This is a genomic window from Aliidiomarina sp. B3213, assembly GCF_003290085.1.
Taxonomy (GTDB): domain Bacteria; phylum Pseudomonadota; class Gammaproteobacteria; order Enterobacterales; family Alteromonadaceae; genus Aliidiomarina.
In genome coordinates this window covers 975587-1072815 of sequence record NZ_QMKJ01000001.1, presented here as the reverse complement: position 1 = coordinate 1072815, position 97229 = coordinate 975587, and the positions used below count along the sequence as shown (strand labels likewise).

Sequence of the window (97229 nt, the reverse complement as noted above, 5' to 3'; positions counted from 1 at the left end):
GCCATAGCGACGTGGAACCACCTGAATCCATTCCGAACTCAGAAGTGAAACATGTCAGCGCCGATGGTAGTGTGGGGATTCCCCATGTGAGAGTAGGTCACCGCCAGGCTTTTATACGAGAAAAACCCCAGCCCGAAAGGCTGGGGTTTTTTCGTATATGCGCCCGGCTATGGCCTACTCGAGAGTAGGGTGAAGCAGGTTCTTGATGAAGCCAACAATTTGGCTTCATCCTGCTGAACGGGCTGAGCTCTGCGAAGGCCTGTCCAGGCTTAAAGCCCTTCGCGTTGAGCGAGGGGCTTTTTGTTTAAGGCTCCCCCCAATACCTAAACAACGTTACACTTTTTTATCTGTCGCCCGCCAGTGAACTACAGTGATGGTTAAACTTACGTCCTGTAGCATCCCCCGGCTCGGCGTCCATGCCTCGCGTAAAAGCCTAGCGAGCAGTGCTCGCTTTAACGGCTTTTACCCTGTACAGGCTTAAAGCCCTTCGCGCTGAGCGAGGGGCTTTTTGTTTATATATCCCCCGATATCGAACAAGGCTGGGGTTTTTTCGTATATTTGCCCGGCTAACGTACGGACCGCTGTGCGATCTGCACAGTGATGGTTAACGGTTTGGCTTATTAAAAACAGTGCTCGTTAACAAACCCGCTTAAATCTGGGGAATCTTGGTAAGTCATGTGTAGTTAATCCTGTGTGTTCGATACATACAGTTGTACCAATACTAGGAGGATCTTCACGTAATCGGTCCGTTAAGCCGCTACCTACGTAAAACTCCTGACCTTGTTCATTTCTTACTTTTAATGATCCTACTGCGTCGTAGTATTTTCCATTACCTTGTTTGTAGCCGATCACGCTTACGCGCATATTATCGGTTGGCTTGTATTTTAATAACTGGTTGGTCCGGCCTGGGTTATAAAGATTATCTCGGTGTTGCAACATGAGTCCTTCGCCACCTTTGTTAGTTATGGCTTCGAACAGCGCGCTTAATTCCAAAACGTTGTTAACTGTTGTTTGTGGAATAAGAAATACAGTGCTGTCTTCGGTATTTGGATCTATAAAATCTTTGAGACGATTGTAACGTTCATGGAAACCTTCGTTACTAATGGATACGTCGAAAACACCAAACTTCACCTCTCGCCATTCTTGCCTGCTCGGATCATCTCTATTAATTAGCCCAGAAACAAAGGAAAACCTTCCTCTGCCAGCCCATAGTTCGCCGTGCACAGGCAGAGGTGGTAATGCTGATTTGATTCGTTCGGGTACTTTGATTTCGATACCTTGGCGGGAAATCAGGTTTGTTCCAGTCCAAAACGCACGGACACCGTCTAATTTTTCACTGATCATGTAATCTTGTATCGATGGAGGAACTTCATCCATGTCCACTCCATGCATCAATAATAGTTGGTCTATGGTTTCATGCCATTGAGAAACTTTATCGTTACTTGGAGGTCTTAAAACGGGTACGGGTAGCTCTGATGGTGAAAGTGTTGCGGACATTATTAAAGTTGCGAATAACATGAAAGACCTCCTTGTTTATTTCAGTATTAAAGGTGCCTACGCAAAATGAAAGCTGAGTACGCAATTGCGTACAATAGGAATTACAGGCAAAAAAAAGCCCGTTCGATTGGAACGGGCAAAGTAACAACAACAAGGAGGAAGTAAATCCAGGAACTATGATGAGTAAATCTCATCCACCAAAGTGAAAAGCGACAACCTTTCGGAATTTTGGTGTAGGGCATATGCCCCCTGAACACGAGATGCATTATACGGCTGGTGGAAACTTGTTCAAACGAGAAATACTGGTTGTTCGGATTAGAAAAAATAATGCGTTAAGCTTTTGTAAATCAAATTAACGGTACAAAAATTATACATCTTTGAGCTAACTAATTGAAAAAGAAGAACATGGCTATTTTGGTCGATATTTGAACTATAAAAAAATGTTCGGTGAAAAAATGTACCGAAGGTATGTATTTAACGCCTAGAAATTAATCATTTGTACGATACTGCGTTAAAGATAGTGTTAACCATTTAAAATCAGGAATGGCTTCGGTTATAGTTGAGGACTCGTTTAAATGATTGGAAATATAGATGTTTGAATGGCCAGTGCGTGTTTATTACGAGGACACTGATGCAGGTGGTATCGTTTATTATGCAAACTATCTAAAATTTATGGAAAGGGCTCGCACTGAATGGCTACGTTCGTTTAATGTAGAGCAAGAATTTTGGCTCGCAACGGGTATTGGGTTCGTAGTTCGAAACGTTGAGTTGGACTTGCGAGGCCCTGCAAGATTAGACGATGTTTTAAACGTGTCTTGTGAGCCGATTAAAGTAAAAAAAGCGTCAATTGAGTTTCGTCAAACCATTACGAATCAACATAACAAGGTAATTTGCAGCGGTTATGTGAAAGCTGCCTGCGTAACTCTTGAGGCTATGAAACCTACCGCGATACCGCGCGAAATTATTGAGGGAATCTCCAGTGGAATTTGAAATGTCCTTTTTAGATTTGTTTTTGCAGGCGAGTTTAGTTGTAAAAGCTGTCATGATCTTACTTCTACTCATGTCTCTTTTTTCTTGGGCTCTAATATTCCAAAGACGTTCTGTTTTGTCGAAAGCCCAAAAACAAGCGGTTAAATTCGAAGACAAATTCTGGTCCGGAGTGGACCTCGCTAAACTTTATAAAGAAATTTCAGCTCAAGGGAATAAACTCCAAGGCATTGAGCATCTTTTCCATTCCGGCTTCCGTGAATTTGCTCGCCTACGCGGTACCCATAGTAACGACGCATCTGCCATTATTATCGGCTCGCAACGTGCTATGCGCGTTGCACATTCAAGAGAAATGGATAGATTGGAAAAGAACTTGTCGGTACTCGCCACTGTAGGTTCGGTCAGCCCGTACATCGGCCTATTTGGTACTGTTTGGGGCATCATGAACGCTTTTATCGCGTTAGGGGGAGTACAGCAAGCTACGCTACAAATGGTTGCTCCAGGTATAGCAGAGGCGCTGGTTGCAACTGCAATTGGTCTTTTTGCCGCTATTCCAGCTGTTATGGCGTATAACCGTTTAACTTATAAAGTTGAACTACTCGACAATAGTTACGTTAATTTTGCCGAAGAGTTCACCTCAATTTTACAGCGTCAAACTGTCGCATCACCAAGCCAACAACCGATAAATGAAGGGCTTGCGAATGAGTGATTTCATCGTTAGAAGGCGAAAGCGTAAGCCGATAGCGGAAATGAACGTTGTTCCGTATATCGACGTTATGTTGGTGCTTCTAATTATCTTCATGATCACTGCGGGTTTGATTTCTCAGGGTGTGGAAGTGGACCTTCCGCAAGCCGAGGCAGCAGCTCTTGGTGAAGATGAGCCGTTACCTATCGTTGCAACCGTAGACAAAGACGGCGTTTATTACCTAAGTGTGGAAGGCGGTACAGCGGAAGAAATGTCTGCGGTAGATCTGGCAACGCTTGTCGCAGCGCATATTCAGGTTGATGCTGACACACCTGTAGTCGTTCGTGGCGATGGTGCTGTTGAATATGCAAAAGTGGTACAGCTTATGGTGTTGTTGCAACGAGCTGGTGTACCTTCTGTAGGACTAATGACGGAATCACCGGAGTCGTAGTATGAGCCAAGTAAGTTTGGGCGGTGCATTAATAAAGAGCGTGTTGTTGCACGTAGCGTTAGTTGCAGTCTTGCTAGTGAGTGCTGACTTTTCTCCTGCAGAGCTCCCTACAGTTGAAATGACCGAAGGTGAGACCTCGACACAAGAACAAACCGAAATTATCAATGCAATTACGGTAGACCAGCAGCAGGTTCAAGCTCAGGTAGAGCGAATTCAGCAACAGCGTGAGCAAGCGCGACAACAAGAAGCCGCTCGCGTGGCGGAATTAGAGCGCCGAGCCAGGGAGGCTCAACAGCGCAGAGAACGTGAACAAGCCGAAGCTAGGCGTGCAGAGCAACAGCGGCGTGAACAGGAACAAGCGGCGCGTGAAGAAGCGGAGCGCCTAGAGCAAGCGAGGCAAGAAGCTGCAGAAAGATTGCGCCAACAGCAAGAAGAAGCTGAACGGTTAGAAGCCGAGCGTAGAGAAAGAGAAGAGCAAGAGCGTCGTGAAGCTGAAGCAGAACGCTTGCGCCAAGAACAAGAGCGATTATTACGTGAGCAAGCAGAGCAAGAGCGTGCAGAACGCGACCGAGTTCGTCGTCAACGTGTGTTGAGCGAAGTTGAACGTTTCCAAGCGTTAATTCGTCAAACCATTCAGCGCAACTGGCTGACAGACTCTTCGATGCGTGGGAAGTCGTGTGAACTGAGAATTAGCATCGCACGGGACGGCTTTGTAACCAACGTACAAGTTGGAGAAGGCGACAAAGCTGTGTGTGACTCTGCACGAGCTGCGGTACTGAGAGCAGGAACACTGCCTGTGTCCGAAGACCCTGATGTGTACCGTGAAATGAGCAATATTTTATTACGAGTAGAACCAAACCTATAAAATGAGTGGAGTTTTCATGAAGCGTTTTGGAGTTTTTTTAGTTGTTTTAACCTTTCTACTGGCGAGTAAAGCTTCGTTTGCCACTCTCGAAATTGTCATTACGGAAGGTACAGACAGTGCTCGCCCGATAGCTGTGGTGCCTTTTAAATGGCAAGGGCAAGGTGAAGCTCCGTATAACTTCACTGAAGTTATTGGTTCTGACTTAATTCGTTCCGGCCAATTTAGCCCTGTTTCGATAGATGAACTACCATCTTTACCATCTAACGACCGAGAAATTGAGAACTACAGTACCTGGGCGCGTTTGGGCGTTGAAGGTGTGCTTGTTGGTTCCGTGGCGGAGTTTGCTCCAGGGCGTTATGAGGTGACCTACCAGTTAATCGACCCACTACGCGGTCAAATTACCGGCGGAATGTCGGAGTATTTCGATGAAGAAGGGATTGCGGTTGAGCAAGACCACATCCTTGAAGCTCGAACTTCTGTAGTTCTGGACACGCAGTTTCGTCAGTACGCACACCGTATCTCAGACGTTGTTTACGAGGCGCTTACAGGAGAGCGTGGGGCGTTTTTAACGCGCATTGCGTATGTTCGAGTGAACCCAGATGAAAACCTGCCTTATCAGCTCATGGTAAGCGACTACGACGGTGAAAATGAAAGACCACTGCTTCGCTCACCTCAGCCCCTGATGTCGCCGTCCTGGTCGCCTGACGGCTCACGTTTAGCTTATGTAAGTTTCGAAAATGGTCGTTCAGAAATTTTTGTACAAAACATTTATACGACAGAACGTGAGTTGTTAACGTCCTTCCCAGGAATTAACAGCTCACCTGCATGGTCGCCGGACGGTACTAAGCTAGCTATGGTGTTATCAAAAGACGGCGCGCCAGACATTTATGTGATGGATATTGAAAGCCGAGAGGTAAGGAAGATTACCGATCATTGGCGGATAGATACAGAACCAAGCTGGACGCCAGACGGTAACTCTCTTTTATTTACCTCAGAGCGCGGCGGATTACCGCAAATTTATCGCATTGATCTTGATAATGGCAGAGTTCGCCGTGTAAGTTTCAATGGCGAGTCGAACCTTGGTGGTGTGGTAACGCCTGATGGCGAGGGCGTTGTTATGGTGAACCGTGACGGCGGCGTTTACCACATAGCAAGACAAGATTACCCAACGGGTAATTTTCAACAGTTGACGCAAACTACTTTGGACGAATCCCCGAGTGTTGCGCCAAATGGTAGTATGATTATTTACAGCACGACTTACCAGAATCGTCAGGTTCTGGCTTTGGTTTCAATGGACGGACGTTTTCAGGCAAGGTTGCCAGCAGAGCGGGGTAGCATTAAAGCGCCTGCTTGGTCTCCATTTCTCTGATTTTGAAAAACGTGCTATGTTTTCTTCAATTTACGCGAATAATTAAGGAACGAAGTTATGCAACTCAACAAAGTACTCCAAGTTCTTTTGGTCGGAGCTAGCGTTTTAGTTTTTGCCGGTTGTAGTTCAACGTCTGACGAAGCGTCCGAGTCTAGTGAAACAACAGAGCGCTCACAAACTGGTGCATCAGAAGAGTCTGCGGGTAGCGGCGTACAAACCGGTGCGGCAGATCGAATCTTAACACCTGAAGAAGAACAAATTCGCCAGCGCGAAGAACGTCAGCAGCGTTATGCAGACCTGCGCCGCGACCATGTTTTGTATTTCGACTTCGACAATGCTGCAATTCGCGATGAATTCGCTGAACTGCTAGCGGCACATGCTGACTACTTAATGAGAAACCCTGCAGTAACGGTTGTTATCGAAGGACACACCGACGAGCGTGGTACTCCGGAATATAACATTGCTTTGGGTGAGCGAAGAGCTAAGTCTGTAGTTGAGTATATGGAAAGCTTGGGTGTTTCTCGCCAACAAATGACGATGGTGTCGTATGGCGAAGAAAAGCCGGTAGTTCGCCAAAGTAATGAAAGAGCTTGGTCTCAAAATCGTAGAGCTGTGTTGGTTTACTAAGGCTGTAGTGGCTGGAGATTAGAATATGAAATGGACGACATCACTGATTGCTTTTGCAGTTACCGGTGTAGCATTTGCAGCAGGCCCCGCGCCTGTTGTGAGCTTAGCGCAAGCTCAACAAGAAACCGTTGAAGAGCGTGTGGCTCGTTTAGAACGTGCTTTTGAAGCTCGCCAGTCGGGTCAGGCTAGAATGCTGCAGCAACTGAATCAGTTACAACGTGAAATCAGTGAGCTTCGTGGCATTACCGAGCAGCACGCGAATCAGCTAGACCAGATTCTGGAACGTCAACGCGATCTTTATCAAGAAATTGACCGTCGCATTTCAGAAGTGAGAGGCTCTGGTTCATCACTGGGCACGTCTGTGGACATGAGTACAGGCTCAGGTGAGGTTTCGGAAAATGAAACTGCCTATGACCGAGCGATTCGCTTGGTACTGGAAGAACGCCGTTATGATCTAGCAATTCCAGAATTCGAGAGTTTTATAGCAACCAATCCTGACTCACCCTACCGCAGCAATGCACATTATTGGTTAGGGCAGCTCTATTTGGTTGAAGAAAACTATGCTGAAGCCGAGTCGAACTTTTCTACCGTGGTTGATATGTACCCAGATTCGTCAAAACGAGCAGACTGTATTTATAAATTAGGTTTGATCAAATTGGCGACGGGTGACACTGCAGCTGCACAAGAATATTTTAATCGTGTTCAGTCTGAATACCCCGATTCAACAGAAGCAGGTTTAGCACAACAGCAACTCGATTCTTTGTAAGTACACGTTAACTAGTTGTTAAAACTAGGTCGGTTTTTGGACGTATTGTTCAGAAGATCGTCGATAGCATGTAAACAGAGAAAAAAAATGTCTTAAATACGCGCTTTATAGTTGCAAGGCGCGTCTTTTTCAGTAAACTATGCCGCCGTTGTCGAGGTTAGCGAAATCTTGGCAACGGAACGGAATGGGTCGTTAGCTCAGTTGGTAGAGCAGTTGACTTTTAATCAATTGGTCGCTGGTTCGAATCCAGCACGACCCACCAATTCCGACCACTTTAGAGATGGGTCGTTAGCTCAGTTGGTAGAGCAGTTGACTTTTAATCAATTGGTCGCTGGTTCGAATCCAGCACGACCCACCATCTAAACCTCTCCTAGTAAGCCCAAATCATCCAGTAGCAATAAATACCACCAAAGTTAATACGTGAAGCTCGAAGTGATCCAATTTCGCTTTCATTGTATAATTTGAGTTTGGATTAAAGAATTGTCGATTAGCCATTGAGAAGTGATAAAGAATGGGACAAGCATTACGCATTGAAACTTATGATTTTCCGCCAAAACCTGCTCCATTGAGTGAAGCAGAAAAGCAGGCGTATCGTGAGCGTATAAAACAACTGCTGAAAGAGCATAACGCAGTTTTGGTTGCGCATTACTACACAGATCCTGAAATTCAAGCGCTTGCCGAGGAAACCGGTGGTTGTGTGGCCGATTCTCTAGAAATGGCTAGGTTTGGTGCTAAGCACGACGCAGACACATTGATTGTCGCGGGTGTGAAATTCATGGGCGAAACTGCGAAAATTCTTACGCCGCAGAAAAAAGTGCTCATGCCAACTTTAGAAGCTACATGCTCGCTTGATCTGGGCTGTCCGCCAGAAGATTTCGCCGAGTTTTGTGACCAACATCCGGACCATACGGTTGTTGTGTATGCAAATACCTCTGCAGCGGTGAAGGCTCGTGCAGACTGGGTCGTTACTTCAAGCATTGCGCTAGACATTGTTGAACATCTGGACGCCAAAGGTGAGAAAATCTTGTGGGCACCAGACAAGCATTTAGGTGGCTACATCGCCAAGCAAACAGGTGCCGACATGCTGTTATGGCAAGGTGCGTGTATTGTACATGACGAATTTAAGTCAAAAGCACTTCTTCAGTTAAAAGAACAATATCCAGATGCAGCCGTTCTTGTGCACCCGGAATCTCCGGATAGCGTGGTGGAAATGGCAGACGCTGTGGGTTCAACCTCGCAGTTGATTAAAGCAAGCCAAGAGCTCCCAAACGAACGCTTCATTGTGGCTACTGACAAAGGCATTTTCTACAAAATGCAGCAATTGTCACCCAACAAGTCGTTTATTGAAGCGCCTACTGGTGGACACGGTGCTACGTGCAGAAGCTGTGCCCATTGCCCTTGGATGGCAATGAATGGCTTAGCCGCAATTGAACAAGCTTTAGTGAGCGGTGGGAAAGAACATGAAATTCATGTGGACCCTGCAGTTGCAGAAAAAGCGATGATTCCATTGAATCGTATGTTGGACTTTTCTGTGAGCAAATAATGAAGAGTGTGCTCTGGTTAGGCTTTGGAGATATTGCGCAGCGTACTGCCACTTTATTTCCAAAGTCAGTCCAGGTATCTGGCGTAAAGCGGAGCCCTATGACTGCATCAGAGCATGTGTCTATGCTCTACGGTGATATATCATCTGCAACGTTTTTAAAATCTACCCTACAGTCTGTTAAGCCAGACGTTATCGTTATTACCCTTACTCCTAGCGAGTTCTCCGAAGAAGGCTATCAAACCTCTTACATTCAACCCGTTAAAACTCTTACGCAAGCCCTGCTCGAGGTGGGTATAGCGCCAAGAGTCCTATTCGTATCGAGCACCAGTGTTTATGCGCAGTCTTACGGGCATTGGGTGAATGAAGAGTCAGAGACCGCACCATCAGGCTTTTCCGGAAGAACTATGCTTGAGTGTGAGGCGCTACTTGCAAATTATCCTGGGCAATCTACTGTAGTGCGTGCTTCTGGAATCTATGGACCTGGGCGTACTCGACTATTGGACAACCTTAGAGAAGGTCGTATTGCATTAAACGACAATTGGACCAATCGCATACATTCGGATGACTTAGCAGGCGTGATAATTCATTTGCTAAACGCGCAGCAGAAACTAAATCATGACGTGGTTATCGCCACCGATAACGAGCCGTCAATACAGTCGGAAGTTTATACTTGGCTGGCGGAGCTATTAAACATTGAAATTAGCAAAACTTCTGAACGTAACACGCCTGTACGAGGTGCAAATAAACGGTTGAGTAACCAAAAGCTAGTCGCCACTGGGTTTGAATTTCGCTATTCTAGCTACAAAGACGGATACAAAGCGCTTCTTGACTAACACAAGGGCTTCTCGTGAATAGCTTACATCGTATATTAGGGCCTCTGGCCGGTTTATTTGCTTACGGTATTAGTAGAACCCTTGGCATGCCTGAGCAGGCTTCCTGGATGTTAGGCACGCTTGTTTGGGTTGGTTGGTGGTGGATCAGCGAGGCCATCCCTCTTGCTGTTACTTCACTTTTACCTTTCGTACTTATTCCTCTTGGTGGCGTTTCTGATTTCCGAGAAGTTAGTGGTGCACTCGGCAATCACATTATAATTCTTTTCATGGGCGCCTTTATGCTTGCTAAAGCGGTCGAGGTCAGCGGTGTGCACCGCAGAATGGCCCTTAAAATTGTGCATGTGATTGGCGCCAACGATGGCAAACGTATCGTCCTTTCTTTTATGTTAGCTGCCGCTATTCTTTCGATGTGGATTTCCAATACCGCGGCAGTTCTTGCACTTCTCCCCGTTGCACTGGCGATGGCAGACGCGTCATCGGAGCGTTCTTTCCAGCGCGCTCTATTACTTGGCTTGGCTTATTCCGCGTCGCTAGGTGGCGTTGCAACGCTTATTGGCTCGCCACCTAACCTTATTTTTGCATCGGTTTATGAACGCTTTACTGAGCAAAGCTTTGGTTTTGTACAGTGGATGAAAATCGGTGTACCCATGCTGCTTCTTGGCTTGCCAGTGATTGGATGGTGGCTCACGCGTAACGTCAAGTTAAGCGATCCTTTAGAATTGCCAGAGCAAGGTCAAATGAGTGTTGCTGAGAAGCGCGTACTCATGGTGTTTGGAACGGTTGTTTTGTTGTGGGTGTTCCGAACTGAACCTTTTGGCGGATGGACTGGATGGTTTAATTTTAACGGGGTAGGTGACGCTACAATAGCTTTAGCCGGTGTTGTCGCCATGTTTCTAGTGTCTGACGGAAAAGGTGAGCGTTTACTTAACTGGCAGCAGGCGCAAAGCATTCCTTGGGGGATTCTGTTGCTATTTGCTGGCGGAATTGCGCTTGCCTCTGGTGTTATGGACAGTGGTTTAAGCGAGAGTATAGGTAGCGCTCTGTCGGGTTTAACAGTATTGCCTTTGTGGTTATTGGTTTTTCTACTCACGCTCACAGTTTCATTTCTTACCGAAGTCACTTCAAATACAGCCACCGCAACGCTGCTGATGCCTATTTTAGCGGCAACAGGCGTAGCAACTGGGCTACCTATTGAAATACTCATGATTCCGGCGGTAATCGCTTGTAGCTGTGCATTCTGTTTACCCGTGGCTACACCTCCAAACTCAATTGTATTTAGCTCCAACAAAATAACAATTAAGGAAATGAGTTCAGAGGGAGTAATGCTCAATGTGCTCATGGCTGCAGTAACCACACTTGTGGTTATGGTGTTTGTTTAATATGAATTTTAAGGATTAAGATGAAAAAGTTCGTGTTTCCATTGTTTATGTCGTTGTATATGTCATTTCTCATGACCGGGCTTATTACTTGGGTAAACACTGGCATAGGAGCCGGCTTTTTTGGGCGATGGTGGGTGGCTTTTTACATCGCTTGGCCCATTGCTTTCGGGTTGGTTTTTTTGGGAGCCCAGCCTATTCGTAAGTTTGCTGAGAAAATTACGTCAACGTCTTAGAAATAGATACCAACAATCAATAAACTGTTTGAAATCGTGTGCTTTTTGCACTAAATTTACGTTAAATTAACAAAATAACGACAATCATCACAATTAGGTCAAATCATGCGTCTGCTCCCCTCTATTGCGGCTTCGTTGCTAGCCGTTACGCTTACGGGCTGTTTCAACGAAGAAAGCGTTGAAATTTATACCATTACCACCAATGCAGGCGAGGGCGGCTTAATTTCCCCACCTGTCACACAGGCAGAAACCGGTGAAGTGGTTCGTTTCTATATCGAGCCAGACGAGAACGCCATTATCAACGAAGTAACCGGTTGTGACGGCACGCTTAACGGCAACCTATATTTCACGCCTCCCATGAGTCAAGACTGTGAAATTACCGCAACGTTTTTAAGTACCGTAGTTGACCTACCTGACCGTGAAGTTTTCCCAGAAATAGACGCAACCATAGCCGTAGCCCCAGATGCAAACTACGGCTTTGTTCCTGGTTCAGTTCGTTTTACACCAACAACGGGAGGCGCCGCTAATCTTCCTGCGCCTTTGCCTGAAGGCGTGACCCCAAGTTCATCTTTGCTTGAATACCAAGTGCAAGTAGAAAACCCCGGTGACACCGCAACGATTACCATTACTTATGATGAACCTATTGGATTAGGGCATCGTCCCATGAAGTTTGGTCCTGCCGAGCCTGGGGCAGAGCCTACGTGGTTTGAAATTCCTTTTGATATGTTTACCTACAATCCGGACGGCAGAAGCATTGACTTGACCATTACCGATGGTGGTATTGGTGACCTTGATGGCGAGGTTAATGGGGTTATTGATGATCCTTTTGCTTTTTTTCAAGTTGAACCCGAGATTAGCCTGTTTCTTACAGACGAATTCGGCGTAATAGGTAGAGAAGGTCTCTACTCAAATTATAATAATGGCACAACGGTACCAGAAAACCCATTTGACTCATTTACCCCTGACCATTATGTGTTTCTGGAAGTCAATGATTTTGGCGTGGATAACCTTACAATCCCAAGCTTTTGGCGCGACAACGTGGGTGAGGCTTTTTCTGATGAAAATTTAGATACAGCATTCGAAGGGGTAGGCTGTAACGTATCAGCAGCGGAGTATAGTCCATATTTTGGAGCTATAGATACTACTATAGTAACTGTTGGAATTGAATTTGAAGGGCCGTCTTGCATAATTATTGGGAATGACTTTAGGAAACATGAGCTGAATGCCCCTTCCAACTCTGGTGTTACGTTTACCCCTGAACAGCACGACATTCATCGGAACTTAAAAGCAGAGTTCGTAGTGCATAACGAAAGTGGTCGTGCACTCAAAAATGTGACTGGTTGTGATGGTGGTGTGTGGAAGCCGGAAGAAAGTAAATATATCATCGAAAACGTGAGGGAAGATTGTACCGTTACTCCCGTCTTCGAACCATACGAAGTTTCCGCGTCAGCAGGATCTAACGGAGGTGTTGCTTGGCCTACAAGTGTTTCGGTTAACCCAGGAGAGACTGCATCGTTTGAGTTAATGCCGCACTCGGGTTATCGGACCGTTGAGCCTGTGGATAGCCAATGTGGTGGCACATTAGTCAGAGGTACTGACACTGATACTTTCACAACTGGACCTGTAAACTCAAATTGTGAAGTTAAGGCTTCTTTTGAACCAATAAATTTTACCGCTCGGGTAGGGCTGGAGCGGGAGCTGGAGCATGGTAGTATTTCGCCTATGTCCCAAACAGGGATACCGGGAACTCGATTTGAATTCACCGTAACTCCCGATGACGGCTATGAGATAGATAGATTCTTACCTGGTACCTGTACTACTGACCTTAAAGAGAGTATTGAACGCTCAGAAGTTCATTATGTATATGCGTTTAGAGGAGATTGTGAGTTTAGCGCGACTTTTAAGAAGCAGAGGGTTGTGGTTAATACCTCAGCCAATGAAGGTGGAACAGTAACTTTGGGTGATACAGGTTATTCGTCAATAGCCTTACAGCACGGAGCTACTACCCAGGTTTCTGTAAACGCAAACTCTGGATTTGGAATTTCTAGTGTGCAAGGAACAGAGTGCGGTGTTAACTACGCTCGCAACTCGAATGATCCTACAGAAAGTTCTCTGACCCTCAGTACCCAACCTATAACCAGCGACTGCAATATTACTGTAGAATTTGAAACTGCAGTCTATCAGCTTACAGGAGCTTCAAACGACGATAGTTTTGGAACTATTCAACCTCGTGATGAATTGGTTCTACATGGGCAGCCAGGCGTCTTTGATATTAATGAAATAGGCGAAGGGTATGAGTTAGTTCCGAGTTCTCTTTCAGCCTCCCCTGAATTGACTTGTAACGGAACACTGGTAGAAAGTGTTTATACAATCGAAGAAGTTACTGCTAATTGTATTGTAAGCGCTGATTTCGCAATAAAAACCTTCAAAGTTAGTGTGAGTCAAACTGGAAATGGAGAAATACATAATAATATAACAGAACAAAAGGTTGCACCGTACACGGTTGACGTAGCCTATGGCTCTAGGCTTCAGGTTGCATTTATCCCTGATGATGGATTTCTTTTAGGGCCCATAACTGGGTGCGGAGCCGAACTCTATATCGTAAATGGTGAGGTTGAAACATATAGAACGACCCCTGTTGTTGAAGATTGTCCAATAAACGTAGTGTTTACGCAGAAAGAATATCAAGTTTCGGTATCTGTTGTAGACAGCCGGAACGGAAGCGTAAGTATTGTCGGCACTTCGCCTACTCTTCATGGTGAAAGCGTGTCCTTTAACGTATCACCAAATGAAGGCTTAGTTTTAAATGCTGTGACTATTCCCGAAGGATGTGGAGAAGAACCAACCGATTTGGACGCAAATCCGCTAATTATAGGCCCCGTGACCACAGACAATTGTAATTATGAGTTTGAGTTTAAATACAAACAGTATGATGTTGGTTTGACTGTAAATGGAGAGGGCTCAATAACCTCAGTATTTGGTGATCCTGTTGGTGAAACTATTCAAGTTCAACACGGGCAAACGGTGGGTTTATTTGCAACTCCTAATGAAGGTCACAATCTAGCGTCTGTAACAACAACAGACTGCGGGGAGGTTACGCAGAACGAATTCACCGAAACTATCGGTTTGGTGTCAGAACCTATAGTCGGAGATTGTGATATAACGATCAATTTTGAACCCAATACATATCAAATCTCTACAGCCGCAGACAACGGTGGTTCTTGGAACCCCGAGTCAGCTTCCTTTACGCATGGGCAAAGAGCTATAGACTTTGAATTAACCGTTCCAACAGGCTACACGGTAAACTCTGTGACGGGTTGTAATTACGAGTCTTCGGGAAATATCTACTCGATTTCGGGTATAACTGACGACTGCACGCTTTCTGCAACACTTCGGTTGATTATTGAAGCACCGACGATTGACGAGGCGGACCCTGGCGATGGCGATGTGACTTTGTATTGGGAGTCAGTTGAAAATGCCGATTCATACAAGGCTTATTACGCTAAGGAAAGCATTGAGAATGTTGAAAATTATGCAAGCCTAGATGGTGGTAATGTAATTCCTTTCCCTACAACAATAGGCACAGTAATTTCGACCATCGAAGGACTGGAGAACAATACAGAATATTTCTTCAAAGTTACTACGGTTCAAGATGGCTTTGAAAGTGATGGTAGTAACCAAGTGAGCGCGATACCTGTTGCAGCTGGCGCGGTAGCTTTAGTTTTAAACGATACTGGGGCGGTAAATTGTGCCAGTGCCGTAAGTGCAAATGTTGGCTGTCCTAATCCGTCTGTGCCAGGACAAGACGCCGAACATGGCCGTGATGCCGACTTAACCGACAATAACCTCACGAAAGAAGGCGACGGTGTCGGTAGTTTAGATTTAACCAAACTGAATGCTGGTGGTGTTGCATTGACCATCCAAGATCAAGCATGGGATGTGAACGGTAACGAAGTTGTGGGAACGCAATGGAGTTGTGTGCAAGACAACGTGACAGGCTTGGTTTGGGATAGCCGTGTAAACGATGTAACGAACTATCGCCACAATGAAAACTATTACACTTGGTACAACCCAACGGCGACTGAGAATGGTGGTGATGAAGGTATTCAAGAAGAGACTTCGGGAAGTGGCCCGTTAGCCTGTGTGGACGGCATATGTAATGCCCAAGCTTACGTGGCAGAGCTTAACGCGAATGCTCACTGTGGCTTTACAGACTGGCGCTTGCCAACCATGCCTGAGATGTATGATTTGTTCGGTAGCGAGCATCGTGTAGATACTGACTACTTCCCTCACCTCGCGCTGCAGGAGCAGTACAAAACGTCGAACACGGTTAACTCTTTGCCTTCTGCTGGCTACTGTGTAAGCCCAGGAGTGTCGCCGAGTGTAATGCCGTGTCCGAAAGAATTCCCGGGGTTAGTTATGCCCGTGCGGTCAGGGCAATAAGGAGCAAAACTATGACAACAACATTTGGAAAACTCGGTTTGGCCCTTACTCTAATGCTGGGTACAACGGTGGCGTTCGCTCAACAAGTGTGCAATCCGAATTTAGAGGCGATGTCACCCGACAGTGAATTTGAGGTGCATGGCGACGGAACAGTTACGCATATACCCACAGGGTTGATGTGGAGTGCGTGCCTTGCGGGGCAAATGGCTATGTTTGGAGGTGTTTGTGAAGGCACCGCTTTTGAAAGCACTTGGGAGGAAGCTCATGTGCAGGCAGCACAAGCGGATTTTGGCAGTTATTTTGACTGGCGCTTACCGAATGTGAATGAATTGATGAGTATTGTAGAGTTAAAGTGCTCTGAACCTGCAATGAATTCGACGGTATTTACCACAGTGGGTGACGCGTTAACGTTATGGACAAGCACTCCGTCTACTTTCGATGGTGAAGGGAATGCTGTGATGATGCTCGATGGCACGCCGGTACCCACCTTTATGACGGAGACCCTCCCGTTTTTGCTGGTGCGGGAAAATTAACAGCCATTGGAAAGCTCATTTATCGATAACTGGAAGACAGATTTGCCTTCCAGTTTAATCTTCTTTTAATCATTTCTCCCTTCTTAACTGTAAGCGCTTTATGATCTTGTATTACGATGATGGATTTGATTGAAGTTGTATACTTTTTACACTAAATTAACACTTTGTTAAAAACGATAATTACCACAATCAGGAATTCTCATGCGTCTGCTCCCCTCTATTGCGGCTTCGCTGCTAGCCGTTACGCTTACGGGCTGTTTCAACGAAGAAAGCGTTGAAATTTATACCATTACTACCAATGCAGGCGAGGGCGGCTTAATTTCCCCACCTGTCACACAGGCAGAAACCGGTGAAGTGGTTCGTTTCTATATCGAGCCAGACGAGAACGCCATTATCAACGAAGTAACCGGTTGTGACGGCACGCTTAACGGCAACCTATATTTCACGCCTCCCATGAGTCAAGACTGTGAAATTACCGCAACGTTTTTAAGTACCGTAGTTGACCTACCTGACCGTGAAGTTTTCCCAGAAATAGACGCAACCATAGCCGTAGCCCCAGATGCAAACTACGGCTTTGTTCCGGGTTCAGTTCGTTTTACGCCAACAACGGGAGGTGCCGCTAATCTTCCTGCGCCTTTGCCAGAAAATATCAACCCGAGTTCTTCACTCCTAGAATACTCTGTAAAGCTCGAAACCCCGGGTGACACAGCGACCATTACCATTACTTATGATGAACCGATTGGGCTAGGCGATCGCCCAATGAAGTTTGGTCCGGAAAGTGCTGGAGCCGAGCCAACTTGGTACTACCTACCCTTTGAGATGTTCACATACGGTGATGATGGGTTGAGTATTGAACTCACCATTACTGATGGTGAGCTCGGTGACAGTGATGGTGAAAGAAACGGAATTATAGAAGATCCGCTTGTGTTTACGAAAGTGGGAGAGGGGGTGACAATTATTCAGACCGATGACGTTGGGGAGGGGTTTTTCGACGTTCACAATAGTTCACTTGTAGAAACTAATACTGGCAATGATATAAATCTAGTTGTGGCTTACAGTCCCTCTTACTTTGAGAGATGTGATGTTATCTGTCCAACTGCTCAAATTCTTGAATCTATGTACTTCACCGTTGGTTGTGCAATAGCGAAAAGTGGGGAAAATTCTCTTGCTATGTGGGTGAGTACGGTAGCGTACTTTTCTCTGAACTATAATGAAAACTCTACTTCCTGCACAATCCTCCTGAACCACCCCCACAAGTATCAGGTGAGCACTGAAAGGGTGGGGGGCATAACTTTTGCGCCTCGGTCACTAGAAGTTCACAGAAACTTGGGCGCCGAATTCAGTATTTCAATTCCACAGGGTGTTTTGGTAGAAGGAATTACTGGCTGTGATGGCGCTACCCTTAACGAGAGCAAAACGGTTGTTTCTGTTCCCCATGTTTTGGAACATTGCACGCTTACGCCCGTACTTGGCTCTTATACCGTTACCGCCCAAGTTGAGGGGGCAGGTGGCACCATAACGCCTCCTGCTAGAGATGTACAACCTGGAAACACGACAAGCTTTGAACTTACTCCTGAGCAGAATTTTGAGATTGGTGCGGTAAGTGGCTGTGGGGGAAGTCTTTCGGGTAATACTTATAGGACAGGACCCATTAATGCTGACTGCCAAGTAACCGCATCGTTTAATGAAATGCCTTACATGGTTTCTACGTCCGCCGGTGAGGGTGGAACCATTTCACCCACTTCCCGTGATGTGCGTACAAACGAAACAGTGGCATTTACCATATCCCCCCAGACGGGTTACCAAATCGATACTGTATCCGGGTGTCCAGGGGCGCTCGCTGGCTTTGTATACACCGCAGGACCTATTACGGGCAACTGTACGGTTTCTGCGACTTTTTCTTTGCAGTCAATTACTGTGACCGCTTCTGCAGGTGCGGGGGGAAGGATTACACCTAGTAGTAGGGTTGTAGATTATGGTTCCACAACAACGTTTACAGTCTCTCCCTACGGGGGCTACCAAGTTGACAACGTTACCGGTTGTGGAGGTCAGTTTAATTCAACAACCAATACATTTACCACAGGCACTATCACTGAAGTCTGTCATGTCAGTGCAAACTTCGAAACGGCTATTTATAACCTAACGGGTGTGCGCAGGGGTGCCGGCTCGGGCTCGGTTATACCCAGCTCACCCACCGTTGAGCATGGTCAAAGTGCATCCTTTACCATTACGCCAGAGGAGAACTCGACCATTGGCAAAATTACTGCGCAAGGTTGCTCCGGCGAGTTAAGTGGTAACACGTACTCAATTGCTTCCGTGGAGAATAATTGTTCGGTTGCTGTTGAATTTGACCTGATTACTTATGTCGTTTCTTTGAATCAAACTGGGAGTGGTCAAGTTCAAAACTCGCTCGGAACAGATTTTCCAGCCGACGTGGTTTTTGGAAATAATTTATATGTAGTCGCGGTTCCCGACAATGGACTTACGTTAGGTTCAATACAAGGTTGTAGTGTAACGCTGAGCGATATAACAGATCCAAGCGTGGATGCGGATATCTACAGTACGGAGCCCATTGTCGCGGACTGTACTATTGATGTTGTTTTCGAAGCTATAGAGTATCAAGTCTCAGCAATTGTGACTAACACGGCCGGCGGAAGTGTGAGTGCGGCCTCATCGACTGTTCTGCATGGTCAGGATGTGTCATTCAATGTCACTCCAAATGACGGATATCTTTTAAGCGCGCCTACGATCTCTGAAGGATGCGGTCAGCTTAAGAGCGACATAAATGCAAATCCAATCGTGATTGGCCCAGTGACTGCGGATAATTGCGCTTATGAATTCGCTTTTGAAATAAAGCAGTACACGGTGAATTTCAATAGAGTTGGGGAAGGCGTTATTACGGATATCTTCTCCCAACCGATGCCAGATAGTATTCAAGTAAATCACGGTCAAACGGTTGGGTTATTCGCGGCTGCGGCAACGGGTTACAACCTAGCTTCTGCAGAGGGCTGCGGTGGCTTTACTCAAAATCCAGTCCAGGAAATTATTGGCCTTGTTTCCGCGCCCGTGGTTGCAGACTGCACGGTGCAGATTGTGTTTGAGCTCAAGCAATACCAAATCACGACATCTGCTGATAACGGTGGATCTTGGAGTCCAGAATCAGCTACGTTCACGCATGGTCAGGAAGAAGCTATTGAGTTTACTTTGACGGTGCCAAGCGACTATGAAGTGAATTCGGTAACGGGGTGTGATTACACTGACTCAGGAAATGTGTACGCTGTCTCAGGTATTACCGCGGATTGCTCGCTGGATGCGACATTAAAGCTACAAATCGACGCACCAACTAACCTGAGTACGCAAGCGGGTGATGGCATGGTCACGATATACTTTGATTCGGTTGCTGATGCGGATTCTTATCAGGTTTATTATGCCAAAGAAAGTATTACGAACGTTGAGAACTACGCGAGTCTAGATGGCGGTGGCGTGACCACCTTCCCGAGCTCCATCGGTACGGTGATCGGTACGGTGCAGGGTTTAGATAATGATGTTGAGTACTTCTTTAAAGTCACCACTGTACAAGGTGCGTTTGAAAGTGATGGCAGTGCCCAAGTGAGCGCCACGCCGGTAAGTGCAGGAGCATCTGCAGGTGGCCTGAACGACACTGGCGCTACGAATTGTGCCAGTGCAATGAGTGCGAATGTGAGCTGCCTGAACTTTATGGTGCCCGACCAAGATGCAGAGCATGGACGTGACGCAGACCTAGCGAATAGTAACCTGACGAAAGAAGGTGACGGTGCGGGTAGCTTAGACTTAACCAAGCTCAATGCAGGTGGAGTTGCGTTAACGGTACAAGATCAAGCTTGGGACAATGGTGGTAATGAAGTTGTAGGCACCCAATGGAGCTGTGTGCAAGACAACGTGACCGGTTTAGTTTGGGACAGCCGGGTGAACGATGTAACGAATTATCGTCATAAAGAGAACTTCTACACTTGGTATAACTCAACGCCTACTGAGAACGGTGGAGATGCAGGGTTAGAAGAAGACACGATGGCTGTACCGCCATTCGCGTGTGTGGACGGTATTTGTAATACCGAAAGCTATGTTGCAGAGCTTAATGCGAGTGCGCACTGTGGCTTTACGGACTGGCGTTTACCAACCATGCCGGAAATGTATGACCTGTTTGGTAGTGAGCACCGGGTGGATGCGGACTACTTCCCGCATATCGTACCGATGACGCCTTATTGGACGGCGAACACGCTGAGTCAGAGTGTGGCTGAGGTGTTTTGTATGATGCCGGGTGTGCAGCCGAGTGTGAGCGCGTGCTTAAAGTCAGATGTTGGTCTAGTGATGCCGGTTCGCGCGGATTAATAGGGAGAGTGAAGATGAAAGGTTCAATCAAAAAAGTAGGCTTGGCTCTTGGTTTAATGTTGATGACAGCGGGTGCGTATGGGCAGCAGTCATGTAATGCGAACATTACGGCGACAGCTCCGGATGCTGATTTTGAGGTGCATGGCGATGGCACGGTAACAGACACTGACACCGGTTTAATGTGGAGTGTGTGTTTGGCGGGTCAGACGCATATGTTGGGTGGTACTTGCGATGGAGCGGCGTTTGAGGAAAGTTGGGAGCAGGCTCACTTGACTGCCTCGGGAGAGAGTGTTGGAGGTTACTCAGACTGGCGCTTGCCGAATGTGAATGAGCTGGTGAGTATTTTAGAATTACAGTGCGAGGGCTCGGCTTTAAATGAGAACATCTTCCCGGGTGTTGCGGGTAACACAGTGCTGTGGACGAGCACGCCAACGACGCAAGATGGATTAGCGAATTCAGTTTTTATTGATGTGGGCGTGCCGGGGCCGGATGCGATGATGGCCATGTATCCGTTTTTATTAGTAAGGGAAAATTAACGGCAACGCGTTGACTCAGATCTCGCAATTCCGTACTATACGCGCCTTGCAGGATAGGTGTCCGAGTGGTTGAAGGAGCACGCCTGGAAAGTGTGTATACGGTAACCCCGTATCGAGGGTTCGAATCCCTCCCTATCCGCCAGATACAAAAGAACCGCCTAACAGGCGGTTTTTTTGTATCTACCCGCGCATAAGCCAAGCATATATCCCATCAGCTGCCTTCCGCCCCTGTGCAATGGCTGTTACCACCAAATCGGCACCGAGCACCATGTCGCCACCTGCAAATATCTTCTCGTTCGAGGTTTGCATGGGAAACGCACTACTTTCGGTAGCTGTAACTAAGGAATTCTTACCTAACTTAATACCTGCTTTATCTATCCATTCAGGAGGGTTGGCAAGATAACCAAATGCAAGAATAACTGCGTCGGCTTCAATAACAAACTCGGAGTTAGGGACCGCCTCTGGACGTTTACGACCATGCTCGTCGGGTTCACTAAGCTGTGTTTTTACGAACCTTACACCGCTTACCTCCCCGTTCTGTTCTAATACTTCTACAGGCTGCGCATTAAACTGAAAGTGCACTCCTTCCTCTTCAGCATTCTGTAGTTCTTTTTGCGAACCGGGCATATTCACTCTGTCGCGTCGATAGGCGCAGGTAACTTTTGAGGCTTGCTGACGTATTGCAGTTCTTACGCAATCCATAGAGGTGTCGCCACCTCCTAGAACGAGTACCTGTTTGTCGACCATATCTATGTACGGGTAGTCGGGCAGGGTGAGGTTCATTACCTTTGCTGTATTGCCAATTAAATAGGGTAATGCAGGGTAAACTCCTCTGGTTTCGATACCCGGTAAACCTCCATCGATGGCTTTATACGTGCCAAGGGCGAGAAATACCGCATCGTATTCAGCTTCTAGTTTCTCGAAGCTGGTGTCTTTACCCACTTCGCAGTTCAACTTAAATTCAATGCCCATGCTTTCAAATATTTCTCGCCGCTGGGTCATCACCGACTTTTCGAGTTTAAAACTAGGAATACCGAAAGTGAGTAGCCCGCCAATCTCTGGGTGTTTGTCGAATACTGTTGCGGAAATACCTTGTCGTGCTAGTACATCGGCGCAAGCCAAGCCGGCGGGACCCGCGCCAATGACTGCCACTCTAAAGTCGAGTTTTTCCACATGCGAAACGTCAGGTCGCCAACCTTGGGCTAATGCTGTGTCAGTAATGTACTTCTCTATTGCGCCAATGGTTACTGCACCGAAGCTATCATTAAGTGTACAGGCTCCCTCACAAAGACGGTCTTGCGGGCACACACGGCCACATACTTCCGGCAGGCTATTAGTTTGATGAGAGAGTTCTGCGGCCTCGATGACTCGCCCTTGAGCTGCAAGTTCTAGCCATTGAGGAATATAGTTATGTACCGGGCACTTCCACTCACAATAAGGGTTTCCGCAGTCGATACAGCGGTCAGCTTGTCCTGCAACCTGTTCTTGTTCTTGGGGGTGATAAATTTCCACAAACTCAATAGCGCGTTCGCTATATGAACGCTTCGGTGGCTCTGCTCTGCTTACATCTACAAATTGATATATGTTTTTATTCATTACGACACCTGTACCCTAATTTCTTCTGTTCCACGGGCTCTTCTTCCCAACACGTCATGGACATCGGTGTCTTTACCTTTTACCAGTTTGAAGTGTGCTAAATGGGTGTCGAAGTTGCGTAATATTTCATGGGTATGCGCACTCTCTGTGCTTTCATAGTGTTCGTGTAACAACCCGCGTAAATGCTCCTTCAAAACATTTAACGAAAGAGGTAACACCTCAACAAGTTCAGGGTTAATTTTCTTTGCGATGCTGTTTTGTGCGTCATGAACGATTGCAAGTCCACCAGTCATGCCGGCGCCAAAGTTAATTCCCGTAGGGCCAAGAATCACCACTATGCCCCCGGTCATATACTCGCAAGCATGATCGCCAACCCCTTCAATAACGGCTATTGCACCGCTATTACGCACTGCAAACCGCTCGCCCGCGTGTCCAGCTGCATACAGCCGGCCGCCAGTAGCACCATATAAACAGGTATTGCCCATGCTTACCGCGTGTTGTGAGGGCAGCTTTGAATCTCGTGCGGACTTAACGACAATACGACCACCTGCCATACCTTTGCCGACATAGTCGTTCGCGTCGCCTATTAATTTCAGGTGTAAGCCTGGAGCATTCCAAACACCAAAACTTTGTCCGGCGTTGCCTTTAAACTCTGCATGTATAGGGCTTCCTGTTAACCCTAAGCGCCCGTGCGTTTGGGCAATAAAGCCGGACAAAGAAGCTCCTACCGAACGGTCTTGGTTAGTAATCTTAAAGCTCAATTTTTGCGGAGCTTTTTGTTCTACCGCGGCTCGAAACTTACTTAATAAAGTTTGATTAAGCTGCCCTTTATCGTCTGGTGTATTGTTCTCGCTGCAAAATAGGGTTTTAGCAGATTTTACTTGTACAGAGTCGAGTATCGGCTGCACTTGAATTAAGCGTTGTCGGTCGGTCAGGTTTTCTGCAAGCTGCAGAAGGTCTATACGTCCAATAAGGTCGGTGAGCTTTTCAACGCCTAAAGCGGATAAGTAAGTACGTACTTCTTCACCAAGGAACTCAAAATAACGAGAAACCTTCTCGGGTAATCCCGTGTAGAACTCTTCGCGAAGTTGACGGTCTTGTGTAGCAATACCTGTTGCACAGTTGTTTAAGTGGCAAATTCTTAAGTATTTACAACCCAGTGCAACCATTGGCCCAGTGCCAAAGCCAAAGCTTTCAGCACCTAGAATAGCGGCCTTAATTACATCGAGGCCTGTCTTCAGGCCGCCGTCGACTTGCAGGCGTACTTTATGTCGTAAGTTATTACTTACTAAGGCCTCATGGACCTCTGCAAGACCTAGCTCCCACGGCGAGCCGGCATACTTAACTGACGTTAAAGGGCTGGCGCCGGTACCACCGTCGTAGCCAGAAACAGTAATTAAATCGGCATAGGCTTTAGCCACGCCAGTCGCAATAGTTCCAATACCTGGTTCAGAAACAAGTTTCACTGAAACAAGAGCATTAGGGTTCACTTGCTTTAGGTCGAAAATGAGCTGCGCTAAATCTTCGATGGAATAAATGTCGTGGTGCGGTGGTGGTGAAATTAGCGTTACGCCGGGAATCGAATGGCGTAATTTCGCAATTTCAGCGGTTACCTTTTCACCCGGAAGTTGCCCGCCTTCTCCTGGTTTTGCCCCTTGCGCAATTTTGATTTGCAGCACGTCAGCATTCACTAAATAGTGTGGGGTAACGCCAAATCGTCCTGATGCAATCTGCTTTATTCTAGAGTTGCGTAATGAATCAAAACGAGCGGGGTCTTCACCACCTTCCCCTGAATTCGAAAATGCGCCCAATGTATTCATACCTACAGCAATAGCTTCATGAGCTTCAGGGCTTAGTGCGCCAATCGACATCGCTGCGCTGTCAAATCTAGGGTATAGGTTTTCAACTGGCTCTGGTTCAACATCAGAAACGTCTTTTGGGTAATTTAAGGTCCAAAGATCTCTCAGCATAGAAACAGGCCGACTGTTTACTTGCTGGGTATATTCCTTATAGCTGTGTTTAGAGTTCTGATTAATCGCTTGTTGCAGTGTCATTACCACGCCTGGGTTATAAGCGTGATACTCACCGTCATAAACGAACTTCAAATAACCGCCATGGGGTAGCTTTAGGTTTGTGTTGCGAGCCTGTTGGCATAGTGCCAATGTGTCTTTTTCTATCTCTTCGAAAGGTAGTCCCTCTAGCCTTAAATGACAGCTCGGGAAGCATAGTTGATGAATGTCTTTAGAGACCCCGAGTAGCTCAAAGAGACCTGCACCACGATAACTCGCGACACATGAAATACCCATTTTAGAAAGAATCTTTAGAAGCCCTTTGTTAATGCCGTTTCTAAAGTTCTCAACTGCGTCTCTAGCGCGTAGAGGGATTTTTTCTTGACTGACTAGTTGCTCAATAACTTCATAGGCTAGGAATGGATACACAGCAGTTGCTCCAACACCTATAAGTACAGCGAAGTGGTGAGGGTCGCGAGCACTTGCTGTTTCAACAATAATGTTAGTGTCGCAACGCAAGTCGTTTTCTATGAGCGCTTGTTGCACTGCTCCAGTGGCAATAGCTGCTGGAATATAGGTTTGACCTGTCTCTAATTCTCGGTCGGAAAGAATAATAATGACAATATTTCGCTCTTTGCTCGCAGTTACTACCCGATTAGTAAGCTCTTGAACAGCTTCCTTCAGGGTTTGCTTTTTAGGGTCGTAGTTGAGTGAAAATGACTGCCACGCGTAATGCTCTGGCTCTAGTTCTTTAAGTTGTACTAAGTCTGTGTACATCAATACTGGTGACTCAAACAGCACTCGACGAGCATAGCCGGCAGTTTCATTAAAGATATTCTTTTCTCGACCAATACAGGTTGCCAAAGACATAACATGGCGCTCGCGAATAGGGTCGATTGGCGGGTTAGTTACCTGCGCGAATTGTTGCCTGAAGTAGTCATAAAATACTCGCGGCTTTTGTGATAGTGCTGCAATAGGCGTGTCATCACCCATAGAGCCAGTTGCTTCGTGGCCATCGTTGGCGAGTACAAAGAGTACCTGTTCTACTTCTTCACGGGTGTAAACAAATGCTTTTTGCAACACTTGCATGGTGGTGTCGTCGAATAATCGTTCACCAATTTTTTCCGCTTTTAATTCTGCGAATGGCGTAAGTCTTTGAATATGCTCATCCAACCAATCTTTATAGGGGTGGCGCGACATTAAGTCTTGGTCGACTGCTGCGGTATTCCATATTTTGCCGGTGTATGTGTCTACCGCAATCATTTCTCCCGGGCCTAACCGACCTTTTTGCACCACCTTTGACTCTTCGTAATCCCAAATACCCACTTCAGAGGCAATAGTGAGGATATGGTCTTCGGTTAATACATATCTTGCTGGTCTTAAGCCATTACGGTCGAGTGAGCAGGCGGCGTGACGGCCATTGCTCATAACTACACCGGCGGGACCGTCCCATGGCTCCATGTGCATAGAGTTAAACTCGTAAAACGCACGTAACTCCTCCGGCATGGTTGGGTTACCTTGCCAAGCAGGCGGAACCAGCATGCGCATAGCTCTAAACAAGTCCATGCCTCCCGCAAGCAAAAGTTCGAGCATATTGTCGAGAGAGGCACTGTCAGAGCCACGCTCTTGTACAAATGGTGCAGCGTCGTGAAGGTCTGGAAGTAATGGCGAATGGAATTTATATGCACGAGCTTTTGCCCAAGCTCTATTTCCCGCAACAGTATTTATCTCACCATTATGAGCAAGAAAACGGAAAGGTTGGGCGAGTGGCCAACGTGGTTTGGTATTGGTTGAAAAGCGCTGGTGAAACACACAAATTGAGGTTTCTAGTCGGTCATCGCTTAAGTCTAAAAAAAACGTACCGAGGTCTTTAGGTTGCATAAGACCTTTGTACACAACAACCAGGCAAGACAAAGAGCATATATAAAAGTCTGGGTCGTTATCTAATTGTTTTTCAATACGTCGTTTCGCCATGAAAAGGCGTCTTTCCACATCTTTCTTGCGCCAGCCGGGTTGTGCACTAATAAATATTTGCTGGATGTCAGGGCAGGTGTCTAGTGCAAGTTCACCCAGTACTTCTTTTTCTGTGGGTACTAATCGCCAGCCGTGAATGGTAAACATCTCTCGTTGTAGTTCTGTTTCTACAACCTTTTTCGCGTATTCACTTTTTTGCTTATCTTGGCTCAGAAAAATTTGGCCAACAGCGAACTTCTTGCCTAAATTCCATCCCTGTTGCTCTGCAATTGCTTGAAAAAAAGACTCTGGAATTTGTAGTAATAGGCCACATCCGTCACCGGTTTTACCGTCCGCATTCACTGCGCCCCTATGCGCCATTCGTGATACCGCGGTAATGGATTTACTTACAATGTCATGGCTGCGTACGCCTTCTGTATGCGCAATCAAACCAAAGCCACAGTTGTCTTTGGCATCATTCGCTTGCGTATCAGCTGAGTACAACGACATAAAATCACCTTTTTAATGCATAGGTATTCAGGTTATCAGTATCTGCTTAAAATTGTAATTAGCCCTGTGAATGGTCACAATTTCTTCAAAAGAAGAACAATTTTCTTTGTAGGAAATCTCTTAAAATGAAAACCATGGTTTGAAACCTGAACTTTCTTATCTATACATTAAAGCTCGCTTCAACACATGGACGTTTAAATAACTTAAGGAAAAGTGGAGCAGAACGGTCGAGCTGGCAAGGATGCTAGGATGTCTCAGAAAAGTGGAATAGGTGGCTTTGGCCACCTATTTTTTTGCTTAGGGAATAAAACCGCACTGCAAACAAAAATAGACTTGATAACCATTCTCATTAAGGTCTATAATTTACACATCTACTTAGTGAGGTGTAAATGTACGTTTGTCTGTGTAAAGGTGTAACCGATGGGGATATTAAAACAGCCGTAAAAGGTGGCTGTAGAGATATGCGCACCTTGAAAAGAACAACAGGGCTAGCTACTCAGTGCGGCAAATGCAGTTGTCACGCTCGCGAAGTCCTGCATGAACAAATACAAACTCACGCAAATCCTGTGGAAATCCATTCAGACTCCCATCTTGAGGTAGAGGTCTGCTACACTTAATTTAAGTCATCTAAATTAAGGTGTAGTTTATGAAAGGTCAGCCTCAAGTTTTGGCCGTGCTCAATACGGTTCTTACCAGAAAACTTACGGCAATTAATCAGTATTTCTTGCATGCACGGATGTATCGAAATTTAGGTTTCGAGCCTCTGAATAAAGTGATCTATAAGGCTTCCATTAAAGAAATGGTTCATGCCGACGAAATTATCGAGCGCATTTTATTGTTGGAAGGATTACCTAATCTGCAAGAGCTTGGAAAGCTATATATTGGTGAGCGTCCAGAGGAAATGCTGAAACTTGACCATAAGGTTCAGGCGCAAGACATCGACGTTATTAAGCAAGCTATTGAACAATGCGAACAGGCTGAAGACTTTGTTTCGAGGGAACTGTTGGCAGGGATTTTAGAGCAGCAGGAAGAGCATTGGGACTGGCTTGAAACGCAGTTAGATGTGATCGGCAAAATTGGAATTCAGCGATATCTTCAAACACAAATCGACGAGGAAGCGTAATGTCTAAAGTTATTGATGCACTCAACAAGTTATTGCGGTGGGAGCTCACCTCTATTGACCAATACACGCGCAATGCGTCGATATACGAAGATTGGGGCTTCACAAAGTTACATGAACGTATAGCCCACGAGGCTGACGATGAGCGTGGTCACGCGAAAATGTTGATCGACAGAATTCTTTTACTTGGAGGAAAGCCTGACTTAGAAACTCGTCATCCACTGCCGCCAAGTACCGATGTACCAACAATGCTAAAAGGCGATTTGGATCTCGAATTGCAGAACGCAAAGGATCTGAAAGCGTCCATTTTGCTTTGTGAGTCGGAGAAAGACTTTGTAAGTCGCTCTATTCTAGTCAGTATTTTAAAAGACACGGAAGAAGACCATGCATATTGGTTACGCCAACAGATAGGGCTAATCGAGATAATTGGGCTGGAAAATTACCTACAATCGCAAATGTAGAATATCCGAGCAAATTGAGGCGCTCATATGGGCGCCTTTTTTATTTCTACCTAATTATTATTTTCTCTAGCATCATTATAATGGCTTAAACTATGCGTAATAAGCACAAGAAGGGGTAAGTTTATGTCTTCTCAAAGAAATCTGAAAGTTGGTATAAATGGGTTTGGCAGAATTGGTCGATTAGCTTTTCGTGCTGCATTTGACCGAGCCGACTTCAATATTGTACATGTGAATGATCCCGGTGCAGACGCCACAATGCTCGCGCATCTGCTAGAGTTCGATTCGTCTCATGGTCGTTGGCACAAATCTATCCAGGTTGACCAAGAAGGGTTTACGGTTGAAGGTCAGAGTATTCGCTGCACCAGCGAGCGCGATATTTTAAATACTGACTGGTCTGATTGTGACATTGTTATTGAGGCGTCGGGAAAAAATAAAACCGTAGAAGCTTTAGAGCCCTACTTTGATCAGGGCGTTGATCATGTTGTTGTCAGTGCGCCGGTGAAGTCTAAGCAGGTTCCGAATGTAGTTGTGGGAGTCAACGACGAGGAGTTTGACCCGTTGGAGCATTCAATAGTGAGCGCTGCGTCTTGCACCACAAACTGTCTTGCGCCGGTGGTCAAAGTCATACAGGAAGGGTTAGGTATTAAGCATGCGTCTATGACCACAATACATGCGTTAACCAATACGCAATCTATTCTAGACGCGCCTCATAAAGATATGCGACGTGCTCGCGCATGTGGTGACTCACTTATTCCTACTACGACCGGCTCGGCGAAAGCCATCACTACCATATTTCCGGAGCTAGAGGGCCGTATAAATGGCCATGCGGTTCGTGTACCTATTTCATGTCCTTCATTAACAGACGTTGTGTTCGAAGTGTCTCGTGAAACAGACACCAAAGAGGTTAACCGGTTGCTGAAAAGCGCGGCGGAAGGCGAGCTAGAGGGTATTCTTGGTTTTGAAGAGAAGCCTTTGGTGTCCATTGATTATAAAAGCGATCCTCGCTCCTCAATTGTTGATGCTCTTTCGACCATGGTTATTAACGGAACCCAAGTAAAAATTTATGCTTGGTATGACAATGAATTTGGATACGCTAACCGTACCGTAGATCTGGTTGAGCGAATCGTGCAGAGCAAGAAGCAAAGAAGCTAGTGAATGAATAATAAATTAAGACGCGATGGAAAGTCGGTGCGTTTGTTACACAGTTTTCAACTTCCATGTTTCGCGCAAGACGTACTCTATATTCGTGATGAAGCCGAATTAAAAACATTAGCGTGGCGCGACGACTTCCTTTTTCTTGGGGAGGGTACAAACACGCTTTTTGTTGATGACTTTGGTGGAACGGTAGTGGTGAACGCACTGAAAGGTGTGAACATTGAAGAAGATGAAGAAAGCTGGAGTGTTAGTGTAGGTGCGGGTGAAAACTGGCACGAGCTAGTTTTAAACTTGCTCGACAAAGCCATATTTGGTCTTGAGAACTTAGTACTTATTCCTGGTAGCGTTGGTGCTTCGCCTGTTCAAAATATTGGCGCATATGGTGTAGAAGTTGGGACCTTTATCGATTCAGTTGAAGTTTGGGACTTTGAGCAACAAGCTTTTAGAACTTTAAACCAGCAAGCGTGTGAATTTGCCTACAGAGACAGTGTTTTCAAACGCGAAAGCTCACGAAAGCTATTCATTACACGAGTAAACTTTTCCTTTCCGAAAGCTTGGGAACCTGTTTTAACTTACGGACCATTAGCAGATCTTGGTAGCAACGCTACGGCCAAAGCAATTGCAGACAAAGTCATAGAAGTGAGACAAAGCAAGCTTCCTGACCCAGCTGTGTTGCCCAATGCGGGCTCTTTTTTTAAGAACCCCGTGGTTAGCGCGCATGATGCAGAGCAACTCAAAGCAAAATATGCCGATTTACCGGTGTATGAAACCTCGCAACCAGAGAAAGTTAAATTAGCAGCGGGTTGGCTTATTGAGGCGTGTGGTTTGAAAGGGTTCTGCTTAAAAGGTGCGTGTGTTCATGATAAGCAAGCGTTGGTGCTTGTGAATAAAGGAGAAGCAGAAGCGAAGCACGTTCTTGCCCTAGCGAAAGCGGTACAAACCCAGGTGTTGGAAAAGTTTGGTGTGAATATTAGCCCAGAGGTCCGCCTCATCGGTGCGCAAGGCGAGCGAGGACTGTATGAGTGACCTAGACACTCAACTTATAGAGTTATTAGCGGACGGCCACTTTCACTCCGGTGAGCAATTAGGCGAAGCTTTGGGTGTTAGCCGCATGGCGGTGAATAAACGTATTGATAAATTAACCGCATTGGGGTTAGACGTTTTTCGCGTAAGTGGCAAAGGCTATAGGTTGGCTCATCAGCTCGACTTACTCGACCACCAACTTATCGAACAAGAACTTGAAGACCCTAATGTCCCCATTTTTGCGAAACATATTACGGGTTCTACCAACGACGATCTCCGCGGGCTGATGGAGACTCAAGAGCTAGCGCCCGGTACTGCCGTCATTGCTGAAATGCAGACAGCAGGGCGAGGCAGAAGAGGCAAAACTTGGGTATCTCCATTTGGTAGTAACTTGTATGTCTCTATTTATTGGCCGTTACGTCATGGGCTCAATGCTGCGGTAGGTATGAGTGTTGTGGTGGGTCATGCTATTGCTAAAGCACTTTCTCCCTTTATCGAAGGAAAAGTGGCGGTTAAATGGCCGAACGACATATATATAGACAATCAAAAGGTGATTGGTATTTTAGTGGAGCTTGAGGGCCAAGTTAGTGGCGAAGGAAGCGCTATAGTAGGTGTGGGTGCAAACTTGAAAATGGATAGTAACTTCCAAGGCATCGACCAGCCTTTCACATCGTTGAATCAACACGCGATAAAACCTCTTTCTCGAAACGAGTGGTCGGTTTTAATTATTCAAGCTATTAGAGCAGGCCTCGAAGCACACGACAATGTAGGTTTATCTGAAGCACTCGAGGATTGGCCGCGTTACGACCTATACTATGATAAGCCAGTAAAAATATTGTTGGGTCAGCATCAATACTTGGGTGTAGGCAAAGGTATAGACGAAACTGGCGCGTTTTTAGTGCAACAAGAAGACGGGTTAAAACGTTACTTTGGCGGAGAGATCAGTGTTAGAGCACAGAACTGACGTGGTTTTAGTAGAAGCGGGCAATACGTCTTGGAAGGTTGCCACATGTACTGGTGCCGACGAGCTACAGTTGCAACTTCGAACTAGCAATATTGTAGAGCTGAGAGACTGGCTAAGCGGCCAAACTATTAAAACAGTAGTCTTAGCCAGTGTCGGAGCAGAGCAAGAAGCGGTTACTTTAATTTCGGAGTTGCAAGATCTTGGTTTTGAAGTTTACCGTGTACAAACAGGGGAGATAGACGGATTTAGCCACTGTTACAAAGACATAAGCCACCTTGGCGTTGACCGTTGGTTAACCATGGTTGCTGTGAAAGATGTTGGAAAACCGAGTTTAATTATAGATATAGGTACGGCATTTACGGCCGACTGGTTGTCTGCAACTGGCGAACACTTAGGTGGCTGGATAGCTCCAGGCTTTGCGCTTATGCAAGAGTCTTTAGTGCGCAGAAGTGCTCGGTTAAGAGTACAAGATGCAGTCCCCGAGGGCATTATTGGACAGGGCACGGAAAGTGCTATAGCAACGGGGTGTGCCGCAGCTCTCGATGGTTTAGTGAACTATGCCATTGAGTATGCAGACGAAACCTTTGCAACAAAGGAATATGATATATATCTCACCGGAGGCGGCGTTCGCCACCTCAAACAAGAACGTTCTAGGAACTTCCTTGTGCGTCCCCACTTAGTTTTGGAAGGGTTGGCGATTTGGGTCAATGAAAACCTTTAGAAATATTCCACTTTGCCGATAAATAAGCACGTTCATAGGTAAGTATTGAGAGTTTTTATGTCGAAAAGTATTGTGAGTTTGAAAAGTGTTTACATTGTTCTCGCCGCGATAGTTATTTCGATGCCCGCATGGACTAGCTTCAGTGCCTCTGCACGACAGTTTAGTGTTCCACAAGCTGTACAGCTGTATTCAGACGACGAGCTTGTTGAACTTATTCGCGCAAACCGTCATTTACAGCGTGTGCAAGACATCGATAATTGCCAACTGTACCAAGACATTAGAGCTCAAGCTGAAGTAGAACGCCGACCGGCATATCAATTCCTTTATGGAGATATGCTGGCTTATGGTGTTTGTTATGAACGCGACGTAGAGCTTGGTGTGGAGTACATGAACCATGCTGCTCGCCAAGGCTTGCCGGAAGCATTAGAACAACTAGGACGCTACTATCATATTGGTCAATTAGTTCAGCCAGACATGCGCCGAGCTATTCTTCATCTTCGAGAAGCGTCGAGCTTGGGCAATCTACCTGCGCAGAAGCGTTTTGCACAAATCCTATTAAGTGGGGAAGGTAGCGCCTTGGATATGGAAGCTGCTTATCATTACTTGCACAACGCGGTTACTGGAGATGAACAAGAACATCGTCAAATTCAGCGCATTCTTATGGCATTAGCCGACAAGTTGCCACCGCGTATTGTAGAACGAGCGAAGCTGCCTTTAGATGCTTAAGCGTGTTTATATTTTTGCGAAATAAACAACGCGACACCACCAAGAATAACGATAGAGCTAAGTACAAATCTGAGGGTAAAAGGCTCTTGTAACAGAAGAACGCCTCCAGCTGCGGCTAAAACAGGAACTGTAAGTTGCAACACTGCCGCTTGTGAACTTTTCAAATAGGGCAGAACGGCATACCAAACTGCATAACCAGCGCCCGAGGTTACAGCTCCTGAAAGTAAAGCATACACAAAACCCTCTCGGTCTATTGAAACGCCATTCATTACAAATAAACTTAAAAGCACTGCTAACGGTGCTGCCAATATAAAGTTGCCCGCTGTCGTCTGTAGCGGGCTGTTCCCTGTACCCGAACGAAGTGAATAAATACCCCAGGAAACACCCGCTAAAGCCATGAGCGATGCACCAGAGAGTGAAGGGGCATGAATACCCGGAGACATAAGCGCTATAAGTCCGAAAAACGCAAGTAGACCGCCTATGATCTGCAATAGATACAGTTTCTCACCACGATAAAGCCCAACCGCAATCATCGTTACCTGAACTGTGCCAAATAGAATGAGCGCACCAATGCCTGTGTCTAGTGAAACATAGGCAAAGGAAAAGCCAGCGGCGTACGCAAAAAGCGCCAGGGCCGATATGAAATTTCCTTTTGTTTTGGGGTGCCCTTGTTTGATTAATAACAATAGCCAGAGTGTCACGGCGCCAGAAATCAGTCTCAAGCTTGTAAAGCTAGCAGGATCGATATTGGTTTCTTGTAAAGCTAACCTACACAGGATGGAATTACCTGCGAAAGCTAAGAGTGCAAGAGCGGTGAAGATAATCGTTTTATTCATACATTAAGTTCAAATTAGAGTGTTAACCTAAAGCCGAAAACGGGAAGTGACTCTTGTTTAAAATCAAGATCTGTTGACCGCTGAAAACCAATGTTTTCATATAAGTGCCACGCAACTTGCATTGCGCGGGTGCTGTGAATGACAACTTGCTTGCGCCCCATGTTCTTCGCTCTCTGAATACATGCCTCAGTGAGTGCTTTGCCCAAGCCTAGACCTCTCGCTGTTGGAGAAACCGCTAAAAGGCGAAAGCCAGCTGCGTCTTTTTCTTGAGTGGCCGTGCCACCGGAGCCATAGTGCTTCATATCAGAGAAAAATACGACAGCCCCAAGAATTGAGTTGTCATGAGTTTTTGCAATAAGGATATCGATTGTTGGCTCTTCGGTAAGGTCTCCGACATTTCGTAACATCGCATAGTACTTGGGCTGCTCATCAGGTGAAGGGAACCCATCCAGTGCGGAATAAACTTGAACCAACAGCTCTCCAACGGCATCAAAATGCTCGTTTTTTGCCGTTTCAATAACATAGCTCTGCGCTTCAGGCCTATTCATTTAAACTCACTTCATCGACACATCAGAAGCGTTAAACATACGCATAATTGCTTTCATTGAAAACCCGATCTTGGAAAAGGTTATTCTCATTGTTCGGCTTCTACACTAAAAACTTTTCACACTCGAAGATTCAAATTCAGTGTTACAGAGCTAGTTTTTAACGTGTTACACGGCTACTGTTGAGGCAGATGTATTTTAAATAGTGGCCGCATTAAAGGAGAGGATAATGAGCAATCACCATAAAATAAACTACATAGAAATGCCCTCGAAAGATTTAGAGGCAACCAAGGCGTTTTTTACGAAAGTATTTTCTTGGGGATTCGTGGATTATGGACCTGAATACTCTTCAATCACTAATGCAGGCATTGATGGCGGATTCTTTACCTCAAAGCTTGCCATAGATACGCAGGCTGGCAGTGCACTTGTCGTGCTATACAGCGAGTCATTAGAATTAACTCAGCAGCAAGTCGTTGATGCAGGTGGCGAAATTATTCAAGATATTTTTGAATTTCCGGGCGGTCGACGGTTTCATTTTAAAGACCCCAATAGCAATGAATTTGCGGTATGGTCGGATAAATAAGGCTTTCTAAAATGACAAATACATTAGACCCCACAGAGCTTGCACGAGGGTGGATTCAAGCTTGGATTGATTTTGACATGCATTGGCTACGAGAGTACTTAGCAGAGGACTTTGAGCATTCCAGTCCTTTCGGGAGCCTAGTGGGTACGGAGCACTATTTAAGTATTGTGGAACCCATGGCTAAGAAAAGTGTTCAGAAGCTTGTGATTAAGCGAGTACTGGCTGAAGACGAGCAAGCGGTTATTTGGTTTGAGAATGAAACCGCAGCGGGTGCTGTACCTTCATGTGACTGGTTACGAATAAAAGGTGGTAAGATTGCATCTATTCAATCGTTTTACGATACGGTAAAAGTGCGAAGTGCTCTTAGTGAAGAGGAGCAATCCGCACTCAACGATGATTGAATTGTAAAGTCGATACTCAAGACAGGCGAGCTTTGAAGTCTTGGTAGGTGAATTGTCTCTTTAACTCGAAGTTACCATCGGCTTTCAGAATTCCGATAGACGGATGCTCTACGCCGTTAAAAAAGCTCGTTTTCACCATGGTGTAATGCATCATGTCTTGGAAGAGTAAACGGTCACCAATCTCTATTTCATGAGAAAAGCTATATGCTGGTATCACGTCGCCCGCAAGGCATGAGTTTCCGCCAATACGGTAAGTGAACGGCTTTTCTCCGGCTTCGCCGCCATTTTCCCCTTTAAACGTAAGTACGGGGCGATAAGGCATTTCCAATACATCTGGCATGTGCGCCGTTACTGAAATGTCTAAAATGAGTACCTTCCCTTGGTTCTCAACGATATCGACTACTTCACACACTAAAGGACCTGTTTGCCAAGCTACCGCAGAGCCAGGCTCTAGAATGACATGAACGCCGTACTTTTCTTTGAGTCGTTTCAGTTGAGTAATTAAATGCTCAACGTCGTACCCTTTGCGAGTCATTAAGTGTCCGCCGCCCAAGTTAATCCACTTGAGTTGTGGTAAGTATTTCTCGAAGTTTTTCTCTACAGCGGCTAGAGTTCTCTCCAGTGCAAAAGAGTTACACTCGCATAAGTTGTGGACATGAAAGCCTTCCACTTTTGAGAGGTCAACACCTTCAAGTTGCTCTGCTCTAATGCCTAAACGAGAGCCAGGCGCGGAGGGGTCATAAAGTTCGGTTTCAGCTTCTTGTTGCTCTGGGTTAATGCGAATGCCCACAGAAACATCTGCCGCTACAGCCTCATCTTGGTAACGCTCAAGCTGAGTAATGCTGTTAAACGAGATGTGATTACACAGCTCTAGCAAGCGACCCATTTCACTAGCCTTATACGCTGGTGAATATGCGTGAACTTCCTTACCGAAGGTATCTGCTGCTAGCTCAGCTTCCCATACCGAACTGGCTGTACAACCTGCTAAATATTGGCGCACCGTAGAGAAACTAGACCACATCGAAAACCCTTTCAGTGCCAAAATAATTTCGGCACCGCTTTCTTGTTGCACTCTTTGCATAAGCTCAAGATTGCGAATTAGCTTCGCTTCTTCCAGCACGTAGCAAGGTGACGGAATCACTGGCGACAATAGGGTTGCTTCGTTATGGTCCATTTAAGTCTCTCTATTTGCGTTCGGTATGGGTATTTACTACTTAAAATCAGCGTTTAAACGGGCTTTCGATATCTTCCACAACTTGCCATGGAAGACCATATTTATTTAAACGTTCCATCATTGGATCTGGGTCGAATTGTTCCATGTTGTGAACACCTGGTTTCATCCAAATGTTTTGCAACATAAGCGACGCACCAATCATGGCCGGTACCCCAGTAGTGTAAGACACTGCTTGTGCGCCCACTTCTTCGTTACATACTGCATGGTCACAGTTGTTATAGATAAAGATAGTTTTCTCTTTACCATCTTTTACACCGGTAACGTAGGTTCCAATACAGGTCTTGCCTTCGTAGCCTTCGGCTAGTGAACCTGGGTTAGGTAATACCGCTTTTAAAAATTCTAGAGGCGCTATTTTTTGTCCATTGAAGTCAATTGGCTCAATAGAGGTCATGCCAATGCCCTCAAGAACACGCAAATGGTTCAAATAGGCGTCGCCAAAGGTCATCCAAAAACGCGCACGCTTAATGGTTGGGAAGTGCTTTACGAGCGACTCTAACTCTTCATGGAAAAGTAGGTATGAAGCACGAACACCCACACCTGGGTAATCTAGGTCTTCACGGACACTGATTGGATCAGTTTCATGCCATTCGCCGTTTTCCCAGAATTTACCGCGCTGGGTAATTTCACGAATATTAATTTCTGGGTTGAAGTTGGTTGCAAAAGCTTGGCCGTGATCTCCGCCGTTACAGTCAACAATGTCCAAATAATGAATTTCGTCGAAGTAATGCTTTGCTGCGTAAGCGGTATACACGTTGGTTACGCCCGGATCGAAGCCAGAGCCTAATAGTGCCATTAAGCCAGCTTCTTTAAATTTGTCGTGGTACGCCCATTGCCAAGAGTATTCAAACTTAGCGACATCTTTAGGCTCATAGTTTGCCGTGTCTAAGTAGTGAACTCCGGTTTCAAGGCATGCGTCCATGATAGGCAAGTCTTGGTATGGAAGTGCTAGATTGATTACCAAGTCAGGCTTCACTTTATTAATGAGCTCTACAAGTTCCGGTACGTTGTCTGCGTCAACAGCGTATACGCCGACTACGCGGTCTGCACCGACTTCTTTTTGTAGTTGTTCGCACTTAGAAACAGTGCGAGAAGCTAAATGAATTTCGTCAAAATATTCAGGTAAACTTGCGCACTTCTTTACGGTTACCGAGCCAACTCCACCGGCACCAATAATTAATACTCTAGACATTCTTTAAACCTCTTTTGCGTTCATTCAGCTATTAAGCATAGAACGAAATTAGTGAAATTCTTCAGAAAAATAAACTGCCAATAATTTTGGCGGCGATTGTGCCTACCACCACGTACAAATGCAATCTTTTGTCATGAAAACAACAGACTATTTAAACGTCCGAATGGTGAAACTGTAAACAGAGGGAACGAAGCTGCTCCATTCCTTTAGTTTTACTTTCAGCTTTCATTATTTTAGCCACCTGGGTATTGTCTGTGGCGCTTACCAAAGCTTGTAACAGCGTTTGTTGTTCTTCGTCTACGCGAATCCAACTGTTCACAAGAGCGGCTTGCAACCAAGGAGCATAGTCGTAGAAATTCAGCTCTTTTTTCACGAAAGCTCTACCTAATTCTTGCCAGCGCCTAATTTGCGAAGCTTCCGGTCGCTCGTTAAACGGAATACTTTTCAGCAAGGGTAGAATAATGTCGGCACGCGCACGATGTCTTATTTCATCTTCATTACTTAACTCTAGGCTGTGTATACGTGCATGAAGTTCCGTTACGAATAATGAAGAAAGTTCCCGTACATAGATGTGCATTCGTTTTGTTAACGGGTATACGAATACAGCGGATGAGCGACCACTTGCGGGGTCGAGCTTTTGTCCTAATCGTAGCGGTATGTAGCCACTTTGCTGCCAAAAGTCGATAAGCTCCGGTGTAGCACCAAAACTCGTACCGACCGATTCGATATTTCTTTCTTTTGACCAATATTGAATTCGAGCGAGTAATCCATAGCCCAACCCTTTACGACGTAAACTTGGATGGGTGGCTATCCGTACCACTCGAATATGGCGCATTGAAGCGAGGACAGGGCGTTTTAAATAATAACAGAAGGTTTGTGGTAGCAAGTTACCTTGTGGGCGCCTCTTTCCCTTAGTAATAGGGTCGATTAAGTCACTGATCAGTGGACCTTCTTCACTTAACCACGCGACACCAATCAGCAGTGGACCTCGCTTTTGCAAAACAAGGTATTGGTTCGGGTTATCGAGCAGCAGCTTAAAGTCGTTAGGGCTAGTTTGGTAATGAGCATCGACGAGCAAGGAAAAACAAGACTCCTTTTCTTCGCTGCTTAATTCATGAGCGTGGCAAATACGGTAAGAAATATCACTCGTGAGCAATGGCGTTGGAACCGTTTCCAGCGCTAAACTCTCCTCCCATTCACTGCGCAATGCGAACGCTTTAAAGGTTGTGTCCTCAACTGGATCATTTAGATTCCAACGCATTGGTTGGTGAAGCCATTCTCTCGAAACAAAAGGAAAGTGTTGTTTTAGCTGATGCTCGTATTTGATTTGAAAGCCTCTACCCGCGAACTCGTAACCCTCTGTCGTAGTAGCTAAAACTAAAAAGCCTGGGTGTTGTAGCAACCCCATCTGTGCAATAAACGGTAAGGTTGCTGCTTCGTCAACGATTAAAATATCTGACGGTTCTGCGCATTCCTGATAATGCTCAATGTCTTCAGGCGCGAGGAACTGCCAATCAAGGTGGGCGCATGCGTCGATGATTTTGCGTGACTGTAATTTAGAGGGAGCTGAGATAAATACTCGAGTTTCACCGGGTAATTGTTTGCACCAATGCGCCAATGTTGAGGTTTTTCCTCGGCCACGCGCTGCATAAAGCAAAAAGGCGCTGTGCGGGTGCTGTTTTTGCTGTTGGTCTAGTATGCCAATGACATTGTTTTGAGACTGAGTAGGGTGAAATCTGGAATCTATTTCGGGTTCAGACCAGTGCTCAAGAAAGTCGTTAAGTTCCCTGTCTTCCCTGCAAATAAAGGTCGTTTCAAAGTTCCAGTAACTCGCTAAGTGCTGCCAAGAGTGAGTTTCTAGAAGTGCCGAAGTAACCTCAACAATAATGACCCCTTTGCCCACAACTGTAGCGGTGCAGGCTGCCCATGCGCTGGCATTCCAATTATGGTCGAATCGACAATGCAGCAAAGTTCGCTCTGTCCCAAGTAACGACTTAAACTGACTAGTGTTGGTTATCAGCAGGCTGTTATGACGTTCAAGTTGACGTTTAACTTGTTCTGCAGAGGCTGTTGATTGTGGAAACCACAAAATAAGTGAGCGGTGATTACGCTCACTTATGCACCGATAGAAGCCTACTAATGAACCCTGAAAAGGTTCATTTTCTTGCTGGTTTGGCGGATACATAAAGAATAATTTCGCCTTCGATCACTTTCGTTCCGTCTTCTCTTTTCGCATAAACGGGCACAGCAACATCACCTTCTTGCCAAGCGTCGTTGGGCAACTCGGCTACCACCGTAATATCACTGTTTGCTTTGGCCGTATAATTGATGTTCATGCCTTTCGGTATCCAACGCAAGTGCTTGGGTATAGATGACTCTGCCATTGCACCCATGGCCATTTCCAAACCATTACATAATGCAATGGCATGAACGGTACCGATGTGATTAAGCACTGGCTTACGTTTTTTAAACGTGAGTTCACAGTAGCCGGGGCGCATTTGCTCGATAACAGGTTTAATGGTTTTGAAATAAGGGGCCTTACTGGCAAACAGTTTGGAAAATATGTACTTACCAAAAGGAAGTGCCAGACACTTATTTCTCATCCTTAGTAGGTAATTGGCTTCCTGACTCGAACTCATCGTTGATAACACCCTTAAAAATCAATGGAAATTGTCTGAATCTTTGCCCTTCATAGCTGTCTTGAAGAACCCACTTGGTAATTTCATCGACACTGTTTGTAAGAGCTAAAAGATAACTATATCTTTTCAGCGCAACTTTGGCACTCTTTGGTAGAAATTGTTGTTTCTCGTAGTGAGCAAGGTTCGCTTTCAGAGTTTTGACTTTCTCTGGGTTGGCTTGCAGCGCCGCGAGTGCTTTCTCGAAGTACGCAAGAGGGGCTTCTGTTTTTTCTCTGTCTCCGGAGCGCTTAGTTTTGCTCCGAAAGGGATAATATTTGCCGGTCATAAGGTAACCGAGAAAATGTTGAACTTAAAAAAAAGGAGCCGACAAGGGGATGTCGGCTCAATCTCGTTGCTAGCGAACAGTAGCTAATAAAGCATACTGTACACTTTTTTACGGTACGTTGAGGCGAGTGGATCACCTTCTGGTAAATTATTAATCATATCTAATAAGTGTTTCTTAAATTCGTCGTTACTGCGCTCGGCTTTCCACAGTGTTAATGCCATTGCTAGGGCTTCTTCGTAGCGCTTCACTTGGAAATACTGAACGGAGAGTTGCGACTGTAACGCTAAGTCGTCTGGTGCAGCTTTAACTTGCTCCTCTAGTGCTCTAATTTCAGGGCTGTCGGCAGCCTCTTCCGCAAGTTGGATAATGGCCTGCACTTGTTGATACTCAGGTTCACTTTGGTGACTTATGGAAAGTTGCGCTAATAATTCTTTTGCCTGTTCCGTATGGCCTACTTTCGCCGCAGCATGCGCCAATACCAGCACAGCGTCATGATTAGTTGGATTTAAATCTACAGCTAACTTTGCTTGTGTGTACGCGGTGTCGGCATCGTCGTTCGCTAAAGCTTCCTTAGCGTTTTTCAGAGCGTCGTCTTCAGGTTGAGGCAAGTGTTTGCTCAACATTTCACGGATAGCTTGTTCTGGCTGTGCGCCTGCCAAACCGTCGACCGGTTGCCCGTCTTTAAATACCATTAGGGTTGGCAAGTTACGTATTTGAAATTGACCTGCAAGCGCTTGTTCTGCTTCACAGTCTACTTTCGCTAGAATTAAGTTGTCTGAGTAATCGGCAGCAATTTTTTCAAGTATAGGAAGGAGCTGTTTGCATGGTTCGCACCAGTCTGCCCAAAAGTCGATTAAAACAACTTTGCCTTCAGCTTGATCAATCAGTACTTCTTTAGCGTTTTGAGCTGTTAAATTTACAATATTGTTCGCGTTCACTTCATCGCCTCGTGGTCTATATTCATTTCTCTTGTTTTGTGCTCTGTAAATGGGGACGAACCCTAAGCATTCAACCTTTTGTTTCCGCAGTTAACCTAAGAGCTTCTTCAGAATCTTTTGCTTCCATTCTGTGTATGGTGGGTAACGAACGTCGATGTCCAGGATAAATTTACGCGTAACTACAGGTTTTTGGTGCGAGAAAGTGTCGAACCCATACTTGCCGTGATAGGACCCCATACCACTTTCACCCACACCTCCAAACGGGAGGTTCGGATTAAGCATAAAGACCATGGTGTCGTTTATACAAAGAGAGCCACAGCGAATTAGTTTTTCTACTCTGTTTTGTTCGCTTTGTAGGCTGGAGAACAGGTAACAGGCTAGTGGGTGAGGGCGGGCTTGAATAAATGCCAGCGCTTCTGTGAAGTCGGAAACAGGGATAATGGGTAGCAATGGACCAAATATTTCTTCTTGCATGACTGATGCATCGACAGGGCATTGGTCAATGATTGCTGGCGCAAAATAGCGACTTTCTGCGTCTTGTTCTCCGCCCCATATTTTTGCGTGTTGAAGTTCTGGGTCTGAAAGTAGCTTCGCAAGACGTTGGTGGTGACGCTCGGAAACAATTCTTCCGTAGTCTCGGCTCTCCTTAATATTTTCACCATAAAGCTCTTTAATGGCAGCTTTGAGGGCTTGCGTTAAAGCTTCATGGACACTTTTTTCCACTAGAATATAGTCGGGAGCAATACAGGTTTGCCCAGCATTCATAAATTTGCCCCAAACAATTCGCCTAGCGGTGACTTCAAGGTCGGTATGTTTGGAGACGATTACGGGGCTTTTTCCGCCAAGCTCTAATGTGACCGAAGACAAATGATTCGCTGCGGCGTGCATAACTTTCTTGCCAATCTGACTGCCTCCCGTAAAGAAGATATGGTCAAAAGGTAAATTGAGGAGCTGAGCTGCGATTGCTGCGTCGCCTTCCACTGCCCAGATAGCTTCTGAGTCTAAGTAGCGGTTGCATAGTTTTACAATTAACTGGCTGGTTGCAGGAGACACTTCGGAGGGCTTAATACACACGGTATTGCCCGCTGCAATGGCTGCAACAACAGGGCTTAGTGTTAATTGTAACGGGTAATTCCAAGCGCCGAATACTGCAACAGTACCTTTAGGCGTAGGGAGTAACTTCGAGCGAGCAGGGGCAATGGCAATTGGACTAGAAACCCTCTTCGGCTTCATCCATTTCTTCAAATGACGCTTGGTATGGCGAATATCTTTCAGTAGATAACCTATTTCAGTGCTCCAAGCTTCAGTGGCTTGCTTGCCTAAGTCTTCAAATAGTACCTGTTTCCACTCTTCAACATGATTATTGAGCAGCTTTTCAATTTGCTCGAGTTGGCGAATTCGCCAATCACGAGAAAGCGTTCTTTGGCTTAAAAATGTGGACTGAAGTTTAACAAAGTGTTCTTGCATATCTTGTTCGTTAATGGTCATGGTGCGTCCGTTATTTCAAGTTCAATAATTTGCCCGTCGGTACCGTCAACTAAAACTAAGATAGAAGACTTCGTTGGGTGTAACTCTATATCTCTAACTCTGTGGTTCCATGTAATATCAGTGCTCTCACTGACTAAGTCGTATTCATTTAAAACACTTATCTGCTGGCCACGCTGACTAAGCGTTAAAGCTGTTATCTTCCGCGCCGCGAGTGCTGGAATGAGGGCTGTATTTTCAAAAAGTGTAAGTCCGGCTGGCGCAATTGACGGTGTCCAGTCATATAGTGGTGGTTCCATACCGGGTAAGTCTCGGTATGGCGTAATCATAGCGCCAGTGTAATCAACACCGTTAGTTAGGAGGGGCCAACCATAATTGCGACCGCCTCTAATATGGTTTAACTCGTCACCACCTCTTGGTCCATGTTCGGTGCTCAAAATGGCATTCCATTCGGCGTGATAGGCAATACCTTGTACGTTTCGGTGACCATATGAAAACAAATTAGGGGCTGCGTTTTCTGTACCGATGAAAGGATTGTTATTTGGGGTTCGCCCAGAAGTGTCAATCCGAGCGATGCTTCCTAATAAATTTGTAGTTACTTGCGCTTGTTCACGATAATCAAAGCCGTCGCCTAGCGTGACCAAAATGGTTGAGTCGGGGAGTTGCAACAGTCTTCCGCCAAAGTGTGCAGCACCTTTTTTGGTGGGGGTTGCTCGAAATATTACGGTGGTATTTTCAAGCTCTAAATCTTTCGTAAGTTCTGTCCTTGCCACACAGGTTTGATTTGCACTGCTTACTCCACATGCATAGCTAAGTAATAGTTGCAGGTTTTCACTTTCATTTTTGGTTATATTGAGAACGTCGAACAATCCAGCTTGGGCATTGACGAAAATATCAGGAATGACATTAGACACGTTAATGCGCGCGAGTATTTCGGCATTATTCTCTGGCGTAAGCGAGGCAACAACTAGAGTACCGCTTCTCTCAGTAAACACGAACTTTTGCTCATCTAGAAATGAGATACCCCATGGTGAGTCAAGTTGCTCGAGCAAAGGTGTTGCATGGGTAGCTTGTAACTGAGCTTGAGCAGGAACCAAGGCAGACCATAAGAGCGCAAAAGCAGAGACAACAGACGCTATTTTCATTTCACTAAACCTTTGAGTGGGTTAACTTTGCGAAGAGAGCGAGTAAGGCGGGCGTAGAGATACCCTGCCAAGCAACCGCTTAGAATCATAAGCAAGGTTCCGAGAGAGCCTCTAGTTGCCGCTATTAACGTGGGTGGCGGCGTAAATGCATTAATGAGTTGAAATGCCACATATAAGCCAACGCCTCCTGCGACAATACACCACGCGGTAAATTGTCGTTTCTGGAATGTAGAAACGAAGTGAGCGATAGGTATAGCAATAATAAGGGTAACCGCCATAACCACAGCAAATAAAGGTGCAAAGAAGATCAGGTCATGTAATGTCGTATTAATGCGCTGGCTAAGCTCTATGGCAGGTCCTATTTCACTTATTGCATGCAAGTTGAGCTGTGTCTGAATAACAGAGCCCACCAAGGTTGAAACCACGAGTGCGACAAGAAGAGCAAAAATCCGAACTCCAAACCTTTGCCAATGCGTCATAATGAACATATCCAAGCGTTAAAAAGTAAGACCTTAACTTATATGAAGTTGCCCAGACCTTCCACCTTTTAGGCAACTTCTCGTGTCAGTTTACTTGCCCCCACTTGATAGAGTGGATAAAGTGTTGACCACAGGTTAGACCAGAAGAGGCAAGCAGATGACCCAAGCATACCCGAATTTATTTGAACCTTTAGACCTAGGATTTACCACATTAAAAAACCGAGTGTTGATGGGCTCGATGCACACAGGACTAGAGGAAGAAAAGCAGGGCTTCGATAAGCTTGCAGTTTTCTATGCGCAGCGCGCGAAAGGTGGTGTAGGCCTAATTGTGACTGGCGGAATCAGCCCTAATATTCGTGGCCGATTAAGCCCTGTAGGGTGTCAGCTAAGTAAGCCTTGGCACGTGGCTAAACACCAAAAAATTACCAGTGCAGTGCATGAAGCTGGCGGTAAAATCTGCATGCAAATTCTGCATGCGGGAAGGTATGGATATCACCCTTTAAATGTTGCCCCAAGTGCTATAAAAGCTCCAATTAGTCCTTTCAAACCCTCGGCAATGAGCCACCGTCAAATTGTAAAAACCATTAAACATTATGCTCGTGCTGCCAAGCTCGCGAAAAAGGCAGGATATGACGGTGTAGAGATTATGGGCTCGGAAGGTTATTTGATTAACCAATTCATTTGTAGCCGAACAAATAAGCGAACCGACCAGTGGGGTGGCAGCTTTGAAAACCGTAGCCGTTTCCCAAAGGAAATAGTAAAAGCTGTTAGAGAAGCGGTAGGTGAAGACTTCATTATTATTTATCGCTTGTCCATGTTGGATTTAGTAGAAGGTGGTAATACCCAAGAAGAAGTAGTGGAACTGGGTCAGGCGGTCGAGAAATGCGGCGCAACCATTATTAATACTGGCATCGGTTGGCACGAAGCTCGTGTACCTACAATCGTGACTTCAGTTCCGCGAGCTGCTTTCCGTTGGATTACAGCCGAGTTGAAAAAGTCGCTATCTGTACCCGTGGTAGCAACCAATAGAATTAACACGCCTGAAGTTGCTGAAGATATTCTGGCAAAGCAAGAAGCCGATATGGTGTCGATGGCACGACCGTTGCTCGCCGACCCCGACTTCGTTGCGAAGGCGGAAGCTGACAAAGCCGACCGTATAAATACCTGTATTGCTTGTAACCAAGCGTGTTTAGACCACGTATTTGAGAACAAGCGTGCTACTTGCCTTGTTAACCCGCTTGCAGCCTATGAAACAGAGTTGGTGATGAACCCTGTTGTGAAGAAAAAACGTGTGGGTATTATCGGCGCGGGTCCTGCTGGGCTATCTGCCGCATGTTTTGCCGCAGAGCGTGGGCATGAGGTTCACTTGTTCGACAAGGCTACCGAGATCGGTGGTCAGTTCAATTACGCAAAGCAAGTGCCTGGTAAAGAAGAATTTTATGAAACCATTCGTTACTTCAAAAACAGGCTTGAAGACGCTGGTGTTATTCTTCATTTAGGGCAAGAGCAAAACAAAGAGTCTATTACACAGTTTGGTTTTGATGACGTTGTGGTAGCCACTGGTGTTTCACCTCGAGCACTAGAGATAGAGGGCGCTGACCTTCCTCATGTGTATGGTTATTTAGATGTGTTGCGTGACCATAAACCAGTGGGTAAACGAGTGGCAGTTATTGGCGCTGGAGGCATAGGATTTGACGTTTCTGAGTATTTAACGACAACCGTTTCTCCGACTTTAGACGCGGAACAATGGCACGCTATTTGGGGTATCGACAAGTCGTACGAGCACCGCGGAGCTTTGCTAGAGCAGCCTTTGGCGGAGCCAAATCCAAGACAAATTACGTTAATGCAACGGAAAACCTCGAAAGTCGGCGGTGGACTGGGTAAAACATCTGGTTGGGTACACCGCAACACATTGAGACATAAAGGCGTGAAAATGTTAGCCGGTGTAACGTACGAACGTATTGTTCCAGAAGGTATTGAAATAAGTATTGATGGTAACAAGCAATTGATCGAAGTAGATAATATTGTCGTATGTGCAGGACAGCTCCCGTTAAGAGAACTGGAAGCTCCATTGCGTGAAGCGGGTGTGAGTGTACACCGTATTGGCGGTGCAGACGTAGCTGCCGAGTTAGACGCAAAGCGAGCTATTCGACAAGGAGCTGAATTAGCGGCAATGTTGTAAACGTAAAAGCATTTGAAACTTAATACTGGAGATAACTATGAGCGAATCGCAAGAAGTGCCTGAAGTATTAGAAGACGCGCAAGGAAGACTCGAAGAGATTTTCAAGCGGTTAGAAATATCAGATGATGCACAGCAGCGGCTCGCTCAACCCGAAAGAATTATTCAAGCCTCTATTCCAGTGCGTATGGACGACGGCAGTCTTAAGGTATTTCAAGGCTGGCGCGTTCAATACGACCTAACTCGTGGCCCTGGCAAAGGCGGCATACGCTTTCACCCTAATGTGGACGAAGGTGAGGTTACGGCATTAAGTTTTTGGATGGCTATCAAGTGTGCTGTGGTCGACATTCCTTTTGGCGGCGCTAAAGGCGGCGTATGCGTAGACCCCAAAAAGCTCTCTCGAATGGAGCTAGAGCGACTTTCCCGTGGCTATATTCGTGCAATGTTTGATGCGATAGGCCCCGACACTGATATTCCCGCACCAGACGTGAACACTAACGCTACCGTAATGGGGTGGATGGCAGATGAGTACTTTAATATCGCTCGTGGTCAACACCCTGCGGTTATTACGGGTAAGCCTCTAGGGTTAGGAGGCTCTGCGGGACGTGTCGAGGCAACCGGGGAAGGCGCATTAGAAATCTTAAGGCTATGGGTAGAGCGGGAAGATAAAGATCCCAAAGACATGACCGTTGCTGTTCAGGGCTTTGGTAACGCGGGGTACTATTTTGCAAAAGCAGCTCTCGACCTAGGCTTTAAAGTTGTGGCGGTATCTGACTCTAAAGGTGCTGTTTACTCTAAAGAAGGCTTAGACGTAGAGGCTATATACAAGCACAAAAACGAAACTCGAGAGCTCAAAGGAATTGTTTACTCTGAGTCGTCTGTAGACGATGAAGAGAATGTCGAGCACTTGTCGAATGACGAGTTATTAACACTAGACGTGGATGTTTTAGCTTTAGCTGCGCTAGAAAATCAAATTACTAAACATAATGCCAAAGACGTAAATGCTGACATTGTGCTGGAAATAGCGAATGGACCAGTGACTAGTAAAGCAGACGAATTACTAAACGAGCGAGACATAACCGTTATTCCTGACGTATTAGCGAATACAGGCGGCGTGGTAGTGAGTTACTATGAGTGGGTGCAGAACCGAATAGGTGACTACTGGAGTGCAGATCGTGTGAACAAGCGCATGAAAGAGTTGCTAGAACGCGAATCTAAGCTTTGTTTTGATTTGGCTGAACGTGAATCAATCGACCTGCGCAGGGCTGCCTATATGCAAGGTTTAGAGCGTATTACATCGGCTATGGACTGTAGAGGTAACCAACACTACTTCAATGGCGACACGTAAACTACAAAGAAAGCCAATGGCGACGGTAGCTGCCGTCGCTGTCGTACATTTGAGCTTGTTTATTTACGTTAAACCAACTCCCTCCGCGAGAGTTAGCCCGTAAACCTGCTATATATTGCCAATTTCCGTAGTTGCTCGCAGGGTCGTAATCAATAAGCTGTTGTTCAAAGTAACAAGCACCCTTGCGCCAATCTTCTCCAAGGTCGTAAATGAGTGCTGACGCCACATTCTGCCTTCCTCTGTTGCTCATAAATCCAGTGGCATTCAACTCTTTCATGTTGGCATTTACGAAGTCGTTGTTAGTTTCACCCTTTACCCACTCCGCAAAACTTCCTTTAACTATGGGCTCGTAGTCAATTTGTGGTGAACCATCATAAAAAAGCTCTGGCCCTGCTTGTACTGCTAAATGTTGAAAAAATTCCCGCCAAAGTAATTCTATTTTCAGCCAATGCGTACTTTCGTTCTTGCCAAACTCTGTTTCGTGTTGATGTACAGCTCTCAATGCTTCTTCAGGCCCTAAATTGCCCCAAGCTAGCCAAGGAGAGAGCTTGCTGGAATAAGACATACCCAACATACCGTTACGCGTGGATTTATAATGTCGAACTGGTCCATTTTGTTGTAAGTAAGCACTTAAATGATTTAATGCATGGCTGCGGCCGCCATTAAACTGAATATTTTCTGTGGTGGTGTATTTATCTGTAACGCTCTGTAATGGCTCTGCGGGGAACGACTCCTCCAGTAGAGGCTCAAAGCGTTTTCTAAACTGGCTAAAAGAGCGAAGTGGCTTATTAATACGTTCACAAACCTGCTTTGCTGACCAAAGGGTATAGGTTTCATAGATGTGGGTTTGGGCTGGAATCTTTTGTAACTTCTGCTTAAGCTCGTGTTCGTCTCGCTTTTCTTCGTAAGCGGGCAGAGTGCTCCAGTGTATATGCTCGGCTTTGTATCTTTCTACAATTGCCAATAACGATTTAATGGTATTACCGGATGTGATGAGCAGTTCAATATTTTGTTTAGCCAAAGTTTGTTGGAGCTCATTCAAACTTTCGGTAATGAATTTTTCTTTGTGCGAACCAAAACGTTGAATGCCTAGCCAGCTGGCTTTCTCTCTATCTTCCCAAACATAAACAGCGACCACTCGAGCTGTCGAAGGAATGTTTTGAAATGCGGGGTGGTTCTCACGTAATTCTCTGCGTAGCCATACAATATGTGTTTTCATTATAAGTCCTCGATATGCTCAAGGTAATGTTCGGCTTGCTGTAAAATATCCTGCCGTTCCTGCTCAGTGCGCTTGTCCCATTGCGCGTACATCATGCGCATACGGTGGTTATTGCGGAACTTGTCTTCATGCTTATCTATAAAGTGCCAATACAAGCTATTGAATGGGCAGCTATTATCTCCATACTTTTTACTCACGTCGTATGTGCATTTAGTGCAGTGGTCACCCATTTTCTTGATGTAGTTTCCGCCACTCACGTAGGGCTTTGTGGCTAGCACACCCCCGTCAGCAAACTGGCTCATTCCGCGGGTATTTGGAAGCTCAACCCACTCAATAGCGTCGATGTAAATCCCTAGGTACCAGTCATCTACTTGTTGCGGGTCGATTCCTGCGAGCAGGGCAAAGTTCCCGGTCACCATCAGACGTTGAATATGGTGGGCATAGGCGTACTTTAATGATTGGGAAACCGCATGAGAAACGCAGCGCATATTGGTTTTTCCACTCCAATAGAAACTCGGCAGATCTCGCGTATGATTTAATTCGTTTCGGTTCGCGTACTCGGGCATGAAGCGCCAATAAATCATTCGAACATACTCGCGCCACCCTAGTATTTGTCGAACGAAACCTTCGACTTGAGGCAAACTTATACTCTCAGGCGAGTGTTCATAGGCTTGAATAGCTCTTTCGACAACATATTTAGGGCTAACCATTTTGGTATTCAGGGCAAACGAGATGCGTGAATGATATAGGCTCCAGCCCCTGTCTGTTAGCGCATCTTGGAACTCACCGAAGTGCTGAAATAGGTGGTCGAAAAAGTAGTCCATAAGGTCAATGGCTTGTTTGCGGCTTATGGGCCACAAAAAGTGTTTGCTGTCTACTTCTCCGAATGTTTCGATGCTTTGCGAATTCAGCAAGTCTACAAGGTCGGAAACATCGTGAGAAAACATCAAAGGAGAGTGAATCTCATGTTTTTTCGGAATCTTATTTCTATTTTCGGAATCGTAATTCCACTTTCCGCCTAAAGGCTTATTGCCGTTCATTAAATATCCCGTTTCCTTTCGGGCTTGGCGGTAATACTTTTCCATCAATAAATGTTCGGCATCTGGGAAATATTTCTTCAGATCGTCTCGTTCGGTGTAGAAGTGTTCACTCGAATAAACTTGCGTGGTAATCCAGTCGATGTTTTTCAATTGGGTATCGAGCCGGTACTCGTCAGGCTCTTGGTACTCCAGCGATTTAGCTTTCACGGTCGAACAGACCTGTTGAAGGTTTTTACATAAATCTTGCTGGTTATCTGAACTGTCTAGCTTGAGATACAAAACGTCATGTTTTTTGCTGATAGCTTGAGCAAAGTTACGCATTGCAGCAAAGAAGCCCACAACCTTTTGAATGTGGTGTTTCACATAAGTAAGCTCTTGCTTCATTTCCATGATGACGAACAGAGTTCTGTCGTCAGTTTCATGAGTGTGGCCGCGAAACCAACTATGCGAGGCGTTGAGTTGGTCTCCTAAAATAAGTCTAACCTTGGGGTAGTCTCGGCTAATCTCGTTGACTTGATGAAACAGGCTCACGGCTTAGCCCAAAACTTTTTCAGATTAACAGGGGGATGTATGTCGTTATTACCCTGAGTTGGCAACTCTCGGGCTCTATGCTCTGGAACCGCATAATGATAACGCTGTCCTTTTGAGGGAACGTGATAGCAGTCTAAGCCAGTTACTGCAGCTGCTCTAATCTGACTTAGTTCAAGGCTTCCGTCCGGTTGTAAAACATCTTCACGAATACGCACCCATTTAATTTGCCCAATGATGAATTCGGTTCCGTTGAGTTCAATGGGTAAAATCTCCTTTAAGTCTAGTCCAATACTTATCGGGGACTCAGATACGCAAGGCGCTTGAAAGTCGTCTATCCATTCAACACTTAGCCCAACCTCTGAGAACTCAGAAACCTGCTCTTCATATTTTGCTGACGTTTGATGGGCTTTTTCCACCATAGATTCTGCAACCATATTTATGGTGAACTGATGTTGCTCTTTGATGTTATTTACCGTGTCGCGTCGCACTGTCGTTGGCCTTGTCACCATTCCCATGAGTGCTGGATTAGCTCCAAGGTGAACTACCGAGCTCACGATAGCTAAATTTGGTTGATGCTTCGCATCACAGGTTCCAATTAAGTTTGCGCTTTTGTATCCGGAAAGGCCATTAATTAGGCGAGCGCGAAACCGATCTGGCAAGTCTTCTAGGTGTTTTTTATTAAACCAATACATGCTTAAACCAATAATTTCCCATTTTGTTTTCTTATTACGAATTTAGTCTTCGGTTACGGCGGCAACGTTCAGAGCAGTATTTCACCTCATCCCAAACATCCTTCCATTTCTTTCTCCAAAGGAAAGGACGATTGCAGACGGGGCAGGTTTTCTCAGGTAAATGCTGCTTTTTCATCGCGTTTGTCTCGGTGACCCTCTACATGACGCAACAGAATTTGTTCTTTATACGCTTTAACTTCAGGAAGAGACTTCCACTTCCATAAAAATTCTCTTGCTCGCTTACCTGTCTCTTGAATGTTAACTATGGGGTGCGGGTAGTCTTTACCTAATTCAAAGTTGCTTGCTAGTTGCTCTAACGGCGGCATTTCCCATGGTGTGTGAATATACGCACTAGGTATGGCAGAAAGTTCGGGTACCCATTGGCGAATAAATTCACCGTTTGGGTCATGCTCTTGCGCTTGTTTAATCGGATTGTAAATTCTGATTGTGTTAATACTGGTTACGCCCGCTTGCATCTGAAACTGCGGGTAGTGAATTCCAGGTTCAAAATCAAGAAATAACCGCCCCAAATGTTTCGCGCCGAAACGCCAGTCTAACCAAAGGTGGTGAGTCAAAAAGCTAACCAACATGGCTCTCATGCGAAAGTTAATATAGCCGGTATGTTGGAGACAGCGCATGCACGCATCAACTAAAGGAATACCCGTTTTGCCGCGGGCCCAAGCACTAAAGTGTTCTATGTTCCCATTTCGATGTAAGTTTTCGTAGGCTGGGTTAAGGCATGAACGCTCAAGCTGTATGTCCATTTCGAACTTTTGAATAAAATGACAATGCCAGCGAAGTCTAGAATGCAACGCTCGTATCGATTTCCTCCAACCTTGTTGGCTCTTAAGCTGACCTGTACGTTGCCAAACTTGCCTTACGCTTAAGTTTCCAAAAGCCAGATAGGGTGACAAACGTGAGCAAGAACGCCTACTTGCAGCCGGTTTCGATATATCGAAAGCGTAGCGCTTACCACGCTCTAAACAAAAGTCTTCAAGCCATTTCAATGCAGATAGTTCGCCGCCGTGTTGAAACCTGGTTTGGTGCGTTAACCAGGCTTGCGGCACCGAAAGTTCGGGTTGTTCATGCCAAACTAGAGTATTAAGTCGAGCCAAATCAGTTTGGTATTGAGCCTTGGCCATCGTTTGATACCAATGCTTTCGCCAGCCTTCTCTATCTCTACAGGCTCTTACCACGCCATTACTGGGGAATTCTAACCATTCCACGTTATTGTTGTTACACCAGCTCTTCACTGCGATATCGCGTTGGTAAGTGAGATTAATCCCTGTTTCTTCGTGGCTCAGTACTCTGGCTACCGGAAATGTCTTTGCGAGACGTTTTAAAGCTGCAAGCATATCCGACTGGATAACGTGAACTCTGTGCTGTGAACCAAGCTGGCGCTGAAGTTGCTGAACGCTTTGCCAGTAAAAGCGCCAATGGTGCTCTCCGTAGTGAGCGTCATCAACCAGCATAGGCTCAATCACCACCAAAAGTAGAGTAGGGCGGCCTGAGCGAGAGGCGAAAGAAAGCGGAGCGTGATCTCGAATTCTAAGGTCACGTTTAAACCAAACAATATCTATCATGATGTACAATACGCGCATTAACTATGAAAGGATTTGTAATATGAGAGTCGATAGGTTTTTGTCAGAAGCCACAGGAATGAGCCGCAAGGAAGCAACCAGAACACTTCACCGCGAAGAGGTTGAGGTCAATGGCCGTGTAGAGAAAAAAGGTGCCGCTAAGATAAAAACTACAGACGAAGTAACCTGGAACGGTGTAAAGCTTGAACTGATGGGGCCTACTTATCTAATGATGAATAAGCCCGCAGGTTGTGTTTGTGCAAATGACGATCCTACTCACTTACCCGTCCTGTCATATCTAGAGCTTCCGAACCTAGATAAAGTGCACACAGTAGGAAGGTTAGACCTAGACACTACTGGACTATTGTTGATTACCAATGATGGGCAATGGTCCCATCGTATTACCTCTCCCAAACGCAAGTGCGCCAAAGTTTACCGTGCTTGGCTCGCAGACCCAGTAGAAGAGTCTTACAAAGAAGCTTTCCAAAAGGGGATTCAATTAAACGGAGAGCAACAACTCACAGCGCCTGCGGAAGTTGAATTTGTAAACGAGCAAGAGGTACTCGTTACGCTCTATGAAGGTAAGTACCACCAAGTAAAACGAATGTTTGCGGCTTTGGGTAACAAAGTAGAGGCTCTACATCGCGAGCAGGTGGGAGAGCTCAAGCTCGACCCTGAGCTACAAGAAGGCGAATACAGAGCGCTTACCGCACAGGAAGTAGCTCTGTTTTAAAAGGTGCCAAATAATCTTTGGTACATACGCGCTGCATAGTCGTCGGTCATACCGGCGATGTAATCACACAGGACTCTGTCTGCGCCCTGTTGGCCTTCCTCTTGAAACGCTTTTTCCCATCTTTGTCTTGAGTTGCTAGGCAACAAACGTAACGGCTCAGAGTGAAATGCACTGAACAAATTCAATAACATATTTTGGCTACGGTAACGCAGCTGCTGTATATCTGGGGTGTTAATAACGTGCTCAAAAACCACCGATTTGAGGGCATTAAGAAGTTCGCGCTCTGCGGAAGGCAAAGACGCATTAAACTTCACTAAAGGCTCACTGGCCTGTGGCAAGCTCTCGGTTACATGAACACTGGTTACGAAAATATTAACCAATGCTCCAATGGCATTTTTGCGCGCGTGATGCTCGCTAGAGAAAAGATCGAGCGCAAGCTTTTCCATAAGCTGTTTAAGCGAGGAGGGTAGAGCATCTATTCGCTCGCCCATAAAAGTGTGCCACTGCTCTGCCTTAAGCGTTCCCGTTACCACAGCGTCCTCTAGATCGTGCACCCCATAGGCGATGTCGTCGGCAAGCTCCATTAATGAAGCGTCAAAAGACTTATGTAAAGACTTTTGAAACGGCGAATGAGAGAGTTGGTCGACACTTTGGAAAGCCTCGCGGTCTTCTTTGGACAGAGGCTCTAAAACCCAATTGAGCAAGTCACTGTCAGCCGCATAGAGCGCTTTCGCAGGTTTGAAGTTGGCCAAACTACGAGGATTGTCCGTTGCGTCTGGAACTTGGTTCTTCATGGCCTCATCAGGCATTAATACTGGGTACTTTAAAAGTCCAAGGAGTGTTCTGCGAGTTAGGTCCATACCATGGTCTGCATGGTAGCTTTCTAAGCGTCCGACAATTCTGAATGTTTGCCCGTTTCCTTCAAAACCACCGCTGGCTAACATTTTGTAGTTAAGTGCGGTTTCACCACCATGGCCGAATGGCGGGTGCCCGATGTCGTGAGCTAAACAAAGCGCTTCCATTAAGCTTTCGTCAGGTAAAAGCGTTACGCCCAACTCTGACCCAGTATGCTTTATTTGATTAATAAGCGAAGCTCCAATTTGAGCCGCTTCTAATGAGTGGGTTAAACGCGTTCTATAAAAGTCGTTCTCCCCAACATTCATAATTTGAGTTTTCGACTGAAGCCTTCGAAATGCTGCTGAGTGAAGAACTCGCGCGCGATCGCGTTGCCATGGGTTCCTTAAATCTCCCGGTCTTTGCGGTGCATCTTGCGAGCGTCGCTCAAGCCAAACATCAGACATGAAAGCATTCCTGTATTGAATCAAAAAAGAGGCTCAAACATTAGCAGAATACCGCAACGTGCTCCATAGCTAGCGTAGGTAATAAGCAATGTCGTGGTAATTTCATATCAGACTTCTCATTGTGGCACCGAGCCATGTATCATGTGTGCCATAAAATAATTATGGAGATTTTATGCTGTTACCTATTGTCGCTCTAGTAATTGGATTGGCGGTTTTGGTGTGGAGTGCTGACAAGTTTATTGAAGGTGCTGCAGGAACATCAAAAATTCTAGGCGTTTCGCCCTTAATCATCGGCATGATTGTTATCGGCTTCGGTACCTCGGCGCCGGAAATGGTCGTTTCAGCATTTGCTGCCTCGAGCGGTAATCCAGGTTTGGCATTGGGTAATGCGTATGGCTCTAATATTACCAATATTGGTTTAGTCTTAGGGTTAAGTGCTGCGTTACTTCCTATGACTGTGAGTTCAGGGGTATTAAGAAAAGAAATACCGTTGCTTATCGCAGTAACCTTATTGGCCGGCTATCAAATCTTAGACGGCACTATAAGCCGTTTAGACGCTGTCGTTTTGCTGGTGGCTTTTGTCGCTGTAATGTTGTGGATGGTATTACAACAAAAGAACGAAGACATTATTGGTACCGACACCGACAAAGAATTAGAAGCGCATCCGTTGTCTTTAAAAATGGCTATTGTATGGCTTTTGGTTGGTCTCGTACTGCTTATTATCAGTTCTCGGGTGTTGGTATGGGGCGCGGTGGAAATTGCTACCGCATTCGGAGTCGACGACCTCATTATAGGTTTAACTATTGTTGCTTTAGGCACTTCTTTGCCTGAATTAGCAGCTGCTATGGTGGCTATTCGTAAGCAAGAACATGACTTAGCTTTAGGCAACCTTATCGGTTCAAACCTTTTCAATACATTGGCCGTAGTAGGTATAGCTGGCGCAATTGAACCTATTTCAGTAGCAGCTGAAGTCCTATTGCGTGACTGGACATTAATGCTTGCTCTTACACTCATTATGGCTGCGTTCTCTTGGCGTCCTCAGTCGTGGCAACCGCAAAGACCAGCGCGCATTAATCGTATAGAAGGTTCGGCTTTCGTAGCTATTTATTTGGGTTACATCGGCTGGCTAGTGTTTTCAGTTATACAAGCAAATTCATTAACCTAGGATTGAATATGGAAAGCCCATTAGTACAACAAGCAACACGCTTGGCATGGTTCGGATTAGTCCCGTTTATTGTGACTGCTGTGCTGGGGGCTTTTCATGTATATCCTGACTTTTTATTACAGGTTTTTCTTATTTACAGTGCGGTTATTTTGTCCTTTTTGGGCGGTATTCATTGGGCGTTAGCTATGACAGAGAACCTGCCACGCCCTCAAGGCGCGCTACTGATTTGTATGCTGCCATCTATTGTAGCTTGGGCTAGCGTGTCATTTCTGAATGAAAAGGTCGCGTTACTTGTTCTAGCTGCTGTGTATTTACTATGGCTTAACTACGACATAAAAATGGTGAATCAAACGTGGTACGAAAGGTTTAGAAAACCCATTACCTTTGTTGTCGCAGGTACGCACCTAATTTGGTTCGTGGTAGTGGCTACGGCGGCTCGAACGCTATAAAGTTATTTAGTTTTGTGGGTGAAAACGCCGTCCCAGTTTTCACCCGGTGGCTCTTCAATATATTCTTTGCATCGTCCTACATACAATTTGGCTAGTTTATCGTTAGGCCACTGTTCTAAATGCTCCCTAAACAGTCGCTTAGCCTCTTTAAACTGGCCTTGTTCATAACATGCCAATGCCTTATTCGAGCTCGTTACTTGTGCTGGCGATGCTTGGCTATCTGCTTGATAACCCATTAGCTCATAAATGGTTAGAGGCGCTTCTCTGCCTTTAACACGTACTCGGTCTACTTTGCGATATACGAATTGTTCCTCAGCATATTTCTCGATGTGCTCTAAGGTGCTCTCGCTAAACAGAATGTCTACACCGTAGCCTTTCGTTAAGCCTTCTAGCCTTGAGCCTAAATTTACGTTGTCGCCAAGCACTGTGTACGCCATGCGGAACTCGGAGCCCATATTACCGACGTTCATAAGCCCAGTATGAACGCCAATTCCCATCGCCAATGCCTTTTTACCTTCTTGTACGAAAGTGTCGTTAATTTCTTTTAATGCGTCTTGCATAGCAAGCGCACCTTCCAAGGCATGAATAGCGTGTTGTTGGTCTTTTAGTGGGGCTCCCCAGAATGCCATTACTGCGTCACCCATGTATTTGTCGATGGTGCCCTTGTTGTTATGAATCGCCTTAGTTACAGGCGTCAGTAACCGGTTCATAACTTCGGTTAATTCGGCAGGGGGAATATTTTCAGAAAATGAAGTAAATCCGCGGACATCGGAGAACAAAACGGTCAGCTCCTTTTCTTGCCCTAACATATCTTGCGCTTCGGGAGACGCTACAATGTCGGTAACGAGCTCTGGGGGAATGTAGCGCCCAAATTGTTCTGCAACCTGTCTTTTTTGCAGGCTCTCACGCCAGAAGTTCATGGATAAGTGCCATCCGGTTAGCAGTAACAGAAGCAGCAATCCAGAGGCCAGTGGTAATACTAATCCTTGCTGCCAAGCGTATAGATTGACACCTAGATGTGTAGCTGTAAGTAGCGTGCTAATACTGAGTAGGGCTACGGAGCTTAATCGCGGATAGTACCAAGTCATAAGTAGACCCGTGATAAGAAGCGCAATAAGCGTAATGGCTAAGCTATAACCGGGCTCTGACTTGAAGTTCATTTGCAGCATCCCAGCTAAAATACTGGCATGTATTTCTACTCCGGGAAATACAGCTCCTACTGGGGTAGACCTTAAATCCATTAAACCTGGTGCAGACGTTCCCAATAAAACAATTTTCCCCGCGAGTTGCTCTTGGGGCACTTCTCCAAACAATACATCAGAGGCAGATATATAATCGAAATGTTCGCGTGTACCAAACCAAGGAACAAGAACCGCACCTTGTGGATCTGTGGGGAAATAGAATCCACCTACATCAACACCTTCTAAATGTTTCTGACCTCCTCCCTCATAAATGTCTAAATTTGCAGGTGGCTGTCCAAGTAAAGTGGAAAACATGGCTAGAGGCAGACTGGGGTAAAGTTCGTCCTGCCAAACCTGGAAAAGAGGTACACGTCTAAACACTCCGTCTTCATCTACAAGAGGGTTGTCAAAATAACCTCCCGACATTACGAACGGTTGTACCTCTTCGTTGTTGCTGCTGAAACGAGTTGGGCGCACCAAAGGTAATTGCTGCCACTCTTGCTTCGGGTTGGTGACTTGCAGAGGAGGTGGAAGCACTCCTTGTGACTCGGCGCCAGAACCGACTTGCAATGAAGAGTCGAAGTAGAACGCCGACACTGTGGGATAACTCATAAGAACGTTGCCTAAAACCGCGTCACCGCTAGCAATAGACGGAGTCTCGGGTAGGTTCGGGTAGCTTTGTCGCAGTTGCTGCCACTGGGTGGCTAGAAGGTTTGACTCTGGCTCTGCAAAAATCACGTCGAGTCCAAGCAATTGTATTTGGTAACTCTCAAATAGTTCGTAAACCAGCCGTGCCACATAAGCTCTAGGCCAGGGCCATTGGCCAAACTCCTGTAAGCTTTTCTCGTCGATATCGACAATAACGATACCGGGGTCGTGGGTTCCGTCGAGTGTTTGTACAACGCGTTCGTCAAAAGAGAGCCATTCTAACCGTTGTAAAACATTTGAAGACCACACACCAACTTGCTCGCCAATAACCCAAAATAAGATAATTAAACTTATTGTGGCCTGAAATGTTCTAGAGCCTATTCCATGCTTTTTTATCTTAGCCATGCTAGCGGTTATTCCAGAATGTTCCAGCCGCTAAACTGCTCATCACTAGCGAAGAGTTGGCGTAACTCTGACTCATAAGCCGGCTTAAGATGCGTAATCCAAACGTTTTTCGGTGGTGTTTCTAATTTCTGAAGCAATGCAGAAACGTTCTTAGGCGTGAGATGGCATGAAACATCAGCCAAATCTTCGTAACGATCAGGAAAAGCGCACTCCACCATAAACGTGTCCATAGGCGGTAAGCTATTCAACTTATCTACCACAGCTTGGCTTAGCTTTGTGTCAGCAGAAAATACGAAGTGCTGATCTTGGTCTTGCACACTATATGCAAATGTAGGAACAGTGTGCTCAACTTCGAAAGGTGTAAATGAAATTCCCTCAAGCGTTACAGTTTGTTTAGCGGATAAGGGAACAAACTCAAGAATAGGGTCGGCTTCATCAGGCAGTTTTAAAAAGTCTGGCCATATTTTCCAGTTGAAAATATGCTCCTTTAAAACATCAATGGTTTCTTGTTGCGCATAAACCTTTATGGGGTAGGGCACTTCATCGAATAAGTTCGAAAGAAAGGTGGGTAAATGACAAATATGGTCCATGTGGGCATGGGTAATAAAAATGTGACGTATAGCTCGCATTTCTTTTATGGAAAGCTCTGCCAAACCACTACCAGCGTCGATTAAAATTGAAGGGTGCACCCTTAAACAGGTACTTCCAGAAGAGCCTCCAACACCACCGCTACATCCCAAGACATCAATATTAAACATCGAAAAATCCTTATGCTTTAGGCGAGCTTGCCGAGAATTTCATCTACAGCAACGTCATCAATTTGTTCTGGTGTTAAGTACTTTTCAGCGTAGCGCAAGTACACCTTTTTCTCGACAAACATCTTAAACAAGTCAGGGTCAAGATGACTGTTTAATACCATATTCGACATAATATTCAGTGTTTGCGAGAGAGGCATAGGCTTCTTATATGTGCGTTCAGGGGCGGTTAAAGCCTCGAACACATCGGCAATGCCCATAATTCTGGCAGGCACCGACATTTGTTCTCGAGTTAGCCCTAATGGGTAGCCTGAACCGTCCATTCGCTCGTGGTGACCGCCAGCAAACTCAGGTACACGGCGCAGATGTTTCGGAAATGGAAGTTTACTGAGCATGTTAATGGTATGTACCATGTGATCTTCCATGATCTGCCGCTCTTCGTCGGTTAGAGTCCCGCGTCTGATGCTCAGGTTTTCAAGTTCATTTGGGGTGATTAACGGGTGTTTCTGTCCCTCAATGTCGGTGTAGTAAAGCTCACTAAGCTCTTGTAACCGGCTTAAATCTTTTTCTTCAGTAAACTCGGAGCCTTTATTGCACGTCCTCAAGAACGCTAGCGTGTCTTTAAAAAAGGCATCGTTATAGGTTTTACAGGCTTCAGGCTCGGGTTGGTTATTCGCTTTTGCTTCCAGCGCTTTCACTTTGTACTCCATGCGAATGCGCTCTAAACGAGCTTCTACTGCGTGAATTCTGTCATTTATGGTTTCTAGTTTGGTCGACTTCTCAACAACATGTGGTGGAGTTACAATTTTGCCGCAGTCGTGCATCCAGGCCGCTGTGCGTAACTCATACATTTCCTCTTCAGACATTTCAAAGCCTTCAATGCCAGGGAAATCGGAGCCACTGGCAGCTTCAGCAATCATGATTGTGGCGTCGGGTACCCGTCGACAGTGCGCGCCTGTTTGCGGTGATTTGGCGTCGATAGCGCTTGCGATAACTTGAGTGAAGCTGTCAAAAAGGTGATGTAGGTCATCAATGAGTCGTCTGTTGGTCAGTGCAATTGCTGCTTGAGAAGCTAAGCTAGAAACTAGCTCTAAGTCTTCTTCGTCAAAGGTAATGGTGTTGCCTTTGTCGTCTTGCTTATTTAAAAGTTGAATGGCTGCAATGACTTCATTTTCATGGTTCCGCATGGGAACTACGAGCATCGACTTAGAGCGATAACCTGTTGTTTCATCAAACTTCTTTGTGCCAGAAAAGTCGAAACCTTCTTCTTCGTATGCGTCGGCAATATTAATAGTTTGTTCCGACACAACAGCATGAACGGCTACCATCTTGTTGTTAGCTTCGCCAGACTCTAGATAGCATGGTAAATCTGGGAAACGATTATCTATGGGGTCGCCAGTACCTCCCAGCTTAACGCCAAGCGTATCGTTTTGTACTAACTTGAACTGAAGTACTTTACTTTTCGCGTCTTCGTCGTCTTTAACAATATAGAGCGTTCCGCCGTCTGCCGACGTTAAGTCGCGCGTACTGCTTAGGATTAACTCGAGTAGTTTCACTTCGTCACTTTCAGCGGAAAGTGCAATGCCAATTTCATTGAGGCGTTTTACAAGTTTGAGTTCGGTACTAACGTCTAATGTAGCGGTCATGCAGGGCCCCTAGCTAAATGTTTGTGCCTAAAACTACGAGGCGTTTTATCGTTAATTCTAAGACTAACACAGATAAATATATGTTCAGCTATACTTATTGGTGAAATCTACAGCACGTAGGAGCCGTTATGAAAATCCATATTTTGCTCGTCATGTGTGTTGCAGTACTTGTCGGGTGTCCGGCACAGACACCAGAAATGCCCCAAACTCAAGTTGAAAACCAAGCTACACCTCAAGTGGAGATACCAACATGCTCGTTGAGGCTGGGTTTCGACGCTTGGGAGCCCTATCAGTACATGGATGTTGGCAATGAAGTCATGGGAATTGACATCGAACTGGCGCGCCATGTAACTCAAGCAATGGGATGTGAGTTAGAGTATGTTCAAGCTACTTGGTTGGAGCTTTTACAAGGCGTCGAGGAAGGAACCATCGACATGCTAGTAGGAGCTTCAAAAACAGAAGAGCGTGAGTCTTATGCTTACTTCTCTAATATGTACCGTGAGGAGTCGTTCGCCTTGTTTGTGAGGCAAGGTGAACAACATAGGTATGCCGACTTTGAGACTTTGGGTGACTTCGTTGATGCAGGTTACAAGCTCGGTATAGTTAACCAGTATTACTATGGTGATAGCGTACAAGCGATTACTGAGAGTGCGAACTATCAAGAACAGATCAGCGGAGCGATGATTAGCGAATTGAACCTAGCGAGGCTTATTGACCAAGATGTCGACGGTATCTTAGAAGATGAACGCGTAGGGCTGTCTATGATACGCCGGAAAGGTCTCTCGGAATATGTGACGGAAAGCCATATTAATACCGTTGCGTCACCTATTTTTGCAATGTTTTCTAGGGAAAGTGTGAACGAAGAACTCATAGAGGAGTTTAATCGTGAGCTTGCTGTGGTTCATGCAAACGGAACCTATGCGGAAATAGTCGCTAGATATGGGCTTTAAAGCTCGCTGTTAAAGTTCGCTCTTAAAGTTCGCAGTAACCGGCAGGAAAAACGACGAGGTGGTCTAAGTTAAGTCTTAGGCCAACCTCACTTCCAAGTTCGTATTGATGATGCGAAGGTGCCATACATAGCAATTGACTACCGTCTTCAAGCTCAACAGTGTAGAGATAGTGAGCTCCTCGGAAGCCTTTGCTAATAACTGTGCTTCTCCGAGCGCTGGAGTCGTCGATAATAATGTCGTCTGGGCGAACCAATATTTCTACCATCTCGCCTTCACTATTAATCGAAATACCTTCGCCGTTTAACTCACCTAAAGGTGTAGACACCTTGTTGTCTTCGATCACCGAGCCTCTAATAAGCACTCCATGACCTATGAAGTCGGCAACCAAGTGATGTGCAGGTTCATGATACAAACCATAAGGTGTGTCCCATTGCAGCATTTTGCCGTGGTACATTACTCCTGCTTTGTCAGCCATCGCGAATGCTTCTTGCTGGTCATGAGTCACCAGTAGTGCTGTTATTTTTTCTTTTTTAAGAAGTTGGCGAACATCGGTCGCTAGAGACTCTCTTAATTCCGCATCTAGACTCGAGAATGGTTCGTCGAGCAACAGCAGCTTCGGTTGTGGCGCTAACGCTCGAGCTAGCGCTATGCGCTGCTGTTGACCTCCAGAGAGTTGATGAGGAAATCTGTTTTCGTAACCTTCAAGCCCTACGTATTCTAAAAGCTGCTTTACCCTTTGTGACTTTTCGCCTGTACTCCACTTGTGCAGGCCAAAGCTAATGTTCTCACCTACGTTCAAGTGTGGGAAAAGTGCAAAGTCTTGAAACACCATACCAATTTCACGTTTTTCTGGCGGTACGAGTTGAGCAGGTGAACTCATAAGCTTGTCTGCAAGCGTTATGCTTCCACTTTGTACAGGCTCAAACCCTGCAATAGCTCTTAACAGTGTTGTTTTACCACAGCCGGAAGGGCCCAACAGGCAGCCGATATCGCCTTCCTCTAGAGAAAAGTCTACTGAGTCGACAATGACTTGCTCACCAAAACTGACCTTTATTTGGTTAAGCGTTAACAGGCTCATAGATTTCCTCGGCTTTCTGCGGTGGTGTTTTCATATTGAGATAGCTTTGATGCCTAGCTTGAATGGCTCGGCTGAGCAATATTACAGGAACTAAGCCCGCAACCACAATCATTAAAGCTGCTGGACCTGCTTGTGCAAGTCTTTCGTCGCCTGCCATCTCATATGCGCGAACAGCCAATGTATTAAAATTGAAAGGGCGTAGAATAAGCGTTGCAGGAAGCTCTTTTAACACGTCGACAAAAACCAATATGCCGGCGGTCATTAAACTAGTTTTTAATAGAGGGAAATGAATGCGGCCAAGTACTTGAGTAGAGCTCAAACCTAATATTCGGCCAGACTCGTCCATCGCAGGACTGATTTGGGCTAACCCGCTGTCTATGGTTTGAATAGACACTGACAAGAAGCGCACTAAGTACGCAAATAAGACCGATATGATGGTGCCAGAAAAGATAAGACCTGGATTTATACCGAACAAAAATTCTGAGGCGCTAATGATTTGTCTATCGAACCAAGCGAAGGGCACAATAATACCCACCGCAACGATAACGCCGGGCACTGCGTAGCCGGTAGAAGCCAGGTTCACACTTATGCGTGTCCAGGTGGTTTTTAATTGGCGCTTGCCATAACAAAACCAGAGCGCAACCATGACGGTAATAGACGACGCGAGTAACGCTAAGGCAATACTATTCTTCACTAGTTCATGAAAATCTGGGCTTAGCCAAGTTTCGACCTGATCATAAGACCAAGATATTAATTGTAATGCAGGAAAGACAAAGCCAATCGCAATAGGAATAAAGCACACTAGAAACGCAGCAATGCTTTTGCCTCGACTTAGTTTAAACGGTCTTGCCGGCTGTGAGCCTTTAGTTCCATTATGATACTGAGACTGCTTTCTAGATATACGCTCGAGAACCATCAGGATAATAATGGCAGACAATAGTATGCTGGAAAGTTGCAATGCTCCGAGAGGATCTCCCATGCCGTACCATGTTCTAAAAATACCCGTGGTAAATGTGGTTACGCCATAAAAATGAACTGTGCCGTAGTCGGCTAAAGTTTCCATCAGTGCAAGCGTTAAGCCTGTGGCAATCGCAGGGCGGGCCATTGGAAGGGCAACACGCCAAAAACTTTTCCATGGAGATAAGCCCAAAACTCGGCTTGCTTCAATGGCAGCGCGGGACTGTTCAAGAAACGCAGCTCGTGTAATGAGATATACATAAGGAAAGAGTACAAAACTTAAGACTAGAATAGCGCCGGTGATTGAACGCACTTCTGGGAAATAATAGTCGCCGTAAGACCAGTTAAATATGTCTCTTAGTGTTCGCTGAACAATCCCTTCATAACTTAGCATTCCGCTGTACGTGTATGCGGTAATGTACGCAGGCATGGCGAGTGGCAACAACAATGCCCAGCGCAGCCAGCGCACGCCTTTAAATTCGCATGCGGTGGTTAACCAAGCTGTACTTACGCCCAATAGAGTAACAAGAACACCTACACCGACCATCATGACAATGGTGTGCCATACATACTCGGCAATCACAAACTCCCATAAGTGAGAGAGCGTTTGCCTTTGTTCTTCACCGGTTAGTCCGATAAAGAAAGCGGCAATAACCACCAACAATGGCAAACACACAAAGGTCGCGAGTAGCGGTGAACTTGCCTTTCTGAAAGCAGAAAAAGCCCGCTCTCGCAGGCTTTTATGCAACAAATAGGCTGAACTACGTGCCGGAGACATTAACGCTTAACGCCAACCTGCACGGTTCATTAAGCGAACTGCCGCAGCATTATTTTCGCCTAGTACGCTCATTGATAGAGTGTCAGCTTCGAAATCACCCCAACTAGTAAGGATTTCGCTGCGGTCTGTACCCGGGCGTACTGGGTACTCTTGGTTTGCTTCTGCATACCAAGCTTGTGACTCTTCACTCACTAAGAACTCCATGAGTTGAATAGCTTCGTCTGGGTTAGAAGCGTGTTGTAGTAAGCCAATACCACTCACATTCACGTGAACACCTTGTTCGCTTTGAGAAGGCCAGAATACGTTCACTTTAGACACTGTTTCTTGATTAGCAGCTTCGTCAGAAGCTGTCATACCGCCGAAGTAGTAGGTGTTAGCAATCGCAATGTCGCATTGACCTGAAGCAACGGCATGAATTTGGTCGCGGTCACCGCCTACTGGTTCGCGAGCGAAGTTAGCTACTAGGCCACGAGCCCATTCTTCTGTCGCTGCTTCACCGTGGTGCGCAATTAAAGACGCTACCAAAGACTGGTTATAAAGGTTGTCTGAAGAGCGAATACAAATACGGTTACGCCACTTTTCGTCAGCTAAATCCATATAGGTTGAAAGTTCGCTAGGCTCTACGCGTTCGTTTGAATAGAAAATGGTACGAGCGCGCATGCTAAGTCCGAACCATTGCTGGTCGGCGTCTTGCAAATGTGCAGGTACGTTAGCGTTTAATACGCGAGAGTCCACTGGCTGGAATAGACTGGCACTTTTAGCGCGGTGTAACGCACCTGCGTCTACAGTCAAGAACAAGTCGGCTGGGCTATTCTCGCCTTCGTTTTGTAAGCGAGTTAATAAACCGTCGCCAGAGCCGGTAACCAAGTTAACTTGAATTCCTGTTTCTTCAGTGAACTTTTCAAGAAGCGGTTTAATAAGACTTTCTTTACGAGAAGAGTAGATATTTACACTGCTTTCCTCGTTATTATTAGGTTTTAGAGTAAGGATGAGTCCTGCAATGATAAGGACTGCTAAAATGATTTTAAAAATGGGTTTCATAACAGCGTTAAACTCCTTCTTTAAGATTGAGTAGAGTCTAAAGCATATCTTTCTAAATGACAATTATTATCATTTAACTTTTTTGAATTTTTTTGGGATGTTTTATGGAAGCTACAATTAGCTATATTACGTTGGGTGTTTCAGACTTAAAACGTGCTGTTGAGTTTTATCAAAAAGTGCTTGGGTTGAAGACCAAAGGTATTATCGGAGAAGAATTCAATGACGGAGCTGTGGCTTTTTTTAAAGTAAACACAGATTTAACTTTGGCTTTGTGGCCAAGAGAGAGTTTAGCGCGCCAATGCGGCGTCCCCTTGGGCTCACCGAACTCGTCTGGTTTATTACTTGCTCACAATGTCGGTTCAACGGAGAAAGTTGACCAAGTTATTGCTTCAGCACTGAAAGCAGGAGCTACATTAACCAAAGAGGCCGCGGAGTTTCCTTGGGGTGGATACGGAGGAGTTTTTATGGACTTAGACGGACACCTTTGGGAAGTGGTATTTAATCCAAATAGCAGTAGCAACACGTAAGCACAGTGTTGTTTTCGCATTCATACAACTAAAGGAGATGAAAATGCGATCATTATTGTTAGCAGTGATTATAGGTACGTTTTGCGTTCCTGCTTTTGCAAAAATAGAAACGAGCTACCATGAATACAGAGTCGGCAATGAGGTTATGCGTGGCTACGTAGCATGGAACTCTCGTTTGGAGCGCTCTCTAGGCACAGTTTTAATCGTGCATGACTGGGATGGTCCGAACGACTACGAAGAAGGCAGAGCAGAGCAGTTAGCTGCACTTGGCTATACTGCTTTTGCGGTTGATGTGTATGGAAAGGACAACCAACCGACGAGCATGGACGAGAACCGTGAACGCGCGACAGAAATGTACCAAAATAGGGAATTATTTCGCCAACGACTGATGGGAGCAATGAACGAAGTTGCACATATTCCGGGTGGCACAGAAAACATCGTTGCCATGGGTTATTGCTTCGGCGGTGCAGCTGTCCTTGAAATGGCAAGAGCGGGAGCTGGATTAAATGGCTATGCATCCTTCCATGGCGGGTTAAATCTTCCAGAAGGGCAAAATTATGAGTCTGTAGACGCCCCGGTTATTATTTTACATGGCTCAGCAGATCCCGTGTCAGGTATGTCAGACGTCGCGGCCTTGTTAGACGGGTTAGAGGCACAAAGTGTTCAGCATGAAGCACATATTTATGGTGGTGCTCGCCACTCTTTCACTGTTCCATGGAGCGGTGACTATCTACTCGAAGCCGACAGAGCTTCTTGGGCGGCACTGTTAAACTTCTTAGACACCAACCTGTAAACATATAAAAAGAGGAGCCATTGAGCTCCTCTTTGCCTCCCAATCTGTATATTTTTGAAACAATTTAGTCGGTAAATTCACTTGAGCTCGTCATATTTTCGGCTTACTTTGAAGGTTAGCTAGGGTATGGCTGAAGTGGAGATTCACTATGTACAGTGATCAAGATTTACAAAACGCGGCGGAAGCTGGCGTTTTTAAACACGAACAGGTCGATGCTTTCAAGGAATGGGTGAACAAGCCCCAGGAAAATACTGATCTTAATATCGCAGACGAAGAACAGTTCCGTTTAGTTTCCGGGTTTAACGACATATTCGTCGTTATCGCGTGTGTTTTAACCATCATCGCGGTCTCAATGATCGGCCAGCAGGTCGATGAAGTTGTGGGTGGCTTGGCTGCCGCAGGCTTGGCTTGGGGGTTAGGCGAGTACTTTATTAACAAGCGTCACATGGCGTTACCCGCGATTGTGCTGATGTTCGCTTTTGTGGTTAGTATTTTTTACGCGGGTGCTGAGCTTATCTCCCACAAACATTACTCGATTGTTTTAGCTTGTGGTTTATCGATAATTGCGTCATACGGACATTGGCTTCGTTTTCGAGTGCCTATTACGGTAGCGGCGCTGGCTGCTGCTGGTGTTGGTTTACTGATCAGTTTGGCAATCGCTATTGCTCCAGGAATTGAAGAGTGGCTGCATGTGCTTACTTTTGTGCTGGGACTGGCTGTATTTATCTTTGCCATGTATTGGGATTCGCAAGACTTAAAACGGGTTACGCGTAAGTCAGACGTAGCGTTTTGGTTGCATTTACTGGCTTCACCACTTCTTGTGCATTCGGTCTTTCAATTTATTGAAGTGGGCGACTATCAAGGTATCTCTTTGTTGCAGGCTGCTTTGGTGCTTGTGACTTATGGCATTCTCGCCTTTATATCTCTTGCAGTAGACCGCAGAGCCTTAATGGTGTCTGCATTGGCTTACGTTATTTATGCGTTTTCTTCTCTGCTAAGTGACTTCGGTATAGTGAGTTTAAATTATGCACTTACTATTCTTGTTGTTGGTGGTTCGCTACTGTTGCTCTCGGTGTATTGGCACAACGTACGAAATAAAGTTGTTGGCGTTCTACCGGAAGCGGTTCGTTTGAATCTTATTCCGAGCACCTCATAACATTCTTAAATAAAAAAAGGGGTCAGGTGATTTAATCACCTGACCGCTTTTCGTTTTAGCACTTATTAGAAATTATATTGCAGACCAAACATCGCTGTTTGTGGTTTGTTTGGACGTGCACCATGCGGTGAACGAGCGATAATGACTTGTTCGTCAAATACGTTTTCAAGTTTGAAGTAAACGGTCATGTCGCGTGACAGCTCGTAACGGCTTACTAAGTCTGCTGTTACTAAAGACTCTGTGCGCGCGCTCGGGTCGTTGTTGCGGTTGCAACCTACCGAGACACACATTTCGTCGATATACTTCACCACAACGTAGTTCAACCAACCTTTGTTGTTATCGAAGGTTACACGTAGCGACAATGTATTTTCTGGAACATCGTTAAGTACGTCGCCGTCCATAAGACCTGTTACTGCATTGTTTTCACTGATCTCGGCTTGCGTGTACGTGTAGCTGAGGTCAACAGGAATTAAGTAGTCGCCTGCTGCAAACGTATTGCTAACTTGTAACTCCAAACCAGAAACAACAGACTCACCTAACACATAAGTACCCGACTCGGCTCCGTTGTCACAAGGATTTGCAATCGAGCAAAGTTGCGTGGTGTCACTGAAGTCGCTATAGAAACCGATAGCTTCAACGAACCAAGCGTCTTGTCTGTAACGTACACCAGCTTCATAGTTTAAGCTTGTTTCCGGCTCTTGGTTAGCGGTTGCACCACCACCTAGAGGAGAGAACCCTTTATGAGCTCCTGCTAGCACCTGCCAGTTGTCATTTACGTCATAAGTAAATGAAGCTCCAGGCAACCACAAGTCAGAACTGTTTGAACGGAAGCTTGGCGTGTCCGTGCGCTCTGGAGTTGCAAACTGTCGGCGCGAAGAATCAACGTCTTCGTAACGAAGCGCAAGGTTAAGGTTCAAATCTTCAGAAACTTGCCACTGATCAGTAATCCAAAAACTTAAGGCTTCTGCGCGTTCAATACGGTTGTCGCCGCCGGTTGGCTGAATAAATGAATCGAACACTAAGCTGCCGTTGATTTGGTCATAAACCTCTTTCAATTGGTAGCGGTTCATGTCGTCTTCATGACTGCGCATGCCCACTTCAATTGCATGGTCGGCAAGAGCTATTTCAGAGTGAAGTTCAATACCTTGTGAACCGTAAGCACGGTTACCATGCGTGTAGGTAATGTCTTCAAGATCAACCGCGCCGTCAAGAATAGCCTGAGCGTTTGCGTCACCTTGGTTAGCAGCTGAAACTAAACCATTTACAACACCGGCTTTAAACCAGTCTCTGTGAAAATTGTTGCTATAAACAGTCGCGCCCAGCGTAATCATGTCCGAAAGCTGATAGTCGTAATGAATGTTAATGCTGTCGTGGTGGTTGGTCATTTGGTCAATGCTCGACAAACCATAGCGACGATTAGGATTCTCTGCGAAGTCGGCGTCCGTTAACCCAGCATAAGTCTCATTCGATGTTTCTTCAGAATATTGCAGCTTTACAAGTAAACTTTGACGGTCGCCAGTCCAAAGGAACTTAGCAACGTAGTCTTCAATTGCGAAACCACTGTCGCGGTTAGAGCGATCAATTTCTTTAAAGCCTTGGCTGTCTCGCTGAGAAGTCTCAAGTAGGTAGCCAAAAGTGCCGTTGTAGTCGCCAACAAAAGCATGAGTTTCGTGTGTACCAAAGTCACCAAACTGAGTAAGAACTTGACCACCAAAAGATTCAGGGATTGGTGTTGTAACTAAGTTGAGCACACCGCCTGTAGTTTGCGGCCCATAGCGTAGCATTGGAGCGCCTTTTAGAATTTCAATAGAGTTCATGCGAAAAGCGGTAGGGAAGTAGTACGCCGCAGGGTTAGAGTAAGGAGCTGGCGCCATCATTACGCCGTCTTCAAGTAATGTAACCTTACTTACACGCCCAGCAGTTGCAGCCCGAACGCCAATGTTAGGACGCAAGCCAAAACCGTCTTCTTCACGAATATAAAGACCTGGTACCGTTTTTAATACTTGGTGAATGTCGGTAACCGTTTCTACTTCCATCTGTTCTTCGTCGATAACAGCGCTCGAACCAGCTACGGTTCGTGCATCTTCTTGACTACCGATAATCTGAATACGTTCTACAACTGAATTGTCATTATCGTCGTCAGTCTCTGCTAAAGCTGGCGCCGAAAGAACAGCTAAAACTGCTGCGGAAAGCGTGCTCAAACGCATGATATACCCCATTTAGTTCATTTAAGTTAATGCGAAAAAGAATATTAGTAAGAATCATTTTTATTTAAGTGTGAGAAAGGTACATTAATTAAGAATTATTCGCAATAGGATTTTATGTGTTAAGTGAGACAACTTTAGAATCTTGATATAGCCATTTTACGCGTGTTGTCCAAGGCTCTTGGTAAAATCCATAAAGCTATATTTAATATTTATGAGGTTTTTTAATTTTATAAGTTGACTTTATATTCAAATAGCGTAGATTAGTGGCGTTGGATAGAAACAGTTAGTTTAAAAATTACTACGTAGCATTTTAGTCTTCAAGGCAACAATACCTCCGTCCTGTAAGTTTTAAGTATCATTTTTTACCCCTCAATTATCGTCACTGAGAATGCCTCATTGACGTACTTTTATATTTTAAATTTCAGGAAGTTATTATGTCTAATACAGTAAACGGTGTTGTTAAGTGGTTTAATGAATCGAAAGGTTTTGGTTTCATCGAACAAGAAGGTGGAGCAGACGTATTTGCACACTTTAGTGCGATTGTTAGCGAAGGCTTTAAAACATTGACGGAAGGCCAACGCGTATCTTTCTCAATCACTCAAGGCCCTAAAGGTCCTCAAGCTGAGAATATCCAAGCGATTTAATGCGTCTTGACTAGCTTTTCAACGAGCTAAATTTTAGAAAGCAGCCTTAGGGCTGCTTTTTTTGTGTTTAGTGGTTCTCATCCGTCTTCTGGAAAACCATAAAAAATGGGGTCAGAGCACTTAGTGCTCTGACCCCATTTTTGAATATGGTGCCCGGAGGCGGAATCGAACCACCGACACGAGGATTTTCAATCCTCTGCTCTACCGACTGAGCTATCCGGGCTTATTTTACAGCGGGCGGTATTAAACGGTTTTTAACGCCTGCTGTCAAGACACATAGCCAATTATTCTCTAATTTGACCAGTTCCTGTTACCACAAATTTCTCAGTGGTTAGCGATTGCAGTCCCATAGGCCCATAAGCGTGTAGTTTACTGGTTGAGATACCAATTTCTGCACCTAGCCCCAATTGACCACCGTCAGAGAAACGTGAAGAGGTGTTCCACATGGTTACCGCTGAATCTACCTGGGCAATGAAACGCTTCGCCGTTTTTTCGTTCTCTGTGCAGATCACGTCTGTATGACCACTCGAGAACTTCTCGATGTGTTCAATAGCATGGTCGTAATCTTTCACGGTACGAATCGCAATTTCTAATGCTAAGTATTCTTCGCCGAAGTCTTCGTCGGCAATCAGTTCAGCACCTTCAAAGTGCGGCAAAGACTTGCTGCACGCGTGAATTTTCACGTTTTTCTCGGCCAGTGCTTTTGCCGCCATAGGCAAGAACTTGTCAGCAACCTCAGAATGAACTAGCAAGCCTTCTAGGGCATTACACACGCCTGTACGCTGTGTTTTACCGTTAAGAAGAAGCGCTAGAGCTTTGTCTAAGTCTGCGTCTTTGTCTACATACAGGTGGCATACACCTTTGTAGTGTTGAATAACCGGAATCTTACTGTTGTCACTTACGTAGTGAATTAGACCTTCACCGCCGCGTGGAATAACTAGGTCGATGTACTCACTTTGGCGAAGTAAATCGGCCATAAGTTCGCGGTCTGGTGTAGGTACTACGGTAAGTACGTCTTTGTCGATACCTGAAGCTTCTAATGCGTCGTGCATTGCTTCGGCAATAACTTTACTGGTACCGATAGCTTCACGGCCACAGCGAAGAATAACTGCATTCCCTGATTTAAAGCACAGTGCGCCTGCGTCTGCAGTTACGTTCGGACGTGCTTCGTAAATCATGCAAATAACACCGAGTGGAATACGCATTTTGTCTACGCGCATGCCGTTGGGACGTTCTTCTAGCAAGTAAGACTCACCGACAGGATCAGGTAATTCGATGATTTCTTCGATTGCAGACGCCATGTCGTTTACGCGGCCGGCATCTAAAGCTAGACGGTCCATCATGGCGTCGTCTAAGCCTTTTTCTTTACCTGCAGCTAGGTCTTGCTCGTTTGCAGCAAGAATAGCGTCGGTATGTTTTCTAATGGTGTCTGCCATTTTTTGCAACGCTGCATTTTTTTCAGCAGTTGAAAGAGTGGCAATTGTGCGCGCCGCTTTAGCAGCGCGTTTTGAAATTTCAGTAGCTAGTTCTTGACTCATAATTTACCCCATAACATCAAATCGTCGCGGTGAATGACTTCGCTGATTGGGCTATACCCATATGTTTCAGCGATTTTACTGCCGGTCTGTCCTTTCAGGTGAAGGAGTTCATGGGAACTGTACCGACAAATTCCCTTAGCGATCGTTTCGGTGTTTTCTGCATTGCGAACCAATACTGCATCGCCGCGATCAAAGTTACCCTGAATGTCGACGATACCCGACGTAAGTAAAGACGCACCTTCTTTTCTAATGGCTTCCACAGTACGGGAATTAACCATTAGTTCACCTTGTGCAATCAAGGTGTGGCGAAGCCAGTGCTTCTTATTACTAAGCGGGTTTTCTTTGGCACGGAATAGCGTACCTGGGTTCTCGTTGCGTAGTAGAACTTCAAACTTAGTTCCTTTACGGCCATTGAGAATATAAGTGTCTATACCGTGCGCTGTTGCCTTTTCTGCAGCCTCAACCTTAGTTCTCATACCACCTGTGCCAACTGCGCTCGCTGAGCCGCCCGCAAGGTCGTAAATGCTTTGGTTAATGGTTTCAACTTCAGGCATCAACGTAGCATCGCTATGTTTATTTGGGTCTTTGTCGTAAAGACCATCGATATCGGAACAAATAAAGAGAGCGTCTGCGTCTACCACGGTTGCAACCATGGCAGCTAAGTTATCGTTGTCGCCGACCTTCAAGTCGTCGGTCGCTAATGCGTCGTTTTCGTTCGCAATAGGCATAATTCCTTGCTCTAGCAGGGTATTAACACTGTTGCGAATACTAATGTAACGCTCGCGATCGCGAAGGTCGTCGTGAGTCATGAGAACTTGGGCGCTTGGGAAATCGAAAAAGCGCGACCAACTTTCCATAACTTGAGTTTGTCCTACCGCAGCCATTGCCTTTTTCAGTACAACGGGGATAGGTTTGTTTTCGTCGAATTTGAAGTGGTGCCTTCCGGCGGCTACTGAGCCCGATGAAACTAGTACAATTTCTTGACCACGTTCACGGCATTCGTTGATAAAGCGTGCAATTGCTAGCAAATATTTTGAACTGCAGCCATTACCATCTGGCGCGATGAGAGCACTGCCGACTTTTATGACTGCTCTTCGCCAGGTAGGTATCTTCATGAAAAACTCCCTGTGAATCTCGAAAGAGCCGAAAGTTTAGCACAACTGAGGCCGTCCAACCATGAGCCCAAGGCCTCTGTTATTCATTTATGCACTTTATTTTTGCATAAAGATGCATATTTATGCATAAAGGAACATAAAAATATTTCTGCTAATATATTTAACTGTCTTTTGCAGGCGGTGTGTAGCCCTCAATTTCGATATCTTTACCTTCGAACAAAAATCCGACCATTTCTTTTTCTAAGTACGCGCGGGTTTCCGGGTCCATCAGGTTCAGCCGCTTCTCATTGATAAGCATGGTCTGCTTTTGCTGCCATTGAGTCCACGCTTCCTGAGATATGTTGTCAAAAATCTTCTTGCCAAGTTCTCCTGGATACAGCTGAAAAGCCATAGCTGGTGCTTCTTTTTTCAAATATTGGCAATAAACCGTTCTGCTCATGGATAAACCTTATGTTGTAAATTCAGTGTGTTTCAAAATAAATATTCAGTATTTAATTTCTATTCGCTATGTTTATAGGTGGTATTTAGTCTATTTATGCTTGGTTTTAGTCTTTGTTCAGCTCTTCAAGACGCTCATTATAGCTTGAAAATGCTTCTTCAAAGGCGCAGGTATTCCAAGTTGTTCGACATGCTCTTCTTTAAAACCTTTTCTAGTCGCTTCTTGCACTTCGTGGCTATTAGTTTCCGGTATGCTTCCATACCAAACTTTACCTTTCATTTTAAAGTGGGTGAAAGTGTGTTCGAATTCAAATTTACATTCTAATTCTTGTGGCGCACGTTCTAACTGCGGAAGCATCCATAATGAAGACCAAATGCCTGTGGGAGGACGCTTCTCTAGAACTAATTGGTCCTGCTCTAGCTGACAAACAAAATGATATTCGCGAACGGGCGCAGTTTTCTTAGGCTTCTTCGTTGGAAGTTCGAGCTCACGGCCGGTTAACCGAGCTTCGCAATCAGAGCTAAAGGGGCAGTTTGTACACTGTGGGTTCTTCGGTTTACAAACTTCTGCGCCAATGTCTAATAACCCTTGAGCAAATACTCTGTTGTTTTCTGTGGGAGTGAGCCGCTCAGAGATGTCCCATAGCTGTTTATCTACTTTGCTTTGCGTGGGTACACCCTCAATTGCAAACAGCCTTGTAAATAAACGGCGAACGTTACCGTCTACGATCGGGCCCCATTGGTTAAACGCGAAAGAGCGAATGGCTCCCGCCGTGTAACGTCCCACCCCTGGAATGCTCTGTATATCTTCTAGCTCTCTTGGAAACTCACCGTTTAGTTCTTCAGCAATATATTGGGCTGCTTTTTTTAAATTTCTAGCGCGACGGTAGTAACCCAGCCCTTGCCAGTGGGCCATTACTTGCTCTTCGGACGCATCTGCCAAAGCCTGAATGGTAGGGAATGACTCCATCCAACGGTTAAAGTATGGGATCACCGTTTTTACTTGGGTTTGCTGCAACATGATTTCGCTTACCAGAACACGATAAGGACTGGCTGGCACTTGCCAGGGTAAATCATGACGCCCATGTTGTTGTTGATACGCAATTACTTTCTGTTGGAACTGATCTTCGGTGATCATCTGCTTGTTTTTTGTCTCTAAGATTGGATAATTAGCGGCCCACAGTGTAACAGGTCTAGAAGCGATGACAGAACAGCAAAATGACAATCAACAAAGCAAAGAAACTTACATGCGTAGAATTCGTAGCTTTGTGAAAAGAGAAGGTCGTTTAACCAAGGGGCAAGCTGTCGCGCTTGAGAATTATTGGCCGAAGTGGGGTATTGAAGAACCCGCAGAAGGTACTATAGACCTTAGCGCATTATTCCGCCGCGAAGCTCCGGTAGTTTTGGAAATTGGCTTTGGTATGGGGCATTCGCTTGTACAAATGGCAGCGGCGGACCCTGAACGTAATTACATTGGCATCGAAGTCCATCGTCCTGGAGTAGGGGCGTGCCTTATGGAAGCTGGTGCGCAGGGCGTTGAAAATTTGCGAGTGGCTGAATTTGACGCTGTTGAGGTGCTTGAAAAATGGCTAGACGACCATTCACTCGAGCGTGTTCAAATCTTTTTCCCTGATCCGTGGCATAAGAAGCGTCACCACAAGCGTCGCTTAATTCGCACGGAATTCGTTGAACTGTTGCATAAAAAGATGAAGCCTAACGGCATATTACATATCGCGACCGACTGGGAGAATTATGCAGAGCATATTCTTGAAGTATTAAACCCGTTGTCGCAGTTTGAAAATACTTCGCCAGACAATACGTTCATTCCTCGCCCGGAAGAACGCCCGCTGACTAAATTTGAAAAGCGCGGTCAGAAACTAGGGCACGGCGTTTGGGACATGAAGTTCCGCGCTATCTAATTTTCGGGTAGCAAGTCTGCAAGAACTTTATTCAGATGGAGGCGGCCAAGTTCACTTGGTTGCCAACCTTCTGCACTCTCAACAATCAAACCCTGCGCAATGGAGTTCTCTAATAGCTTCTGAGCAACGTCCGTTTTCAACCCTGTGCGGTTATCAAATTCTTGTTTCGGGGCTTCTGCCATTAGGCGAAAGCGGTTCATGAAATATTCAAACGCCAAATCTTGGATTTCCACTTCCCAACTTTTGTAGAGAAAGGAGCGAGTTAAGTCCATATAACCGCGTGGGTGCTTCACCTTTTCGGTACGAAGAATGCTTTGTGTTTCTAGGTTGGTGATTTTTCCATGAGCACCGCAGCCAATGCCGATGTAGTCTCCGAATTCCCAATAATTCCGATTATGGCGCGACTGATGGTGCGGCTTGCTATATGCGCTCACTTCATATTGCACATACCCTGCTGCTGTTAATTTTTCGTGCCCTTGTTGGTAAATATCCCAAAGCGCGTCGTCATTAGGTAGTGTTGGAGGCTTGCTGGCAAACAGCGTATTGGGCTCGATAGTCAGTTGGTACCACGAGATATGCGGTGGATCTAGCTCAATAATGCGTGTTAGATCGTCTAGCGCTTCCTCTGCTGTTTGGTTAGGCAAGCCATGCATAAGGTCTAAATTAAAGCTTTTCAAACCAATTTGACCAGCATGCTTAGCCGCTTCTATAGCTTGAGTAGGGTTATGAATACGCCCAAGCTTTTGTAAATGATGTTGTTGTAGACTTTGTACTCCAACAGAAAGCCTATTTACCCCAGCTTTGTTAAATCCGCTAAACCGCTTTTGTTCAAAAGTGCCTGGGTTTGCTTCCAGCGTAATCTCTATATCAGCTGCAAACGGTATAATGCTAGCTACGCCTTGCAGCAACCTTTCAATCCCTTCAGCGCTGAATAAGCTGGGTGTGCCACCACCAATAAATATGCTAACGATTTCACGACCTTGGGCGAAATGTTGATCTGCGCGCAAGTCGTCCAATAAACAATTAATATAATTTGCTTCTGGAATGACTTCTGGCTGCGCATGAGAATTAAAGTCGCAGTAAGGACACTTCTGCACACACCAGGGAATGTGAATATATAAACTAAGCGGCGGAAGGGTAGTTATCATGCTGTTGATTTAAACCCTTCGATAAGTTTGCGAAGCGCTATACCTCGGTGACTTATTGCTTGTTTTTGTTCTCTACTAAGCTGAGCAGCAGTGCATTGGTGCGAGGCAATATAAAAAACAGGGTCGTAACCAAAACCTTCTGAGCCAGACTGTTCCTGTGTAATGGTTCCTTGCCAGACCCCATGTGCAATCAATGGAGTCGGATCGTTAGTATGCTCTACATAAACCAAGACACAGTGAAACGCCGCAGTGCGATCTTCGGCCGGAATATCGATCATGTCGGCTAAGAGCTTGTCGATATTTTTCTGGTCAGTGGCACCTTCACCGGAGTATCGAGCAGAGTATATGCCTGGACCACCATTCAGTGCGTCTACGGCTAAGCCACTGTCGTCGGCAAGTGCGGGTAACTTGGTAATCGCGCTAGCGTGGCGCGCTTTAATAATAGCGTTTTCGACAAAAGTAAGGCCTGTTTCGGCAACGTCACCCACGTTGAATTCATTTTGAGCGTGAACACTGATGTTCAATGGCTCAAGTAAAGACTTCAACTCTTTGAGTTTGCCTTGGTTGCCCGAAGCTAGAACGAGTTTTTCAGGGGCATTACGAATCATCATGAAAGAACTTCCTGCGGCATTTTGAAAAGTGAACGGCTTACATTTGCGATGCATATTATAACGCACTTGTCTGGGTGTGATATGATGGATTTAGTTAGCGATTAAAATTTAAGGAAATCAAGCACGTGGACGCCGTTAATCTAACCATATTAATTGCAGGTGGCTTACTTTTTGTAAGTATTGTTGCCACGCAGGTTAGTGTTCGGTCTGGTGCGCCCCTGCTCTTGGTGTTCTTGGTGTTAGGGATGCTTGCCGGTGAGGACGGTATTCTAGGCTTGTCGTTTAATAACCCAGACATCGCGCTTCTTATTGGTTCTGTTGCCTTAGTTATTATTCTTTTCGACGGTGGTTTACGAACCCATCCCGAGCGATTTCGAGTCGCTCTAGCACCTGCGGCAGCACTGGCGTCAGTGGGTGTGGTGATCACTTGCCTAATTACTGGATTAACCGCAGCTTGGCTGTTTAATGTTGGCTGGGTTGAAGGTTTGCTACTAGGCGCTATTTTAAGTTCCACCGATGCAGCTGCCGTGTTTTCTATTTTCCAAACCCAGGGCTTAAAGATTAAAGATCGGGTGGCTTCTACGCTGGAAATTGAATCAGGTAGTAATGACCCAATGGCTGTAATGTTAACGGTTGTGCTCGTGGGCGTTCTGGCTAACTCGGAACAAAAGCTTGATGCCAGTGTAATATTCACGTTTGTTCAGCAAGCTATTGTGGGGGCTGCTGTAGGGTATATCGGCGGCCGTGTATTCGTGAAAATCTGCAAAGCGTTAAAGCTACACGTAGCATTCTTCCCACTACTTGCGGTGGGTGGCAGTATTCTGGTTTACGGGTTAACCGCACAGCTTGGCGGTAGTGGTTTCTTAGCGGTTTATCTAATGGGTTATTTAGTGGGTAACGCTCGCTTGCCACAAGTCATTAATATTTTGCGTGTTCACGATGGCCTCGCGTGGTTGAGCCAAATTGTCATGTTCTTAATGCTTGGCTTGTTAATGACACCTTCGAAACTTATTGATATTGCATTACCTGCACTGTCATTGGCGGCTATCCTTATCTTTGTGGCAAGACCCATTGCCGTATTTGTAAGCTTATTACCCTTTAAGTTTCCTTGGCGCGACCGCTTCTTCATAAGCTGGGTGGGACTGCGCGGTGCGGTGCCTATCGTATTAGCTCTATTCCCATGGATAGCGGGCTTAGAAAACCAAGAGCGTTATTTCGAAATCGCATTTTTCGTTGTTTTGGTGTCCTTAATGCTACAAGGCTGGACGATAACCCCATTTGCTCGAAAGCTCGGGCTTGAAGTTCCACCTGATCCGGCACCAAATGTCCGTTTTCCAGTCGACCAAATTGCCAGTGACGATATGTTGGAGCTGGCCGCGTTTCATATCGACGAAGACACGCCTGCCTGTGACCATCACTGGAATGAAATAAGTATTGCAGAGCCTGTTGAATTTGCGGGACTCATTCGAAATGGTGAGTGGTTACGTGCCATGTCGAATCCAGTGCTGTCCGCCGGAGACACCTTGCTGGTATTAGCGCGAACTAAAGATATCGGGAAAATTAGTGACGTGTTAGCGGCTAACGGTAGTGGCGAGCGCTTAACTAAGAAAACATTCTTTGGTGACTTTGTGCTAAATGCCGATATCACGTTGCAAGATCTGGCGGGTTTCTATGTTTGGCCCGAGGGCTTGGAGATTCCTGAAGACACCATAGCTCAACTATTTGAGCAAAAGTTCCGCCGCCGTGTGGTGGTGGGAGACCACATTGTTTTGGGAAATCTAATTTTTACTGCGCGTGAAGTGGAAGCCGACGGCACGATTATTAAAGTAGGTATGAAGTCGGTCGGCGTGTAACGCTAAACTAATTTATGCTGTGGTAAAACTGGTCGTTAAAGCGAAGCTCTTGTGAGCTATTCTCTGTTTCAATATCTATAAAAAAGCGTAAGTTCTCGTCATCGTCGTGACCAAAGTCTGCGATAAAGTAAATCGCTTCCCCTTCTTGCACACGAGTAAAGTTTAACGTTCTACGTTGCCCTAATACATTTAAAAACGAGCCGGTAACTTCGGCGTCAACTGCGGGTTTACCAGCTACCGTTGCGTCTAATACCGCTATGTTAAGTAAGCTTCTAGCGCTACTTCTGCGAATATTATATTGAGCTGCAATACTTGGCTCTAGGAATGTGGTGGCGACAGTATTGAAATGAACTTCCCAACCGCCAAGGCGCTGAAAACGAGCGCCTTGTTCTTGCGCTAAAGTTGGTTTAGCACTGAGAAAAAGGACAGCGGCTAGCGCTAATAAATAAGTGCTGAATTTTGGGAAGTTCATTTTTGCCTCTTATTGCAACGCAATTCTAAAGAATTGAATAGCGACGATCAGTATAAGTACCGACAGGTCTAGTCCGCCCATCGGGGGTAATACGCGGCGTATCGGCCTAAGCATCGGCTCGGTAAGTTCCATTAACACATATTCTAATGGATTAGAGCCATTCGAGAACCAGCTCATAATCGCGCGAACAATAAGTATCCAGAACATCAGAGAAAGCACTTGAAGCAATAGCTGCTGTAGTGAAAACAAAACTAAGTCGAGCGCTGGTGCAGAAACACCGCGTATTTGCATGATGACGAAGTAGTGCAACACGGTGAAGCCTACAGTTAGAAGTATGCCTGCGATGTCTATCTTCCCCGCGTTAGGTATTACCTTTCGAAGGGGCTGTACTACAGGGTTTGTTACTTTTCTAATCATTTCTGCAACAGGTGAAAAATAATTTGCCTGCACAAGTTGCATCCACACGCGCAAAATAAGGGCTGCGGTGTAAAGACTGAATGCAGTAGAAATGAGGAATTCAAAAGCATTATTCATAGGTTTACCCTTAAAACAATTTAGCCATTTCTTGGTTACGAGCAACTGCTGCTCGAACTGCCTTTTCGGAAATACCGTTCAAGTCATTGTCTTGGTATGCCTCGACACCTTTTGCGGTAGAGCCACCTTTACTGGTGACTTGTTTACGTAACTCTACTAAGCTCAACTCGCTTTCAGAAGCCATTTCAGCGGCTCCTAAACAAGTTTGTTGTACCATTGCACGGGCGGTTTCTTCGTCAAAACCAAGCTTCTGTGCAGCAGCTTGCAAGCCGTGCATAAATTCGAAGAAATAAGCTGGACCACTGCCTGCTACCGCACCGAGTACGTCTATACTGGCTTCTTCCTCAAGCCAAATGGTAATGCCAACATAACCAAATACAGTATCAATAAACGCTTTGTCGTCTTCGGTTACGCGAGAGTCGGCAACCAAGCCAGAAACGCCTTTCCCCACTAAAGATGGGGTGTTAGGCATAATGCGGATAACCTTGATGTCGTCACCAAGATAGGTGTAATACTTTTCAATAGGAATACCAGCGGCAACGGTAGTAACTAGTTTACCGTCGAAACCTTTTGCATTTGCTTTAAGGTCAGCACAAACGTCTTTCATCATTTGTGGCTTTACCGACATTACAATTACGTCACAAGCATCAACGAGTTCGTTGTTGTCTTGCGTGGTTTGAATACCGAAGTCTTTTTCCAAGTCATCTAATTTTGGGCGGCTGCGGTTACTTGCCCAAATGTTGCTGGCAGGAAAGCCTCCTTTAATCATTCCACCAATAATGCTGCGTGGCATGTTTCCTGCTCCAATAAAACCAATTGTGCGCTGCTGTTGCGTCGCCATGTTTTAATCCTTATTCGTTCTTTGTGAATGTGTAACTTAACTGGGCCTTAAAGCCTTTTATCAATAATCTAACTAAGAGTTACGCGCGCCAAAAATATCGGTGCCGACGCGTACCATGGTAGAGCCATGTAAAATTGCGGCTTCTAAGTCCGAGCTCATTCCTACAGACAGTGTATCAACTTGAGGAAAATGTTGCTTAAGTTCCTCGAACAGTTTGTGCAAGGAACTCAGCGTTCGCTCTTGCTCTTGTTCTGAAGGATTTGCTTTCGGAATCGCCATTAAACCTCTTAAATTCAAGCTCTTGAATTCGCGCATGTCGTTTGCGAACTGCAGAACGTCCTCTGCTTTCACTCCTGACTTAGAGCTCTCGTCGTCAATATTTACTTGAATCAGCACTTGTAATGGCTCACTTTCCGGCGGGCGTTGTTCGTTTAGTCGCCGTGCAATTTTTAGCCTGTCTATACTTTGAACCCAGTCGAATGACTCTGCCACAATGCGTGTTTTGTTGGACTGCAAAGGGCCAATAAAGTGCCACTCAATGTCATTTAAAGCGGACAATTGCGCAACTTTATCCGCACCTTCTTGCACGTAATTTTCACCAAAAGCACGCTGCTGGCTTTCATAAGCAGCTTCAATGTCTGATGCAGGCTTGGTTTTACTCACCGCAAGCAAACGAATGTCGCTCGGATTACGCTGGGCATTTTGCGCGGCTTGATTAATTCGCGCTCGAACTTTCTCTAAATGTTCTGCTATGGTTGCTATATTCGACATCTTTTCAAAGCTCTAGAGACTTTTATGAACTTACAGGAATTACTCGGTCAATGTGTTCGTGACGGTGCGTCTGACCTTCATATCTCTGCAGGTACACCTGCAAGTGTCCGTATTGACGGAGACATACGTAAGATTACCACAGACGTTTTATCGCAGCGAGATGTGCTAGATATGGTGCATAGCATTATGTCTGAAGAGCAACGTGAGTCGTTTAAAGACAATTTGGAGGCGGACTTCTCCTTTGAAATTGAGAACGTTGCTCGTTTTCGTGTAAACGCTTTTATGCAAAGGCATGGTGTTGCAGCAGTGTTCCGTACCATCCCGAGCGAGGTGTTAACGTTAGAGCAACTCAATGCGCCAGAGATTCTGAAGCGCATTGCAGACTATCCGCGTGGTTTGGTGTTAGTGACTGGACCAACGGGTTCAGGGAAGTCGACGACATTAGCGGCAATGGTGGATCATATTAATGAAACTTACCCGCACCATATTCTTACTATTGAAGACCCCATAGAGTTCGTTCATGAAAGTAAGCAAAGCTTAATTAACCAAAGAGAAGTACACCGCGACACAAAAAGCTTCAACAGCGCGTTGCGAGCGGCTCTTCGTGAAGACCCGGATGTAATTTTGGTCGGTGAACTACGTGATTTAGAAACCATTCGCTTGGCGTTAACCGCGGCTGAAACCGGGCACTTGGTTTTTGGCACGCTGCACACAACTTCTGCGCCGAAAACCATAGACCGCATTGTTGACGTTTTCCCGGGTGAAGAAAAGGCGATGGTGCGTTCGATGTTGTCAGAATCATTACGCGCTGTTATTTCGCAGTTGCTCGTTAAGAAAGAGGGCGGTGGGCGCGTTGCGGCACATGAAATAATGTTGGCAACACCAGCCATTAAAAATTTAATTCGCGAAGACAAAATTGCACAAATGTATTCCGCTATTCAAACCGGCGCCTCGTTAGGCATGCAAACCATGGAACAAGCATTAAACAAGCTTCTCGACTCGGGAACTGTTTCTACCAAAGCTACGCGTTCATTGATGGAGCAGGTAGGGCGCTAAAAGTGTCGTGAAGCGGCGTGAAAAAAGCGGTAAACTAGCGCCGTTTTTAAGTGGTATGAGAGAAGCCGATGCGAGTTCTGGGTATTGAAACGTCTTGTGACGAGACAGGAATAGCAATTTACGACACCGAAAAAGGTTTGTTGGCACACGAGCTATACAGCCAAGTGAAGTTGCATGCCGACTACGGCGGTGTAGTGCCCGAACTTGCCTCTCGTGATCATGTAAGAAAGGCATTACCGCTAATTCAACGCGCATTGACTGCCGCGAACCTAACCTCTGAAGATATTGACGGAGTGGCCTACACGTCAGGCCCTGGCTTAATCGGTGCTTTGTTAGTGGGTGCTTGCATAGGTCGAAGCATTGCGTTTGGTTGGAATGTTCCTGCTGTGGGTGTACACCACATGGAAGGTCATTTGCTGGCGCCCATGTTAGAAGACAAGCAACCAGAGTTTCCATTTGTAGCGCTATTAGTTTCCGGTGGCCACAGCCAATTAGTTTCGGTGAAAGGTGTAGGTGAATACGAATTATTGGGAGAGTCGGTCGACGACGCTGCCGGAGAGGCTTTCGACAAAACAGCCAAGCTTTTAGGTTTAGATTACCCAGGCGGTCCTCGACTGGCTGCTTTAGCAGAACAAGGTAAGCCTGGCGTTTATCAGTTTCCGAGGCCTATGACCGACAACCCAGGGCTTCAGTTTTCGTTTAGTGGATTAAAAACAGCAGCAGCCACCGCAATTCAAAAGGCTCAGCAGCAACATGGTGAGCTTACCGAACAAGTGAAAGCAGACATTGCTTATGCGTTCCAAGAGGCTGTAGTCGATACGCTTATTATTAAATGTCGAAGAGCTTTAAAACAAACGGGTATGAAGCGTCTTGTGGTAGCTGGCGGTGTAAGTGCCAATACCAAATTGCGAGAAGCATTGTCGGAAACCATGACAAAACTTAAAGGTGAAGTGTTCTATCCACGAAACGAGTTTTGCACCGACAACGGTGCCATGATTGCTTACGCTGGTGCATACCGTTTACATGCAGGGGAGCAGTCGGGGTTGTCTGTTAAAGTTCGTCCGCGTTGGCCGTTAGTAGAACTGAACAAGCCGCAAGCTTCTATGTGAGTCTAACGAAAGCCGGTTTCTTCACCTTTCCAGAGGCGAATAATGTTGGTGCGATGGCGCCAAATAATGAGGGCCGTAAGCATAATAGCTGGAATGGTGTACTGTGGCTTAACTAGAAATGCGTATAGCGGAGCCAACGAGACCGTTATTAGAGCCGCAAGAGAGCTTACTCGGCTTACAGCGAAAATAATAATCCATGTGGCAATAAGCATGAGCGCCATTTCTGTAGCGATGGGGAACATTGCGCCAAGGGCTGTAGCAACTGCTTTTCCGCCTCTGAAATGGAAGAATATTGGATAGATATGCCCAAAACATGCGGCGATCGCAACAACGCCTAAAACGATCGGTGGTAAGCCCATATAGTATGCAAACCATACAGGAAGCATACCTTTCATAACGTCCATCAGTAGCGTTAGAAGTGCAGGAAGAGCTCCGCCAATACGATATACATTGGTTGCACCAGGATTGCCTGAACCGCGTAAACGAGGGTCGTCCAGTTGGAATATTTTACAGATCAGTACTGCACTACTTATAGAGCCAAGTAGGTAGGCACTAAGGATCATTATAAGGCTAAACGCTGGTGTCATGTGTTTGGTGCTTTAATTAGTTTTCGGTAGCATAAAGGCATTTGCACTTGAATGCTATCCGACCAGAAGAATGAGAGGTTATTTTGGATATTGTTTCTGTGAAAGGACTGAAGGTAAGTACCACCATTGGTATCTTAGATTGGGAGAAAGAGATTCTTCAGCCTTTAGTGATCGACCTCGACATGTACCACTCCTGCCAAGAAGCTGCTGTCACAGGAAACATATACGACGCGCTAGACTACGCTGCGGTGAGTGAAAGTGTACGAACTCTTCTACAGGGCAGTGCGTGGGGCCTAATTGAAACGGTTGCCGAAGACGTGGCGAAGCATATTATGGAACGTTTCAACGTACGCGGTATGACGATTTGCGTGAAAAAACCAACAGCTGTGGCTGAAGCTGAGTACGTAAGTGTAACAATTACGCGTGGAGTTGTTAGCGCATGATTCCTGTTTTTCTTGGCTTAGGTTCAAATATAAACCGAGAACACAATATTAAAGCCGCTATACAGCTATTAGAGAAGGAGTTCTCCGAGCTTCGCGCTTCGAAAGTTTATGAGAACGAAGCCATTGGTTTTGAAGGCCCTCCATTTTTTAATCTTGTTGTAGCCGTAGAAACCGACAAACCGTTACTAGACGTTCAGAAATTGTGTAAAGACATTGAAGTACAGCTGGGACGAGAAGAAAAAGCGCCGCGTTTTAGTTCTAAAACGCTCGATATAGATATATTGCTTTATGGCAAAGAAATAACAGCAGCAAAGCCAGGCATTCCTAAACTGCCACGCACCGAAATTACCGAACAAGCGTATGTATTGAAGCCTTTATCTGAGCTCGCGCCTTATTTGCAGCACCCAGAAACGCAAGTAACCTTTCTTGATATATGGAAGGCATACAACGCAAAGGAACAGCCAAACACTATTTTACGTGAATTCTCGTTACAAGAATTAATTGAAGTTGGGAAAGTAGCTGGCTAACTTACTTAGGCGTTGCTGGTATACGTATTCGCCTATTTGTGGGCCTTTCAGTCTTTGCTGTAACGCATCAGCAACATCTATTTTGGCAATTTGGGGAATAGCTTCAAAGACGCTTGCTATTAGCGAACTATGCTTCGGTTCTATGCGTTTAAACGCGATTTCCAATAATGTTAAGCGTTCAGGCTGACGCCAGGCATCTATACGCTGAAAAAAGTCTAACAATTGCTCTGGAGTTAAATTGCTGTCGTTGAAGAAGTCTTTATGCTGCACTATCACTTGCGCGAACTGCTCGGTGGTTTTGGGCAGAGGTAGCTTTTGCAAAGTTACTGTTTTCGAACTGGCGGCCCATCCTGTGTACCAAAGTGCAAATTGTAGGTCGATGCGATGTTTTTCCGACAGAGTTTGAAGCGTACCATCCTGTCCCTCAGATAAATATTGATAAGCGGTTTCTGTGTCGGCAGCTTTTTCAAAAGCACGGGTTAATGCACCGCAACGCGATAAGATTTGAAAGAAAACAGCAGGGTGTGGTGTACACAGGGCTTTTCTCATTTCCATCCAAACGCGCTCAGGGGTTAGAGCTTCAATTTCACCACGTTCGACAATTTGCTGCATAAGCTGCATGGTTTCTTCTGCAACTTGAAAGCCTAAGTGGTGAAAGCGAGCGGCAAAACGAGCCACCCTCAGCACTCGCAAAGGGTCTTCAACAAACGCCGGGCTGACATGGCGCAATAGTTTTGCTTCAAGGTCTTGTTGGCCATGGTAGGGGTCAATCAAGTTACCATCGCTATCTTGCGCCAACGCATTAATGGTTAGGTCTCTGCGAAGCAGATCTTCTTCTAGTGTAACGCTGGGTTCGGCAAAGCATTCAAACCCGGTATATCCACTACCAGACTTCCGCTCAGTTCGAGCCAAAGCATATTCTTCGTGAGTCTCTGGGTGTAAAAACACAGGAAAGTCTTTGCCAACTTGGCTATACCCAAGAGACAACATTTCATCGGCTGTGGCACCTACAACAACATAGTCTTTTTCTTTAACAGCAAGTCCAAGAAGTTTGTCGCGTACAGCTCCACCAACGAGATATATTTCCATTGACGTGTTTTCCTGTCAGAATCGTGGCAACATCTTTACTTTTCAGTCACTAAAAAGCAAATACTAGCGTGTTTTGAACTAGGTTTTCCGAATATTGCTAGAGGGCGGAGCCATGTACTTAGACTATTTTGGACTTTCAAAACTACCATTCTCAATCGCTCCGGATCCTAGTTTCCTATTTCTAAGCCCCAGACACCGAGAAGCTTTAACGCACATGCGCCATGGTCTCACTGGAAGTGGCGGGTTTCTTTTACTTACAGGTGAAGTAGGCCTGGGAAAAACCACAATTTCACGTGCCGTTTTTGCAGAGTTAGAAGAGCAGCTTCAGATAAATTCTATTTTGAACCCTCGACTGGGTGAGCTCGAAATGCTCATGGCCATTGCCGAAGGGTTCAACATTCCGCTCGATAATGACCCGAAATCAGTGAAGTCGATTACCGACGCGATAGCTAACTTTTTACAAGAATCTGCGCATAATGGGAAACATCCTGTTGTGGTGATAGATGAAGCTCAGCATTTGCTTCCCACTGTACTAGAACAACTTCGCTTACTCACAAACTTAGAAACTGATTCACGTAAACTTCTCTCGGTAGTGCTTATTGGGCAACCCGAGTTAAAAGAGTTACTGCAGCGTCCAGATTTAAGGCAAGTGGCGCAAAGAGTTGTTGCTCGCTATCAACTCATGCCGTTTTCCGAACGTGAAGTGAATGCTTACATTGATCATCGACTTTCTACTGTTGGTGGATCCCCTGCTTTATTTACCAAGTCTGCACGGCACCGTATTTTTAAACTTACCCAAGGTACGCCTCGTCTTATTAATTTACTGTGTGACAGAGCATTGCAAGTAGCGTGTGGCAAGAGCAAAGGGCAGGTCGATAAGAAGTGTATTGAGGAAGCAACGGATGTACTGCCCTCGGAGTTAGCGTCTAGCCACAGTTTGGGGTGGCCAGTGCTTACTGTGATTTTAACAGTAGCGTTGGTATTTACCCTAAGTTTTGTTTACTGGGCTTTTAGCCAAGAAGAAAAAGAAGCAGACGTTGTCATAGAGCCGCAAGTGCAAAGCAATGAACTACGTGTGATGGGCGCTGATTTAAATAACGCTTTGCAAGGCTTGTTGCAGGTTTGGCAGTTAGAAGATGAAGTGGTGGGCGCAAACCTTTGTGAGTCTTTGGTCAGTGTTTATGTTTATTGTCTACAAGCAGAATTAACTCTCGCGGAAATCAAGGCTTTAGACTATCCCGTTATCGCAAAAACTCAGGGTGAGCAAAACTACGTACTTATCGTTCGTGCCGAAGGCCAAAACTGGCGCATCGTCGACGAGGAAGGTGAGAAAACAGTGCCTCAAGCGCAGTTACAAAGCTTGTTTACGGGCGAAGTGCTTGCCTTTTATCACGTACCCGACTTGAACGCTAACAATGATGACTGGCGCAGTTGGGTTGAACAGTCGTCGGCTAGTCTAATACCCTTTTCAATACAAAGCGCAAGCATTGAAGTGAAGCGCGAATGGCTACAAACAAGATTAATTCAAAAAACCGATGATGATTCGTGGCTATTAGCACTTATGAGCAGTAAGTCTTCTGATATAGCTAGACCAAGTCTTAACCGTGATTTGGTATTTGCACCTACAGCCCTTTTACTCCAAGACAGCTCAACGGGCTCAGAAGACAGTCAAGCTAGAGTATTATTTCCAAGTAGTGAACTGGGTCTTCGCGACATAGTTATTCCTGAGCAACAGTTAAATTGGCCTGAAGCTGTTAGCGTGGCTCAACCTTCAACAGAAAGAGAGATAGGTGAAAGTGAGCAAGGGCGCAGAGTGACTGCTGAACAAGTCGATGAAGTGGCTAGCGAAGATATTTCTGAAGCGCTACAACTACTTTTTGAAGACGCGGTAAGAAGTACTCCTCCGGTAGAGAGCGACTACAGAGAAGTGGCTGAAGAACAGACCGAGCGCGCGGTTGAGCCCGAGACTAGGTTAGTTAACCAAGACGCGGATACATTACCTAACTTAAACCAAGTCCCAACCTCTATTCGCTCTAGCATGCCCCAAATGAGTTACGACGCTCACGTTTATCACAGCTTTGCTCGAGAGAGGTTTATCGAACTGAACCAGCAAAGAATGAGAGAAGGTGATGCCATGAATGGTATCCGCGTGGTGTCTATCCAGCCCAGCTATTCCATTGTCGAGTTCAATGGCTTGATGTTTCGTCTAGAAGCCCTAGAAAATATCAACCTTCGCTAGATGAGCTATATTTCCCCTTGCTAAGGGCAAAAAGCTTTGCGATGATGTCGCTAAATTAAACGCCTGTTTGAAAACTATGTAATTTAGGTTACAGCGGTACTAAATTTGGAGGACATAATGGCTGATTATAAAGCTGCAATTGATGACATGAATTTCTTGCTGGACGATGTATTCGCGGTCGCGAAAGATTGGGAAAACATGCCAGCACTAGCCGAAATGATGGACGCAGACACTGCAAAAGCCATCCTCGATGAAGCTGCAAAGCTTACCGAGAATCTTATTGCACCAAACGCGCGTGCGGCGGATGAAGAAGGCATTCACTTTGAAGATGGCGTTGTGACTACGCCAAAAGGCTATAAAGAACAATTCGCTGAACTAGCGAGCGGTGGTTGGGTTGGCGTTACTGCAAATCCAGACTTCGGTGGAATGGGTCTTCCCAAAGTATTGTCGGCGCAATATGAAGAAATGATGTGTGCTGCTGATATTTCTTTCAGCTTGTATTCTGGCCTAACAGCTGGCGCCATTATGACTCTTGATCTGCATGGCTCAGACGCACTCAAGGAAACTTATTTACCGCGCCTAGCTGCGGGTGAGTGGACAGGCACCATGTGCCTAACAGAACCACATGCAGGTACAGATTTAGGCATTATTCGCTCAAAAGCAGAACCCCAGCAAGACGGTAGTTTCTCTATTACGGGTACCAAAATCTTCATTACTGGTGGCGAGCATGACTTAGCAGAGAACATCGTTCATTTAGTGTTAGCTAAGCTTCCAGACGCCCCTGAAGGTACTAAAGGTATCTCTTTGTTTGTTGTTCCGAAGTTCCTAGTGAACGAGGACGGTAGCTTAGGTGACCGTAATGCCGCAGTTGCTGGCTCTACAGAACATAAAATGGGTATCCACGCTTCAGCAACTTGCGTTATGAATTTTGACGGCGCAAAAGGTTGGTTAGTGGGTGAACCTCATCGTGGTCTAGCTGCCATGTTCACCATGATGAACTATGAAAGGCTAGGTGTCGGTATTCAAGGCTTGGGTGCCGCAGCGCGTTCATATTGCACGGCACTGGATTACGCTACCGACAGACGTCAGGGACGTGGTGCGAAAGCTACACGAGACGAAAACTCGAATGCGGATTTGTTGTTGGTGCATGGTGATATTCGTCGCATGTTGCTAACGATGAAGTCATTAACTGAAGGTGGCCGGGCATTCTCTACCTATGTAGGTCATCAGCTAGACCGCGCGAAGTATGCTGAAAATGACGAAGAACGCCAAAAAGCAGAAGCTTTAGTGCAACTGCTTACGCCAGTAGCCAAAGCATTTATGACCGATACAGGCCTTGAAGCTACAGTACACGGTCAGCAAATACTTGGCGGACATGGTTATGTTCGCGAGTGGGGTCAAGAACAGTGGGTTCGTGACTGCCGTATCGCACAAATTTATGAAGGTACAAACGGTATTCAGGCGCTTGATCTATTAGGTCGTAAAGTAGCGGGTAGCCGTGGCAAGTTGCTAGAACCTTTGATTGCTGAAATGCGCGAATTCCTTGCTGAAGACGCAGGAGACTGGACGACTCAGTACGAAGAAATGCAAATTTTAGTGGGTGAACTAGAGCGTATTACCGGCGAAGTGTTAGGCCAAGTGGCAACTGATGAAAACATTATCAACAGTGTCGCGGTCGAGTACTTACACTTATTAGGTTATGTAACTTACGGGTTTATGTGGCTGAAAATGGCGCGCGCAGCCGAGTCATCATCGATGTCGGCGAGCTTTATTCAAGGCAAAGTGAAAACTGCGAAATTCTACTTCGCGAAAATATTGCCTCGGGTATATGGCTTAATGCCAACCATAGAAGCGGGTTCTGAGGATCTCTTTAGCTTCACGCAAGACGAATTCTAAAGGAATTCTAGAAGAACTTTCATAGCAAAGGCCAACCTGACAGGTTGGCCTTTTTGTAAAGGTTCTCTCGGACGTTGCACGAAGTGCCTAAAAAAGGCATTATCGGTAACTGTTTCCAATCAAAACTAAAAAAACTATAAATGGAACAACAAGAAAGCGTAATATCCCTCAGTAAGCTCGGTAGTGTTGGGCTCAGTTTTGTTATCTTCATAGCTTGGTTAGCGCTATGGGCGGTCGCGATGCTCATGGAGTATGCTCCCCATGCTAGTATTTGGTTCCCTCCAGCGGGCCTTTCATTTGCTTTCCTATTTGCTTTCGGTTTGCGTGCTATTCCTGGAATAGTTGTATCTATATTTATCACCGGAATTTTGGCTAACCTCTTATACGGAAGCCAGCAAAGCCTTACAGAAACCTTAATAGGCTCTCTCTACTTTTCAATTGCGCACGTAGGCTCTTATGGAATTGCAGCTTACATTTTGAAGTGGGTTTTTCGTTTCACCGCAGCAACAAATTTAGTTTTTAAAGTGTTGTGGTTTCTAATTATTGGTTCGGTGGCTACTTTACTGACCTCTTTTTTGGGTATTCACGCCTTAATATTAAGCGACGCTCTCGTTGTTGAGAGTTTCGCAGAGGTATTAATGCCTTGGTGGGTAGGTGACCTTGCAGGTGTATTGGTGCTTGCTCCTGTAGTACTAGCCCTGATAAGCAGTGATCAGAATGAATTTAGGGAGCACCTAAATATCGGGGCTGCTCGAAGCCCTATGGTTGATCCTCAAAGTGTTTTCTTAAAAGTGATGTTAGCCATAGTGTTACTGGCAACAACTATGGCTTTAACTAAATGGACCGGATCGTCTTCGGTTGCATTGTTGATTTTCTTGGTGGCGATACCGTTGGTTTGGACTGTGAAGTCAGATCCCGCTTTTGCGACCGGTATTATGCTCATCGTATTGAGCTTCTTTACGGCATTGTTTGTCGATATTTTTGCCGTCATGAATTACGCGATTATCTACCAATTTGCGTTGATTTTTATGGCTTGTGTAGCCTGGATTTCCTTAGCGTCTCACAAAGACAAAGTATTCAATTAGCGGTTCGGTAATTCGTATACGTTGGTCATTTCGTGCTTGGTCACTTGCCAACGGGCGTCTCGCCATTCAAAGCAGGCGTTTCGGGTGGAATGTTCCTGTAAAGGCTGTCCAAGCATTAACGCTTCACCAGAAACTTCGGCAGACACGCAAAAACCATTTGCAGTGCGTTCAATTATTTCCACTTGTTCTGGGTTTACCCTATTACTTTCCGTATTCGTGTTTGCCTGCTCCATGTTAAACAACACTTTGTCTCTCGTAATACTGCGCGACTCCTCTAGAACATCACCTACCCGAGTGTGCTGAGCAAGCGTATATTCAGAGGCTAACCAAGGTTCTAATTGTAAGTCGTCTGTACCAAAAAATACGTTTTCAAAAGCCACGTAAACGTTTTTAGGTAAGGTCTTCTGGTGCACGTTCGACTGTGCATAAGCGGGTAGGGCGTATAGCAACGTAGCTGCGCTAAATAGCACCCCAACTGAAAATAAACTGTCCCTAAATTTCGAATCCATAGTGTTTACTCCTGTTAACCTTACTTTAAGCCTAATCTTTTTATGGCTTATTTCCACTCTTTTTCAGCAACACGACGGTTTCAGCGTGCGATGTTTGTGCAAACATATCTAAAATAGATATTTTTTCTATAGTGAAATTCTGTTGTAGCAATAAAGATAAGTCTCGAGCCAACGAAACTGGACTACAGGAAACATAAAGAATCTTGTCGGCTGCTATTTTTTGCTTACACACCTCTTCCGCTCCAGCCCTAGGCGGATCGAGTACAAGCACATCAAATTGCTCACCAAGAAGTCGTTGCGCTGTGCTTAGCTCACTAAGATCTGCTTCTTGGAATTGCACATTGTTAATACCCAGCGCTTTCATGTTAGCTGTACCACGTTCAACTTGCGCCTTTGCACCTTCAACCGCCAAAACGGAGTGACTTGCACGACCAAGTTGTGCGCTGAAGTTACCGAATCCTGCAAATAGCTCAAGAATACGTTCATGCCCCTCAAGAGCCAGCCAATTGGTTACGGTTTCAAGCATTCGAGCATTAATGTGTCGATTTATTTGGATAAACTCATTGGGGCCGTAATACAGCGTATCGTTGGCAACTCTGTAGCCGAATACCGGAAGCTGGCCATTGTCGTCATTAAGTTCAGAGAACCGTTCCGGCTTATCTACTGGGTTGTCTTGAATAATCACCCGCAGGTTATGCTGCTGTTGAAACTTTAACCATGCATCATGTTGGGCTTCGGTGAGTGGCTTTGTCACCCTGACCAGTGCCACAACCCTGTCGCCGTTTGTTTCGTCGAGTAACAGCTCTATATGACCTAAATACTTGATACTGGGGTAATCGGATAAAAAGCTTTGTAATGGCTTTAAAAGGTCGCTAATAGGCTTCTCTGCCACATTACACTGCTCAATTTTTATGATGGCTTTAGACTGGTGGGCGCGAAAGCCTGCTGAGCGTTCACGTGGCGCTATGGCAAGACGAATTCGACGCCTGTAACCATATTGATAACGCTCATGAGCGACAGGTTGCTGCCATGGTAGCTCTATGTCTTTTAGATTTTTATGAATGAGTTCTTCAACTTGCTGTTGCTTAAACTTAACTTGCTTTTGATAGCTCAAATGCTGAAGCTGACAACCACCGCACTCGCCAAAGTATGGGCAAGGCGGAGTCTGCCGTTCTTCAGATGCATGCTCCACAGTCTTAATTACCGCTTCGCTAAATCGATCATGAGACTGTGTAATACGTGCTTTTACCACTTCGCCAGGCAACGCATACTCGACAAAAACGACTTTGCCATTGTCATGGTGAGTTACACCACGGCCATCGTGACTCAGTTTCTCAATGCGAGCGCTGAATATATTAGAAGTAGGTTCGGTCTTTTGTGCTTGTGAAATTCTCGCCGACCGAGGATTTTTCGGTTTAAATCCTCGGCGACGATCAAATAATGATGGCATGCGTGTTAATCACCTAAAGAGAGAAGTGTAGCATTTCCTCCCACTGCGGTGATGTTGTCCGTAAAGGTTTTTTCGGTCATGAATGCATATAGGTAGTGTGGACCACCAGCTTTTGGACCTGTACCTGAAAGTCCTTGGCCACCAAATGGCTGCACACCCACCACTGCGCCAATTTGGTTACGGTTAATATACACGTTACCCACATTAATGCGTTTGGCTACGTCATACGCAAATGACTCATTGCGGCTATGAATACCAAATGTAAGACCAAAGCCTGTGTTGTTGATGTCGTCGATCACTTGATCAAGCTCTTCTCGCTTAAAGCGAATTACATGAAGAATTGGACCAAAGTTTTCACGCACCAACTGCGAAATGCTCTTAATTTCAATTGCTGTAGGAGTCACATAAGTGCCGCCTAGCGTGTAATCAGGCATTGGAGCTTCGCCAATAATCTTACCGGTGTGGCGAATATCGATAACGTGCTGCTCTAAGTTGGTCTTTGCAATACCGTCAATCACAGGACCCACGTCTGTTTTGTGGTCCATGGGGTCGCCAACGAGTAGTTCTTTCATCGTGCCTTGCAGTAAGTCGATAATGCGATCGGCAACGTCGTCTTGAACATAAAGTACACGTAATGCAGAGCAACGCTGACCTGCGCTCTTAAATGCGCTGGCAACGATGTCTGTAACTGACTGCTCAGGCAATGCTGTAGAGTCGATAAGCATTGCATTTTGCCCACCGGTTTCTGCAATAAGCGGCACAATTGAGCTGGTGCGAGCAGCTAACGCACGGTTAATAGCTTGTGCGGTATTGGTTGAACCGGTAAAGCATACGCCACCAATGTTCTCTTGGCTGGTTAAGGTCGAGCCAATCTCAGCACCAGCACCAGGCAAGAAGTGAAGCACATCGCCTGGAATGCCGGCTTCATGAGCTAATTGAACTGCTCTAAATGCAATCAAACCGGTCTGCTCTGCCGGTTTTGCGATAACGCAGTTACCCGTTGCAAGGGCAGCAGCAACTTGACCGATAAAGATAGCGAGAGGGAAGTTCCACGGACTAATACAAATAAATGTGCCGCGGCCTTGTACGAATAACTCGTTGGTTTCACCTGTCGGGCCTGGAAGCTTCTCACCTTCACCCATAAGCTTACGCGTTTGAATGGCGTAATAGCGACAGAAGTCGACAGCTTCACGTACTTCGTCGATACCGTCTTGTAGGGTTTTACCCGCTTCTAACGTACACAGAGCGATAAGCTCGTGTAGGTTTTCTTCAAGCAAATCAGCCAGCTTTTCTAGCATCTGGGCACGATCGTCTGCAGAGCGGCGTGTCCAAGCAGGAAACGCATTGTTGGCAATTTCTAGAGCTTTTTCTGCGAGCTCAGCGTCTGCCCAACCAATGGTACCGACTTGGTGCGTGCTTTCTTGCGGACACACCACACCAACGCGTTGCGCTGCATTAACAAGTTCACCGCCAACTACTGGGCCGCCTTGCCACTGGTTATTACGGTAGCTTCTTACTTTTTCAAAGAATTGGTCGCCTTGAGAGTGGATATTCATATTTAACCCCAGTGAATTCTTTCTATCGCCAAAAATTTGCGTTGGCAGTGGAATTTTGTCGTTGGCTAATTGCTCCCGCTGCTTCAGCAATGCAAGCGGGTGTTCAGCAAGTGATTCAACAGGAACACTTGGGTCTAGCAATTTATGCACAAAAGAACTGTTCGCGCCGTTTTCTAAAAGCCTGCGAACTAAGTACGGTAGTAGGTCTTTGTGCGCTCCAACCGGTGCGTAAATGCGCACGTTACGACC

The 97229-nt window shown here is 45.7% G+C and carries 86 protein-coding genes, 4 tRNA genes and 1 rRNA gene (1 of these 91 cut by a window edge); 48 read left to right on the top strand and 43 right to left on the bottom strand.

The window, feature by feature from the left end; genetic code table 11:
* A 5S ribosomal RNA gene (rrf, locus tag DQX04_RS05290) occupies nt 1–109 on the top strand; the annotation flags it as partial.
* Between the two features lie 527 nt (nt 110–636).
* On the opposite strand, the gene DQX04_RS05285 is transcribed toward rrf, so the two are convergent.
* On the bottom strand, nt 637–1518 hold the full coding sequence (locus DQX04_RS05285) for a DNA ligase (protein WP_111914813.1): 882 nt from the start codon (nt 1516–1518) through the stop codon (nt 637–639).
* A gap of 570 nt (nt 1519–2088) precedes the next feature.
* On the opposite strand from DQX04_RS05285, the gene ybgC reads away from it, so the two are divergent.
* The 18 genes from ybgC (at nt 2089) to DQX04_RS05195 (ending at nt 21257) form a co-directional block, all read left to right on the top strand.
* Complete coding sequence (ybgC, locus tag DQX04_RS05280) at nt 2089–2487, top strand: tol-pal system-associated acyl-CoA thioesterase (protein ID WP_111914812.1); 399 nt, start codon at nt 2089–2091, stop codon at nt 2485–2487.
* A complete protein-coding gene (gene tolQ, locus DQX04_RS05275; RefSeq protein ID WP_111914811.1) occupies nt 2477–3193 on the top strand; it encodes a protein TolQ in 717 nt (238 codons plus the stop codon). Before ybgC ends, tolQ begins: the two co-directional genes overlap by 11 nt.
* Nucleotides 3186–3620 carry a protein TolR gene (tolR, locus tag DQX04_RS05270; protein ID WP_243618887.1) on the top strand — a complete coding sequence of 145 codons (435 nt, stop codon included), beginning with the start codon at nt 3186–3188 and terminating at the stop codon, nt 3618–3620. Before tolQ ends, tolR begins: the two co-directional genes overlap by 8 nt.
* 1 nt (nt 3621) lies before the next feature.
* Entirely contained in the window at nt 3622–4485 is an 864-nt protein-coding gene (gene tolA, locus DQX04_RS05265) for a cell envelope integrity protein TolA (protein ID WP_111914810.1), read from the top strand.
* Between the two features lie 16 nt (nt 4486–4501).
* Entirely contained in the window at nt 4502–5854 is a 1353-nt protein-coding gene (tolB, locus tag DQX04_RS05260; RefSeq protein WP_111914809.1) for a Tol-Pal system beta propeller repeat protein TolB, read from the top strand.
* A 57-nt stretch (nt 5855–5911) separates the two neighbouring features.
* A complete protein-coding gene (pal, locus tag DQX04_RS05255; protein ID WP_111914808.1) occupies nt 5912–6481 on the top strand; it encodes a peptidoglycan-associated lipoprotein Pal in 570 nt (189 codons plus the stop codon).
* 25 nt (nt 6482–6506) lie between these two features.
* On the top strand, nt 6507–7247 hold the full coding sequence (gene ybgF, locus DQX04_RS05250) for a tol-pal system protein YbgF (protein ID WP_111914807.1): 741 nt from the start codon (nt 6507–6509) through the stop codon (nt 7245–7247).
* Nucleotides 7248–7433: 186 nt separating this feature from the next.
* A tRNA-Lys gene (locus DQX04_RS05245) sits at nt 7434–7509 on the top strand.
* Nucleotides 7510–7529: 20 nt separating this feature from the next.
* Nucleotides 7530–7605 (top strand) — tRNA-Lys (locus DQX04_RS05240).
* Between the two features lie 153 nt (nt 7606–7758).
* Complete coding sequence (gene nadA / locus DQX04_RS05235; RefSeq protein ID WP_111914806.1) at nt 7759–8790, top strand: quinolinate synthase NadA; 1032 nt, start codon at nt 7759–7761, stop codon at nt 8788–8790.
* Nucleotides 8790–9623: an NAD-dependent epimerase/dehydratase family protein gene (locus DQX04_RS05230; RefSeq protein WP_111914805.1), complete on the top strand. Its 834-nt coding sequence runs from the start codon at nt 8790–8792 to the stop codon at nt 9621–9623. Before nadA ends, DQX04_RS05230 begins: the two co-directional genes overlap by 1 nt.
* An 86-nt stretch (nt 9624–9709) precedes the next feature.
* Nucleotides 9710–11002 carry a DASS family sodium-coupled anion symporter gene (locus DQX04_RS05225; protein ID WP_111914867.1) on the top strand — a complete coding sequence of 431 codons (1293 nt, stop codon included), beginning with the start codon at nt 9710–9712 and terminating at the stop codon, nt 11000–11002.
* Nucleotides 11003–11022: 20 nt separating this feature from the next.
* Nucleotides 11023–11235 (top strand): DUF2798 domain-containing protein, encoded by a 213-nt coding sequence (locus tag DQX04_RS05220; protein WP_111914804.1) that lies wholly within the window; start codon nt 11023–11025, stop codon nt 11233–11235.
* A 105-nt stretch (nt 11236–11340) separates the two neighbouring features.
* The gene (locus tag DQX04_RS05215) at nt 11341–15678 is read left to right on the top strand and encodes a DUF1566 domain-containing protein (RefSeq protein ID WP_111914803.1); all 4338 of its coding nucleotides are present in this window, start codon (nt 11341–11343) and stop codon (nt 15676–15678) included.
* Nucleotides 15679–15689: 11 nt separating this feature from the next.
* A complete protein-coding gene (locus DQX04_RS05210) occupies nt 15690–16211 on the top strand; it encodes a DUF1566 domain-containing protein (RefSeq protein WP_111914802.1) in 522 nt (173 codons plus the stop codon).
* Nucleotides 16212–16412: 201 nt separating this feature from the next.
* On the top strand, nt 16413–20579 hold the full coding sequence (locus DQX04_RS05205; RefSeq protein WP_111914801.1) for a DUF1566 domain-containing protein: 4167 nt from the start codon (nt 16413–16415) through the stop codon (nt 20577–20579).
* 14 nt (nt 20580–20593) lie between these two features.
* Nucleotides 20594–21115 carry a DUF1566 domain-containing protein gene (locus DQX04_RS05200; protein ID WP_111914800.1) on the top strand — a complete coding sequence of 174 codons (522 nt, stop codon included), beginning with the start codon at nt 20594–20596 and terminating at the stop codon, nt 21113–21115.
* A 51-nt stretch (nt 21116–21166) separates the two neighbouring features.
* A tRNA-Ser gene (locus DQX04_RS05195) sits at nt 21167–21257 on the top strand.
* A 38-nt stretch (nt 21258–21295) separates the two neighbouring features.
* On the opposite strand, the gene DQX04_RS05190 is transcribed toward DQX04_RS05195, so the two are convergent.
* Nucleotides 21296–22711 carry an FAD-dependent oxidoreductase gene (locus DQX04_RS05190; RefSeq protein ID WP_111914799.1) on the bottom strand — a complete coding sequence of 472 codons (1416 nt, stop codon included), beginning with the start codon at nt 22709–22711 and terminating at the stop codon, nt 21296–21298.
* A complete protein-coding gene (gene gltB / locus DQX04_RS05185) occupies nt 22711–27183 on the bottom strand; it encodes a glutamate synthase large subunit (RefSeq protein WP_111914798.1) in 4473 nt (1490 codons plus the stop codon). Before gltB ends, DQX04_RS05190 begins: the two co-directional genes overlap by 1 nt.
* Nucleotides 27184–27572: 389 nt before the next feature.
* Here gltB and DQX04_RS05180 point away from each other — a divergent pair, with 389 nt between their 5' ends.
* From DQX04_RS05180 to DQX04_RS05145, 8 genes are all read left to right on the top strand, one after another.
* On the top strand, nt 27573–27800 hold the full coding sequence (locus DQX04_RS05180; RefSeq protein ID WP_111914797.1) for a bacterioferritin-associated ferredoxin: 228 nt from the start codon (nt 27573–27575) through the stop codon (nt 27798–27800).
* 29 nt (nt 27801–27829) lie between these two features.
* The gene (gene bfr, locus DQX04_RS05175; protein WP_111914796.1) at nt 27830–28306 is read left to right on the top strand and encodes a bacterioferritin; all 477 of its coding nucleotides are present in this window, start codon (nt 27830–27832) and stop codon (nt 28304–28306) included.
* Nucleotides 28306–28764, top strand: a complete 459-nt coding sequence (gene bfr, locus DQX04_RS05170; RefSeq protein ID WP_111914795.1) for a bacterioferritin — start codon at nt 28306–28308, stop codon at nt 28762–28764. The genes bfr (DQX04_RS05175) and bfr (DQX04_RS05170) overlap by 1 nt, the downstream gene beginning before the upstream one ends.
* A 123-nt stretch (nt 28765–28887) precedes the next feature.
* Nucleotides 28888–29916 (top strand): ArsJ-associated glyceraldehyde-3-phosphate dehydrogenase, encoded by a 1029-nt coding sequence (locus DQX04_RS05165; protein WP_111914794.1) that lies wholly within the window; start codon nt 28888–28890, stop codon nt 29914–29916.
* 3 nt (nt 29917–29919) lie between these two features.
* Nucleotides 29920–30945, top strand: coding sequence for a UDP-N-acetylmuramate dehydrogenase (gene murB, locus DQX04_RS05160; RefSeq protein ID WP_111914793.1), 1026 nt, complete (start codon nt 29920–29922; stop codon nt 30943–30945).
* A complete protein-coding gene (birA, locus tag DQX04_RS05155) occupies nt 30938–31906 on the top strand; it encodes a bifunctional biotin--[acetyl-CoA-carboxylase] ligase/biotin operon repressor BirA (protein ID WP_111914792.1) in 969 nt (322 codons plus the stop codon). The genes murB and birA overlap by 8 nt, the downstream gene beginning before the upstream one ends.
* Nucleotides 31887–32627: a type III pantothenate kinase gene (locus DQX04_RS05150; RefSeq protein ID WP_165831943.1), complete on the top strand. Its 741-nt coding sequence runs from the start codon at nt 31887–31889 to the stop codon at nt 32625–32627. The genes birA and DQX04_RS05150 overlap by 20 nt, the downstream gene beginning before the upstream one ends.
* Nucleotides 32628–32684: 57 nt before the next feature.
* The gene (locus tag DQX04_RS05145; protein ID WP_165831942.1) at nt 32685–33353 is read left to right on the top strand and encodes a tetratricopeptide repeat protein; all 669 of its coding nucleotides are present in this window, start codon (nt 32685–32687) and stop codon (nt 33351–33353) included.
* On the opposite strand, the gene DQX04_RS05140 is transcribed toward DQX04_RS05145, so the two are convergent.
* The gene (locus DQX04_RS05140; protein WP_111914790.1) at nt 33350–34189 is read right to left on the bottom strand and encodes a DMT family transporter; all 840 of its coding nucleotides are present in this window, start codon (nt 34187–34189) and stop codon (nt 33350–33352) included. The genes DQX04_RS05145 and DQX04_RS05140 overlap by 4 nt on opposite strands.
* A 14-nt stretch (nt 34190–34203) precedes the next feature.
* Nucleotides 34204–34737 carry a GNAT family N-acetyltransferase gene (locus tag DQX04_RS05135; protein WP_111914789.1) on the bottom strand — a complete coding sequence of 178 codons (534 nt, stop codon included), beginning with the start codon at nt 34735–34737 and terminating at the stop codon, nt 34204–34206.
* Nucleotides 34738–34963: 226 nt separating this feature from the next.
* On the opposite strand from DQX04_RS05135, the gene DQX04_RS05130 reads away from it, so the two are divergent.
* A complete protein-coding gene (locus tag DQX04_RS05130) occupies nt 34964–35317 on the top strand; it encodes a VOC family protein (RefSeq protein ID WP_111914788.1) in 354 nt (117 codons plus the stop codon).
* Between the two features lie 11 nt (nt 35318–35328).
* Nucleotides 35329–35718 (top strand): nuclear transport factor 2 family protein, encoded by a 390-nt coding sequence (locus DQX04_RS05125; protein WP_111914787.1) that lies wholly within the window; start codon nt 35329–35331, stop codon nt 35716–35718.
* A 16-nt stretch (nt 35719–35734) separates the two neighbouring features.
* Here DQX04_RS05125 and nspC read toward each other — a convergent pair whose 3' ends face one another.
* The 9 genes from nspC to DQX04_RS05080 form a co-directional block, all read right to left on the bottom strand.
* On the bottom strand, nt 35735–36892 hold the full coding sequence (nspC, locus tag DQX04_RS05120) for a carboxynorspermidine decarboxylase (RefSeq protein ID WP_111914786.1): 1158 nt from the start codon (nt 36890–36892) through the stop codon (nt 35735–35737).
* A gap of 46 nt (nt 36893–36938) precedes the next feature.
* Nucleotides 36939–38141 carry a saccharopine dehydrogenase family protein gene (locus DQX04_RS05115; RefSeq protein ID WP_111914785.1) on the bottom strand — a complete coding sequence of 401 codons (1203 nt, stop codon included), beginning with the start codon at nt 38139–38141 and terminating at the stop codon, nt 36939–36941.
* A gap of 151 nt (nt 38142–38292) precedes the next feature.
* A complete protein-coding gene (locus DQX04_RS05110) occupies nt 38293–40326 on the bottom strand; it encodes a GNAT family N-acetyltransferase (RefSeq protein WP_111914784.1) in 2034 nt (677 codons plus the stop codon).
* On the bottom strand, nt 40298–40780 hold the full coding sequence (locus DQX04_RS05105) for a hotdog fold domain-containing protein (protein WP_111914783.1): 483 nt from the start codon (nt 40778–40780) through the stop codon (nt 40298–40300). Before DQX04_RS05105 ends, DQX04_RS05110 begins: the two co-directional genes overlap by 29 nt.
* Nucleotides 40734–41105, bottom strand: coding sequence for a hypothetical protein (locus DQX04_RS05100; RefSeq protein ID WP_111914782.1), 372 nt, complete (start codon nt 41103–41105; stop codon nt 40734–40736). Before DQX04_RS05100 ends, DQX04_RS05105 begins: the two co-directional genes overlap by 47 nt.
* A gap of 83 nt (nt 41106–41188) precedes the next feature.
* Complete coding sequence (gene trxA / locus DQX04_RS05095) at nt 41189–42043, bottom strand: thioredoxin (protein WP_111914781.1); 855 nt, start codon at nt 42041–42043, stop codon at nt 41189–41191.
* A 90-nt stretch (nt 42044–42133) separates the two neighbouring features.
* Nucleotides 42134–43531: an aldehyde dehydrogenase family protein gene (locus tag DQX04_RS05090; protein WP_111914780.1), complete on the bottom strand. Its 1398-nt coding sequence runs from the start codon at nt 43529–43531 to the stop codon at nt 42134–42136.
* A complete protein-coding gene (locus DQX04_RS05085; protein ID WP_111914779.1) occupies nt 43528–44673 on the bottom strand; it encodes a PQQ-dependent sugar dehydrogenase in 1146 nt (381 codons plus the stop codon). Before DQX04_RS05085 ends, DQX04_RS05090 begins: the two co-directional genes overlap by 4 nt.
* Nucleotides 44670–45152: a hypothetical protein gene (locus DQX04_RS05080; RefSeq protein ID WP_111914778.1), complete on the bottom strand. Its 483-nt coding sequence runs from the start codon at nt 45150–45152 to the stop codon at nt 44670–44672. The genes DQX04_RS05085 and DQX04_RS05080 overlap by 4 nt, the downstream gene beginning before the upstream one ends.
* Nucleotides 45153–45309: 157 nt before the next feature.
* Here DQX04_RS05080 and DQX04_RS05075 point away from each other — a divergent pair, with 157 nt between their 5' ends.
* Both DQX04_RS05075 and DQX04_RS05070 read left to right on the top strand, forming a co-directional pair.
* Nucleotides 45310–47334 (top strand): NADPH-dependent 2,4-dienoyl-CoA reductase, encoded by a 2025-nt coding sequence (locus tag DQX04_RS05075; protein ID WP_111914777.1) that lies wholly within the window; start codon nt 45310–45312, stop codon nt 47332–47334.
* A 37-nt stretch (nt 47335–47371) separates the two neighbouring features.
* Nucleotides 47372–48679, top strand: coding sequence for a Glu/Leu/Phe/Val dehydrogenase (locus DQX04_RS05070; RefSeq protein ID WP_111914776.1), 1308 nt, complete (start codon nt 47372–47374; stop codon nt 48677–48679).
* 1 nt (nt 48680) lies between these two features.
* On the opposite strand, the gene DQX04_RS05065 is transcribed toward DQX04_RS05070, so the two are convergent.
* From DQX04_RS05065 to DQX04_RS05045, 5 genes are read right to left on the bottom strand one after another with little or no spacing between them, the layout of a single operon-like run.
* Nucleotides 48681–49898 (bottom strand): DASH family cryptochrome, encoded by a 1218-nt coding sequence (locus tag DQX04_RS05065; protein WP_111914775.1) that lies wholly within the window; start codon nt 49896–49898, stop codon nt 48681–48683.
* Nucleotides 49898–51469: a cryptochrome/photolyase family protein gene (locus DQX04_RS05060; protein WP_207916180.1), complete on the bottom strand. Its 1572-nt coding sequence runs from the start codon at nt 51467–51469 to the stop codon at nt 49898–49900. The genes DQX04_RS05065 and DQX04_RS05060 overlap by 1 nt, the downstream gene beginning before the upstream one ends.
* The gene (locus DQX04_RS05055) at nt 51466–52161 is read right to left on the bottom strand and encodes a flavin reductase family protein (protein ID WP_111914774.1); all 696 of its coding nucleotides are present in this window, start codon (nt 52159–52161) and stop codon (nt 51466–51468) included. The genes DQX04_RS05060 and DQX04_RS05055 overlap by 4 nt, the downstream gene beginning before the upstream one ends.
* A 34-nt stretch (nt 52162–52195) precedes the next feature.
* Nucleotides 52196–52336, bottom strand: coding sequence for a DUF2256 domain-containing protein (locus DQX04_RS05050; protein WP_111914773.1), 141 nt, complete (start codon nt 52334–52336; stop codon nt 52196–52198).
* Complete coding sequence (locus DQX04_RS05045; protein ID WP_111914772.1) at nt 52314–53783, bottom strand: cryptochrome/deoxyribodipyrimidine photo-lyase family protein; 1470 nt, start codon at nt 53781–53783, stop codon at nt 52314–52316. The genes DQX04_RS05050 and DQX04_RS05045 overlap by 23 nt, the downstream gene beginning before the upstream one ends.
* 40 nt (nt 53784–53823) lie before the next feature.
* On the opposite strand from DQX04_RS05045, the gene rsuA reads away from it, so the two are divergent.
* Complete coding sequence (gene rsuA / locus DQX04_RS05040; protein ID WP_111914771.1) at nt 53824–54513, top strand: 16S rRNA pseudouridine(516) synthase RsuA; 690 nt, start codon at nt 53824–53826, stop codon at nt 54511–54513.
* Here the strand turns inward: rsuA and DQX04_RS05035 are convergent.
* Nucleotides 54510–55814: an anti-phage deoxyguanosine triphosphatase gene (locus tag DQX04_RS05035; protein WP_111914770.1), complete on the bottom strand. Its 1305-nt coding sequence runs from the start codon at nt 55812–55814 to the stop codon at nt 54510–54512. The two genes, rsuA and DQX04_RS05035, sit on opposite strands and share 4 nt — an antisense overlap.
* A gap of 172 nt (nt 55815–55986) precedes the next feature.
* Here DQX04_RS05035 and DQX04_RS05030 point away from each other — a divergent pair, with 172 nt between their 5' ends.
* Complete coding sequence (locus DQX04_RS05030) at nt 55987–56979, top strand: calcium/sodium antiporter (protein WP_111914769.1); 993 nt, start codon at nt 55987–55989, stop codon at nt 56977–56979.
* Between the two features lie 8 nt (nt 56980–56987).
* Nucleotides 56988–57428 carry a DUF3429 domain-containing protein gene (locus tag DQX04_RS05025; RefSeq protein ID WP_111914768.1) on the top strand — a complete coding sequence of 147 codons (441 nt, stop codon included), beginning with the start codon at nt 56988–56990 and terminating at the stop codon, nt 57426–57428.
* Between the two features lie 2 nt (nt 57429–57430).
* Here DQX04_RS05025 and DQX04_RS05020 read toward each other — a convergent pair whose 3' ends face one another.
* From DQX04_RS05020 to DQX04_RS05010, 3 genes are read right to left on the bottom strand one after another with little or no spacing between them, the layout of a single operon-like run.
* A complete protein-coding gene (locus DQX04_RS05020) occupies nt 57431–59662 on the bottom strand; it encodes a CHASE2 domain-containing protein (protein WP_111914767.1) in 2232 nt (743 codons plus the stop codon).
* 8 nt (nt 59663–59670) lie between these two features.
* Entirely contained in the window at nt 59671–60420 is a 750-nt protein-coding gene (locus DQX04_RS05015) for a 3',5'-cyclic-nucleotide phosphodiesterase (RefSeq protein WP_111914766.1), read from the bottom strand.
* A 17-nt stretch (nt 60421–60437) separates the two neighbouring features.
* On the bottom strand, nt 60438–62063 hold the full coding sequence (locus DQX04_RS05010) for an HD family phosphohydrolase (protein WP_111914765.1): 1626 nt from the start codon (nt 62061–62063) through the stop codon (nt 60438–60440).
* 128 nt (nt 62064–62191) lie between these two features.
* On the opposite strand from DQX04_RS05010, the gene DQX04_RS05005 reads away from it, so the two are divergent.
* A complete protein-coding gene (locus DQX04_RS05005) occupies nt 62192–63013 on the top strand; it encodes an ABC transporter substrate-binding protein (RefSeq protein WP_207801084.1) in 822 nt (273 codons plus the stop codon).
* 22 nt (nt 63014–63035) lie between these two features.
* On the opposite strand, the gene DQX04_RS05000 is transcribed toward DQX04_RS05005, so the two are convergent.
* From DQX04_RS05000 to DQX04_RS04990, 3 genes are read right to left on the bottom strand one after another with little or no spacing between them, the layout of a single operon-like run.
* Entirely contained in the window at nt 63036–64085 is a 1050-nt protein-coding gene (locus tag DQX04_RS05000) for an ABC transporter ATP-binding protein (RefSeq protein ID WP_165831946.1), read from the bottom strand.
* Nucleotides 64072–65826, bottom strand: coding sequence for an iron ABC transporter permease (locus DQX04_RS04995; protein WP_111914763.1), 1755 nt, complete (start codon nt 65824–65826; stop codon nt 64072–64074). Before DQX04_RS04995 ends, DQX04_RS05000 begins: the two co-directional genes overlap by 14 nt.
* Before the next feature lie 6 nt (nt 65827–65832).
* Complete coding sequence (locus tag DQX04_RS04990) at nt 65833–66867, bottom strand: Fe(3+) ABC transporter substrate-binding protein (RefSeq protein ID WP_111914762.1); 1035 nt, start codon at nt 66865–66867, stop codon at nt 65833–65835.
* 104 nt (nt 66868–66971) lie between these two features.
* On the opposite strand from DQX04_RS04990, the gene DQX04_RS04985 reads away from it, so the two are divergent.
* The 3 genes from DQX04_RS04985 to DQX04_RS04975 all read left to right on the top strand — a co-directional run bounded on the left by DQX04_RS04985 (nt 66972) and on the right by DQX04_RS04975 (nt 69343).
* Nucleotides 66972–67394 (top strand): VOC family protein, encoded by a 423-nt coding sequence (locus DQX04_RS04985; protein WP_111914761.1) that lies wholly within the window; start codon nt 66972–66974, stop codon nt 67392–67394.
* A 43-nt stretch (nt 67395–67437) separates the two neighbouring features.
* A complete protein-coding gene (locus DQX04_RS04980; protein WP_111914760.1) occupies nt 67438–68187 on the top strand; it encodes a dienelactone hydrolase family protein in 750 nt (249 codons plus the stop codon).
* Nucleotides 68188–68335: 148 nt separating this feature from the next.
* Nucleotides 68336–69343: a hypothetical protein gene (locus tag DQX04_RS04975; RefSeq protein ID WP_111914759.1), complete on the top strand. Its 1008-nt coding sequence runs from the start codon at nt 68336–68338 to the stop codon at nt 69341–69343.
* 65 nt (nt 69344–69408) lie between these two features.
* Here the strand turns inward: DQX04_RS04975 and DQX04_RS04970 are convergent, their stop codons facing one another.
* Complete coding sequence (locus tag DQX04_RS04970; protein ID WP_111914758.1) at nt 69409–71550, bottom strand: TonB-dependent receptor domain-containing protein; 2142 nt, start codon at nt 71548–71550, stop codon at nt 69409–69411.
* A 434-nt stretch (nt 71551–71984) separates the two neighbouring features.
* Between DQX04_RS04970 and DQX04_RS04965 the strand changes: the two genes are divergently transcribed.
* On the top strand, nt 71985–72194 hold the full coding sequence (locus DQX04_RS04965) for a cold-shock protein (protein ID WP_111914757.1): 210 nt from the start codon (nt 71985–71987) through the stop codon (nt 72192–72194).
* A gap of 147 nt (nt 72195–72341) precedes the next feature.
* On the opposite strand, the gene DQX04_RS04960 is transcribed toward DQX04_RS04965, so the two are convergent.
* The 5 genes from DQX04_RS04960 to mutY form a co-directional block, all read right to left on the bottom strand.
* A tRNA-Phe gene (locus DQX04_RS04960) sits at nt 72342–72417 on the bottom strand.
* 61 nt (nt 72418–72478) lie between these two features.
* Nucleotides 72479–73732, bottom strand: coding sequence for a glutamate-5-semialdehyde dehydrogenase (locus tag DQX04_RS04955; protein WP_111914756.1), 1254 nt, complete (start codon nt 73730–73732; stop codon nt 72479–72481).
* Nucleotides 73729–74847: a glutamate 5-kinase gene (gene proB / locus DQX04_RS04950; protein WP_111914755.1), complete on the bottom strand. Its 1119-nt coding sequence runs from the start codon at nt 74845–74847 to the stop codon at nt 73729–73731. Before proB ends, DQX04_RS04955 begins: the two co-directional genes overlap by 4 nt.
* A 160-nt stretch (nt 74848–75007) precedes the next feature.
* Nucleotides 75008–75286 (bottom strand): oxidative damage protection protein, encoded by a 279-nt coding sequence (locus DQX04_RS04945; RefSeq protein ID WP_111914754.1) that lies wholly within the window; start codon nt 75284–75286, stop codon nt 75008–75010.
* A gap of 117 nt (nt 75287–75403) precedes the next feature.
* Nucleotides 75404–76423, bottom strand: coding sequence for an A/G-specific adenine glycosylase (gene mutY, locus DQX04_RS04940; RefSeq protein WP_111914753.1), 1020 nt, complete (start codon nt 76421–76423; stop codon nt 75404–75406).
* A gap of 64 nt (nt 76424–76487) precedes the next feature.
* On the opposite strand from mutY, the gene trmB reads away from it, so the two are divergent.
* Nucleotides 76488–77204 (top strand): tRNA (guanosine(46)-N7)-methyltransferase TrmB, encoded by a 717-nt coding sequence (gene trmB, locus DQX04_RS04935; RefSeq protein WP_111914752.1) that lies wholly within the window; start codon nt 76488–76490, stop codon nt 77202–77204.
* Here the strand turns inward: trmB and hemW are convergent.
* Nucleotides 77201–78352, bottom strand: coding sequence for a radical SAM family heme chaperone HemW (hemW, locus tag DQX04_RS04930; protein WP_111914751.1), 1152 nt, complete (start codon nt 78350–78352; stop codon nt 77201–77203). The two genes, trmB and hemW, sit on opposite strands and share 4 nt — an antisense overlap.
* Nucleotides 78349–78963 carry an RdgB/HAM1 family non-canonical purine NTP pyrophosphatase gene (gene rdgB, locus DQX04_RS04925; RefSeq protein WP_243618883.1) on the bottom strand — a complete coding sequence of 205 codons (615 nt, stop codon included), beginning with the start codon at nt 78961–78963 and terminating at the stop codon, nt 78349–78351. Before rdgB ends, hemW begins: the two co-directional genes overlap by 4 nt.
* Before the next feature lie 125 nt (nt 78964–79088).
* Between rdgB and DQX04_RS04920 the strand changes: the two genes are divergently transcribed.
* Nucleotides 79089–80816 carry a potassium/proton antiporter gene (locus tag DQX04_RS04920; RefSeq protein ID WP_111914750.1) on the top strand — a complete coding sequence of 576 codons (1728 nt, stop codon included), beginning with the start codon at nt 79089–79091 and terminating at the stop codon, nt 80814–80816.
* 7 nt (nt 80817–80823) lie between these two features.
* Here DQX04_RS04920 and DQX04_RS04915 read toward each other — a convergent pair whose 3' ends face one another.
* The 4 genes from DQX04_RS04915 to DQX04_RS04900 all read right to left on the bottom strand — a co-directional run bounded on the left by DQX04_RS04915 (nt 80824) and on the right by DQX04_RS04900 (nt 83425).
* Complete coding sequence (locus tag DQX04_RS04915; RefSeq protein ID WP_111914749.1) at nt 80824–81288, bottom strand: DUF4426 domain-containing protein; 465 nt, start codon at nt 81286–81288, stop codon at nt 80824–80826.
* A gap of 9 nt (nt 81289–81297) precedes the next feature.
* On the bottom strand, nt 81298–81822 hold the full coding sequence (locus tag DQX04_RS04910) for a YggT family protein (RefSeq protein ID WP_111914748.1): 525 nt from the start codon (nt 81820–81822) through the stop codon (nt 81298–81300).
* A 10-nt stretch (nt 81823–81832) separates the two neighbouring features.
* Nucleotides 81833–82663: a pyrroline-5-carboxylate reductase gene (gene proC / locus DQX04_RS04905; RefSeq protein ID WP_111914747.1), complete on the bottom strand. Its 831-nt coding sequence runs from the start codon at nt 82661–82663 to the stop codon at nt 81833–81835.
* A gap of 72 nt (nt 82664–82735) precedes the next feature.
* Complete coding sequence (locus DQX04_RS04900; RefSeq protein WP_111914862.1) at nt 82736–83425, bottom strand: YggS family pyridoxal phosphate-dependent enzyme; 690 nt, start codon at nt 83423–83425, stop codon at nt 82736–82738.
* 33 nt (nt 83426–83458) lie between these two features.
* On the opposite strand from DQX04_RS04900, the gene DQX04_RS04895 reads away from it, so the two are divergent.
* Nucleotides 83459–84490 carry a type IV pilus twitching motility protein PilT gene (locus DQX04_RS04895; protein WP_111914746.1) on the top strand — a complete coding sequence of 344 codons (1032 nt, stop codon included), beginning with the start codon at nt 83459–83461 and terminating at the stop codon, nt 84488–84490.
* 68 nt (nt 84491–84558) lie between these two features.
* Complete coding sequence (gene tsaD / locus DQX04_RS04890) at nt 84559–85599, top strand: tRNA (adenosine(37)-N6)-threonylcarbamoyltransferase complex transferase subunit TsaD (protein WP_111914745.1); 1041 nt, start codon at nt 84559–84561, stop codon at nt 85597–85599.
* 2 nt (nt 85600–85601) lie between these two features.
* Here the strand turns inward: tsaD and plsY are convergent, their stop codons facing one another.
* Nucleotides 85602–86186, bottom strand: a complete 585-nt coding sequence (gene plsY / locus DQX04_RS04885; protein WP_111914744.1) for a glycerol-3-phosphate 1-O-acyltransferase PlsY — start codon at nt 86184–86186, stop codon at nt 85602–85604.
* Between the two features lie 83 nt (nt 86187–86269).
* Here plsY and folB point away from each other — a divergent pair, with 83 nt between their 5' ends.
* Nucleotides 86270–86629: a dihydroneopterin aldolase gene (gene folB / locus DQX04_RS04880; RefSeq protein WP_207916183.1), complete on the top strand. Its 360-nt coding sequence runs from the start codon at nt 86270–86272 to the stop codon at nt 86627–86629.
* A complete protein-coding gene (gene folK / locus DQX04_RS04875; protein ID WP_111914742.1) occupies nt 86626–87156 on the top strand; it encodes a 2-amino-4-hydroxy-6-hydroxymethyldihydropteridine diphosphokinase in 531 nt (176 codons plus the stop codon). Before folB ends, folK begins: the two co-directional genes overlap by 4 nt.
* Here the strand turns inward: folK and DQX04_RS04870 are convergent.
* On the bottom strand, nt 87127–88245 hold the full coding sequence (locus DQX04_RS04870) for a hypothetical protein (RefSeq protein ID WP_111914741.1): 1119 nt from the start codon (nt 88243–88245) through the stop codon (nt 87127–87129). The two genes, folK and DQX04_RS04870, sit on opposite strands and share 30 nt — an antisense overlap.
* A gap of 112 nt (nt 88246–88357) precedes the next feature.
* On the opposite strand from DQX04_RS04870, the gene DQX04_RS04865 reads away from it, so the two are divergent.
* The 3 genes from DQX04_RS04865 (at nt 88358) to DQX04_RS04855 (ending at nt 93465) form a co-directional block, all read left to right on the top strand.
* Nucleotides 88358–90484 (top strand): AAA family ATPase, encoded by a 2127-nt coding sequence (locus DQX04_RS04865; protein ID WP_111914740.1) that lies wholly within the window; start codon nt 88358–88360, stop codon nt 90482–90484.
* 117 nt (nt 90485–90601) lie between these two features.
* Complete coding sequence (locus tag DQX04_RS04860; RefSeq protein WP_111914739.1) at nt 90602–92380, top strand: acyl-CoA dehydrogenase C-terminal domain-containing protein; 1779 nt, start codon at nt 90602–90604, stop codon at nt 92378–92380.
* 140 nt (nt 92381–92520) lie between these two features.
* Nucleotides 92521–93465, top strand: coding sequence for an MASE1 domain-containing protein (locus DQX04_RS04855; protein WP_111914738.1), 945 nt, complete (start codon nt 92521–92523; stop codon nt 93463–93465).
* Here DQX04_RS04855 and DQX04_RS04850 read toward each other — a convergent pair.
* The 3 genes in view from DQX04_RS04850 to putA are tightly spaced (at most 40 nt apart) and all read right to left on the bottom strand, a layout consistent with a single transcriptional unit that may run on beyond the window.
* Nucleotides 93462–93974 (bottom strand): hypothetical protein, encoded by a 513-nt coding sequence (locus tag DQX04_RS04850; protein ID WP_111914737.1) that lies wholly within the window; start codon nt 93972–93974, stop codon nt 93462–93464. The genes DQX04_RS04855 and DQX04_RS04850 overlap by 4 nt on opposite strands.
* 40 nt (nt 93975–94014) lie before the next feature.
* The gene (gene rlmD / locus DQX04_RS04845) at nt 94015–95424 is read right to left on the bottom strand and encodes a 23S rRNA (uracil(1939)-C(5))-methyltransferase RlmD (RefSeq protein WP_111914736.1); all 1410 of its coding nucleotides are present in this window, start codon (nt 95422–95424) and stop codon (nt 94015–94017) included.
* A gap of 5 nt (nt 95425–95429) precedes the next feature.
* Nucleotides 95430–97229, bottom strand: the 3' portion of a protein-coding gene (gene putA, locus DQX04_RS04840; RefSeq protein WP_111914735.1) for a bifunctional proline dehydrogenase/L-glutamate gamma-semialdehyde dehydrogenase PutA. It continues 1362 nt past the right edge of the window; the window shows 1800 of its 3162 coding nt (coding positions 1363–3162); the start codon falls outside the window, past its right edge; the stop codon is at nt 95430–95432.

Coding starts and splice junctions, on each gene's coding strand:
- DQX04_RS05285 (WP_111914813.1), bottom strand. CDS start 1,518: ATGTTATTCGCAACTTTAATAATGTCCGCAACACTTTCACCATCAGAG.
- ybgC (WP_111914812.1), top strand. CDS start 2,089: ATGTTTGAATGGCCAGTGCGTGTTTATTACGAGGACACTGATGCAGGT.
- tolR (WP_243618887.1), top strand. CDS start 3,186: ATGAGTGATTTCATCGTTAGAAGGCGAAAGCGTAAGCCGATAGCGGAA.
- tolA (WP_111914810.1), top strand. CDS start 3,622: ATGAGCCAAGTAAGTTTGGGCGGTGCATTAATAAAGAGCGTGTTGTTG.
- tolB (WP_111914809.1), top strand. CDS start 4,502: ATGAAGCGTTTTGGAGTTTTTTTAGTTGTTTTAACCTTTCTACTGGCG.
- pal (WP_111914808.1), top strand. CDS start 5,912: ATGCAACTCAACAAAGTACTCCAAGTTCTTTTGGTCGGAGCTAGCGTT.
- ybgF (WP_111914807.1), top strand. CDS start 6,507: ATGAAATGGACGACATCACTGATTGCTTTTGCAGTTACCGGTGTAGCA.
- nadA (WP_111914806.1), top strand. CDS start 7,759: ATGGGACAAGCATTACGCATTGAAACTTATGATTTTCCGCCAAAACCT.
- DQX04_RS05230 (WP_111914805.1), top strand. CDS start 8,790: ATGAAGAGTGTGCTCTGGTTAGGCTTTGGAGATATTGCGCAGCGTACT.
- DQX04_RS05225 (WP_111914867.1), top strand. CDS start 9,710: ATGCCTGAGCAGGCTTCCTGGATGTTAGGCACGCTTGTTTGGGTTGGT.
- DQX04_RS05220 (WP_111914804.1), top strand. CDS start 11,023: ATGAAAAAGTTCGTGTTTCCATTGTTTATGTCGTTGTATATGTCATTT.
- DQX04_RS05215 (WP_111914803.1), top strand. CDS start 11,341: ATGCGTCTGCTCCCCTCTATTGCGGCTTCGTTGCTAGCCGTTACGCTT.
- DQX04_RS05210 (WP_111914802.1), top strand. CDS start 15,690: ATGACAACAACATTTGGAAAACTCGGTTTGGCCCTTACTCTAATGCTG.
- DQX04_RS05205 (WP_111914801.1), top strand. CDS start 16,413: ATGCGTCTGCTCCCCTCTATTGCGGCTTCGCTGCTAGCCGTTACGCTT.
- DQX04_RS05200 (WP_111914800.1), top strand. CDS start 20,594: ATGAAAGGTTCAATCAAAAAAGTAGGCTTGGCTCTTGGTTTAATGTTG.
- DQX04_RS05190 (WP_111914799.1), bottom strand. CDS start 22,711: ATGAATAAAAACATATATCAATTTGTAGATGTAAGCAGAGCAGAGCCA.
- gltB (WP_111914798.1), bottom strand. CDS start 27,183: ATGTCGTTGTACTCAGCTGATACGCAAGCGAATGATGCCAAAGACAAC.
- DQX04_RS05180 (WP_111914797.1), top strand. CDS start 27,573: ATGTACGTTTGTCTGTGTAAAGGTGTAACCGATGGGGATATTAAAACA.
- bfr (WP_111914796.1), top strand. CDS start 27,830: ATGAAAGGTCAGCCTCAAGTTTTGGCCGTGCTCAATACGGTTCTTACC.
- bfr (WP_111914795.1), top strand. CDS start 28,306: ATGTCTAAAGTTATTGATGCACTCAACAAGTTATTGCGGTGGGAGCTC.
- DQX04_RS05165 (WP_111914794.1), top strand. CDS start 28,888: ATGTCTTCTCAAAGAAATCTGAAAGTTGGTATAAATGGGTTTGGCAGA.
- murB (WP_111914793.1), top strand. CDS start 29,920: ATGAATAATAAATTAAGACGCGATGGAAAGTCGGTGCGTTTGTTACAC.
- birA (WP_111914792.1), top strand. CDS start 30,938: ATGAGTGACCTAGACACTCAACTTATAGAGTTATTAGCGGACGGCCAC.
- DQX04_RS05145 (WP_165831942.1), top strand. CDS start 32,685: ATGTCGAAAAGTATTGTGAGTTTGAAAAGTGTTTACATTGTTCTCGCC.
- DQX04_RS05140 (WP_111914790.1), bottom strand. CDS start 34,189: ATGAATAAAACGATTATCTTCACCGCTCTTGCACTCTTAGCTTTCGCA.
- DQX04_RS05135 (WP_111914789.1), bottom strand. CDS start 34,737: ATGAATAGGCCTGAAGCGCAGAGCTATGTTATTGAAACGGCAAAAAAC.
- DQX04_RS05130 (WP_111914788.1), top strand. CDS start 34,964: ATGAGCAATCACCATAAAATAAACTACATAGAAATGCCCTCGAAAGAT.
- DQX04_RS05125 (WP_111914787.1), top strand. CDS start 35,329: ATGACAAATACATTAGACCCCACAGAGCTTGCACGAGGGTGGATTCAA.
- nspC (WP_111914786.1), bottom strand. CDS start 36,892: ATGGACCATAACGAAGCAACCCTATTGTCGCCAGTGATTCCGTCACCT.
- DQX04_RS05115 (WP_111914785.1), bottom strand. CDS start 38,141: ATGTCTAGAGTATTAATTATTGGTGCCGGTGGAGTTGGCTCGGTAACC.
- DQX04_RS05110 (WP_111914784.1), bottom strand. CDS start 40,326: ATGTATCCGCCAAACCAGCAAGAAAATGAACCTTTTCAGGGTTCATTA.
- DQX04_RS05105 (WP_111914783.1), bottom strand. CDS start 40,780: ATGAGTTCGAGTCAGGAAGCCAATTACCTACTAAGGATGAGAAATAAG.
- DQX04_RS05100 (WP_111914782.1), bottom strand. CDS start 41,105: ATGACCGGCAAATATTATCCCTTTCGGAGCAAAACTAAGCGCTCCGGA.
- DQX04_RS05090 (WP_111914780.1), bottom strand. CDS start 43,531: ATGACCATTAACGAACAAGATATGCAAGAACACTTTGTTAAACTTCAG.
- DQX04_RS05085 (WP_111914779.1), bottom strand. CDS start 44,673: ATGAAAATAGCGTCTGTTGTCTCTGCTTTTGCGCTCTTATGGTCTGCC.
- DQX04_RS05080 (WP_111914778.1), bottom strand. CDS start 45,152: ATGACGCATTGGCAAAGGTTTGGAGTTCGGATTTTTGCTCTTCTTGTC.
- DQX04_RS05075 (WP_111914777.1), top strand. CDS start 45,310: ATGACCCAAGCATACCCGAATTTATTTGAACCTTTAGACCTAGGATTT.
- DQX04_RS05070 (WP_111914776.1), top strand. CDS start 47,372: ATGAGCGAATCGCAAGAAGTGCCTGAAGTATTAGAAGACGCGCAAGGA.
- DQX04_RS05065 (WP_111914775.1), bottom strand. CDS start 49,898: ATGAAAACACATATTGTATGGCTACGCAGAGAATTACGTGAGAACCAC.
- DQX04_RS05055 (WP_111914774.1), bottom strand. CDS start 52,161: ATGTATTGGTTTAATAAAAAACACCTAGAAGACTTGCCAGATCGGTTT.
- DQX04_RS05050 (WP_111914773.1), bottom strand. CDS start 52,336: ATGAAAAAGCAGCATTTACCTGAGAAAACCTGCCCCGTCTGCAATCGT.
- DQX04_RS05045 (WP_111914772.1), bottom strand. CDS start 53,783: ATGATAGATATTGTTTGGTTTAAACGTGACCTTAGAATTCGAGATCAC.
- rsuA (WP_111914771.1), top strand. CDS start 53,824: ATGAGAGTCGATAGGTTTTTGTCAGAAGCCACAGGAATGAGCCGCAAG.
- DQX04_RS05035 (WP_111914770.1), bottom strand. CDS start 55,814: ATGTCTGATGTTTGGCTTGAGCGACGCTCGCAAGATGCACCGCAAAGA.
- DQX04_RS05030 (WP_111914769.1), top strand. CDS start 55,987: ATGCTGTTACCTATTGTCGCTCTAGTAATTGGATTGGCGGTTTTGGTG.
- DQX04_RS05025 (WP_111914768.1), top strand. CDS start 56,988: ATGGAAAGCCCATTAGTACAACAAGCAACACGCTTGGCATGGTTCGGA.
- DQX04_RS05020 (WP_111914767.1), bottom strand. CDS start 59,662: ATGGCTAAGATAAAAAAGCATGGAATAGGCTCTAGAACATTTCAGGCC.
- DQX04_RS05015 (WP_111914766.1), bottom strand. CDS start 60,420: ATGTTTAATATTGATGTCTTGGGATGTAGCGGTGGTGTTGGAGGCTCT.
- DQX04_RS05010 (WP_111914765.1), bottom strand. CDS start 62,063: ATGACCGCTACATTAGACGTTAGTACCGAACTCAAACTTGTAAAACGC.
- DQX04_RS05005 (WP_207801084.1), top strand. CDS start 62,192: ATGAAAATCCATATTTTGCTCGTCATGTGTGTTGCAGTACTTGTCGGG.
- DQX04_RS04995 (WP_111914763.1), bottom strand. CDS start 65,826: ATGTCTCCGGCACGTAGTTCAGCCTATTTGTTGCATAAAAGCCTGCGA.
- DQX04_RS04990 (WP_111914762.1), bottom strand. CDS start 66,867: ATGAAACCCATTTTTAAAATCATTTTAGCAGTCCTTATCATTGCAGGA.
- DQX04_RS04985 (WP_111914761.1), top strand. CDS start 66,972: ATGGAAGCTACAATTAGCTATATTACGTTGGGTGTTTCAGACTTAAAA.
- DQX04_RS04980 (WP_111914760.1), top strand. CDS start 67,438: ATGCGATCATTATTGTTAGCAGTGATTATAGGTACGTTTTGCGTTCCT.
- DQX04_RS04975 (WP_111914759.1), top strand. CDS start 68,336: ATGTACAGTGATCAAGATTTACAAAACGCGGCGGAAGCTGGCGTTTTT.
- DQX04_RS04970 (WP_111914758.1), bottom strand. CDS start 71,550: ATGCGTTTGAGCACGCTTTCCGCAGCAGTTTTAGCTGTTCTTTCGGCG.
- DQX04_RS04965 (WP_111914757.1), top strand. CDS start 71,985: ATGTCTAATACAGTAAACGGTGTTGTTAAGTGGTTTAATGAATCGAAA.
- DQX04_RS04955 (WP_111914756.1), bottom strand. CDS start 73,732: ATGAGTCAAGAACTAGCTACTGAAATTTCAAAACGCGCTGCTAAAGCG.
- proB (WP_111914755.1), bottom strand. CDS start 74,847: ATGAAGATACCTACCTGGCGAAGAGCAGTCATAAAAGTCGGCAGTGCT.
- DQX04_RS04945 (WP_111914754.1), bottom strand. CDS start 75,286: ATGAGCAGAACGGTTTATTGCCAATATTTGAAAAAAGAAGCACCAGCT.
- mutY (WP_111914753.1), bottom strand. CDS start 76,423: ATGATCACCGAAGATCAGTTCCAACAGAAAGTAATTGCGTATCAACAA.
- trmB (WP_111914752.1), top strand. CDS start 76,488: ATGACAGAACAGCAAAATGACAATCAACAAAGCAAAGAAACTTACATG.
- hemW (WP_111914751.1), bottom strand. CDS start 78,352: ATGATAACTACCCTTCCGCCGCTTAGTTTATATATTCACATTCCCTGG.
- rdgB (WP_243618883.1), bottom strand. CDS start 78,963: ATGATGATTCGTAATGCCCCTGAAAAACTCGTTCTAGCTTCGGGCAAC.
- DQX04_RS04915 (WP_111914749.1), bottom strand. CDS start 81,288: ATGAACTTCCCAAAATTCAGCACTTATTTATTAGCGCTAGCCGCTGTC.
- DQX04_RS04910 (WP_111914748.1), bottom strand. CDS start 81,822: ATGAATAATGCTTTTGAATTCCTCATTTCTACTGCATTCAGTCTTTAC.
- proC (WP_111914747.1), bottom strand. CDS start 82,663: ATGGCGACGCAACAGCAGCGCACAATTGGTTTTATTGGAGCAGGAAAC.
- DQX04_RS04895 (WP_111914746.1), top strand. CDS start 83,459: ATGAACTTACAGGAATTACTCGGTCAATGTGTTCGTGACGGTGCGTCT.
- tsaD (WP_111914745.1), top strand. CDS start 84,559: ATGCGAGTTCTGGGTATTGAAACGTCTTGTGACGAGACAGGAATAGCA.
- plsY (WP_111914744.1), bottom strand. CDS start 86,186: ATGACACCAGCGTTTAGCCTTATAATGATCCTTAGTGCCTACCTACTT.
- folK (WP_111914742.1), top strand. CDS start 86,626: ATGATTCCTGTTTTTCTTGGCTTAGGTTCAAATATAAACCGAGAACAC.
- DQX04_RS04870 (WP_111914741.1), bottom strand. CDS start 88,245: ATGGAAATATATCTCGTTGGTGGAGCTGTACGCGACAAACTTCTTGGA.
- DQX04_RS04865 (WP_111914740.1), top strand. CDS start 88,358: ATGTACTTAGACTATTTTGGACTTTCAAAACTACCATTCTCAATCGCT.
- DQX04_RS04860 (WP_111914739.1), top strand. CDS start 90,602: ATGGCTGATTATAAAGCTGCAATTGATGACATGAATTTCTTGCTGGAC.
- DQX04_RS04855 (WP_111914738.1), top strand. CDS start 92,521: ATGGAACAACAAGAAAGCGTAATATCCCTCAGTAAGCTCGGTAGTGTT.
- DQX04_RS04850 (WP_111914737.1), bottom strand. CDS start 93,974: ATGGATTCGAAATTTAGGGACAGTTTATTTTCAGTTGGGGTGCTATTT.
- rlmD (WP_111914736.1), bottom strand. CDS start 95,424: ATGCCATCATTATTTGATCGTCGCCGAGGATTTAAACCGAAAAATCCT.